The 87,862-nt window shown below is 73.9% G+C and carries 78 protein-coding genes and 1 pseudogene (1 of these 79 running past the window's edge); 40 read left to right on the top strand and 39 right to left on the bottom strand.

Going from position 1 to position 87,862, the window contains the following annotated elements; genetic code table 11:
* Both IH25_RS39100 and IH25_RS0106355 read left to right on the top strand, forming a co-directional pair.
* Positions 1-377: pseudogene (locus IH25_RS39100) on the top strand (transposase); the annotation flags it as partial.
* Between the two features lie 348 nt (positions 378-725).
* Positions 726-2,102 carry an MFS transporter gene (locus IH25_RS0106355; protein ID WP_030604360.1) on the top strand — a complete coding sequence of 459 codons (1,377 nt, stop codon included), beginning with the start codon at positions 726-728 and terminating at the stop codon, positions 2,100-2,102.
* 50 nt (positions 2,103-2,152) lie between these two features.
* On the opposite strand, the gene IH25_RS0106350 is transcribed toward IH25_RS0106355, so the two are convergent.
* The 4 genes from IH25_RS0106350 to lnt form a co-directional block, all read right to left on the bottom strand.
* The gene (locus IH25_RS0106350; RefSeq protein WP_030604356.1) at positions 2,153-4,072 is read right to left on the bottom strand and encodes a helix-turn-helix domain-containing protein; all 1,920 of its coding nucleotides are present in this window, start codon (positions 4,070-4,072) and stop codon (positions 2,153-2,155) included.
* 171 nt (positions 4,073-4,243) lie between these two features.
* Entirely contained in the window at positions 4,244-5,095 is an 852-nt protein-coding gene (locus IH25_RS0106345) for a 3-hydroxybutyrate dehydrogenase (RefSeq protein ID WP_030604348.1), read from the bottom strand.
* Between the two features lie 54 nt (positions 5,096-5,149).
* Complete coding sequence (locus tag IH25_RS0106340; protein WP_030604347.1) at positions 5,150-5,629, bottom strand: NUDIX hydrolase; 480 nt, start codon at positions 5,627-5,629, stop codon at positions 5,150-5,152.
* Positions 5,630-5,779: 150 nt separating this feature from the next.
* The gene (gene lnt, locus IH25_RS0106335; RefSeq protein ID WP_030604346.1) at positions 5,780-7,405 is read right to left on the bottom strand and encodes an apolipoprotein N-acyltransferase; all 1,626 of its coding nucleotides are present in this window, start codon (positions 7,403-7,405) and stop codon (positions 5,780-5,782) included.
* A 413-nt stretch (positions 7,406-7,818) separates the two neighbouring features.
* Between lnt and IH25_RS0106330 the strand changes: the two genes are divergently transcribed.
* Positions 7,819-8,769 carry an O-antigen ligase family protein gene (locus IH25_RS0106330; protein ID WP_030604345.1) on the top strand — a complete coding sequence of 317 codons (951 nt, stop codon included), beginning with the start codon at positions 7,819-7,821 and terminating at the stop codon, positions 8,767-8,769.
* 87 nt (positions 8,770-8,856) lie between these two features.
* Here IH25_RS0106330 and IH25_RS0106325 read toward each other — a convergent pair whose 3' ends face one another.
* Both IH25_RS0106325 and IH25_RS0106320 read right to left on the bottom strand, forming a co-directional pair.
* Positions 8,857-9,399 carry a phage holin family protein gene (locus IH25_RS0106325; RefSeq protein WP_030604337.1) on the bottom strand — a complete coding sequence of 181 codons (543 nt, stop codon included), beginning with the start codon at positions 9,397-9,399 and terminating at the stop codon, positions 8,857-8,859.
* A 70-nt stretch (positions 9,400-9,469) separates the two neighbouring features.
* On the bottom strand, positions 9,470-10,258 hold the full coding sequence (locus tag IH25_RS0106320) for a glutamate racemase (RefSeq protein WP_030604334.1): 789 nt from the start codon (positions 10,256-10,258) through the stop codon (positions 9,470-9,472).
* Positions 10,259-10,274: 16 nt separating this feature from the next.
* On the opposite strand from IH25_RS0106320, the gene IH25_RS0106315 reads away from it, so the two are divergent.
* On the top strand, positions 10,275-11,492 hold the full coding sequence (locus tag IH25_RS0106315) for a glycosyltransferase (protein ID WP_107058331.1): 1,218 nt from the start codon (positions 10,275-10,277) through the stop codon (positions 11,490-11,492).
* Positions 11,493-11,543: 51 nt separating this feature from the next.
* Here the strand turns inward: IH25_RS0106315 and IH25_RS0106310 are convergent, their stop codons facing one another.
* Complete coding sequence (locus IH25_RS0106310) at positions 11,544-12,818, bottom strand: TerD family protein (RefSeq protein WP_030604330.1); 1,275 nt, start codon at positions 12,816-12,818, stop codon at positions 11,544-11,546.
* A gap of 310 nt (positions 12,819-13,128) precedes the next feature.
* On the opposite strand from IH25_RS0106310, the gene IH25_RS0106305 reads away from it, so the two are divergent.
* From IH25_RS0106305 to IH25_RS0106290, 4 genes are all read left to right on the top strand, one after another.
* Complete coding sequence (locus tag IH25_RS0106305; RefSeq protein WP_030604326.1) at positions 13,129-13,572, top strand: DUF6643 family protein; 444 nt, start codon at positions 13,129-13,131, stop codon at positions 13,570-13,572.
* 42 nt (positions 13,573-13,614) lie between these two features.
* Positions 13,615-14,475, top strand: a complete 861-nt coding sequence (locus IH25_RS0106300; RefSeq protein ID WP_051753801.1) for an MOSC domain-containing protein — start codon at positions 13,615-13,617, stop codon at positions 14,473-14,475.
* 161 nt (positions 14,476-14,636) lie between these two features.
* Positions 14,637-15,242 (top strand): Rv1733c family protein, encoded by a 606-nt coding sequence (locus tag IH25_RS0106295; RefSeq protein WP_030604320.1) that lies wholly within the window; start codon positions 14,637-14,639, stop codon positions 15,240-15,242.
* 222 nt (positions 15,243-15,464) lie between these two features.
* Complete coding sequence (locus IH25_RS0106290) at positions 15,465-17,903, top strand: right-handed parallel beta-helix repeat-containing protein (protein ID WP_030604317.1); 2,439 nt, start codon at positions 15,465-15,467, stop codon at positions 17,901-17,903.
* A gap of 27 nt (positions 17,904-17,930) precedes the next feature.
* Here IH25_RS0106290 and IH25_RS0106285 read toward each other — a convergent pair whose 3' ends face one another.
* Together IH25_RS0106285 and IH25_RS0106280 are read right to left on the bottom strand one after the other, a co-directional pair.
* A complete protein-coding gene (locus IH25_RS0106285; protein WP_030604315.1) occupies positions 17,931-18,359 on the bottom strand; it encodes a hypothetical protein in 429 nt (142 codons plus the stop codon).
* Positions 18,360-18,455: 96 nt separating this feature from the next.
* Complete coding sequence (locus tag IH25_RS0106280) at positions 18,456-21,077, bottom strand: hypothetical protein (RefSeq protein WP_394298416.1); 2,622 nt, start codon at positions 21,075-21,077, stop codon at positions 18,456-18,458.
* A 260-nt stretch (positions 21,078-21,337) separates the two neighbouring features.
* Here IH25_RS0106280 and IH25_RS0106275 point away from each other — a divergent pair, with 260 nt between their 5' ends.
* Entirely contained in the window at positions 21,338-22,168 is an 831-nt protein-coding gene (locus IH25_RS0106275; protein ID WP_030604307.1) for a DeoR/GlpR family DNA-binding transcription regulator, read from the top strand.
* Positions 22,169-22,607: 439 nt separating this feature from the next.
* Here the strand turns inward: IH25_RS0106275 and cds1 are convergent, their stop codons facing one another.
* Positions 22,608-23,732, bottom strand: a complete 1,125-nt coding sequence (gene cds1, locus IH25_RS0106270; protein ID WP_030604303.1) for an L-cysteine desulfhydrase Cds1 — start codon at positions 23,730-23,732, stop codon at positions 22,608-22,610.
* Between the two features lie 326 nt (positions 23,733-24,058).
* Between cds1 and IH25_RS0106265 the strand changes: the two genes are divergently transcribed.
* From IH25_RS0106265 to IH25_RS0106240, 6 genes are all read left to right on the top strand, one after another.
* A complete protein-coding gene (locus IH25_RS0106265) occupies positions 24,059-24,382 on the top strand; it encodes a hypothetical protein (protein WP_030604300.1) in 324 nt (107 codons plus the stop codon).
* A 251-nt stretch (positions 24,383-24,633) separates the two neighbouring features.
* The gene (locus tag IH25_RS39095) at positions 24,634-25,293 is read left to right on the top strand and encodes an ATP-binding protein (RefSeq protein ID WP_078844151.1); all 660 of its coding nucleotides are present in this window, start codon (positions 24,634-24,636) and stop codon (positions 25,291-25,293) included.
* A 97-nt stretch (positions 25,294-25,390) separates the two neighbouring features.
* Positions 25,391-25,981: a TetR/AcrR family transcriptional regulator gene (locus IH25_RS0106255; RefSeq protein ID WP_030604294.1), complete on the top strand. Its 591-nt coding sequence runs from the start codon at positions 25,391-25,393 to the stop codon at positions 25,979-25,981.
* A gap of 87 nt (positions 25,982-26,068) precedes the next feature.
* The gene (locus IH25_RS0106250) at positions 26,069-26,458 is read left to right on the top strand and encodes a (R)-mandelonitrile lyase (protein ID WP_030604291.1); all 390 of its coding nucleotides are present in this window, start codon (positions 26,069-26,071) and stop codon (positions 26,456-26,458) included.
* A gap of 15 nt (positions 26,459-26,473) precedes the next feature.
* Positions 26,474-27,058: a DUF4865 family protein gene (locus IH25_RS0106245; RefSeq protein ID WP_030604289.1), complete on the top strand. Its 585-nt coding sequence runs from the start codon at positions 26,474-26,476 to the stop codon at positions 27,056-27,058.
* Positions 27,055-27,966 (top strand): phosphotriesterase family protein, encoded by a 912-nt coding sequence (locus tag IH25_RS0106240; RefSeq protein WP_037654456.1) that lies wholly within the window; start codon positions 27,055-27,057, stop codon positions 27,964-27,966. The genes IH25_RS0106245 and IH25_RS0106240 overlap by 4 nt, the downstream gene beginning before the upstream one ends.
* Positions 27,967-28,285: 319 nt before the next feature.
* On the opposite strand, the gene IH25_RS0106235 is transcribed toward IH25_RS0106240, so the two are convergent.
* Positions 28,286-29,536 carry an ROK family protein gene (locus tag IH25_RS0106235; RefSeq protein ID WP_030604284.1) on the bottom strand — a complete coding sequence of 417 codons (1,251 nt, stop codon included), beginning with the start codon at positions 29,534-29,536 and terminating at the stop codon, positions 28,286-28,288.
* A gap of 48 nt (positions 29,537-29,584) precedes the next feature.
* The gene (locus IH25_RS0106230) at positions 29,585-30,235 is read right to left on the bottom strand and encodes an alpha-ketoglutarate-dependent dioxygenase AlkB family protein (protein WP_030604280.1); all 651 of its coding nucleotides are present in this window, start codon (positions 30,233-30,235) and stop codon (positions 29,585-29,587) included.
* A 67-nt stretch (positions 30,236-30,302) separates the two neighbouring features.
* Here IH25_RS0106230 and IH25_RS0106225 point away from each other — a divergent pair, with 67 nt between their 5' ends.
* Complete coding sequence (locus IH25_RS0106225) at positions 30,303-31,436, top strand: methyltransferase (RefSeq protein ID WP_030604278.1); 1,134 nt, start codon at positions 30,303-30,305, stop codon at positions 31,434-31,436.
* A 63-nt stretch (positions 31,437-31,499) separates the two neighbouring features.
* Here the strand turns inward: IH25_RS0106225 and IH25_RS0106220 are convergent, their stop codons facing one another.
* Positions 31,500-32,363, bottom strand: coding sequence for a class II fructose-bisphosphate aldolase (locus tag IH25_RS0106220; RefSeq protein WP_030604275.1), 864 nt, complete (start codon positions 32,361-32,363; stop codon positions 31,500-31,502).
* 33 nt (positions 32,364-32,396) lie between these two features.
* Positions 32,397-33,278 carry an SIS domain-containing protein gene (locus tag IH25_RS0106215; RefSeq protein ID WP_030604272.1) on the bottom strand — a complete coding sequence of 294 codons (882 nt, stop codon included), beginning with the start codon at positions 33,276-33,278 and terminating at the stop codon, positions 32,397-32,399.
* A gap of 135 nt (positions 33,279-33,413) precedes the next feature.
* On the opposite strand from IH25_RS0106215, the gene IH25_RS0106210 reads away from it, so the two are divergent.
* Positions 33,414-34,193, top strand: coding sequence for a DeoR/GlpR family DNA-binding transcription regulator (locus IH25_RS0106210; RefSeq protein ID WP_030604271.1), 780 nt, complete (start codon positions 33,414-33,416; stop codon positions 34,191-34,193).
* Positions 34,194-34,277: 84 nt separating this feature from the next.
* Here IH25_RS0106210 and IH25_RS37395 read toward each other — a convergent pair whose 3' ends face one another.
* Entirely contained in the window at positions 34,278-34,673 is a 396-nt protein-coding gene (locus tag IH25_RS37395) for a luciferase domain-containing protein (protein WP_030604268.1), read from the bottom strand.
* Positions 34,674-35,106: 433 nt separating this feature from the next.
* On the opposite strand from IH25_RS37395, the gene IH25_RS0106200 reads away from it, so the two are divergent.
* Together IH25_RS0106200 and IH25_RS0106195 are read left to right on the top strand one after the other, a co-directional pair.
* Positions 35,107-36,279, top strand: a complete 1,173-nt coding sequence (locus IH25_RS0106200; protein WP_030604265.1) for an MFS transporter — start codon at positions 35,107-35,109, stop codon at positions 36,277-36,279.
* A gap of 192 nt (positions 36,280-36,471) precedes the next feature.
* Entirely contained in the window at positions 36,472-37,356 is an 885-nt protein-coding gene (locus IH25_RS0106195) for a TIGR03619 family F420-dependent LLM class oxidoreductase (protein WP_107058330.1), read from the top strand.
* Between the two features lie 463 nt (positions 37,357-37,819).
* On the opposite strand, the gene IH25_RS0106190 is transcribed toward IH25_RS0106195, so the two are convergent.
* Positions 37,820-38,218 carry a MarR family winged helix-turn-helix transcriptional regulator gene (locus tag IH25_RS0106190; RefSeq protein ID WP_030604259.1) on the bottom strand — a complete coding sequence of 133 codons (399 nt, stop codon included), beginning with the start codon at positions 38,216-38,218 and terminating at the stop codon, positions 37,820-37,822.
* Positions 38,219-38,303: 85 nt separating this feature from the next.
* Here IH25_RS0106190 and IH25_RS0106185 point away from each other — a divergent pair, with 85 nt between their 5' ends.
* Positions 38,304-39,794 (top strand): MFS transporter, encoded by a 1,491-nt coding sequence (locus IH25_RS0106185; protein ID WP_030604256.1) that lies wholly within the window; start codon positions 38,304-38,306, stop codon positions 39,792-39,794.
* A gap of 71 nt (positions 39,795-39,865) precedes the next feature.
* Positions 39,866-40,147, top strand: coding sequence for a DUF6332 family protein (locus IH25_RS0106180; protein WP_030604253.1), 282 nt, complete (start codon positions 39,866-39,868; stop codon positions 40,145-40,147).
* A 133-nt stretch (positions 40,148-40,280) separates the two neighbouring features.
* On the opposite strand, the gene IH25_RS0106175 is transcribed toward IH25_RS0106180, so the two are convergent.
* The gene (locus IH25_RS0106175) at positions 40,281-41,531 is read right to left on the bottom strand and encodes a geranylgeranyl reductase family protein (RefSeq protein ID WP_030604250.1); all 1,251 of its coding nucleotides are present in this window, start codon (positions 41,529-41,531) and stop codon (positions 40,281-40,283) included.
* 130 nt (positions 41,532-41,661) lie between these two features.
* Here IH25_RS0106175 and IH25_RS0106170 point away from each other — a divergent pair, with 130 nt between their 5' ends.
* Together IH25_RS0106170 and IH25_RS0106165 are read left to right on the top strand one after the other, a co-directional pair.
* Entirely contained in the window at positions 41,662-43,017 is a 1,356-nt protein-coding gene (locus tag IH25_RS0106170) for a dipeptidase (protein WP_030604247.1), read from the top strand.
* Between the two features lie 61 nt (positions 43,018-43,078).
* Positions 43,079-43,774 (top strand): MBL fold metallo-hydrolase, encoded by a 696-nt coding sequence (locus IH25_RS0106165; RefSeq protein ID WP_030604244.1) that lies wholly within the window; start codon positions 43,079-43,081, stop codon positions 43,772-43,774.
* Between the two features lie 12 nt (positions 43,775-43,786).
* Here IH25_RS0106165 and IH25_RS0106160 read toward each other — a convergent pair whose 3' ends face one another.
* Together IH25_RS0106160 and IH25_RS0106155 are read right to left on the bottom strand one after the other, a co-directional pair.
* On the bottom strand, positions 43,787-44,830 hold the full coding sequence (locus tag IH25_RS0106160) for an NUDIX hydrolase (RefSeq protein WP_030604241.1): 1,044 nt from the start codon (positions 44,828-44,830) through the stop codon (positions 43,787-43,789).
* A gap of 153 nt (positions 44,831-44,983) precedes the next feature.
* A complete protein-coding gene (locus tag IH25_RS0106155; RefSeq protein ID WP_030604238.1) occupies positions 44,984-45,166 on the bottom strand; it encodes a hypothetical protein in 183 nt (60 codons plus the stop codon).
* A gap of 212 nt (positions 45,167-45,378) precedes the next feature.
* Here IH25_RS0106155 and IH25_RS0106150 point away from each other — a divergent pair, with 212 nt between their 5' ends.
* From IH25_RS0106150 to IH25_RS0106140, 3 genes are all read left to right on the top strand, one after another.
* A complete protein-coding gene (locus IH25_RS0106150; RefSeq protein ID WP_209445277.1) occupies positions 45,379-47,412 on the top strand; it encodes an NPCBM/NEW2 domain-containing protein in 2,034 nt (677 codons plus the stop codon).
* A gap of 182 nt (positions 47,413-47,594) precedes the next feature.
* Complete coding sequence (locus tag IH25_RS0106145) at positions 47,595-48,566, top strand: ABC transporter ATP-binding protein (RefSeq protein ID WP_030604232.1); 972 nt, start codon at positions 47,595-47,597, stop codon at positions 48,564-48,566.
* The gene (locus IH25_RS0106140; RefSeq protein WP_030604229.1) at positions 48,563-49,414 is read left to right on the top strand and encodes an ABC transporter permease; all 852 of its coding nucleotides are present in this window, start codon (positions 48,563-48,565) and stop codon (positions 49,412-49,414) included. Before IH25_RS0106145 ends, IH25_RS0106140 begins: the two co-directional genes overlap by 4 nt.
* Before the next feature lie 125 nt (positions 49,415-49,539).
* On the opposite strand, the gene IH25_RS0106135 is transcribed toward IH25_RS0106140, so the two are convergent.
* Positions 49,540-50,493 (bottom strand): ROK family protein, encoded by a 954-nt coding sequence (locus IH25_RS0106135; RefSeq protein WP_030604226.1) that lies wholly within the window; start codon positions 50,491-50,493, stop codon positions 49,540-49,542.
* A gap of 218 nt (positions 50,494-50,711) precedes the next feature.
* Here IH25_RS0106135 and IH25_RS0106130 point away from each other — a divergent pair, with 218 nt between their 5' ends.
* Entirely contained in the window at positions 50,712-51,761 is a 1,050-nt protein-coding gene (locus tag IH25_RS0106130) for a LacI family DNA-binding transcriptional regulator (protein WP_030604223.1), read from the top strand.
* Between the two features lie 157 nt (positions 51,762-51,918).
* On the opposite strand, the gene IH25_RS0106125 is transcribed toward IH25_RS0106130, so the two are convergent.
* Positions 51,919-53,217: a DUF6986 family protein gene (locus IH25_RS0106125; protein WP_030604219.1), complete on the bottom strand. Its 1,299-nt coding sequence runs from the start codon at positions 53,215-53,217 to the stop codon at positions 51,919-51,921.
* A gap of 214 nt (positions 53,218-53,431) precedes the next feature.
* Here IH25_RS0106125 and IH25_RS0106120 point away from each other — a divergent pair, with 214 nt between their 5' ends.
* Positions 53,432-54,334: an endonuclease/exonuclease/phosphatase family protein gene (locus tag IH25_RS0106120; RefSeq protein ID WP_030604215.1), complete on the top strand. Its 903-nt coding sequence runs from the start codon at positions 53,432-53,434 to the stop codon at positions 54,332-54,334.
* Between the two features lie 59 nt (positions 54,335-54,393).
* On the opposite strand, the gene IH25_RS0106115 is transcribed toward IH25_RS0106120, so the two are convergent.
* The 4 genes from IH25_RS0106115 to IH25_RS0106100 form a co-directional block, all read right to left on the bottom strand.
* A complete protein-coding gene (locus tag IH25_RS0106115; protein WP_030604212.1) occupies positions 54,394-55,356 on the bottom strand; it encodes an electron transfer flavoprotein subunit alpha/FixB family protein in 963 nt (320 codons plus the stop codon).
* 52 nt (positions 55,357-55,408) lie between these two features.
* Complete coding sequence (locus IH25_RS0106110) at positions 55,409-56,194, bottom strand: electron transfer flavoprotein subunit beta/FixA family protein (RefSeq protein ID WP_030604210.1); 786 nt, start codon at positions 56,192-56,194, stop codon at positions 55,409-55,411.
* Positions 56,195-56,410: 216 nt separating this feature from the next.
* Complete coding sequence (locus IH25_RS0106105; RefSeq protein WP_030604208.1) at positions 56,411-56,920, bottom strand: flavin reductase family protein; 510 nt, start codon at positions 56,918-56,920, stop codon at positions 56,411-56,413.
* Between the two features lie 208 nt (positions 56,921-57,128).
* Positions 57,129-57,503, bottom strand: a complete 375-nt coding sequence (locus IH25_RS0106100) for a thioredoxin family protein (protein ID WP_078844150.1) — start codon at positions 57,501-57,503, stop codon at positions 57,129-57,131.
* A gap of 277 nt (positions 57,504-57,780) precedes the next feature.
* Here IH25_RS0106100 and IH25_RS0106095 point away from each other — a divergent pair, with 277 nt between their 5' ends.
* Positions 57,781-58,506 carry a lysophospholipid acyltransferase family protein gene (locus tag IH25_RS0106095; protein WP_030604202.1) on the top strand — a complete coding sequence of 242 codons (726 nt, stop codon included), beginning with the start codon at positions 57,781-57,783 and terminating at the stop codon, positions 58,504-58,506.
* Between the two features lie 143 nt (positions 58,507-58,649).
* Here IH25_RS0106095 and IH25_RS0106090 read toward each other — a convergent pair whose 3' ends face one another.
* The 4 genes from IH25_RS0106090 to IH25_RS0106075 all read right to left on the bottom strand — a co-directional run bounded on the left by IH25_RS0106090 (position 58,650) and on the right by IH25_RS0106075 (position 62,572).
* Entirely contained in the window at positions 58,650-59,240 is a 591-nt protein-coding gene (locus IH25_RS0106090) for a transglutaminase-like domain-containing protein (protein ID WP_030604199.1), read from the bottom strand.
* A gap of 79 nt (positions 59,241-59,319) precedes the next feature.
* On the bottom strand, positions 59,320-60,390 hold the full coding sequence (locus IH25_RS0106085) for a threonine aldolase family protein (RefSeq protein ID WP_030604196.1): 1,071 nt from the start codon (positions 60,388-60,390) through the stop codon (positions 59,320-59,322).
* The gene (locus IH25_RS0106080) at positions 60,387-61,178 is read right to left on the bottom strand and encodes an SDR family NAD(P)-dependent oxidoreductase (RefSeq protein ID WP_051753799.1); all 792 of its coding nucleotides are present in this window, start codon (positions 61,176-61,178) and stop codon (positions 60,387-60,389) included. Before IH25_RS0106080 ends, IH25_RS0106085 begins: the two co-directional genes overlap by 4 nt.
* A complete protein-coding gene (locus IH25_RS0106075; protein WP_030604190.1) occupies positions 61,175-62,572 on the bottom strand; it encodes a DUF6421 family protein in 1,398 nt (465 codons plus the stop codon). The genes IH25_RS0106080 and IH25_RS0106075 overlap by 4 nt, the downstream gene beginning before the upstream one ends.
* 405 nt (positions 62,573-62,977) lie before the next feature.
* On the opposite strand from IH25_RS0106075, the gene IH25_RS0106070 reads away from it, so the two are divergent.
* Positions 62,978-63,661, top strand: a complete 684-nt coding sequence (locus IH25_RS0106070; RefSeq protein WP_030604187.1) for a glycerophosphodiester phosphodiesterase — start codon at positions 62,978-62,980, stop codon at positions 63,659-63,661.
* A gap of 37 nt (positions 63,662-63,698) precedes the next feature.
* Here the strand turns inward: IH25_RS0106070 and IH25_RS0106065 are convergent, their stop codons facing one another.
* Positions 63,699-64,238 carry a GNAT family N-acetyltransferase gene (locus IH25_RS0106065; RefSeq protein WP_030604185.1) on the bottom strand — a complete coding sequence of 180 codons (540 nt, stop codon included), beginning with the start codon at positions 64,236-64,238 and terminating at the stop codon, positions 63,699-63,701.
* Between the two features lie 57 nt (positions 64,239-64,295).
* Between IH25_RS0106065 and IH25_RS0106060 the strand changes: the two genes are divergently transcribed.
* Both IH25_RS0106060 and IH25_RS0106055 read left to right on the top strand, forming a co-directional pair.
* Positions 64,296-64,688, top strand: a complete 393-nt coding sequence (locus IH25_RS0106060) for a VOC family protein (protein ID WP_030604182.1) — start codon at positions 64,296-64,298, stop codon at positions 64,686-64,688.
* 207 nt (positions 64,689-64,895) lie between these two features.
* Positions 64,896-65,948 (top strand): aldo/keto reductase, encoded by a 1,053-nt coding sequence (locus tag IH25_RS0106055; protein ID WP_030604179.1) that lies wholly within the window; start codon positions 64,896-64,898, stop codon positions 65,946-65,948.
* Between the two features lie 13 nt (positions 65,949-65,961).
* Here IH25_RS0106055 and IH25_RS0106050 read toward each other — a convergent pair whose 3' ends face one another.
* Positions 65,962-66,543 carry a MarR family winged helix-turn-helix transcriptional regulator gene (locus IH25_RS0106050; protein ID WP_030604176.1) on the bottom strand — a complete coding sequence of 194 codons (582 nt, stop codon included), beginning with the start codon at positions 66,541-66,543 and terminating at the stop codon, positions 65,962-65,964.
* Positions 66,540-68,240: an FUSC family protein gene (locus IH25_RS0106045; protein WP_030604173.1), complete on the bottom strand. Its 1,701-nt coding sequence runs from the start codon at positions 68,238-68,240 to the stop codon at positions 66,540-66,542. Before IH25_RS0106045 ends, IH25_RS0106050 begins: the two co-directional genes overlap by 4 nt.
* 187 nt (positions 68,241-68,427) lie before the next feature.
* On the opposite strand from IH25_RS0106045, the gene IH25_RS0106040 reads away from it, so the two are divergent.
* The 5 genes from IH25_RS0106040 to IH25_RS0106020 all read left to right on the top strand — a co-directional run bounded on the left by IH25_RS0106040 (position 68,428) and on the right by IH25_RS0106020 (position 74,121).
* The gene (locus tag IH25_RS0106040) at positions 68,428-68,979 is read left to right on the top strand and encodes a DUF5134 domain-containing protein (protein WP_030604171.1); all 552 of its coding nucleotides are present in this window, start codon (positions 68,428-68,430) and stop codon (positions 68,977-68,979) included.
* 228 nt (positions 68,980-69,207) lie between these two features.
* Positions 69,208-69,948 (top strand): phosphatase PAP2 family protein, encoded by a 741-nt coding sequence (locus IH25_RS0106035; protein WP_078844149.1) that lies wholly within the window; start codon positions 69,208-69,210, stop codon positions 69,946-69,948.
* 307 nt (positions 69,949-70,255) lie between these two features.
* Positions 70,256-70,927 carry a TetR/AcrR family transcriptional regulator gene (locus IH25_RS0106030; protein WP_030604166.1) on the top strand — a complete coding sequence of 224 codons (672 nt, stop codon included), beginning with the start codon at positions 70,256-70,258 and terminating at the stop codon, positions 70,925-70,927.
* Positions 70,928-71,182: 255 nt separating this feature from the next.
* The gene (locus tag IH25_RS0106025) at positions 71,183-72,517 is read left to right on the top strand and encodes an FAD-dependent oxidoreductase (protein ID WP_030604164.1); all 1,335 of its coding nucleotides are present in this window, start codon (positions 71,183-71,185) and stop codon (positions 72,515-72,517) included.
* 194 nt (positions 72,518-72,711) lie between these two features.
* On the top strand, positions 72,712-74,121 hold the full coding sequence (locus tag IH25_RS0106020) for a nucleobase:cation symporter-2 family protein (RefSeq protein WP_037654427.1): 1,410 nt from the start codon (positions 72,712-72,714) through the stop codon (positions 74,119-74,121).
* On the opposite strand, the gene IH25_RS0106015 is transcribed toward IH25_RS0106020, so the two are convergent.
* Positions 74,020-74,433, bottom strand: a complete 414-nt coding sequence (locus IH25_RS0106015; RefSeq protein ID WP_209445276.1) for an ArsR/SmtB family transcription factor — start codon at positions 74,431-74,433, stop codon at positions 74,020-74,022. The genes IH25_RS0106020 and IH25_RS0106015 overlap by 102 nt on opposite strands.
* Before the next feature lie 108 nt (positions 74,434-74,541).
* Here IH25_RS0106015 and IH25_RS0106010 point away from each other — a divergent pair, with 108 nt between their 5' ends.
* Positions 74,542-75,621 (top strand): NADH:flavin oxidoreductase/NADH oxidase, encoded by a 1,080-nt coding sequence (locus tag IH25_RS0106010; RefSeq protein ID WP_030604158.1) that lies wholly within the window; start codon positions 74,542-74,544, stop codon positions 75,619-75,621.
* A 204-nt stretch (positions 75,622-75,825) separates the two neighbouring features.
* On the opposite strand, the gene IH25_RS0106005 is transcribed toward IH25_RS0106010, so the two are convergent.
* The 3 genes from IH25_RS0106005 to IH25_RS0105995 form a co-directional block, all read right to left on the bottom strand.
* Positions 75,826-80,133, bottom strand: a complete 4,308-nt coding sequence (locus IH25_RS0106005) for a cation-translocating P-type ATPase (RefSeq protein ID WP_030604155.1) — start codon at positions 80,131-80,133, stop codon at positions 75,826-75,828.
* Between the two features lie 6 nt (positions 80,134-80,139).
* On the bottom strand, positions 80,140-80,736 hold the full coding sequence (locus IH25_RS0106000; RefSeq protein ID WP_030604152.1) for a hypothetical protein: 597 nt from the start codon (positions 80,734-80,736) through the stop codon (positions 80,140-80,142).
* 328 nt (positions 80,737-81,064) lie between these two features.
* Complete coding sequence (locus tag IH25_RS0105995; RefSeq protein ID WP_245172713.1) at positions 81,065-82,318, bottom strand: extracellular catalytic domain type 1 short-chain-length polyhydroxyalkanoate depolymerase; 1,254 nt, start codon at positions 82,316-82,318, stop codon at positions 81,065-81,067.
* A gap of 456 nt (positions 82,319-82,774) precedes the next feature.
* Here IH25_RS0105995 and IH25_RS0105990 point away from each other — a divergent pair, with 456 nt between their 5' ends.
* Positions 82,775-83,563 (top strand): pectate lyase, encoded by a 789-nt coding sequence (locus tag IH25_RS0105990; RefSeq protein WP_030604144.1) that lies wholly within the window; start codon positions 82,775-82,777, stop codon positions 83,561-83,563.
* A 43-nt stretch (positions 83,564-83,606) separates the two neighbouring features.
* Here IH25_RS0105990 and IH25_RS0105985 read toward each other — a convergent pair whose 3' ends face one another.
* Together IH25_RS0105985 and IH25_RS0105980 are read right to left on the bottom strand one after the other, a co-directional pair.
* Positions 83,607-84,929, bottom strand: a complete 1,323-nt coding sequence (locus IH25_RS0105985) for a benzoate/H(+) symporter BenE family transporter (RefSeq protein ID WP_051753797.1) — start codon at positions 84,927-84,929, stop codon at positions 83,607-83,609.
* Positions 84,930-85,129: 200 nt separating this feature from the next.
* Positions 85,130-85,915: a PaaX family transcriptional regulator C-terminal domain-containing protein gene (locus tag IH25_RS0105980; RefSeq protein ID WP_078844148.1), complete on the bottom strand. Its 786-nt coding sequence runs from the start codon at positions 85,913-85,915 to the stop codon at positions 85,130-85,132.
* A 71-nt stretch (positions 85,916-85,986) separates the two neighbouring features.
* Between IH25_RS0105980 and IH25_RS0105975 the strand changes: the two genes are divergently transcribed.
* Positions 85,987-87,654, top strand: a complete 1,668-nt coding sequence (locus IH25_RS0105975) for a DNA alkylation response protein (RefSeq protein ID WP_030604136.1) — start codon at positions 85,987-85,989, stop codon at positions 87,652-87,654.
* A 135-nt stretch (positions 87,655-87,789) separates the two neighbouring features.
* On the opposite strand, the gene IH25_RS0105970 is transcribed toward IH25_RS0105975, so the two are convergent.
* On the bottom strand, positions 87,790-87,862 hold the final stretch of the coding sequence (locus tag IH25_RS0105970; protein WP_030604132.1) for an Rv1733c family protein. Its footprint extends 521 nt past the window's final position; 73 of the gene's 594 nt are visible here — the last part of the coding sequence; its start codon lies off the right edge, out of view; the stop codon is at positions 87,790-87,792.

The raw sequence follows: 87,862 nt of genomic DNA, 5'->3' as shown, positions 1-87,862 counted from the left end.
CAGCAGCTGACCAAGCGGCTGCTGGAGTCCGCCCTGGAGGGCGAGATCACCGACCACCTCGGCTATGACAAGCACGGTGCGGCGGGCAGGAACGGTGGCAATTCTCGCAACGGCACACGCTCCAGGACGGTGCTGACCGACGTCGGCCCGGTGGAGATCGTTGTGCCCCGTGACCGCGACGGCTCGTTCGAGCCCTTACCGAGATCAAGAACCGCGGCATCAGCGACGTGCTCATGCTGGTCTGCGACGGGCTCAAGGGCCTGCCCGAGGCGGTGGAGACCGTCTGGCCGAAGACGATCGTGCAGACCTGCGTGGTGCACCTGTTGCGGAACTCCTTCCGCTATGCCGCCCGCCAGGACTGGGACAAGATCGCCCGCGCTGAACGCCTTCGACATCACCTTCGACGGCCGCCTGCCGGCAGCTCGCCAGTAGCCCCAACCACCCCAGTTACACCGCTCATTTGACAGACCCGTCAGCACCGAACCAGCACGGGAGTCAGCACCGCACCGTCAAACCACCCCCAACTACGCGCACCGGACAGCACTGGTCTCGACCACTCCCGAGCCCCCGAACCACCCCTCCCCCGCCCGGCATGGTGGCCGCACGCATACCCGCCCCCAGAACTATGGTGCCCCACCACATGTGCCCCTGACCTGCGTCTTCCTACCGTGTGCCGACACGTATCCGTCGTACCCGTCCCCACCGCACACGAGGAAGTGGCGCACATGGCATCCGGAAACACCGCTCCCCCGCCCCCCGCCGGTCTCCCGAGGATCGTCGCCGCCAGCCTCATCGGGACCACCATCGAGTGGTACGACTTCTTCCTGTACGGCTCAGCCGCGGCGCTGGTGTTTAACAAGCTGTTCTTCCCGGACTCCGACCCGCTCGTCGGGACGCTGCTGTCGTTCCTGACGTACGCCGTCGGGTTCGCCGCACGCCCGCTGGGGGCGCTCGTGTTCGGGCACTACGGTGACCGGCTGGGGCGGAAGAAACTGCTGGTGCTGAGCCTGGTGCTGATGGGCGGGGCGACGTTCGCCATCGGGCTGCTGCCCACGCACGCCACCGTCGGCTCCGCCGCGCCCCTGCTGCTCACCGCGCTACGGCTGGTGCAGGGGTTCGCGCTCGGTGGCGAGTGGGGCGGGGCCGTGCTGCTGGTGTCGGAGCACGGCGACGCGCGGCGGCGCGGCTTCTGGGCCTCGTGGCCGCAGACCGGCGCCCCCGCCGGGCAGTTGCTCGCGACCGGTGTGCTGTCGCTGCTCACCGCCGTACTGTCCGACGACGCCTTCGGCGCCTGGGGCTGGCGGATCCCGTTCCTGCTCTCCGGGGTGCTCGTGCTGGTCGGTCTGTGGATCCGGCTGTCCGTCGACGAATCGCCCGTCTTCAAGGAGGCGTTGGAGCGGTCCCGGACGCGGCGGGCCGAGGCGGACGAGCAGCCGCCGCTGGTCTCCGTGCTGCGCCACCACTGGCGGGACGTGCTGGTGGCGATGGGCGCCCGGATGGCGGAGAACATCAGCTACTACGTCATCACCGCGTTCATCCTCGTCTACGCCACCACCTCGGCCGGCGTCTCCAAGCAGACCGCGCTCAACGCCGTACTCATCGGCTCCGCCGTGCACTTCGCCGTCATCCCGGCCTGGGGCGCGCTGTCCGACCGGGTCGGACGGCGGCCGGTGTACCTGCTGGGCGCGGCCGGCGTCGGGCTGTGGATGTTCCCGTTCTTCGCGCTGGTGGACACCGGCTCGTTCGGGTACCTGATCCTGGCCGTGACCGTCGGGCTGGTGCTGCACGGCGCCATGTACGCGCCGCAGGCCGCGTTCTTCGCCGAGATGTTCGCGACCCGGATGCGGTACTCGGGTGCCTCGATCGGTGCCCAGTTCGCCTCCGTGGCGGCCGGTGCGCCCGCCCCGCTCATCGCCACCGCGCTGCTCTCCGACTACGACAGCTCCACCCCGATCGCGCTGTACGTGATCGCCGCCGCCGTGCTGACCCTGGTGGCCGTGGCGCTCGCGCGCGAGACACGGCACCGGGATCTCGGCCGGATCACGGACGAGGACGGCGAGCCCTCGGGCGCCGGTGCGGCCGCCGAGGCGCGGACGCGCTGACCGGCGCCGGGGACCACACCCGCACCGACCGGTCCTCGCGCGGGGGCCGGTCAGTGCCGTATCGGCGTCGCCAACCGGTGGAGTCTGAGGGCCAGTTGAATCTCCAGGGCGCGGGCGGGGGTCTGCCAGTCCGGGCCCAGCAGGCGGCCCACGCGCTCCAGTCGCTGGGCCACCGTGTTCACGTGGACGTGCAGCGCGTCCTTGGTGCGTGCCGGGCTCATCCCGCCCTCGAAGTAGGCGTCGAGGGTGCGCACCAGTTCCGTGCCGCGCCGCTCGTCGTACGACACCACCGGGCCGATGGTCCGCTCGACGAAGCCGGCGATGTCCCGGTCGCCCGCGAGGAGCAGGCCGAGGAAGCCGAAGTCCTCGGCCGCCGCGCCGTCCCCGGCCCGGCCCAGCAGGCGCAGCGCGTCCAGGCAGCGGCGGCCCTCGGCATAGGCGGCGGCCACGGTCTCCGGGTGCCGGGCGAGGCCGGTGACGGGTGCCGAGGCGCCGACCGTGACCGGCTGGTGGACGGCCGTGCCCAGGTGGCGGGCGGTGCGGCGGGCCACTTCGGTGGCGGTGTCGCCGGCGCCGAGCGGCAGCAGCAGGACGGTGCCGCCGTCACGGGCCGCGGCCAGCCCCTGACGGGTGGCGGCGAGGTGGGAGGCGGCGGACCACAGCCGGCGGCGGGCCGCGGCCTCCTCGTCGGCGTCGGCCGCCGGTCCGTCGAGGCGGGCGGCGAGGACGACATGGGTGGCGTCCAGGTCCGCCTGGAGGCGGCCGGCGCGCTCGCGCAGCAGCCGTGGGTCCCGGTCGCGCGCGTCGAGCAGGTCGTCCAGCAGCTCGCCGCGCACCCGCTGTTCGGCCTCGGCGGCGGAGCGGCGGGCGAGCAGAAGCAGGGAGGTGACCATCGCGGCCCGCTCCAGGGTGCGCTGGTCGACCGGGTCCAGGCCGGGGTGGCCGCGCAGGACCAGGGCGCCGAGGAGTTCGCCGCCCGCGGCCACGGCGGCGATCCAGTCCTTGCCGTGCCGTACGGCGTGTCCCTCGGCGCGGGACGCCTCCAGCGCCTCGGCCGGTGCCGTGCCGGCCTCGGTGAACGTCACGGTGCCGTCGAGGACCTGGGAGACGGCGGCGGCCACGTCGTGCACCCCGCCGCCGCGCAGGACGAGTTCGGCGAGCCGGTCGTGGACCTCCGACGCCCGCTCGATGACGGCGCTGCGGTCCCGGATGATCTCGTTGGCGCGCTCCAGGCCGGCCAGGGCGGAACGGGTCTCGGTGAGCAGGTTGGCGGTGTCGATGGCCGCCGCGGCGAGCGCGGCGAAGGAGCCGAGCAGGGCGATCTGCTCGCGTTCGAAGACCCTCGCCCGCCGGTCCGCCGCGAACAGGACGCCGATCACGTGCGGGCCCAGCATCAGGGGCACGCCGAGGATGGCGACCAGGCCCTCGTCGCGGACGCCGGCGTCGATGACGCGGGTGTGCTGGAAGCGGGCGTCCTCGAAGTAGTCGTCGGTGACGTACGGCCGCGCGGTCTGGGCGACGAGTCCGCCGAGCCCCTCCCCCATGCCGAGGCGCAATTGCTGGAAGCGGGCGGAGACGGAGCCCTCGGTGACCCGCATGTAGGTGTCGCCGCGGGCCGGGTCGTTGAGGCTGAGGTAGGCGACGTCCGTGCCGAGCAGGGAGCGGGCGCGCTGCACGATCGCCTGCAGGACGGCGTCCACGTCGCGCAGTCCGGCGAGGTCGTGGGCGGTCTCGAAGAGCGCCGAGAGTTCCGCCTCGCGCCGCCGCCGGCCCTCCAGTTCGGCGCGCACCCGCAGGGCGAGCAGCCGGGCCTCTTCCAGCGCGGCGATCCGGCAGGCCGGCTCGGCGGCGGCCCGGGCACGCAGGACGGGCTGCTCGAATGCCTCCACGGAGGCGTCGCGGGCGAGCAGGTCGAGGTACGGCGCCTCGGCGCTGCCGGTGGGTGCCGGCTGGAGGTGATCACGGGACATGGTCACAGGATTCCGTATCGGCCGCCGGTCCGGCAGGCCTGTGGATAACTCCCGGATCCGGTGGTGCCGGGCTCTCCGGAGCCGGTGGTGTCGGCCTCTCCGGATCCGGTGGTGCCGGGCTCTCCGGAGCCGGTGGTGCCGGCCTCTCCGGATCCGGTGGTGCCGGGCTGGTCAGTGCGCCGTCCACCCGCCGTCCAGGACGAGGGAGGTGCCGGTGACGAAGGACGCCTGCGGGCTGCACAGATAGGCCACGGCCTCGGCGACCTCTTCGGGCTCGATGAGCCGCCGCAGGGCGCTGTCCTTCAGCAGCACCTCGGACACCACCCGGTCCTCGGGGATGCCGTGCGCCCGTGCCTGGTCGGCGATCTGCTTCTCGACCAGTGGGGTGCGCACATAGGCGGGGTTCACACAGTTCGAGGTCACACCATGGGCGGCGCCCTCCAGCGCGGCCGTCTTGGAGAGTCCTTCGAGACCATGTTTGGCGGCCACATAGGCAGCCTTGAAGGCAGAGGCGCGCAGACCATGGACGGAGGACACGTTCACGATCCGGCCCCAGCCTTGGGCGTACATGTGCGGGAGGGCGCCGCGGATGAGGCGGAAGGGTGCCTCCAGCATCACGGTCAGCACCGTGTGGAACACCTCGGGCGGGAACTCCTCGATGGGCCGTACCAGTTGCAGCCCGGCGTTGTTGACCAGCACGTCGGTGCCGGCGGCGGCGCGTTCGGCGGCGTCCAGGTCGGTGAGGTCCACGACGTGCGGTACGACGGTGCCCGTGAGGTCGCCGGCCCGCTCCGCCTCCCGGACCAGCTCGTCCAGGCCCGCCGCGTCCCGGTCGACGGCGCGCACCGCGGCCCCGGCGGCGGCCAGCCGCAGCGCGCAGGCGCGGCCGATGCCACTGGCGGCCCCGGTGACGAGCGCGGTGCGGCCGCCGAGGTCGAGGGCGAGCGGCCCGGGCCGGGGGTTGGGGCCGGGCACGGCGGCGGAACCGGTCGGGGCGGCGGGCAGGGGGGTGGACGAGGTCATGTGCCGACCCTAAGGGGGAGCCCACCGTCACCACATATGGTCCCCACCCATACTTCAGCCTGCAGTCATAGGGTCGAACCATGTGGGTGCATCGGACAGGGCCTGCTTGATCCGGAAGAGGCCGAACTCGTCCAGCGCGGGCAGGGCGTCCACCGTGAACCAGCCGACCTCCAGCGACTCGTCGTCGTTGACCCGGGCCTCGCCGCCCACCGCCCGGCAGCGGATGGTGATGTCCATGTACTGGCAGACGTCACCGTTGGGGTAGGTGACCGGCGGCAGCGCCTGGACCAGGACCACCCGCTCGGCCACACAGCGCACCGCCGTCTCCTCGAAGACCTCCCGCACCGCACAGGCCGCGGGCTGCTCGCCCGGCTCGGGGATGCCGCCGATCACCGACCACTTGCGCGTGTCCGTCCGCCGGCCGAGCAGCACCCTGCCCTCGTCGTCGAAGACGATCGCGGTGATCCCGGGCAGCCAGATCAGCTGCTGCCCGGCGGATGCCCTGAGCTCGCGGATGAATTCGGGAATAGCCATGCCCCGACCCTAACGGCCGGGGCACGGCACTCCCGCCGGTTCCCGGGTCGTACGACCGTCGTACCGCAGAGCACGGGGCTACGCGGCACGACGGTCGCACGGCGGAGCGCGGGGCTTCGCGGTACGGCGGACGTACGGCGGAGCGCGGGGCTACGCGCCGCCGCGCCGGGCGCGCAGGCCGGAGCCGATCGCCCAGCCGACCCCGCCCGCGGCGACCAGCACCAGCGCCAGCTCCGGGAGGACGCCCAGTTCGGTGGCGGGCGTCGTGGACGTGCGCAGCGGCACCTTCTGCACCAGGTAGGCGGGCACGAACATGCCGGTCCTCTGGGTGATCCGGCCGTCGGGCAGGATCACCGCGCTGACCCCGCTGGTCACCGGCACCGTCACGGTGCGGCTGTGCTCGACGGCGCGGACACGGGACATGGCGAGCTGCTGGTAGGTCATCTCGCTGCGGTCGAAGGTGGCGTTGTTGCTGGGCACGGAGATCATCTCCGCGCCGTGCGTCACGGTGTCCCGCACGGCCCAGTCGAACGCGGCCTCGTAGCAGGTGGCCAGGCCCACCTTGGTCCCGGCGATGTCGAACACGCCCGGCTCGGTGCCCCGGCTGAAGTCCTGGCGGGCCATCTCGGTCCAGCTCTTGTTGATGGCGCCGACGAGCGAGCGCAGCGGGAGGAACTCGCCGAAGGGCTGGATCTGCCGCTTGTCGTAGGTCTGCGTCGGTCCCTTGGCCGGGTCCCACAGGATCTGCTCGTTGAGCAGCTTGCCGTCCCGCTCCACCACACCGCCGACGGAGACGGGCACGCCGATGTCCTTGGCCGCCTGCTCGATGACGGCGGCGGCGTCGGGGTACTCGAAGGGGTCGATGTCGGAGGAGTTCTCCGGCCACAGGACGAAGTCGGGCTTGGGCGCCTTGCCGGAACGGACGTCGGCGGCGAGCTTGTGCGTCTCGCGCGCGTGGTAGTCGAGCACGGCGCGCCGCTGGGCGTTGAACTCCAGCCCCGCGCGCGGCACATTGCCCTGGATCACCGCCACGGTGGCGGTGCCGTTCTCCGCCCCGTCGCTCACCAGCGCGCGGGCCGCGACCGCGCCCGCCACCGGTACGGCCACGCTCAGCAGCGCGGCGGTCGCGGCTGCCCGGCGTACGGTCCGGTCCCGTCGGCGCTCGGCGAGCAGCCGCCCGGCCTCGTACAGGCCGAAACCGCACAGGACGACCGCGAAGCCGAGCACGGGGGTGCCGCCCACCGCGGCGAGCGGCAGGAAGATTCCGTCCGCCTGGCCGAAGGCGATCTTGCCCCAGGGGAAGCCGCCGAAGGGCACGCGCGCGCGTGCCGCCTCGCCCGCCGTCCACAGGGCGGCGGCCCACACCGGCCAGGCGGGCAGCCGAAAGACGGCGGCGACGCCGACGCCGGCCAGGGCGACGAAGACCGCCTCCGCGGCGACCAGGGCCAGCCAGGGCAGGGGACCGACCTCCACGCTGGTCCACACCAGCAGCGGCAGCAGGAAGCCCAGCCCGAAGAGGTAGCCGAGGCCGAGCGCGGCCTTCCAGCTCCGGCCGCGCAGCACCCAGGCGAACCCGGCGAACGCGGGCAGGGCGAGCCACCACAGGGTCCGCGGCGGGAAGCTGACGTAGAGCAGCACTCCGCAGAGCACGGAGGCGGCGGCCGGGACCAGGCGCACCAATCGGCCACGGCGCGCGGCGGACGCCGGGCGCGGCTCCAGCTGGTCCGGCTGGTCCGGCTGGTCCGGCTGGTCCACGGAGGTTGCGGTGACGGTCACCCGGGTGAGTGTACGGCGGTCGCGGCCACCGCCGACAGCGCGGTCCGGCGCCGGTCCACCGGAGATCGTCGCTGGTGGCGGGCCGTTCGCGGGGAGACACGGCCGGGCACCCGGTCGGGTTTCCCCGTCTCGGCGCGCCTGGGCGCACGCCCGCCGGGCCGTGCCGGGACGGGCACCGCGACCAGCAAAATCATGCCGTTCCTCCGCGTACCGCCCACAAAGCGGTCCGGAGCCGTTACGGTGTGCCCAGCCTCGGCGGCCCGGCCGGAAACCGGCCCGCGGCCGGGGCCTGCCAAGGTCGGGGGACCGGGTACGAGGGGCGACGGGTGGGGTCGACGGGGACGCAGTCCGCGACCGGTACGTGCGGTGCGGATGGCTATGGCGTGCGAAGAAACGTTTCCGACGGGACGGGCATGCTCCTGCTGGGGGCCTGCGCGGGGTGGTCGCTGATCACCGCGGCGGCCCGGGGCGGACGGCCGGAGGGCATGCTGCTCGCGGTGCTCGCCCTGGCCGCCGGGTATGCCGCGGGCCGGGTCTCCGGCGCGCTGCTGCCGGTGGCCGCGCCGGGCGTCGGCGCGGTAGCGGGGCTGGGGCTGACGGTGGTGCTGCCGGGGCTCTCCCCCGGTCCCTGGTACGCCGGGCCGCTCGGGGCCGCCGGCGGTACGGCCGCGCTGCTGGCGCTGGCCACCGGGGCCGCGTGCTGTGCGGCCTGGGCGACGCGCGTGCCGGCGCTGCGGATCGGGCTGGCGGCGCTGGCCTGCGCCACCGTGCCGTTGGGGCTGGCGCTGGGGTCGGCGGCCGGGTGCGTGGCCGGTGGGGCCGTCCTGCTGTGCTCGCTGGCCGCGGGCTCGGCGCACGGCCGGGGCGGGTGGCTGGCGGGACTGGCCGTGGCGGCGGGCCTGGTCACGGCGGCGCTCTGGGCGGTCGCGGCGGGCGCGCTGCCCGACGGGCTCGCCGGGGCGCTGGGCGGCTGGTTCCCCGCCCACCGGGTGCCGCAGTGGCAGGACGCCCTGCGGCTGGCGGACGACCACCTCGGGCTCGGCGTCGGCCCCGGCCGGTTCGGCGAGCTGGGCGACATCGGCGGGACGCTGCCGGCCGACGGCAGACCGCACTCGGCGCCGTTGCAGCAGGCGGCCGAGCAGGGCGTGGTCGGGGTGTCGCTGCTGGCCGCGGTGTTCTGCTGGGTCCTGTACGCGCTGTGGCGCAGCGCGCGCCCCACGCCGGTCGCCCTCACCGCGGGCGCGGCCCTGACGGCGCTGGCCGCCCTCGCCTCGGTGAGCAACGCCCTGAGCTTCACCCCGGTGACGGCGGGCGCCGGCCTCCTGGCGGGCTGGGCGACGGCCCGGCCGTGGTCGTCGCCCTGAACACACCGGGGTCGAGTCCGAACACACCGGGCGCCCGAAACCGAGCACACCGGGGGCCGAACCCGAACACGCCGGAGCGGACGTGTCCTAGCCGGCCGTTCCCGGCCTGATCGTGCGCAGACGGTCGCGGATGAGCCGGACCGCGGACTCCGCGTTGTCGACGGTGATCGTGAACGTGTGGCCGTCCCACAGGCGCAGCACGATGCCCTCGCCGCGGCGGACGACGACGGCGGTGCCCTTCTCGGGGCGCCAGCGGTAGCCCCAGCCGCCCCAGTGCCGGGGCGTGACATGGGCGGTGAAGTCGGCGCCGGCCACGTGGGAGAGCGGGATGCGGCGGCGCGGCAGCCCCATGTGTCCGCAGCGCACTTCGAGGCACTCGCGGTCGAGCTTGAGGTCGACGTGTACGAAGGCGAGCGTGCCGAAGAGCACCAGCAGACCGGCGGCGATGCAGCCGACGACGGACATCACCAGCGCGGCGATGCCCGACGTCCAGGCCGAGTCCACGGCCAGCGCGATGCCGAGCGCCAGGCAGGCGGCGCCGACGAGCGCGAACAGCCACTGCACCCGGTTGGTGGCGCGTCCCTTCCAGACCGGGGGAAGCTCTCCGTCGGCGTCGGGATGGTCCCTCATGTGTACGAGGTTACCCGGAATTCACCGCCCGCAGAGGGTGTAGCACGCGACCGGCGTCCGGACGTGCCGGTCAGCGGACCGGGCTGACGGCGCGCAGGAAGCGGCCTTCGTCGTAGGACAGCGCCGTGTCGGGGAGGGTGGCCTCGCGGCCGCTCAGCAGCACGGTGAGGGTGGTGTCGGCGGTGGTGGCCTCCGGGTCCGGTTCCACTCCGATCCGGCGCAGCGCCTGGGCGGCCACCGCCCCGGCGGTGCCGTGCAGCACGAGCGGCGGGCGGCCGGGCCGCTGGACGGCCGCGCGGATCCGCTCCGCGACCAGCTCGTAGTTGGTGCAGCCGAGGACGAGCGTGGTCACGTCCTCCGGGGTGCGGGCGGCGGCCGAGGCGATCGCGGCGTCGATCGCCTCGTCGTCGGCGTGGTGCACGGCGTCGGCGAGGCCGGGGCACGCCACCTCGGTGACGGTCACGCCGTCGGCGAACCGCTCGATCAGGCCGCGCTGGTAGGCGCTGCCCGTGGTGGCCGGGGTCGCCCAGATCGCCACGGGCCCGCCGCCCGCGGCGGCCGGCTTGATCGCCGGTACGGTGCCGATGACCGGCAGCCGGGGTTCGAGGCGCGCCCGCATCGCCGGCAGGGAGTGCACGGAGGCGGTGTTGCACGCGACGATCAGGACGTCGGGCTCGTGCGCGGCGGCGGCCTCGGCCACGGCGATGGCCCGCTCGGTGATGTCTTCGGGGGTGCGCGGTCCCCAGGGCATGCCGTCCGGGTCCCAGGACAGCACCAGATCCGCGTCGGGCCGCAGCCGGCGTACCGCGGCGGCGGCGGGGAGCAGGCCGATTCCGGAGTCCATGAGCGCGATCTTCACCCGGCCACGATAGACGATGCCCCCTCACGGGCCCCGCCGGGTGGGGCAGACTGCGGCCGTGAACGCGTACTTGTGGATCACCGTCGTATCACTGGCCGCCTGGGCCTGGCTGCTGCTCGGCCAGGGCTTCTTCTGGCGCACGGACGTCCGGCTGCCGCAGCGCCGGGAACCGGAGGCGTGGCCGTCGGTCTGCGTGGTCGTACCGGCCCGGGACGAGGCCGCCGTGCTGCCGGACAGCCTGCCGTCGCTGCTGGCGCAGGACTATCCGGGGCGGGCCGAGGTCTTCCTGGTGGACGACGGCAGCACGGACGGCACCGGGGAGCTGGCCCGCGAGCTGTCCCGGCGGCACGGCGGGCTGCCGCTGACCGTGGACTCGCCCGGTGAACCGCCGGCGGGCTGGACGGGCAAGCTGTGGGCGGTGCGGTACGGCATCGGGCTGGCACGCGCGCGTGGCCCCGAGTACCTGCTGCTGACGGACGCGGACATCGCGCACGCGCCGGACAGCCTGCGCGAGCTGGTGGCGGCGGCTGAGGCGGGCGGCTTCGACGTCGTGTCGCAGATGGCGCGGCTGCGGGTGGCGAGCCTGTGGGAGCGGCTGGTGGTGCCGGCCTTCGTGTACTTCTTCGCGCAGCTGTATCCCTTCCGGTGGATCGGCCGCAAGGGCGCGCGTACGGCCGCCGCGGCGGGCGGCTGTGTGCTGCTGCGCGCGGGGATGGCCGAGAAGGCGCGCATCCCGGACGCCATCCGGCACGCCGTGATCGACGACGTGGCGCTGGCGCGCGCGGTGAAGGGCGCGGGCGGCCGGGTCTGGCTGGGACTGGCCGACCGGGTGGACAGCGTGCGGCCGTATCCGGGGCTGGGCGACCTGTGGCGGATGGTCTCGCGCAGCGCGTACGCCCAGCTGCGGCACAACCCCCTGCTGCTCCTCGGTACGGTCGCCGGGCTGGCGCTGGTGTACCTGGTGCCGCCGGCCGCCGTGGTCGTGGGCGCGGCCGGCGGTGACGCGGCGACCGTGCTCGCCGGGGCGGTGGCGTGGGCGGTGATGGCGGGCACATATCTGCCGATGCTGCGCTACTACGGGCAGCCGCTGTGGCTCGCGCCGCTGCTGCCGTTCACCGCGTTCCTGTACCTGCTGATGACGGTCGACTCCGCCGTGCAGCACTACCGCGGGCGCGGGGCCGCCTGGAAGGGCCGTACCTACAGCCGCCCGGACGCCGTGCCCGACGAGGGCTGAGCCCGCTCGCGGGTGGCCGGGTCGTGCGCGGCCCGGCCGGCCGTGGCGGCGTCACTTGCGGCCGGGTGTCCAGTCCATGCCCCAGCCGTAGGCGTGGTCCACGGTCCGCTGCGGGCTCGTTCCGCGCTCCGGCACCAGGTACCGCGCCTCGCGCCGGACGAGCAGGTCGCCGCCGGTGTTGGTGATCAGGGCGAGCGCGCACACCGGGGAGGCGACGGTGCACTCGTCCAGCGAGAACTCGATGGGGGCGCCGTGCTGCGGCTGGAGGGTGACGGTGGCGTGCAGGTCGGCGAAGGACCGGGCGCCTTCGTAGATGGTGACGAAGACGAGGATGCGCCGGAAGTCACGGGTGTGGTCGAGGTTGATGGTGAGGTTCTCGCCGCTGGCCACGGCTCCGGTGCGGTCGTCGCCGTCGAGGTGGATGTACGGCGGCCGGTGCAGCGCGCCGAAGGCGTTGCCGAGGGCCTGGACGACTCCCTTGCGGCCGTCGGCGAGTTCGTACAGCGCGCACAGGTCGAGGTCGATGCCGCCCTGGCCGCTCAGCCGGCCGAGCCAGCCCGTGGGCTGCTTGAGCAGGTGCCAGTTGAGGTTCACCCGCATCGCGCCGGAGGTGCCGCCCTGTTTGGCGAGCGAGACGGACGGGGCCGCCTTGGTGAGCGTGACCTTGGACAGCCGGACCGGCTGGGCCGCGGGAGGCGCCGCAGGGGCCGTGGTGGGACGGGGCGGCGGGGCCGGCGCCACCGTGGGAGGCGCGGCAGGGGGCGGCGGGGCGAGGGGAGCCGGTGCCGCGGGAGCCGCCGCGTGCTGGGGTTCGTCCACGGTGATGCCGAAGTCCGTCGCCAGTCCTTCGAGTCCGCTGTCGTAGCCCTGGCCGACGGCCCGGAACTTCCAGCCGCCCTGGCGGCGGTAGAACTCGCCGAGCACGAAGGCCGTCTCCACCGTCGCGCCGGGGCTGTCGAAGCGGGCGACCACCTGCCCGGAGGCGGCGTCGGTCACCTCGATGTACAGGTTGGGGACCTGCCCGAACGTGCCGCCGTCGGCGGAGGCGGCGAGGACGATCCGCTCGATGTCGCCCTCCACGCGCGCGAGGTCGGCCAGCAGGGTGTCGGTGACCCGTCCGCCGGCCGTCCGCTTGCCCTCGTGGCGTAGCGCGCCGGAGGCGTGGGCGGGCTGGTTGTAGAAGACGAAGTCGGCGTCGGAGCGGACCTTTCCGGAGGCGAGCAGCAGGGCCGAGGCGTCGGCGTCGGGCACCCCGGGGCCGGAGCGCCAGCCCAGCTCGACGCGTAGCGCCGTCGTGGGCACCTGCGTGTTCGATCCTTTCGGCATTGACATGTCCGCCCCCATCGGGTGTTCGGTTCGGCGGGTTCCGCCCGTCGGTCCGGATCGTCTCGGCCCGTGCGATCCCTCCCCACAACCTATTCCGCGCCCCGGCGCACGCCCAGGAACGGCACAGGAAGATCGCCGGTCAACCGCCGGTAACACCGGAGGAACTCTGCCTTTACACGATCCAAACGTCGATTGGCGTCCCTTTTTGCCATGTTCGCTCGGATTGGGGATGTCAGACTCCCGACGACACGGAAAACAACCCTCTTATCGGTCTCCCCAACCAGCACATCGTGGGCTTAACTTATGTGCCATGACCTCCCCCCGCTCCACTTATGGTGGCGGCTACTACTCCGCCTCCTTCAAGGAGACCCCGATCTACGACTCGCTCGTCGCCGAGCGTGGCACTCCGCAGATCGCCCCGATCAGGGTCCCCGCCGCCTACGACACGGGCAGCAGCCTGCCCGCCCTGCCGTCGGCCCTGCCCGCCCTCCCGGCGGCCCCGTCCGCCCAGCAGGCCCCGGCCTACGGCTATCCGCAGGCGCCGCAGCCCGCTCCGCTGCAGCAGGCGCCCACGGCGTACATCCCGCAGCAGGCGAGCGCCCCGCGCGGCTATCCCGGCCCGCAGGCCCCGCAGCAGCAGCGGCCGATGGCGGGAGGCAACGGGTACGAAGCGATGCGCCCGGCCGCGCCGCGCCCCGCGCAGGCTCCCTACCAGGACCCGTACAACAACCAGCAGCAGTACCGCGGTTACTGACCGCGGCCCCGGCTGTCAGTGCCGCCTGGCACGATGGACGGCATGGGAAACGCCGTAGTGCAGTCGATCCACGTCCATCCGGTCAAGGCACTCCGGGGTCTATCGCCCCGGACGGCCGTGGTGGAGCCCTGGGGCCTGGCCGGTGACCGGCGCTGGACACTGATCGACGACGGGGGAAAGGTCGTCACCCAGCGCGAGTCACCGCGCCTGGCACTGGCCGCCGCCGAGCCTCTGGCCGGCGGCGGCATTCGTCTGTCCGCACCCGGCCGGCCGCCGCTGACGGTCGAGGTGCCCGAGCCTTCCGGGACCGTCCTGGTGGACGTGTTCCGCACGAAGGTGGAAGCGGTCCCGGCCGCCGCGGCGGCGCACGCCTGGTGCAGCGCCTATCTCGGGACCGAGGTCCGCCTGGTCCACATGGACGATCCGGCCGTCCGCCGCCCGGTCGACCCGGAGTACGCCCTGCCCGGCGAGACGGTGAGCTTCGCCGACGGCTTCCCCCTGCTGGTCACCACCGCGGCCTCGCTGGAGGCGCTGAACTCCGCGATAGCCGACGGGCCCCACGCCCACGAGGGCCCGCTGCCCATGAACCGGTTCCGGCCCAACCTCGTCGTCGCCGGCACCGAACCCTGGGCGGAGGACGACTGGATCCAAATCTCCGTCGGCGACGTGGTCTTCCGGGCCACCAAGCCGAGCGCGCGGTGCGTGGTGACCACCACCGACCAGGACACCGCCGCACGCGGCCGCGAGCCCCTGTTCACGCTGGCGCGCCACCGCAGGAGGGACGGGAAGGTGCTGTTCGGGCTGAACCTCGTGCCCGTCACGCCCGGCACCGTCGGCGTCGGGGACCCCGTGCGGGTGCTGGAGCGCGCCTCGGACGGGGCCCGGGCGGCGCGGGGGCGGTGATCCGCCGGTTTGGGAACCGGGGGCCGTGCGCCGGCCGTTGAGGGGGCGTGAGAAATTCGTGAGAGACCGCGTACATCGGAGGTCACGGCGCTGGTGATGCCGCCCGGTCCGGGTCCGGGCGGACACCGCCGCCGGGGTGGTGACGGACCGGAAGGGGGGACATGCGGGCACTCGGTGGGCTGTGGCGCTGGCGGCACAATCCGCTGCGCCGCGCGACCGATCTGGCCGAGGCGTGGCTGGCCCTCGTCGCGCTGCTGCTGATGGCCGTGGCCGCGCCCGTGACGGGCTGGCTGGTCGGACGGGCCGCCCAGGACTCGCTCCAGCGGTCCGCGCGGCAGCAGCAGCACGCGCGCCATCTCGTGACGGCCACCGTGGTGAGGGAGTTGGGCGGCACCCTGCCGGAGGCCGACCCCGAGTCGTCCTCCGCGCGCGAGAGCCACAGCCGGGTCCTGGCGTACTGGCGGGCGCCGGACGGCACCCGGCGGCACGGCCCGGTCCTCGCGGACCTGAAGTCCCCGCACCCGGGGGACCACTTCAGGCTGTGGACCGACCCGCGGGGCCGGATGACGACCCGTCCGCTGGACTCCGCCACGGCGACGGCGCACGCCGCGCTCGCGGGGCTCGGCGCGGCCCTGCTGACCGCGGCCCTGGTCGAGACCGGCCGGCGGGTGACCGTATGGCGCCTGGTCCGGCGGCGGTACGCGCGCTGGGACCAGGCGTGGGAGCGGGCCGGCCCGGACTGGGGCAAGGCGGACACCAGCAACTGACGGCCTTCGGGCTCCGGTCCACCGGGCTCACACGCACGCGCTACGGTGGACCGGCCGAAGCGCTGCCGGCGACGCCCCTGGGTGCGTGACCCCGGGGCGGGGGGCCCGGGAGCGCGCACGCGCTCACGCCCGCGGGCGGGCACGATCGCGGTGCGGCAGCGGCGGCAGCGCCCCGACGGGCAGCGGGCCGGCAGGACGACTAGGTGGGGGCACGGCAACGCCATGGCACAGGGCACGGTCCAGGTGACGCACACCGGTACATCGCGGTGGCGGCGCCGCACGGGTGAGTACGCGTCGCTGGCCGCCGCCCTGGAGGCCGCCGCCGACGGTGACGTCCTCACCATCGCCCCCGGCACCTACCGGGAGAACCTCGTCGTCCACCGGGCGGTGACGCTGCGCGGGTCCGAGGGTTCGGCCGGTTCGGTGCGGATCGCGCCCGTGGACGGGGTACCGCTCACCGTGCGGGCCTCGGCGGTGGTGCGCGACGTGCATGTGGAGGGCCAGGACGCCGCGGTGCCCGCGCTGCTGGTCGAGGAGGGCACCCCCGAACTGGCGGACGTGCGGATCGTCACCCGGTCCGCCGTCGGCATCGAGGTGCGCGGCGGCGCCCGGCCGACCGTGCGGCGGTGCACCGTCGACAACCCGGCCGGTGTCGGCATCGCCGTACTCGACGCCGGCGGCGGGGTGTTCGAGGACTGCGAGGTCGTCGCGGCCGGACAGGCGGGCGTCGCCGTCCACGGCGGCGCCCGGCCGCGGCTGGAGCGCTGCCGGGTGCACCACGCCTCCGGCACCGGACTCACCGTGACCGGGGAGAACACCGCGCTGGAGGCGGTCGGCTGCGAGGTGTACGAGGTGCGCGGCGCGGGCGTGCAGGTCACCCGGCGGGCCACCGCGCAGCTGACCGACTGCGATGTGCACCGCACCACCGCCGACGGCATCACCCTGGACACCGACGCGGTGCTCACACTCGCCGACTGCCGGCTGCACGACATCCCGGAGAACGCGGTCGACCTGCGCTCCCGCTCGGTCCTGACGCTGACCCGGACGACGGTGCGCCGGTTCGGGCGCAACGGCCTGTCGGTGTGGGACCCGGGCACCCGCGTGGACGCCAACCAGTGCGAGATCTTCGACAGCACCGGCGACTATCCGGCGGTGTGGGTGAGCGACGGCGCCACCGCGGTGCTCGACTCCTGCCGGGTGCACGACGTGCCGGACGCGCTGTTCGTCCTGGACCGCGGCTCCCGTGCGGACGTCGTCGACAGCGACCTGTCCCAGGTGCGCAACACGGCCGTGTCGGTGAGCGACGGGGCGACCGCGCAGCTGGACGACTGCCGGATCCGGGAGGCGGCCACCGGCGCCTGGTTCCGCGACCACGGCAGCGGCGGCACGCTGAACAACTGCACCCTGGAGGACACCCAGACCGGGGTGATCGTCACCAAGGGCGCCGACCCGGTCATCGAGCGCTGCACGGTCGGCTCCCCCGCCGAGGCGGGTTTCTACGTCTCCGCGGGTGGCCGGGGCAGCTTCCTGAACTGCCGGGTCACCGGCAGCGGAGGCTACGGCTTCCATGTGATCGACGGCAGCCGTACGACCCTGCGCAAGTGCCGTACGGAGCGCTGCGCGCGCGGCGGGTACGAGTTCGCCGACGGCGGCCCGGACGCGGCCTCGGGGACGGGGCCGGTCGTGGAGGACTGCACCAGCGACGAGAGCGCCGCCGCCCGGCCGCCCGCGGTGCGCGAGCCGGCCGTGCAGACGGTGACCCAGACCCCGGGCCTGCTCGGTGCCCTGCCCGGGCAGCGGACAACCGAGCAGGAGCCGCCCGGCCCCGTCGTGGAGCCGGCCGGGTCGCGGCGGACGTCGCAGGACGTGCTCGGCGAACTCGACGCGCTGGTGGGCCTGGAGAGCGTCAAGCGCGAGGTGCGGGCGCTGACCGACATGATCGAGGTGGGCCGGCGCCGGCAGCGGGCGGGGCTGAAGGCGGCCTCGGTCAAGCGGCACCTGGTCTTCACCGGCTCCCCCGGCACCGGCAAGACGACGGTCGCCCGGCTGTACGGGGAGATCCTCGCCTCGCTGGGCGTGCTGGAGAAGGGTCACCTGGTGGAGGTGTCCCGGGTCGACCTGGTCGGCGAGCACATCGGCTCCACGGCGATCCGCACCCAGGAGGCCTTCGAACGGGCGCGTGGCGGTGTGCTGTTCATCGACGAGGCGTACGCGCTGTCCCCTGAGGACGCCGGGCGGGACTTCGGCAAGGAGGCCATCGACACCCTGGTGAAGCTGATGGAGGACCACCGGGAGGAGGTGGTGGTGATCGTCGCCGGGTACACCGCGGAGATGGAGCGCTTCCTGTCCGTCAACCCGGGGGTGGCCTCCCGCTTCTCCCGGACCATCACCTTCGGCGACTACGGCCCCGAGGAACTGCTGCGGATCGTGCGGCAGCAGGCGGACGAGCACGAGTACCGGCTGGCGCCGGGCGCGTCCGAGGCGCTGCTGACGTACTTCGCGGCGATCCCGAAGGGCCCGGCGTTCGGCAACGGCCGGACCGCCCGGCAGACGTTCGAGGCGATGGTGGAGCGGCACGCGAGCCGGGTGGCCCAGCTTCCCGACCCGACCACCGACGACCTGACCCTGCTGTACGCGGAGGATCTGCCCCAACTGCCGTGAGCGGCCGCACCGGCCGCCCCCGGCGGGCTACAGGTTGTCCCCCCAGCCGGTCTGGATCATCGTCTGGAAGGCCCACTTCCCGTCCCGCCTGAGCAGGATGTCGGCGTACCTGAGGCGCTGGGAGTGGCCGTCGGCCGTCATGGTCGAGTCCGTGAAGACGACGGCCATCGAGGAGGACAGGAACACCGGGGTCCGGGTGGACTCGAAGGTGATGTCCTGGTCGCCGTCGCCCATCACCTGGGTCATGGTGGCGACGAACCGGTCCCGGTCCCACTGTGCCGACCGGCCGTCGCCCGCGGAGTCGTCGCTGACGAGGTTGAGCGGGAACACCGCCATGTCCGCCATGCGCCGCACGTCGCGCCGGCCGCTCGCCGCGTCGTACTCCGCGAACCAGGCGTCCAGGCTCGCGCGGTCCTCGGCGGTCGGGGTGTATCCGGTGTCGGGCAGGAAGGTCATGCGGGCTCCTTCGACGGTGACGGAAGTCAGCTAATCAAGTTTGACTAGTCGACTCGCAGGGAGCGTACACCTCTCCGCTTCAGTGATCAAACTTGATTAGTGAGAGTGGTCGGGAAGGTCTGCGTGGGCCGGGTCCGGGCGTTGGGCCGGCAGGCCGGGGAGGAGACGGGTCAGCAGGCGCGCTCGTTCGCGGGCGAAGACGGGGTCCGATGGGTAGTCGGAGTGGCCGAGGATCGGGGCCGGGAGCGGGTGGTCGAGGGTACGGCCGTAGGCACGGGGGTCCGGCAGCGGATCGTGGTCGACTTCCGGGGCGGTGCCGGCGGGGATGCGGACCGGGCCGCCGATGGGGTCGGTACGACGGTAGAGGTTGCGCCAGCAGGCGATGTCGCGGTGCAGCGCGGCGAGGGCCGGCGGGCCGAAGTGGGCCGGGAACCAGCGGCCGTACAGGCGCTCCAGCGGGGAGCCGTAGGTGAGCAGGGCGACCCGGGTGCGGACCGACGGCGGGAGCTGCCAGGCCGCCGCGGCGGCGAGGACGCTGCCCTGGGAGTGCCCGGACAGCACCAGCCGGCCGCCGGTGCGCCGGGTCCAGGTGACCATGCGCCAGGTCAGGTCCGGCACGGCGCGCTCGGCGTAGCAGGGCGGGGCGAAGGGGTGGGCGGCGCGCGGCCAGAAGGTGCCGACGTCCCAGAGGATGCCGATGGTGCGCCGGGCCGAGGCGTCCTTGTACGCGCGCCTGCCCCAGGTCACGAAGAGCACGAAGCCGAGGCCCACCAGCCAGGAGCCCAGCGCCTGGGAGGTCTCGGCCACGGCCTGGACGAGGTGCGGGGTGCGGTGGGCCGCCCCGTCGGGCGTCTTCCCGGTGGCCGCCGCGCCGGCCAGCGCCACCGCGCCCAGCACCAGGGTGGTGGCGGTGAGGACGGCGACGACGAGAGGGACGCTGTCGGTCAGGGTGGCCATGGCACGGGCGTGCGCGATGGCGCGGGTGCGGGACGGGTCCCCGGGTTCGCCGGGGTACTCGCGGCGCACGCGGGCGCGTTCGGCGCGGGCGAGCCGGGCGGTACGCACCGCGAGGGCGGCGCACAGGACCAGCAGCACCGCGAGGAGCGCCGGGATGACGGAGGCCTGCCAGGTCAGCAGGGCGGGCGGACCGGCGAGCAGGGCACGGGTGCCGTCCAGCCAGTCGGCGACGCGCTGGGCGACCCCGCCGGAGATCACTCCGCCCAGCGCGCAGGCGAGCAGGGCGACGGCGGGCCCGCCCAGGCCCCGCATCCCGGTGCGCGGGTCGGGCCGGCGCCGGTACAGGATCCGGGCCACGACCGCGAGGGCGACGATGACGACGCCCTGGGCCAGCATGAGGATGCCAAAGGCCGAGGCGCCCGGCAGCCCCCCGGTGGACTGCCAGCCGGGCCGGGACCACCCGGCGTACAGCAGGGCGAGCAGGAGCAGGGCGAGTGCGCCGAGCTTCAGGCGGCGGACCAGGTGCCGGTCCAGACGCCGGTCCAGACGGCGCTCGCTGCGGCCCCGGCGGCAGACCACCCAGACCACGGCGACCGCCCCGGTGGCCAGGGCCGCGAGCAGGGCCCAGCCGAGGACGTCCAGGACCGCCGCGCCGCCGGGCCGGCGGTCGAAGCGGGCGGCCGGGACGGTGACGGCCGCGGCCACCGTGAGCAGACCGGCCGCGGTGTGCGCCGCGCGCAGCCGGGCGACCAGCCGGCGCCCGTACCAGAAGCCGGGCCGGGCCAGCGCGCTGCCCCGTGGGTCCGGCCGGGCTTCGGCGTCCGGCCCGGTGGCGTCGGGGTCGTCCCGCTCGGCAGCGGCGTCGGCGTTGCGCCCGGTAGCGGCGTCGGGCTCCCGTTCGGTGGCGTTCGGGTCCTGCTCGGTGTCCGGGTCCGGCTCGGCGTCCGGAGACAGCGGCCGGTGGGACTCGTACGCGCGCCAGGTGCGGTGCGAGAGGTACCAGAGCAGGCCGGTCAGCGCGGCCGGCACCGCGGCGGCCAGGGCCAGCCTGCGGCCGGGCGCGCTCCACCATCCGCCGGCCCCGGCGGGCGCCCCGGGGGCCGCGGGCGCCAGGAAGCCCAGCCAGGAATGACGCCGTACGCACGCGGGGGCGCTCGCGCACTGCCAGGCCACCAGGTCCAGGGCGACCTCGCAGACGGCGGCGACCAGCAGCACCGTCAGGGTGAGGGCGGTCAGCCGCACCAGCAGGCCGTAGAGCCGCACGGTGCGCGGCCGGCCGGGTGCGGCGGGGCGCATCCAGTGGGCGAGGTTGACGACCATGAACGGCAGCAGCAACAGCCACAGGGCGCGGCTGCCGTCGCCGGAGGTGAGGTTGCACCAGACGTACGCCTCCCGGACCGGCCCGCGGCGCGGGTCCCGCCCGGCCGGGGCAGGACCCAAGGCCCCGGCCTCCCCGGTGTCCTCGGTGTCCTCGACGTCCTCGGCGCGCCGGAAGACGGCGGCCGTGTCGTCGCCGGAGACCCGGACCGTGCGCGGATCGCCGAGCATCTTCTCGGGCGTGGTGCCGCCGACCCCGTGCACCAGCAGCTCCAGGTCGGTCGCCGGCTCCGCCGGCCCTCGCGCCGCGCTCTCTTCGTAGTCCCCCAAGGGCGGATTCCCTAAGGACGGTCCCCCTGGGGTCCGGTCGTCGTACCGGTCCGGTTCCGGGCCCTCGTACCGTTTGGCCGTCTGCTCCGCGGACCGGTCCTGCGCGCGTTCCATCGTTTCGCACATCCCCCGTGACGCCCTGACGTCTGTGTCGTGCGCGCTCCAGGATGACCGGTCCGGCCGCCGTGCACACCGCTCGTCACGGAATCTCCCCGAACCGGGTCACGCCGGACGCCTCCGGAGGTGGTGGCGCGAGCGGGGCCGCCCCGTGAAAAGATGGGACGCCCGCGCACTGCCCGAACGGACGGAAGTCCAGGTCGCAGCCGGTGCGCCGGGCGTGTCGGACGGTTGGCGGCGAAAGGACCGGAGCGTACGTGAGCGAGAATCAGAACCTCCTCGCGGAGCAGCGCCGCGCCCTGATCCTCGACGAGGTCCGGCGGCGCGGCGGGGTGCGGGTCAACGAGCTGACCCGCAAGCTCGGCGTCTCGGACATGACCGTGCGCCGCGATCTGGACGCGCTCGCCCGCCAGGGCATGCTGGAGAAGGTGCACGGCGGCGCCGTGCCGGTGGTCGAGGCCAGCACGCACGAGCCGGGGTTCGAGGCGAAGTCGGGGCTGGAGCCGACCGCCAAGGAGGACATCGCGCGGGCCGCGGCCCGGCTGGTCGGCCCGGGGGCGGCGATCGCCCTGTCCGGCGGTACGACGACCTACGCGCTCGCCCGGCAGCTGCTGGAGGTGCCCGATCTGACCGTGGTGACCAACTCGGTGCGGGTCGCGGACGTCTTCCACGTCGCGCAGCGCACCTCGGGGCAGCGTCAGGGGGCGGCGACGGTGGTGCTGACCGGCGGGGTGCGCACCCCGTCGGACTCGCTGGTGGGGCCGGTGGCCGATCAGGCGATCGCCGCGCTCCACTTCGATCTGCTGTTCCTCGGCGTGCACGGCATATCGCTGGAGGCGGGTCTGTCCACGCCGAATCTCGCGGAGGCCGAGACCAACCGGCGTCTGGTGCACTCCGCGCGCCGGGTCGTGGTGGTCGCCGACCACACCAAGTGGGGCACGGTGGGCCTGAGTTCGTTCGCCGCGCTGGACCAGGTGGACACGCTGGTGACCGACGCGGGCCTGCCCGCCGAGGCGCGCGCGGAAATCTCCGAGCACCTGCGGGTGATCGTGGCGGGCGAGCCGGAGGAAGAGGCCGCGGAGGCCTGACGGGCCCGGCCCACGGGTTCCGCCTTACGGGTCTTCCCTACGGGGCCTGCCCAGGGGTTCCGCCTTACGGGTCTCGCCTACGAGCACTGCCTACGGGTTCTGCCTTACGGGTCTCGCCTTACGGGTTCTGCCGTACCGTCCCCATCTGAAGGGGCTTTCGGCCAGGGTGTGTCCGCGCCGACCGGTCGAGCGCCCCACGGGGCGGCACAAGGGGGGCACGTCTCAGGGGCGGGAGACGGTGCTCGTGGCGCGGGAACCGGAGGTGTACGCCTACCGCGTCGACGTCCGCCGGGGCGACGACGCGACGGCCGGCACGATGCGAACGGCCCGCGACGCGCTGACGGGCGCGAGCGGACAGCCGGCGACGCGCCGGTCCGCACCGGGCGGGCAGCCGAGCGGCGCGGGGCATCGGTCGGCCCCGTGTGGCGCCCGGGCACCGTCAGGCCGGCCATGCCCCCGTCGCCAGGAACGAGTCGAGCGCCGTCGCGTACGGCGCGATGTCCAGGCCCTGGGCCGCGAGCCACGCGTCCGAGTAGTACTTGTCGAGGTACCGGTCCCCCGGATCGCACAGCAGGGTGACGACACTGCCGGTACGGCCCTCGGCCACCATCTCGGCGACGATCTTCAGCGCGCTCCACAGCCCGGTGCCCGTGGAGCCGCCCGCCTTGCGGCCGATGGCGCCCTCCAGCGCCCGTACGGCGGCGACGCTCGCCGCGTCCGGCACCTTCATCATCCGGTCGATCGCGCCGGGCACGAAGCTGGGCTCCACGCGGGGCCGGCCGATGCCCTCGATCCGGGAGCCGCAGTCGCAGGTGACGTCCGGGTCGCCGGTGGTCCAGCCCTCGAAGAAACAGGAGTTGTCGGGGTCGGCGACACAGATCCGGGTGTCGTACTGCATGTAGTGGACGTAGCGGGCGAGGGTCGCGGAGGTGCCGCCGGTGCCCGCCGTGGCCACGATCCAGGCCGGCTCCGGGAACCGCTCCAGGCGCAGCTGGCGGAAGATGGATTCGGCGATGTTGTTGTTGCCGCGCCAGTCCGTGGCCCGCTCGGCGTAGGTGAACTGGTCCATGTAGTGGCCGCCGGTCTCCGCCGCCAGGCGGGCGGACTCCTCGTACATTTTCCGGGAGTCGTCCACGAAGTGGCACCGCCCGCCGTGGAACTCGATGAGCCGGCACTTCTCGGCGCTGGTCGTGCGCGGCATGACGGCGATGAAGGGCACGCCGATCAGCTTCGCGAAGTAGGCCTCCGAGACCGCCGTGGAGCCGCTGGACGCCTCGATCACCGGGCGGCCCGGGCGGATCCAGCCGTTGCACAGGCCGTAGAGGAACAGCGAGCGGGCCAGCCGGTGCTTGAGGCTGCCGGTGGGGTGGGTGGACTCGTCCTTCAGATAGAGGTCGATGCCCCACCGTTCGGGCAGCGGGAAGCGCAGCAGGTGGGTGTCCGCCGAGCGGTTGGCGTCGGCCTGGACCTTGCGGACGGCTTCTTTGAGCCAGTCACGGTAGGCGGGGTCGCTGCGGTCGACGTCGAGGGTGGCGCCGGTGGTGGTCTGGGGCGGGATGCTCACGGCGGGGCTCCTTGCACTCGTCGCCGACGGCGCCTCGCGCGGGTCGGCAGATCGAGCATAGGTGGCTTTCAGATACCTTCCCACCTGCATAAACGCATCTTTGGGCCCCTCCAAGACGGGCTGGGGCACAGGCGTGCGACCCGGACGGGGCGCATGGACGCGCGTGCTCCGGGTGCCTCTCTCGCGCGCCCCCGCGCGCACTGGTGCTCCTCGCCCGGCCGGGGCAGACTGCACGCGACGGGACGGTCCGTCCCGCACGGAGGCACACAGGAAACCGACGCATCAGGGATCCACGCACCCAGGGAAAGAGCGCGAGGGGGGCCGACATGGCCGAGCCGGAATTCAGGGCCACAGGCGTGCGGATCGGCAAGGGCCTGCGTTCGCTCACCCGGGCCGGACAGGTCCGGATCAGCGACGGCAGGCTCCAGTTGCTCACCAGCTACGGCAGCGAGATAGACAGCGCGCCGGTGCGGGCGGTGCGCGCCTCCAAGCCGTGGTTCGCCCCGGACGACCGGGCGCTGGCCGACCTGAACGGCACCCGGTACCTGCTGACGCTGGGCGAGCGCGACCCGGCGCCGGGCCGGCCGGGACCGCCCGCCGCCCGGCGGTTCATCGAGGCGGTCCGCCGGGCGGCGGGGCGCGGCGGCTGAGCGGATCGGAACGCGGCGGCCCGGCGAGCCGGGCCGCGTGCCGTGCCCGGCGCGCGGGCGCGGCGAGTTGCGGGAGTGCGTGCGCTGCGTCACGCTGGTCTCACGTCACTCTGGGTTTACCGGCGATAACGCTGCGAACCAGCCCGCCGGCCACGACAGCAGGCGGACGTTTGGACGCAAGCACCCTGCTGGATCCGTTGTTCTCCGTGTTCTTCCGGTTCCTCCGGACCTCACATCGGGGAGTCGCAGCCGTGACCAGTCATCCAAGCAGGCACTGCACGGTGGAGCTCCAAGCCCTGCCGTCGCGGATCGGCCAGGTCCGCAGAATCGTATCTGCGCAGTTGCGCTACTGGCATCTGGACCCGTTGATCGACCGAGCCGCGCTCGGTGTGACGGAGCTGCTGAGCAACGTCCACCGGCACGCCAGGCCCGACAAGTCGTGCACCGTGGAACTGGAGTTGCTGCCGGACCGCCTCACGGTCTCGGTACGCGACCATGATCCGCGCCTTCCGGTACCCGCCGACGCCACGGACCCGGCGGACGCCACCCCGCTGGCCACCTGCGGGCGGGGGCTGGCGATGGTGGCCGCGGTGAGCGAGAGCTGGGGTGCGCGCCCGGACGGGGAGAACGGCAAGGTCGTGTGGTTCACCCTGTCGGCCACGGCGGCGGCCCACGGCCATCCGGCACGGCCGCCCCAGGACACGCCCCGGCCGGCACCCGCACCGGCATCCGCGCCGGCACCCGTCACAGCGACGGTCGTCGCCGGGGTCTCGGCCGGGGTCTCGGCTGCGCCGGGGGGCGGGGTGACGGTGGGAGGTACCGCCGTCCCGCTGAAGGTGGCGGCGGCCACGGCCCCCGCGGGGGCCGTGATGGCGAGCGCGGCGGCCGACGGCGGCGCGGCACCGGGCTGAGCGGCCGGCTGCGGCGGACGACGAGCGCGGCGGGAGTGCCCCCTCGATGCCGGTGATCGACTGGCGGACTGTAACTACTAGTATGTAAAGTGATCGCATGAGCACCTCGGAACGACTGATCGAGTCCACCCGCGAGCTGCTGTGGGAGCGCGGGTATGTGGGCACCAGCCCCAAGGCGATCCTGGAGCGCTCCGGAGCGGGCCAGGGCAGCATGTACCACCACTTCAAGGGCAAGCCGGATCTCGCCCTGGCCGCGATCCGGCGTACCGCCGCCGAACTGCGGGCCACCGCCGAGGCCGTGCTCGGCGGGCCGGGCACGCCGTACGAGCGGATCGAGGCGTATCTGCTGCGCGAGCGCGATGTGCTGCGGGGCTGCCCGGTCGGCCGGCTGACCATGGACCCGGATGTGATCGCGAGCGACGAACTGCGCGCGCCGGTGGACGAGACGATCGCCGCGATCCGGGACCGGATCGCCGAGATCGTCGAAGAGGGCAAGCGGCAGGGGCAGTTCGCGCCGGAGCTGGACGGCGCGGAGATCGGCGCGGCCGTGCTCGCGACCGTGCAGGGCGGCTATGTGCTCGCCCGCGCCTCCGGCTCCCCCGCCGCCTTCGACGCCGGTGTCCGCGGTCTGCTCGCCCTGCTCGCACCCCGGACCCAAGAGACCCACAGGACCCAAGAGACCCACTGAAGACCCCGGCCCCACCGAACTTCCGAACCCACCGAACTCCCGAACCTTCCGAACTCCCCGAACTCCCCGACAGGAGACCCGAGTCACGTGCACATCATCAGACGCCGGCCCGACACCCGGCAGGGCCCGGCGGACAACTTCACCGGCGCGGTCTGGCTGGACGAGATAGCCGCCCCCGCCGCCCCGTCCCGGCTGCGCATGGTCAACGTCCACTTCGCACCGGGCGCGCACACGGCCTGGCACACGCATCCGCACGGGCAGGTGCTGCACGTCCTGGAGGGCGAGGGCCTGGTGGGGCGCGCGGGCGGCGAGGTGGAGGAGATCCGCGCGGGCGACACGGTGTGGATCGAGCCGGGCGAACGGCACTGGCACGGCGCCGGGCCCCGCACCTTCATGACCCACCTCGCGGTCGTGGAGGCCGCCGAGGACGGCACGACAGTCGAGTGGCAGACGCACGTGTCGGACTACCCCGCCTGAGAAGGGAAGCGCGAAGTGCACGCGATGCAGTACGAGTTCACCTTGCCCGCCGACTACGACATGGGGGTCGTCCGCTCCCGGGTCGCCCGCGTCGGGCATGTGCTGGACGACTGGGACGGCCTGGGCATCAAGACGTATGTGATGCGCGAGCGCGGGGTGAACGGCTCGCCGGTGAACCAGTACGGGCCCTTCTACCTGTGGAACACCATGGAGGGCATGAACAGGTTCCTGTGGGGCGGGGCCTTCCAGGGGCCGGTCGACGACTTCGGCCGGCCGGCGATCCGGCAGTGGACCGGGCTGGCCTTCGAGGAGGGCACCGCGGCCGCCTCCGTGCCGGCGTACGCCGTGCGTCGGCGCCGACCGGTGCCGGAGGGCGTGGAGTTGGCACCGTTCATGGCGGAGGCGGTGGCCGAGACGGAGAGGCTGGCGGCGGCGGACGGCGCGGTGCTCGCGGCGGCGGCCGTGGACACGCGCGCCTGGGAGGTCGTGCACTTCTCCCTGTGGGAGCACGACGGCCCCAAAGCGGACGGGGACCTCTTCGAGGTGCTGCACCTGTCCGCGCCCGGCCGGGACCGGCTCCCGCGCGGGCGGCAGTGGTGAGGCACGTCCGTACGGTCCTCGGCGACATCCGCCCCGACGAGCTGGGCGTGTGCGACGCGCACGACCATCTCTTCCTGCGCAGCCCGCGGTTGCCGGGGCAGGAGCTGGACGACGTGCCGGCCGCGCGGGCCGAGCTGGCGGCCTTCCGCGCGGCGGGCGGCGCGGCCGTCGCGCAGTGGACCCCGTACGGCATGGGGCGGCGGGCGGCGGACCTGCCGGCGCTGTCCCGGGCGACCGGGGTGCGGATCGTGTGCGCCACCGGACTGCACCAAGCGGCGCACTACGACCCGGAGGTGCTCGACGGGCTGAGCGGTGGCCGGCTCGCCGAGCTGTTCGTGACGGAGCTGACCGAGGGCATCGGGACGACCGGGGTGCGGGCCGGCCTGATCAAGGTGGCGGGCGGTTTCCACGGGCTCGACGCGCACGCCCGCCGGACCATGACGGCGGCGGCCGAGGCGCACCACGCCACCGGCGCGCCCATCGCCGTGCACCTGGAGCTGGGCACCGGCGCGCTGGACGTACTGGACCTGCTGTGCGGCGAGTCGGGGGTGCCCGGGGAGCGGGTGATCCTGGGTCATCTGAACCGCTCCCCCGACCCGGTGGTGCACCGGGACGCCGCCGCGGCGGGCTGCTGGCTGGCCTTCGACGGGCCGTCCCGCGCCCACCACGCCACCGACTGGCGGATGCCGGAGGCGGTACGGGCCCTGGCCGAGGCGGGGGCCGGGGACCGGCTGCTGCTCGGCGGGGACACGGTGACCGCCGGGGCGCGCTCGGTCGACGGCGGGCCCGGGATGCCGTATCTGCTGCGCCGGGTGCGGCGGCGGCTGGCGGAGGCGGTGGGCACGGAGCTGGTGGAACGGATCCTCGGGGAGCATCCGGGGCGGGCGTTCGGGGCCGACTGGAAGTGAGCGCGTTCCGGCCGGGGCATGCGGGTGATCAAGTCCGACCGGGCTCCTGGCCTGGCCGACAGGACCACACCCGTGTGTCCGCCCGAGCCCGTGCCAGGTGACCGGATGACGGTCCTCTCGCCCGGCCCTGGTCTGCCGGGCATCCCGCTCCCGTACCGACTGGGCTTCGGCCCGGAACCGGTGGGGTACCCCGCCACCCGCACCAGGGGCGCCACCCCGCGCAAGCGGGCACCGCAGGCTGCCACGGCGCATGCGCCATGACCGAGCCGGGCCGCCCGTGCGGATACCGATGGTTGCCGACGGTCCGGCACGGCCGGCGTCAGCCCGTGGTTCCGGCCAGGGCCGTCAGCGGGTCGTCCAGGACCGGCTGCCAGGCCAGTTCCGCGGCGCCGACCAGGCTGCTGTGGTCCAGGGTGCACGGCAGGATGGGGACGCCGCCGCTCTGGCCCCACAGGCTGCGGTCCGCGACCACCGCGCGCAGCCGGCCCGGGTCGGCCGCCAGCAGGGTGCGGTGCAGGCCGCCGAGGACGATGCGGTCCGGGTTCAGGATGTTGACGAGGCCGGCCAGGCCGAGGCCCAGGCGGTCGATGAGGGCTTCGGCCGCCCTGCGGACGGCCGGGTCGTCGTAGCGGGTGCGCAGCAGGTCGTCGGCCTGCCGCAGCAGCGACAGCTCGGGGCCGGGCTCGCGGCCGGCCTCCACGAGCAGGGCCAGCGGGTCGGCCTCCACGTCCAGGCAGCCGCGGCCGCCGCAGTGGCAGGGGCGGCCCTCCGGGTTGACGGTGAGATGGCCGACCTCCAGCGCGAGGCCAGAACTGCCGGTGTGCAGCCGGCCGTCCAGCACGAGGGCGCCGCCGACTCCGCGGTGTCCGGTGGCCACGCACAGCAGGTCGCGCGCTCCCCGCCCGGCGCCGTGCCGGTGCTCGGCGAGCGCGACCAGGTTGACGTCGTTGCCCGTGAAGGCGGGCCCGTCGATGCCGGCGGCGCGCACGCACTCCGCGAAGATCCGCCGGACGGGCGCGCCGACGGGCCAGGCCAGGTGCAGCGGGTTGAGGGCCAGGCCGTCGGGTTCGGCGACGGCGGACGGCACGGCGAGTCCGGCGCCGACACAGCGCCGGCCGGTCGTGCGCAGCAGTTCCGCGCCCGCCTCCACGACGCTGGCGAGCACCTTGGCCGGGTCGGCGTCGACGGTCTCGCAGCCGGGCGCGGTCGCGACGATCCGCCCGCCGAGTCCGACCAGCGCGGCCCGGAAGCCGTCGGCGTGGATCTGCGCCGCGAGGGCCACCGGCCCGTCCTCGGCGACCTCCAGCCGGTGCGAGGGGCGGCCCTGGGAGCCGGCCGCGGAGCCGGGCCGGGCGTCCACCCGGATCAGGCCGAGCGCCTCCAGTTCGGCGGCCACCGCGCCGGCCGTCGCCCGGGTGACGCCGAGTTCGGCGGTGAGCACGGCCCGGGTCGGTGCCCGTCCGGTGTGCACCAGCTCCAGCGCGGGTCCGAGGGCGCCGCGTCCCCGGTCCAGCCGTGCCCGTGAGGTGGTCCTCTCCCCCGCTGTCCGGGGATCCGCCTTGCCGTTCATGAGGGCGAGTCTCCCATGATCCGCGCCCGGGGTGACCGGCGCCGCCGGCTACCGGCCGCTCACCCGCAGGGTGATGTTCAGCCGGCCGGAAAGGCCCAGCCAGTCCGGGGCCGTGCCCGGGTGGACGCGCGGCACGCCGTGGTGGGCGAGCCGGGACGGGCCGCCGAAGACGAACAGGTCGCCGCCGCGCAGCTCCACGTCGGTGTACGGCTTGCCGCGCGTGGCGGTGTTGCCGAAGCGGAACACGCAGGTGTCGCCGAGGCTGAGGGAGACCACCGGCGCGTCCGCCCGCTCGTCGGCGTCGCGGTGCATGCCCATGCGGGCGTCGGCGTCGTAGAAGTTGATCAGCGCGATGTCGTACGGCGCTTCCGGTACGGCGTCCGGGCCGAGCGCGTCGGTCACCGCGCGGCGGGCCAGCTCTCCGAGCCAGTCCGGGAACGGCTTGACGGGGGCGCCGTCACCGTCCACGGCGGTGCGGGCGTAGGCGTAGGGGTACCAGTGCCAGCCGAGGCAGACCTGGCGGGCGGTCATCGTGCCGCCGCCCGGGGTGCGGACCGTGCGCAGCCCGGCGGGGGGCCGGGCCCAGTCCCGGCAGGCGGCGAGCAGGGCGCGCTGCCGCGCGCGGTCCAGCCAGTCCGGGACGTGCACGGCGCCCGGCGCGACGCTTGTGCGCTCCCTCGGGAAGAGCTCGTCCTCCATGCCCCCATCCTGCCCCACGGGCCCTGAGCTGCGGCTCGGCTAGCCTGGACGCACGATGAGCGACCGTATGACGACACCGTGGGGCGAGGTCGAGCTGACCCGCTTCCCCGAGGATCCACGCGACCGGCTGCGTGCCTGGGACGCCTCCGACGCGTACCTGCTGCGCCATCTCGCCGAGGAGGAGGTGCCGCTCACCGGCACGGTCGTGGTGGTCGGGGACCGCTGGGGCGCGCTGGTCACCGCGCTGGCCGGGCACCGGCCGACGCAGATCACCGACTCCTTCCTCGGTCAGGAGGCGACCCGGGCGAATCTGGCGCGGGCCGGTGTGGAGCCGGGCGCCGTGGGACTGCTCACCACGCAGGACCCGCCTCCGGAGCGGGTGGACGTGCTGCTGGTGCGGGTGCCCAAGAGCCTGGCGCTGCTGGAGGACCAGTTGCTGCGGCTGGCGCCGGCCGTGCACGCGGGCACGGTGGTGATCGGCACCGGCATGGTGAAGGAGATCCACACCTCGACGCTCCGGCTGTTCGAGCGGGTCCTCGGGCCGACCCGGACCTCGCTGGCCCGGCAGAAGGCCCGGCTGATCTTCTGCGCCCCCGATCCGGCCCTGGAGCGGCCCGCGAACCCGTGGCCGTACGGCTACACCCTGCCGGACGGCCTCGGCGCGGTGTCGGGGCGCCCGGTGGTCAACCACGCGGGCGTCTTCTGCGCCGACCGGCTGGACATCGGCACCCGCTTCTTCCTGCGGCACCTGCCCGGTCCCGGCGCGGGACGCGTGGTGGACCTCGGCTGCGGCAACGGCGTGGTGGGGACGGCGGTGGCGCTGGCCGACCCGACGGCCGAGGTGCTGTTCGTGGACGAGTCCTTCCAGGCGGTGGCCTCGGCGGAGGCGACGTACAAGGCGAACGGGGTGCCGGGGCACGCCGAGTTCCGGGTCGGGGACGGCCTGGCCGGGGTCGCCTCGGGCAGTGTGGACCTGGTGCTGAACAACCCGCCGTTCCACTCCCATCAGGCGACCACGGACACCACGGCCTGGCGGATGTTCACCGGGGCGAAGCGCGCGCTGCGACCGGGCGGTGAGCTGTGGGTGGTCGGCAACCGGCACCTCGGCTACCACCTGAAGCTGAAGCGGTTGTTCGGCAACAGCGAGACGGTGGCGTCGGATCCGAAGTTCGTGGTGTTGCGGGCGGTCAAGCGGGGCTAGGCACCGCGGTCGGGCACCGCGCCGCCCGTCCTGGCCGGTGGCGCGGTTCCCGGCCGGTGCCGGTCAGCCGCCGTCGGCCCGGGAGAGTACCCCGATGATCCGGCTCACTTCGCGGGCCATCGCCTCGCGGCCCACGCCGAGGTAGGCGCGGGAGTCGACGGCCTCGGGGCGGGCGGCGAGGAAGTCCCTGATCGCGCCGGTCATGGCCGCGTTCAGGGCGGTGCCGACGTTGACCTTGGCGATGCCGTTGCCGACCGCCGCGAGAAGTCCCTGGTCCGGCACGCCGCTGGAGCCGTGCAGGACGAGCGGCACGCTCAGCGCGGCGGACAGCCGGGTGAGCAGGGCGTGGTCGAGGACGGCGGTGCGGCTGGTCATGGCGTGCGCGCTGCCGATGGCGACGGCCAGGGCGTCGACGCCGGTGCCGGCGACGAAGTCCCGCGCCCGGTCCGGGTCGGTGCGCGCGCCGGGTGCGTGGGCGTCCAGCGGGGGCCGGCCGTCCTTCCCGCCGATCTCCCCCAACTCGGCCTCGATCCAGAGCCCTTGCGCGTGCGCCCAGTCGGCGGCGGCCCGGGTCGCGGTGAGGTTGTCGGCATAGGGAAGGCGGGCCGCGTCGTACATGACCGAGCCGAACCCGGCGTCGGGCGCCTGGCGCAGCAGGTCGTCGCTCTGCACGTGGTCCAGGTGCAACCCGACGGGTACGGTGGCCCGTTCGGCGGCGGTGACGGCCGCGCGGGCCAGCGGAAGGAGCCGTCCGTAGCGGAACTTCACGGCGTTCTCGCTGACTTGGAGGACGACGGGGGAACCGGCCGACTCGGCGCCGGCGATGACGGCCTCGATGTGTTCCAGGGTGATGACGTTGAACGCGGCGACGGCGGCGCGGGCCGCTGCGGCCCGGGTGACCAGCTCGCCGGTGGGCACGAGGGGCACGGGGATGTGTCCTTCCTGGGCGGGGCCGGCGGGTCAGGGGGTGAGGATGACCGAGCGGGTGAGGTGGCGCGGCCGGTCCGGGTCGAGTCCCCGGGCGGCGGCGACCGCGACCGCGAGCCGCTGGACGCGGACGAGTTCGGCGAGCGGGTCCAGCTCGCCCTCGATCCACCGTGCGCCGGTGGCGCGGACCTGCGCGGCGAGCCCGTCGGGTGCCGTGCCGAGCGTCCAGGTGGCGGTGCCCTCGCCGGTCACGCTGATCGGGCCGTGCCGGTACTCCATCGCCGGGTAGGCCTCGGTCCAGGACAGCGACGCCTCGCGCATCTTCAGCCCGGCCTCGTGGGCGAGTCCGACCGTCCAGCCGCGCCCGAGGAAGGTGAACTGGCGGCACTCCACGAGCCCTTCGGGCAGGGGGGTGGCGAGGGCGGTGCGCGCGTCGGCGACGACGGCGTCGGTGTGCAGGCCGAGGTGAGCGCGCAGCAGGGTGAGCGCGGTGGTGGCGAACCGGGTCTGGACGACGGAGCGTTCGTCGGCGAAGTCCAGGACCACGAGGTCGTCCGCGGCGTCCATGACCGGGGTGTCCGGGTCGGCGGTGACCGCGGTGGTACGGGTCCGCCCGGACAGCTCGCCGAGCAGTTCCAGTACTTCGGTGGTGGTGCCGGACCGGGTGAGGGCGACGACCCGGTCGTAGGACCGCCCGTGCGGGAACTCGGAGGCGGCGAACGCGTCGGTCTCGCCCTGTCCCGCGCCCTCGCGCAGCGCGGCCACCGCCTGGGCCATGAAGTAGGAGGTCCCGCACCCGACGACGGCGACCCGCTCCCCCGCCCCCGGCAGCGCCTCCCGGTGCCCCGCCGCCTGTTCGGCGGCCCGCATCCAGCACTCCGGCTGGCTGTTCAGCTCGTTCTCGACATGGGTCATGGCCCACACCCTCCCCTTGCTGATTGTTCTTGCAAGGTATAGCGATCTTTCGAGCACTATCAAGCATTCGGCGGGGAAGCCGGGTGCGCTAGGGTCGCCGGGAGATCGTCCGGAGGAAGAAGACGGAGGCCGCGGATGTCCCGGGACGCCCGCTGGAAGGCGCTGCTGGAACTGCTCGTCGAGCGCGGCCGGCTGGAGGTCGAGGAGGCGGCGGCCGAGCTGGCGGTGTCGGCGGCGACGATCCGCCGGGACTTCGACCAGCTCGCCGAGCAGCAGATGCTGGTGCGCACCCGGGGCGGCGCGGTGGTGCACGGGGTGTCGTACGAGCTGCCGTTGCGCTACAAGACGGCCCGGCGCGCCTCGGAGAAGCAGCGCATCGCCAAGGCGGTGGCAGAACTCGTCGCGCCGGGCGAGGCGGTGGGGCTGACCGGCGGTACGACCACCACGGAGGTGGCCCGCGCGCTGGCCGTGCGCGGCGATCTCGCCACCGGCTCGCCGGCGCTGACCGTCGTCACGAACGCGCTGAACATCGCCAACGAGCTCGCCGTGCGCCCCCAGTTCAAGATCGTGGTGACGGGCGGGGTGGCGCGCGCGCAGTCGTACGAGCTCATCGGTCCGCTCGCGGACGGGGTGCTGGGGCAGATCACCCTGGACGTGGCCGTGCTGGGTGTCGTCGGTTTCGACGTCGCGCACGGGGCGGCGGCGCACGACGAGGCGGAGGCCGCCATCAACCGCCTGCTGTGCGAACGCGCCGAGCGGGTGGTGGTCGCCGCCGACTCCAGCAAACTGGGCCGCCGCGCGTTCGCCCGGATCTGCGGGGCCGAGCTGGTGGACACGCTGGTGACGGACACGGCGGTGGGGCAGGAGACGGTACGGCGGTTCGAGGAGGCGGGCGTGCGGGTGCTCGCGGTGTGAGGCGCGGGGCACCAAGTTCCGCCCGGGCCGTTACCGTTCGCCCCCGGATGTCGCGCTGGCCGGCGCATCGCGCGCCCGCCCGCCTCAGATGCCGCGGAGGTCGGCCTTCACGAATCCCGCGCCCCGCTGGTCGTTGCAGCCCGCCGGCGGCCGGTCGGCCGGGTCCGGCCACGTCTGCGGGGCCTGGAGCGCCACGCTCACCAGCGTCAGCAGCAGGTCGACGTCGCTCGCCGCGTCCAGGCGCAGCGTCACCCACGGCGAGCCGCGCACGATCCTGATCGCGCCCGAGTGCTTGAGGTCCTTGGTGAACCGCCGGACGGCCCGGTCGGTGAGCAGCAGGTCGACATCCCGCTCGGAGTGGAAGTGGACGATCTCGCCCTGGGCGGAACTCACCGCCTGCCCCAGGCCGCAGCTCGGCACGGTCTGTCTCAGATCCGGCCAGGTCGCCAATTGCGCGAGCGCGCGCGAGGCCAACGTCATGGGCCCATCATGGCGCGCTCACCCGCCCGCAACCAGCTCGTGAGCGAGCATTAACCGACCTGTATCCGCGGCGCGTTCAACGATTCGTACACTCGTCCAGTCGTCGAACAGGCCCGCGTACGCCGGGCGTTGCCTCGCGCCGCGCCGCCCGGTGAGGGGAATCCGCAGGTGGGCCCGCCCGGCAGGGCCCCCGGCCCGGTCCCGCGACCCGGGCACGCGCGCGATCCGTGTCCGCGGAGCGGGTGAGACCGCCCGGGAGCGGGGTCCCCGAACGGGCGAAGCATCGGATGCCGGTTCGTCACCACCTCGACACCGGGCGCCCGGTCGACGGACGGCCGCGCGGCATCGGCCCGCACCTGCCTTGCCCCCTCCCCGTGCCACCCGTACGCTGGACTTTGTGCCGATACTAAACAAAATCCGGGTGCACAGTGCCGTGCCGGGCCGGAGCCTGACGGCACTGCGCGTCGCCATCACCGCCTTCTTCGCCCTGGACGGTTTCATCTTCGCGGGGTGGGTCGTCCGCATCCCCGACATTAAGCACCAGACGCACGCCTCCGCCGGCGCCCTCGGGCTCGCCCTGCTCGGCGTGTCCGCCGGGGCGGTGCTCACCATGACGCTGACCGGGCGGCTGTGCCGTCGCTACGGCAGCCATCCGGTGACCGTGGTCTGCATGGTGGTGCTCTCACTCAGCGTGGCGCTGCCCCCGCTCACCCACTCGGCGCCGGCGCTGGGGGCCGTACTGCTGTTGTTCGGCGCGGGCTACGGCGGGGTCAACGTGGCCTTCAACAGCGCCGCCGTCGATCTGGTCGCCGCGTCCCGCCGGCCGATCATGCCGAGTTTCCACGCGGCCTTCAGCCTCGGCGGGATGGTCGGCGCGGGCCTCGGCGGACTGGTCGCCGACGACCTCTCCCCGACCCGGCATCTGCTGGGCCTCACCGTGGTCGGGCTGCTCGTCACGGCCGTCGCCGGACGCACCCTGCTGCGGTGCGAGCCGCCGCAGCGGCCCGAGCGCACACCGGCGCAGGCGGCGGAGGCGGGCGGCGGGAAACGGCGCGGAGTCGTGGTCGTCTTCGGGCTCGTCGCGATGTGCACGGCGTACGGGGAGGGGGCGATGGCCGACTGGGGCGCGCTCCACCTCCAGCAGGACCTCGCCGCCTCCGCCGGCACCGCGGCGGCCGGGTACGCGTGTTTCGCGCTCGCCATGACCATCGGCCGGCTGACCGGCACGACGCTGCTGGCCCGGCTCGGGCGGGCGCGGACCGTGGTGGCCGGAGGCACCGTCGCGGTGGCCGGCATGCTGCTCGGCGCCCTCGCGCCCTCGGTGTGGGCCGCGCTGGCCGGTTTCGCGGTGACCGGTCTCGGGCTCGCGAACCTCTTCCCGGTCGCCGTGGACCAGGCGGGTGCGCTGGCCGGCGCGTCCGGCGTCGCCCTGGCCTCCACCCTGGGCTACGGCGGCATGCTCCTCGGGCCGCCGGCGATCGGGTTCATGGCCGACTGGTTCTCCCTGCCCACCGCGCTCACCAGCGTGGCCGCGCTGGCCGCGGTCGCCACCGCCCTCGGCCTGGCGACGCGGCACGCCTTCACCGACACCGCTTCGTCCGGCTGACGAACCCGGTGACCAGGTCGTGGGTGCGCACCGGCGACTCGTCCGACTCGGCCCTGCTGTTCGCCTTGGCAGCTTCGTGATCTCCGTCGGCACATTGCGGAATGAACAAGCGTGACACGGGAGTTGGGGGTGGGGACAGAGCGACCACTGATCGTCTCGTCCCCGACCACACCGCTACCGGAAGGCGTTCCCATGACCACGCTGCGCCTCGGCGTCTCCCTGCAACCGCGCTGGCCGCTCGACGACGGGACCGCCGCGCTCCGCGCCGCGCGCCACGCCGAGGAACTGGGCTTCGACCATGTCGCCGTCGGCAACCGGCTCCTGGACAGCGGTTTCGGCCTCGACACGGACCCGTTCGTGCTGCTGTCGGCCGTGGCGGGGGCGACGACCCGCCTGCGGCTGCTGACGTCCGTGCTCGTCGCGCCGTACTACCCCGCGCCGGTGCTCGCCAACCAGGCCGCCACGCTGGACGTCATCTCCGGCGGCCGCCTGATCCTCGGCGTCGGCACCGGCTGGAACCCCGACGAGTTCGCGGCCGTAGGCGTGCCCACCGGGGAACGCGGTGCGCGCACCGACGACCACCTCGGCGCCGCCAAGGCCCTGTGGACCCGGCGCCCCGCGGACTTCGACGGGCCGTTCACCCGGCTGCGCGCGGCGCACCTGGGCGTGCCTCCGGTCACCGCCGGGGGTCCGCCCGTGTGGGTGGGCGGCAACAGCGACGCCGCGCTGCGCCGGGTGGTGCGGTTCGGCGCCGGCTGGTACGGCTCGGGCGTGGACGCCGCGGAGGTCACCGACGTCCGGCGCCGCCTGCGGGACCTCGCCGGCGCGGAGCACGCCGACCGCCTGACGCTCGCCTCGGCCGGGTTCCTCACCCCGCCCGGTTTCCCCGCGGTGATGGCCCCGCCGGGGCGCCCGCTCGGCGGTGCCGCGCCCACCGCCGCGAGCGTCGCCGACGACCTCGCCCGGCTCGCCGAGGCGGGGCTCACCGTGTGCACCCTGTGGCTGCCGGTCGCGGCCGAGCACCTCGGCCGCGCCATGGAGTGGATAGCGACCGAGGTGACGCCGCGCCTCACCTGACCGCCCCGCAGACGGGCCTGTCGGTGCGGAGAGCGCCGCGGCTGGACGATGGCCGGCACCGGCGGTGACCGCACTGCCGGCGGTCCACCGCCGGTCGGCGCACGCGACGGCCGTGCACCGCTATGACGCCGGAAGCGCGCGGCGGGGAACCGCCCCCGGTCTCACGGGACTTCGCGGTGGACGGCATCGACGAACTGCTGCTCGCTGCGCAGGCGGCTGAGGTCGCGGGCGTGGAAGCCGGGTGCGCGCGGTGGACGCGGGACCGGACGCCGTGTGGACCGTACGGCGCACGGCCGGACCGGCCCTGGCCGTGCGCGCGGCCGAGGGCGCGGCGGAGGCCGAACTGTCGGGGCCGGCGGACCAGTTGTGCCTGGCCCTGTGGCACCGGACGGCCATTCCGCGGGTGACCGGCGGCCCGGCGCTCGCGGCCCTGTGGCGGGAGCGGTCCGGGATCCGGGGTCGGTCAGTCGGCTCCGGCCAGCATCCGGGACAGCACCTCGCGCTGCACGGGCCGTACCTCACCGTGCAGCGCGGAACCCTTCTCGGTGAGGGAGACCCTCACCGCGCGCCGGTCCTCCGCGCACATGCCCCGCTCCACGAGGCCGTCCTTCTCCAGCCGGGCGATCAGCCGGGACAGCGCGCTCTGACTGAGATGGACGCGATCGGCGATCTCCTGCACCCGGTAGGCACAGTTGCCGCCCGAGGCCACGCCTTCGGCCAGCACGTCCAGCACCTCGAAGTCGCTCGCGCACAGTCCGTGCCCGTGCAGCACCCGGTCCAGTTCGCACTGGGTGCGGGCATGCAGCGACAGGATCTCCCGCCACTGCTCGACCAGCCCTCGTTCGGCATTCTTCGCCGCCATGCCCGCACGGTAGCAGAAAAACGCGTTTGTTGCGCGGTAATTAAATGAGCTTGCATCAGATGCGCGTGCATGTAATCTCTTCGCCATGACTTCTCCGCTCACCACCTCCACGGCCCCGTCCCCGGCCGTGCGCTGGACTCCCCGGCTGTGGGGCACCCTCCTGGTGCTGTGCGCCGCGATGTTCCTGGACGCGCTGGACGTGTCGATGGTCGGCGTCGCCCTGCCGTCCATCGGCTCGGATCTGCATCTGTCCACGTCGACCCTCCAGTGGGTCGTCAGCGGCTACATCCTGGGCTACGGCGGCCTGCTCCTCCTCGGCGGCCGGACCGCCGATCTGCTCGGCCGGCGCCAGGTGTTCCTGGTGGCGCTCGCCGTGTTCGCCCTGGCCTCGCTGCTCGGCGGGCTCGTGGACTCCGGCCCGCTGCTGATCGCGAGCCGCTTCATCAAGGGCCTCAGCGCGGCCTTCACGGCACCGGCCGGCCTGTCGATCATCACCACCACGTTCCCGGAAGGCCCGCTGCGCAACCGGGCCCTGTCGATCTACACCACCTGCGCCGCCACCGGATACTCCCTGGGTCTCGTCTTCTCCGGCCTGCTCACGGAGGCCAGCTGGCGGTTCACCATGCTGCTGCCGGCGCCGGTCGCGCTGATCGCCCTGCTCGTGGGCATGAAGCTGCTGCCGCGCAGCGAGCGCGAACGCGGCCACGGCGGCTACGACGTCCCGGGCGCCGTCCTCGGCACCGCCTCGATGCTGCTGCTGGTCTTCACCGTCGTCCAGGCGCCCGAGGCCGGGTGGGCGTCGGCCCGTACGATCCTGTCCTTCGCCGCCGTGGCCGTCATGCTGACCGTGTTCGTCCTCGTCGAGCGGCGCAGCCCCAGCCCGCTGATCCGGCTCGGGGTGCTGCGCTCCGGCTCCCAGGTCCGGGCCCAGCTCGGCGCGCTGACCTTCGTCGGCAGCTACACGGGGTTCCAGTTCCTGGTCACGTTGTACATGCAGCAGGTGCTGGGCTGGTCCGCGATGCACACGGCGCTGGCGTTCCTGCCGGCGGGTGCGCTGGTGGCGCTCTCGGCGACCAAGGTCGGCACCGTCATCGACCGGTTCGGCACGGGACGGCTGATCGTGCTGGGCTTCGTCATGATGGCGGCCGGGTACGTGCTGTTCCTGCGCATCGACCTCGACCCGGTCTACGCGTCCGTGATCCTGCCGACCATGCTGCTGGTCGGCGCGGGCTTCGCCCTGTCCTACCCGTCCCTGAACGTCCAGGCCACCAACGGGGTGGACGAGCACGAGCAGGGCATGGTCTCGGGTCTGCTCAACACCTCGGTGCAGGTGGGCGGCGCCATCTTCCTGGCCGTGGTGACGGCGGTGGTCACCGCGCACGCCCCCGAGAAGGCCACCCCGCAGGCCGTCCTGGACAGCTACCGGCCCGGATTCGTCGTGGTCGCGATCGTCGCCGTCGTGGGCCTGCTGCTGTCACTCGGCGGACTGCGCCGGTCCCGGCCGGCCCGCTCCGTCGTGGTCGCCAGGTCCACCGTGAAGGAGGCGGACGCCGACCGGGTACCGGTCCGCGACTAGGGGGACCGTCTCCAAGGTGCGCCCGGTGGGGGTTCGTTGCCCGCCGGGCGCACCTCTGCGAAGCTGACGGCATGGACGCACACGGGGGCCGTCGCAGCCAGGCGGAGCGGGACGCGATGACGGTCGAGATCGGTTACGCACTGGTCAGCGCCACGTTCGCGGCGGCGGTGCTGTTCGGGGCCGTGGCCGGGCCCGCGCTGCTCTTCGACCTGCCCCGCCCGCTGTCCACGGTACTGCTCCGGCTGGGGCTGGTGGTCGCGCCGCTGGTGTTCACGGCCCGGGTGGTCAGCGTTCTGCTGCGCTTCCGGTGGCCGGGCCGGCCCGGCGAGCCCGGCCGCCCCGGCCGCCCGTGACGCGCGCCCGGCCGGACCCCGTACGCAACCGGGCCTCGTACTCGACCGGACCCCGCGCTCAGCCGGACCGCGCGCGGCGCACCGGGCGTGAAGGGCCGGCACCCCGGCCGGCCCGCCACGCCTCTGCCCCTCGTCAGGAACCGACCGGCTCCTCCGCGGCGGGCTCGGCCGGAGGTGTCGGCCGGCGGTCGAGCGCGGTCAGGGCGCGCTGGGCGACCGGGCGGGAGCGGACGATCTCGGCCAGGGAGGTGGCGCCCGTGGTGATGTCCCGGAACGCCCGCCACGCCGGACGGAATCCGGTGAGCGCCGCGTGGAACAGGCCCGGACGCCGCTCGAACACGGACAGCAGCCGCTTGCCGACGCTCATCTCGACGCCGAGCCCCGCCTTGATGGCGAACGCGTAGTTCAGGGCCTGGCGCCGGGTGTCCACCGCGTCGTGCGCCTCGGCGATGCGCACCGCCCACTCCCCCGCCAGCCGGCCCGAGCGCAGCGCGAAGGAGATGCCCTCGCGGGTCCAGGGCTCGACCAGGCCCGCCGCGTCGCCGCAGACCAGCACCCGGCCCCGGGACAGCGGCGAGTCGTCGGCGCGGCAGCGGGTCAGGTGCCCGGACGAGAGGGACGGCTCGAACCCGGCGAGGCCCAGCCGGGCGATGAAGTCCTCCAGGTACCGCTTGGTGGCGGCTCCCTCACCGCGCGCGGAGATCACGCCGACGGTCAGCGTGTCGCCCTTGGGGAACACCCAGCCGTAACTGCCCGGCAGCGGCCCCCAGTCGATGAGGACCCGGCCCTTCCAGTCCTCGGCGACGGTCTCCGGCACCGGGATCTCCGCCTCCAGGCCGAGGTCGACCTGGTCGAGCTTCACGCCGACGTGGGCTCCTATCCGGCTGGCGCTGCCGTCGGCGCCGACGACCGCGCGGGCCAGCACCGTCTCCCCGCCCTGGAGGACGACGGCCACCGTGCGCCGGTCCGGCACCGCCGAGCCGTGCTGCTCGACCCGCTGGACCGTGACGCCGGTACGCAGCTCGGCGCCCGCCTTCTGGGCGTGCTCGACCAGCTGCTGGTCGAACTCGGGCCGGTTGATCAGGCCGAACAGCATCTGCTTGGAGCGGCGGGTGCGGGTGAAGCGGCCGTTGTGGGAGAACGTGACGGCGTGCACCCGGTCCCGGAAGGGCAGTTCGAAGCCGGGCGGCAGCGCGTCGCGCGAGGGGCCGATGATGCCGCCGCCGCACGTCTTGTACCGCGGCAGCTCGGCCTTCTCCAGCAACAGCACACGCCGTCCCGCGACCGCCGCCGCGTAGGCGGCCGAGGCGCCCGCCGGGCCCGCGCCCACCACGACGACGTCCCACACCCGCACGTCGTCCGCTGAAGAGTTCTCGCCGCTCACGATGGTCTACCGCTCCGCTCAAGCCGCTGCCAAGTGTCTGTCGCATCCTACGGCGACAGTCCGCCCGATCCGCTGTGGGAGGATCGTTGCACCCATCCCGTACCACGTCGCACCCACGAGGAGCGTGCCCATGCCGTCGAATCCGCTCGCCGAGACCGTCGCCTCGCTGCTGCCCCGGGCGAAGGCGGAGCTGGCCGAACTGGTCGGCTTCAGGTCGGTGGCGGACTTCTCGCAGTTCCCGAAGAGCGAGAGCGAGGCAGCCGCGGGCTGGATCGCCGACGCGCTGCGGGCCGAGGGATTCACGGACGTGGCCCTGCTGGACACCCCGGACGGCACCCAGTCGGTGTACGGCTTCCTGCCGGGCCCCGAGGGTGCAAAAACGGTCCTGCTCTACGCGCACTACGACGTGCAGCCCCCGCTGGACGAGGCCGCCTGGTCCACCCCGCCGTTCGAGCTGACCGAGCGTGACGGCCGCTGGTACGGCCGCGGGACGGCCGACTGCAAGGGCGGCTTCATCATGCACCTGCTCGCGCTGCGCGCCCTGAAGGCGAACGGCGGCGTCCCGGTGCATGTGAAGGTGATCGTGGAGGGCTCGGAGGAGCAGGGCACGGGCGGCCTGGAGCGGTACGCCGAGCAGCACCCCGAGCTGCTGGCGGCGGACACGATCGTCATCGGGGACGCGGGCAACTTCCGGGCCGGTCTGCCGACCGTGACCAACACCCTGCGCGGCACGATCCTGGTCCGGGTGCGCGTCGACACCCTGGCCGGCAATCTGCACTCGGGCCAGTTCGGGGGCGCCGCCCCGGACGCGCTGGCCGCGCTGATCCGGGCGCTGGACTCGCTGCGCGGCGAGGACGGCTCCACCACCATCGACGGCCTGGACGCAACGGCGCGGTGGGACGGCCTGGAGTACACCGAGGAGCAGTTCCGCGCGGACGCCAAGGTGCTGGACGGCGTCGGACTGATCGGTGACGGCTCGGTCGCCGACCGCCTCTGGGCCCGCCCGGCGGTCACCGTGCTCGGCATCGACTGCCCGCCGGTGGTCGGCGCCACCCCGTCGGTGCAGGCCGGCGCCGGTGCCCTGGTCAACCTGCGGGTGCCGCCGGGCACGGACACGACGGAGGCCACCAAGCTGCTCCAGGCGCACATCGAGGCGCACACCCCGTGGGGCGCCCGGATCACCACCGAGCCGATCGGCCAGGGGCAGCCGTTCCGCGCCGACACCTCCAGCCCCGCCTACCGGGCGATGGCCGAGGCGATGGCGGTGGCCTACCCCGGCGAGACCATGCAGTACGCGGGCCAGGGCGGCACCATCCCGCTGTGCAACACCCTCGCCGCGCTGTACCCGCGGGCGGAGATCCTGCTCATCGGGCTGAGCGAGCCGGAGGCGCAGATCCACGCGGCCAACGAGAGCGTGTCCCCCGAGGAGCTGGAACGGCTGTCCGTGGCCGAGGCGCTGTTCCTGCGCAATTACGCGGCGGGCTGATCTCTTCTGCCCACCGCAGAGGGCCCTCGCCCGCGGGCGGGGGCCTCTTTACGGTCGGCGCATGGACGTCATCGAACTGCTGCCCCGGCTGCACCTGTTGCGCTTTCCCGTCGGCCAGGCCTATCTCTGGCGCGACGACGAGGAGTTGACCCTGATCGACGCGGGCCCGATCGGCGCCGGCCGGCCGATCGCCGACGCGGTCACCGCGCTGGGGCACGAGCCCCGGGCCGTACGACGCGTCGTGCTCACCCACTTCCACGAGGATCACGTCGGCGGGGCGGGCGAGTTCGCCGCACTGAGCGGGGCCGAGGTGCTGGCACACCACCTGGACGCCCCGTTCATCCGCGGGGAGCGGCCGGGCCCGCCGCCGCGGACGGAGGAGTGGGAGCGGCCCCTGCACGCGGCGGCCCTCGCGCAGTTGCCCCCGGGTCCCCCGCTGCCGCCGGCCTCGCTCACCGAGCTGTCCGACGGCGATGTGCTCGGCTTCGGCGGTGGCGCCCGGGTGGTGCACATCCCCGGGCACACGGACGGCAGCATCGCGGTGTTCCTGCCCGCGCACCGTGTGCTGTTCACCGGCGACACGGTGGCGGCGGCACCGGACGACGGGACGCCGGTCCCCGGGGTGTTCAACCTGGACCGGGTGCGACTCCTCGCGTCGATACGCCGGATGGCGGACCTGGACGCGGAGGTCGCGTGCTTCGGGCACGGCGACCCGGTGCTGTCCGGCGCCGCCGCCGTGCTCCGCTCGCTCGGTTAGCCGCACGCGGGGTCAGCCGACCGGCACCCCCGCCTCCAGGTAGAGCGCGCTGCCCCGTTCCCGGGCGCGCAGCGCCCAGCGCAGCCGCTCGTAGCGGACCGGGGGAAGCATCGCGGCGGCCTCCTGCTCGGTGGCGAACCGCCAGGCGCGCAGCTCGGGTCCGGGCAGCAGCACCCGGGACACCTCGACGGGTCCCAGCCGGCCGCCGTCGAAGAGCAGCCGCAGCCCGCCGTAGCCGGGCGGGGCGGGGCGTTCCCAGTCCACGACCAGCAGCCGGGGCACCTCCCGCAGCTGTATCCCGGTCTCCTCGGCGACCTCGCGCATCCCGGCCCGGGCCGGCGCCTCGCCGCGTTCCACCACGCCGCCGGGGAACTCCCAGCCGGGCTTGTAGGTGGGGTCGACGAGCAGCACCCGGTCGTGCTCGTCGAAGAGCAGCACCCCGGCGGCGAGCGTCTCGGCGGTCGGCTCGGGGGTCTGCACGATGTCGCAGGCGGGTACGGCGCCGTTGCCGACGGCCTCGGCGATGCGGACGGCGGCCTCGTACGGGGTGAGGGCGCTGGTGTCGAGCGGATGGGCGTCGGCGGTGAGCCAGGAGGCGAGGGCGGCGCGGTACGGCTCGATGTGGTCGGAGGACCACTGTCTGACGCGTATCTCGCCGTCGGGTGCCTCGGGCGGGATCTCCCGGCCGGCTATCCGCTCCCGCAGGATCGTTTCGGTGGGGGCGAGCAGCAGATGGTGCACCGGTATCCGGCGGGCGGCGAGCCCGCCGAAGATCTCGTCGCGGTACTCCTGGCGCAGCAGGGTCATCGGCACCACGAGGGTGCCGCCCAGCTCGGCGAGCATCGCGGCGGCCGTGTCGACCACGAGCCGGCGCCAGATCGGCAGGTCCTGGAAGTCGCCTGCCTCGGCGAGGCGCTTGGGCGGCAGCAGATGCGTCAGTGCCCCGCCGATGATCTCGGGGTCGAAGAGCGCGCTGTTCGGGATCAGTTCGATCAGTTCGCGTGCGGTCGTGGTCTTCCCCGCACCGAACGCGCCGTTGATCCAGACGACGGTCACGGACTCCCCCTCTTCTGTTGGCCCCCTGAGGATTGCCCGCTCCACCCTGCCATGGAAACCCCCCGCCGTTGAGGGCGCCTGTCCGCGCCCGGACAGGGAAGTGCCGGTGTCCCTTGCGACGGAGACACCGGCACGGACGCCCGGGGCCGCGGGTCAGTCGCGGTCCGGGACGGGGTCGCCGAGGTCCAGGCTGTCGTGGGCGACGAGGTCACCGACCTCGTCCACCGTGTCCGACACGTCGAGCGGGCGGTCGACCGCCGCGTGGGAGGGGGTGACGGCGGCCACGACGAATCCGGCGGCGAGGGTGGCGATGGCGAGCATGCTGCGCTTCTTCATGCGCTGATCAACTGTGGGGAGCGGCCGGGGGTCACGCGGATCGCGGGAGCTTTCCTCCGCGCACCCGCCGCTCCCCGGTCGAACACACCCGAACAATGTCGCGCCCGGCCTGAACGCCCCTTCCTCCACAGTCCGACACGTCCTACCGTGAGCGCGCGTTCATGACCCGACATCCCGTCATCCGCCGTACGCGAGTGGGAGGAACGTCGACGATGCGTCACCCTCACAGCCGCACGACCCGTTTCAGAGTGGCCGGAGCGCTCGGCGCCGGACTGCTGTGCGCGACGGGCCTGGCGGCCCCCGCCCTGGCGTCCTCCGCACCGGCCCCGGCGGCGCGGACCGCGTCCCCGTCCCTGGGCGACGGCCTCGCCCTCACCCCGCCGATGGGCTTCAACAACTGGAACTCCACCTACTGCCGGGCGGAGTTCAACGAAGGCATGGTCAAGGGCATCGCCGACCTCTTCGTGGAGAAGGGCCTGAAGAAGGCCGGCTACCAGTACGTCAACCTGGACGACTGCTGGGCCCTTCCCCAGCGTGACGCGAACGGCCGGCTGGCGCCCGACCCGGTGCGCTTCCCGAACGGCATCAAGGCGGTCGCGGACTACGTCCACGCCAAGGGGCTCAAACTCGGCATCTACACCAGCGCCGGCACCAGGACCTGCGACAGCGTGGGCATTCCGGGCGCCCTCGGCCACGAGTACGAGGACGCACGGCAGTTCGCCGACTGGGGCGTGGACTACCTGAAGTACGACAACTGCAACAACCAGGGGCTGGACGCCAGGCAGCGCTACCTGACCATGCGCGACGCGCTCAAGGCGACCGGCCGGCCCATCGTCTACAGCATCTGCGAGTGGGGGGAGAACAAGCCCTGGGAGTGGGCCGCGGACATCGGTCACCTGTGGCGGACCACCGGCGACATCAAGGACAACTGGCCCTCGATGCTGTCGATCCTGAAGCAGAACCTGCCCCTCGCCCGGTACGCCGGTCCCGGTCACTGGAACGACCCCGACATGCTGGAGGTCGGCAACGGCGGCATGACGGACACCGAGTACCGCTCGCACTTCTCCCTCTGGTCGGTCATGGCCGCGCCGCTGCTCATCGGCACCGACCTGCGCAAGGCCTCCCAGGCGACCTGGGACATCCTGGGCAACACGGAGGTCATCGCCGTCGACCAGGACCCGCTCGGCAAGCAGGGCACGGTCGTCTCCTCGGCCGGCGGGCGCTGGGTCGTCGCCAAGCGGATGGCCGACGGCAGCCGCGCGGTGGCCCTCTTCAACGAGTCCGGCACCGCCCAGCGGATCGCCACCAGCGCCGGCGCGGTCGGCCTGCCCCGCGCCGACGGCTACGCCGTACGCGACCTGTGGCAGCACCGCACGTACAACACCGCCGGCACCCTCGCCGCCACCGTCCCGGCGCACGGCACGGTGCTGCTGCGCGTCTCGGCCGACCGGCGCTGGGCCGCGTATCCGCCCGCCGTCGAACTGGGCCTGGACAGCCGCCTGTTGCTGACGGCGGGCACCCCGGTCGCCCTCACCAGTACGGTCACCGACCTCGGGCGCACCCCCGCGCGCCGCGTGTCCGTGGCGCTGACCGGCCCGGCCGGCTGGGGCATACGGGCCACCTCGGCGACCTCGGCCGCCGCCCTGCGCACCGGCCGGACGCTGCGCACCGGCTGGCGGCTGACCGTCCCGGCCGGCACCCCGACGGGCTCCTACGGCCTCACCCTGCGGGCGAGTTACCGGTCGCCGTCCGGCACACCGGTCACCAGCACGGTCCCGCTGACCGCGTCCGTGGTCGTACCGCCGCCGGCCGGGACGTCGTACCTCAGTGATCTGCCGTGGATGTCCGCCGCCAACGGCTTCGGGCCGGTGGAGCGCGACACCAGCAACGGCGAGAAGGCCGCGGGCGACGGCCGTCCGCTCACCATCGGCGGCACGGTGTACGCCAAGGGGCTCGGCACGCACGCGCGCGGTGACATCGCCTTCTACACCGGCGGGGCCTGCGAGAAGGTCACCGCGTCCGTCGGCGTGGACGACGAGAAGGGTGCCAAGGGCAGCGTCGCCTTCGAGATCCTGGCGGACGACACCCGGGCCGCCGCCACCGGCGTCCTGACCAACGCGATGCCCGCCCAGCCGCTCACCGCCGACATCACCGGCGCCCAGGTGATCCGCCTCGTCGTCACCGACGGCGGCGACGGCACCGACTCCGACCACGCGGACTGGGCGGACACCCGACTGACCTGCTGAACACCCCGTGGACGAGGGGCCGGAGGCGAGCCGTTCGGTAGTGTGTTCGTCCGGCGGGGGCCCGACCGCCGTCATCGGACGACGACGGCCACGGCCGTGCATCACGTCCCATGACCACGGGCGTCGGCACGGCCTCGGCCCCCGATCGCGGGAACGGACGGGCGACGGACGGGGGAACACCGATGACTACCGCTGATGTCCTGCCCGGGGCGGGCAGCGGCCCGCCTCCGGACGGTGACACGGTCATCGACGTACGGGATCTGCGGATGCGCTACCGCGGCCAGGACGTGCTGAAAGGGGTCGACTTCACCGCCCGGCGGGGCGAGGTCGTCGTGCTGCTCGGCCCGAACGGCGCCGGCAAGACGACCACCATCGAGATCCTGGAAGGCTTCCGCGTGCGCTCGGCCGGTGACGTGACCGTCCTCGATACCGATCCGGCCCGAGGAAACGAGCGATGGCGTGCGCGCCTGGGTATCGTCCTGCAGTCATGGCGTGACCACGGCAAGTGGCGGGTACGGGAACTGCTGGCCCATCTCGGCTCGTACTACGCGCCGTACTCCACCCCCCTGGTACGCCGGCCGTGGGACGTCGACGAGTTGCTCGCCGCCGTCGGGCTGACCGGGCACGCGGACAAACGGGTCGGGACCCTGTCCGGCGGCCAGCGCCGGCGGCTGGACGTGGCCGTCGGCATCGTGGGCCGGCCCGAACTGCTGTTCCTGGACGAGCCGACGGCCGGTCTGGACCCGGAGGCCAGAAGCGAGTTCCACAGTCTGGTGCGCGGGCTCGCGGACGAGAACACCACCGTCCTGCTGACCACGCACGACCTCGCCGAGGCGGAGCGGCTCGCCGACCGGATCCTCATCCTGGCCGGCGGCCGGATCGTGGCCGACGGCTCGGCCAGGGAACTGTCCCGGCGGGCATCGGCCGAGGCCACCGTGCGCTGGACGCGGGACGGGCGGCCCTTCGAGGAGACGACGGCCGAGCCCACCCGGTTCGTGCGCCGGCTCTTCGAGGAGCACGGCGAGGCGATCGGCGGGCTCGAGGTACGCCGGGCGAGCCTGGAGGACACCTACTTGACGATGGTGCGGGAACTGGAGGCGGGAGGCGCCGTCGGCGAGCGGGCGGCGCACTCGTTCAGGGGGGAAGCGCGATGAGTCCGGTGTGGTACGCGGCGCGGACCGGGGTACGGCGCGGTCTGACGGAACTCCGGCAGACCTTCACCACGGGCCAGGACGTGTTCGGGTACGTGCTCTGGACGGTTCTGCTCATGGTGCCGCTGTTCCTGGTCCGGGACGATCCGCTGAAGGGCGCCGGCATCTCGGCCGGCGCGTTCATGCTGCCCAGCATGGTGGGGATGACGCTCGCGTTCACCGGGATGATGACCACCGCGCAGTTGCTCGCGACCGAGCGCGAGGACGGCACCCTGTTGCGGGCCAAGGCCGTGCCCCACGGCATGGTCGGCCACCTGGTCGGCAAGATCGTCATGGTGTCGGGGACGGCTCTCGTCTCCATGGCGCTCCCCTTCGCCGTGGGCGTGTTCCTGGTGGACGGGGTGGCCCGGCAGGGTGGCGGGGCATTGCTGACGCTGGTGTGGGTGGTGCCGCTGGGTCTCCTGGCGACCCTGCCGATCGGCGCCGTCATCGGCTCGCTCGTCGACAGTCCACGCACCATCGGCCTGCTGATGCTTCCGGTGATGGGACTCGTCGTGATCTCCGGGATCTACTTCCCCCTGTCGAAGCTGCCCGAGTGGCTGCAGACCATCGGGCAGGTCTTCCCCGTCTACTGGCTCGGCCTCGGTCTCCGGGCCGCGTTGCTGCCGGGCGAAGCGGTCGCCGCCGAAGTCGGCGCGTCCTGGCGGCATCTGGAGACAGCGGGCGTGCTGGGCGCCTGGGCAGTCGCCGGGCTGCTCCTCGCGCCGTCCGTCCTGCGCAGGATGGCCCGCCGCGAGTCCGGGGCCACGATGGCCGAACGGCGCCGGAAGGCGATGCAGCGGGTCGGTTAGCGCCGGGCGGCCGGCGCCCGTTCTCGAAACCCGCCGGGCCCGGCCGCACCTCCGGCGATCGCGGCGGACGTCACCGCCTGTCCCCTCGCTGCGGCCACCCCCGGCGCACCCGCGCCGTCACGGCGCTAGTGGCTCGCCGCGGTCGCGTCCGGGGTGCGGGTCAGGGCCGCCGCTGCCGCGCCGACCAGGCCGGCGTCGGTGCCCATCCGGGCGGGGACGACGGTCAGCCGCTGTACGAAGGACAGGGTCGCGTAGTCGGTGAGGGCCTTGCGCAGCGGGGTGAACAGGATGTCGCCCGCCTTGCCGACCCCGCCGCCGATCACCGCGATGTCGATCTCGACCAGGGTCGCGGTGGCCGCGATCCCGGCGGCCAGCGCCTGTGCCGCCCGCTCGAAGGAGGCGACGGCGACCGGGTCGCCCGCGCGGGCCGCGGCGGCCACCGCGGCGGCCGAGGTGTCGCCGTCGGGGCCGGGGCGCCAGCCCTGCTCCAGCGCCCGGCGGGCGATGTTGGGGCCGCTGGCGATGCGCTCCACACAGCCGCGCGCACCGCACGGGCAGGGGTCGCCGTCGAGGTCGACGCTGATGTGACCGATGTGCCCGGCGTTGCCGGTCGGGCCCGGGTGCAGCCGCCCGCCGAGGACCAGGCCGCCGCCGACGCCGGTGGACACCACCATGCACAGCGCGTTGTCGTGGCCCCGCGCGGCGCCCTGCCAGTGCTCGGCGGCCGTGATCGCGACCCCGTCCCCGATCAGCTCGACCGGCAGGCCCCCGGCGGCCGTACGGACCCGGTCGACCAGCGGGTAGTCCCGCCAGCCCGGCACGTTCACCGGACTCACGGTGCCCGCCGAGGCGTCCACCGGGCCGGCGCTGCCGATGCCGACCGCGCCGGCGCGCTCCCACAGGGGCGACCCGGACAGTTCGCCGAGCACCTCCGCCACGGCGCGCATGACCGTTTCGCCGTCCTGCCGGGCGGGCGTGGGGCGCTGGGCGCGGACCAGCAGGCGTCCGTCGCCGTCCACCAGCGCGCCGGCGATCTTGGTGCCGCCGATGTCCAGGGCCGCCACGAGGTCGGTGTGCATGAGAGTCAGATCTCCCCGTTGAAAGCTTGAGAACCAAAAGAGAGCAGGCCGGTCAAGCGGTGGGGACGCAGGCCGGAGACAGCGGTGGACAGTCTCTCTCGCACCTGACAACGTTGTCCAGGCTCTATGCTCGACGCCACATCCTCATACAAGCCCACGGATGCCGCAGCCCCGTGGGCCGGAGGAACGGCAGCCGGACGACAGACAGGACAGCGCACGTGCCCGAGACCACCCGCCGCGCAGACCGCCTCACCGGGAACCGGTACGGCAACCGCCCGACGATGAAGGACGTGGCGGCCCGCGCCGGGGTCGGTCTGAAGACGGTCTCCCGCGTGGTCAACGGCGAGCCCGGGGTCACCCCGGACACCGAGCGCCGGGTGCAGGAGGCGATCGACGCGCTGGGCTTCCGCCGCAACGACAGCGCACGGGTGTTGCGCAAGGGGCGGACCGCGAGCATCGGGCTGATCCTGGAGGATCTCGCGGACCCCTTCTACGGCCCGCTCAGCCGCGCCGTCGAGGAGGTGGCCCGCGCCCACGGCGCGCTGCTGATCAACGGCTCCAGCGCCGAGGACCCCGAGCGCGAGCAGGAGCTGGCGCTGGCGCTGTGCGCGCGCCGGGTGGACGGGCTGGTGGTGATCCCGGCCGGGGACGACCACCGGTATCTGGAGCCGGAGATCCGGGCCGGTGTGGCGACCGTGTTCGTGGACCGCCCGGCCGGCCGGATCGACGCCGACGTGGTCCTGTCCGACAACTACGGCGGTGCCCGCGACGGCGTCGCCCACCTCATCGCGCACGGTCACCGGCGGATCGGCTTCATCGGCGACATGCCCCGGATCCACACGGCGGCGGAGCGGCTGCGCGGTTACCGGGCGGCCATGGAGGACGCCGGGATCACCGTGGCGGAGCGCTGGATGTCTCTCGGCGCGACCGACCCGGAGCGGGTGCGCCGGGCGGCGGAGGAGATGCTGGCCGGTCCCGACCCCGTGACCGCGGTCTTCGCCGGCAACAACCGGGTGACGGTCACCGTCGTCCGGGTGCTGGCGGAGCGGTCCCGCCGGGTCGCGCTCGTCGGCTTCGACGACTTCGAACTGGCCGATCTGCTCCAGCCGGGCGTCACGGTCGTCGCGCAGGACTCGGCGGCCCTCGGCCGCACGGCCGCCGAACGCCTCTTCCGTCAGCTGGACGGCACCCTGATCGCCCCGGAGCGCATAGAACTGCCGACCCGCCTCGTCACCCGCGGCTCGGGCGAACTGCCGCCGACGGACTGAGCGGGGCGGGCGGGGCCGGAGCGACCGGGGACCCGCCGGCCGTGTCCGCCGCCGGCACGGTCGTGCCGGCGGCGTGGCGGTGCCTGGGGTCGTACCGCTCGTGCCGGCAGCCCCCTCGGCCCCGGCCGCGCGGACGCCGGGGGCCGAGGGGCCTCGGCTACTTCGCCGACGCCGTCAGGTCGCCGCGGCGGGGGGACGCGAAGGACTCCAGGTCGGCGCGGGTGAGGCCGGTGAGGCGGGCCACCTCGGCGATGTCCAGGGCGCCGCAGTCCAGGCCGCGCAGCAGGTAGCCGCTGAGCGCCTTGGCGGTGGCGGGCTCGTCCATGACGTCGCCGCCGGTCCGGTTGGCGTAGCGGGCGAGGCGGGCCGCGGCCTGCTCGAAGCCCTCGCGGTAGAAGGCGAAGACGGCGGCGTAGCGGGTGGGGATGTGCCCGGGGTGCATGTCCCAGCCCTGGTAGTAGGCGCGGGCCAGCGCCCGCCGGGTCAGGCCGTAGTGCAGGCGCCAGGCGTCGTGGACCTTCGCCGTCGGACCGACGGGCAGCACGTTGGTGGAGCCGTCCGAGACGCGGACCCCGGTGCCGGCCGCCGCGACCTGCATGACCGCCTTGGCGTGGTCGGCGGCCGGGTGGTCGCTGGCCTGGTAGGCGGCGGAGACGCCGAGGCAGGCGCTGTAGTCGAAGGTGCCGTAGTGCAGCCCGGTGGCGCGGCCCTCGGCGGCCTGGATCATACGGGCGACCGTGGCGGTGCCGTCGGTGGCCAGGATGGACTGGCTGGTCTCGATCTGGATCTCGAAGCCGAGGCGCCCGGCGTCCAGGCCGTGCGCCTTCTCGAAGGCCTCCAGCAGCCGGGCGAAGGCGCCGACCTGCTCCGGGTAGGTCACCTTGGGCAGGGTGAGGACCAGGCCCTCGGGCAGGCCGCCCGCCTCCATCAGGCCGGTGAGGAAGACGTCGAGGGTGCGGATGCCCCGGTCCCGTACGGCGGCCTCCATGCACTTCATGCGGATGCCCATGCAGGGCGCGGCGGTGCCGTCGCGGTACGCCTCGGCGATCAGGCGGGCGGCGCGGGCGGCCGTCGCGTCCTCCTCGGCGTCGGGGCGGGGGCCGTAGCCGTCCTCGAAGTCGACGCGCAGGTCCTCGATGGGCTCGCGCTCCAGCTTGGCCCGCACGCGGGAGTAGACCGGCTCGGCGAGTTCGTCCGACAGGCCGAGGACGGCCGCGAAGGAAGCGGCGTCCGGAGCGTGTTCGTCGAGCGCGGCGAGCGCCCGGTCGCCCCAGGAGCGGATGGTGTCGGCGGCGAAGGCGTCGCCGGGGACGTACACGGTGTGGACGGGCTGACGGGTGCCCGGGTCCCCGGGGTAGCGGCGCTCCAGCTCCGCGTCGACCGGTGCGAGGGAAGCGCTGATCTCCTCGCTGACGGCGCCCGCGAGGCTCGTCGCCACCTTCTCCTGCTGACCCATCCCACACCCTCCAGTTTTCCGCTTTATGGAATCAACAATCCGTATAGCGAAGTTATCTGGCAACCTTCCCGCCGGTCAACACCACATCGTGTGGACTCCACTCCGCGCTCTCGACACGGCCACCTCCCTCTGGCACCGTGCCGGAGCCGCACCCCTTCGACCGCACACCCCGACGGCGACGAGTCGCCCGGAAGCCGCAGCAGGAGGAGCACCCGTGCCGAGCCACAGCCGAGTCACGCGCCGCAGGGGCCTGAAGGCCGCGCTGGCCGCCGCGATCCCCGTGTCCCTGTCCAGTACAGCACTCTCCGCCGGCCCCGCCAGGGCGGGCACGGATCACCGCGTCCCCTTGCGCGTGATGTCGTTCAACCTGCGCTACGCGAGCACCGCCGAGCCGCACAGCTGGGCCGCCCGCCGCCCCGTGACGCGCGCCCTGCTGCACCGCGAGCGCCCGCATGTCATCGGCACCCAGGAGGGTCTCTACCAGCAGGTGCGGGACATCGAGGCCGATCTCGGGACCGCGTACGACTGGATCGGCACCGGGCGCGCGGGCGGCAGCCGCGACGAGTTCATGGCCGTCTTCTACGACACGCGCCGGCTCGCCCCCGAGGAGTACGACCACTTCTGGCTCTCCGACACACCGGACGTGATCGGGTCGAACACCTGGGGCGGCGGTTCCATCCGCATGGTGACGCGGGTCCGGTTCCGGGACCTGCCGTCCGGCCGGGAGTTCCATCTGCTGAACACCCACCTGGACAACCACAGCCAGTACGCACGCGCGCGTGCCGCCGCCCTGATCGCCCAGCGCGTCGCCGGACTGGGCACCTCGCTCCCGCTCGTCGTCACCGGCGACTTCAACGTGGCCGCCCACAAGAACCCGGTCTACGACACGATGCTGGGCGCGGGTCTGGCCGACACCTGGGACACCGCGGCGAAGCGGAGCGAGCTGTACGGCACCTTCCACGGCTACCGGCCGCTGACGCCGGGCGGCGACCGCATCGACTGGATCCTCGCCACCCCCGGTGTCACGGCGCACGAGGCCCGGATCAACACCTTCTCGGCGCACGGGCAGTACCCGAGCGACCACCTGCCGGTGCAGGCCACGCTGACGCTGGGATGAGGCGAGGCCCCCGTGACCGTCGGTGCGGTCACGGGGGCCTCGTCCAGCGGATGCGGGGATCAGCCCTTGCGGGCCTTGATCTCCTCGGTCAGCTGCGGCACGACGTCGAACAGGTCGCCGACCACGCCGTAGTCGACCAGCTCGAAGATCGGGGCCTCCTCGTCCTTGTTGACGGCCACGATCGTCTTCGAGGTCTGCATGCCGGCGCGGTGCTGGATCGCGCCGGAGATGCCGTTGGCGATGTACAGCTGCGGCGACACGCTCTTGCCGGTCTGGCCGACCTGGTTGGTGTGCGGGTACCAGCCGGCGTCGACGGCGGCACGCGAGGCACCCACGGCCGCGCCCAGCTGGTCGGCGAGGGCCTCGATGATCGCGAAGTTCTCGGCGCCGTTCACACCGCGGCCGCCGGAGACCACGATCGCGGCCTCGGTCAGCTCCGGACGGCCCGTGGACTCACGCGGCGTACGGCCGGTGATCTTCGTGCCGGTCGCCTGGTCGGAGAAGGTCACCGACAGGGCCTCGACCGTGCCGGCGGCCGGGGCGGCCTCCACGGCGGCCGAGTTCGGCTTGACCGTGATGACCGGGGTGCCCTTGACGACCCGGGACTTGGTGGTGAAGGACGCGGCGAACACCGACTGGGTGGCCACCGGGCCCTCGTCGCCGGCCTCCAGGTCGACGGCGTCGGTGATGATGCCCGAGCCGATGCGCAGCGCCAGGCGGGCGGCGATCTCCTTGCCGTCGGCGGAGGACGGGACCAGCACGGCGGCCGGGGACACGGCCTCGTAGGCGGCCTGCAGGGCGTCCACCTTCGGCACGACCAGGTACTCGGCGTACTCGGCGGCGTCGTGGGTGAGCACCTTCACCGCGCCGTGCTCGGCGAGCGTGGCCGCGGTGTCGGCGGCGCCGTTGCCCAGCGCGACGGCGACGGGCTCGCCGAGGCGGCGGGCCAGGGTCAGCAGCTCCAGGGTGGGCTTGCGGACGGCACCGTCCACGTGGTCGACGTAGACGAGGACTTCAGCCATGGGATTGCTCTCCTGCGTAACGAAGTTGAGGGGCGGTCGGCGGGGCGGGCCCTTAGATGAACTTCTGGGCCGCGAGGAACTCAGCGAGCTGCTTGCCGCCCTCGCCCTCGTCCTTGACGATGGTGCCGGCCGTGCGGGCCGGACGCTCGGTCACGGATTCGACCTTGGTGAAGGCACCGTCCAGGCCGACCTCCTCGGCCTCGATGTCGAGGTCGGACAGGTCCCAGGACTCCACCGGCTTCTTCTTGGCCGCCATGATGCCCTTGAAGGAGGGGTAGCGGGCCTCGCCGGACTGGTCGGTCACGGAGACGACGGCCGGGAGCTGCGCCTGGAGCTGCTCGGAGGCGGCGTCGCCGTCGCGGCGGCCGGTGACCGTGCCGTCCTCGACGGAGACCTCGGAGAGCAGGGTGACCTGCGGCACGCCCAGGCGCTCGGCGACCAGCGCCGGGACGACGCCCATGGTGCCGTCGGTGGAGGCCATGCCGGAGATCACCAGGTCGTAACCGGCCTTCTCGATGGCCTTGGCCAGCACCAGGGAGGTGCCGATGGCGTCGGTGCCGTGCAGGTCGTCGTCCTCGACGTGGACGGCCTTGTCCGCACCCATGGACAGGGCCTTGCGGAGCGCGTCCTTGGCGTCCTCGGGGCCCACCGTCAGCACGGTGACCTCGGCGTCGTCCGCGTTCTCCTTGATCTGGAGAGCCTGCTCGACCGCGTACTCGTCCAGCTCGGAGAGCAGACCGTCCACGTCGTCGCGGTCGACGGTCAGGTCATCGGCGAAGTGCCGGTCGCCAGTGGCGTCGGGCACGTACTTCACAGTGACAACGATCCTCAAGCTCACGCCGGCTCTCCTACTGCATCGTCATTTCGGGCTGCCTCTTGCAGGCAGCATAGGCGCCTCAAGCGGCCGATCCCGGTCGGGGCGTCCGCGCGCTCCGAACGAGATATTACTCGTCAGTACACCCAGTTCCTGCCCGCTAAGCAAGCGCTTTGAACTGTGACCTTCGCAACGCAGCGTAACCGGAACTCGACGGGCGTGCGGCGGAGCCCGGCGTGATCAATCCCGCAGGCCGTTGAAGCGGCCCTGGTGATAGAGGAGCGGGCGGCCGGCGCCCGACGGGTCGCCGAGGACGACCTCGGCGAGCACGATCCGGTGGTCGCCGGCCGGGACCCGTCCGACGATGCGGCACACCAGCCAGGCCAGCACGTCGTCCAGCACCGGCACCCCTTCCGGCCCCTCCCGCCAGGCGGTGGGCGCGCCGAAGCGGTCGGCGCCGCTGCGCGCGAAGGTGGCGGCCAGGTCGCTCTGGTGCTCGCCGAGTATGTGCACGCCGACATGGTCCGCCCCGGCGATCGCGGGCCAGCTGGAGGCGCCCGTGCCGATGCCGAAGGAGATCATCGGGGGTTCGGCGGAGACGGAGGTGAGGGAGGTGGCGGTGAAGCCGACCGGGCCGGAGGCGCCGCGCGCGGTGATCACCGCCACACCGGCGGCGTGCCGGCGGAAGGCGGAGCGCAGCAGGTCCGGGGAGGCGGTGCGGGGGGTGCCGAGTTCGGGTGTGGCCGTCATGGAGTTGTCCTTCTGCCGGGGGTCACGAGCGGGTCCGCGGGTGCTCAACGGCCCGGACACCTCGCGCTCGCGGTGCGGGCCAGGTCGATGTGGGCCCGCCCGTAGAGAAGGAGTTCTGTCGGCATGCGGTCAGGTTGGCGACACGCGAGGCGTACCGTCAAGCGGCTTCCGCGGTCCGGAAGACGGCGCACCGCACACCGGACCCCGCTCATACCGCTTCTCCCAGGGCCGCTATGACGTCGGCCTTGCGGGGCTGTCCGGTGGCGCGGCGCACCACCCGTCCGCCGGCGTCCAGGACCAGGACGGTGGGCGTCTTGGCGATCTCCAGCGCGCGCACGAGGTCCAGGTGGGCCTCCGCGTCGATCTCGACGTGGGCCACGCCCGGGACCAGCCCGGCGACCTCGCCGAGGACCCGGCGGGTGGCCCGGCAGGGCGCGCAGAAGGCGCTGGAGAACTGCACCAGCGTCGCCCGCTCCCCCAGTGCCGCGCCGAGTTCGGCCGCCCCGATGCGCCTGCCGTCGTCGCGCCCGCCCACCCGCACTCTCCCGTTCCGCCGCCGGCCGCGGCTCGTCGCGGCGGGCACGTCAGGGGCGCACCGCCGGTCCGGTCGTCATCAGCACAACCGGTCCCGGGACCGCGAAGATTCCCGACGGCACCCCCGGAAAAAGTAAAGGGGGTTTAAAGATCCGAGGTGGGATGTAGGCCGACGTGACGAGGATCTCGCGTTAGAGGGGCACCAGAACTGGCCACCCGTACGTTCTTCGGGCACGATCTGCGAGACGCCGTAAACCTACGGCTGCGTAACCTTCCCCGCCGGGAGCCCCCTTTCCCGAGCAGAGTAGAAAGGGCACACCCCGCCCATGGCAGAGCTGGTCTACCGTCCCGTCATCGGTATCGCCAAGACGGCGTTCAAGGTCTGGGATCTGAAGATCGACTGCCGGGGGTCGGAGAACATCCCGCGCTCGGGCGGCGCCGTGCTGGTGAGCAATCACATCAGCTATCTGGACTTCGTCTTCAACGGCCTGGCCGCCCTGCCGCAGAAGCGGCTGGTGCGCTTCATGGCGAAGGATTCCGTCTTCCGGCACCGGATCTCCGGGCCCCTCATGCGCGGCATGAAGCACATTCCGGTGGACCGCGGGCAGGGCGAGAAGGCGTACGCGCACGCGCTGGACGCGCTGCGCTCCGGCGAGGTCATCGGGCTGTTCCCGGAGGCGACGATCTCGCAGTCCTTCACGTTGAAGAGCTTCAAGTCGGGCGCGGCCCGGCTGGCCCAGGAGGCGGGCGTGCCACTGGTCCCGATGGCCCTGTGGGGCACGCAGCGGCTGTGGACGAAGGGGCAGCCGCGCAACTTCAAGCGCAGCCACCTGCCCGTCACGGTCCGGGTCGGCGAGGCGGTGGAGGCCCCCCGCGACCAGTACGCCGGCGCCATCACCCGCCGGCTGCGCGAACGCGTCCAGGAACTGCTGGAGGCCGCGCAGCGCGCCTACCCGGGCCGCCCCAGGGATCCGGAGGACTCCTGGTGGCTGCCCGCCCACCTCGGCGGTACGGCGCCCACGGCGGAGGAGCTGCGGGCGGTCCAGGCGTAACGCCCGCACAGACCGGCCGCTTTCGGGGCACTCGGGTGCGCTGTCGGGCGGAGCTCGGTCCGTACGGCTCGGCCGTCTGCCGGGTGCGGGTCGTCCGTGGCCGGTCGCGCGGTTCCCCGCGCCCCTTCAGGGCGCACGGAGTTTCAGAGGCTCGACGGGAGTGTCTTCCACAGGTGCGGGCGGTCGGGGGCCGTCCGCAGGGCGGTGAGGACCGCCGGGTGCGGGGCGGCGTACAGGCCCGGGTAGTCCGTCTCGCCGGCCGCGGGGTCCGGGACCCAGGCCAGCCGTTCGCCGGTCAGGGAGAACCGCGCGTCCACGCCCGGCTTGTTGCCGCGGGGGTCCTGCCGGTGCCAGGCGCCGTGGAAGCGCACGGCGATCAGGCCGTGGAGCAGATGGCCGCCCGCGTCGTCGGTCAGACGCTGGTAGCACAGGGCCGTCGGGATGTCCTCGGCCCGCAGCAGGGCGGCCAGGGCGTGGGACTTGGCATGGCAGATGCCGGTGCCCAGGGCCAGTACGTCGGAGGCGCGCCAGGTGACGCGCGGATCGCCACAGTCGGCGGAGTGCGGGATGGTGTCGCGTACGAACTCATACGCGGCGCGCGCATATTCATACGAGTCGGCGGCGTCGGCCGCGAGGCGGGCGGCGGTCTCGCGGACCAGTGGGTGATGGTGGTCGATGACCTCGTCCGCGGCCAGGTACGCGGACAGATCGGCTGTGTTCTGGATCAGCTCCATGTCCGCAGAGCATAGGAACGCGATCACCCAGGCGTCAATGACTTTCCAGGTGATCGCATAATTATGCAGAGCTGGGGGGTTAGCGGGCCATCTCCTCCTTCAGCGCCGCCACGAACGTGTCGACGTCGTCCTCCGTCGTGTCGAAGGCGCACATCCAGCGCACCACTCCGGCGGCCTCGTCCCAGAAGTAGAACCGGAACCGCTTCTGCAGCCGCTCGCTCACGTCGTGCGGGAGCCTGGCGAAGACGCCGTTGGCCTGCACCGGGTAGAGGATCTCCACCCCGTGCACCGCGCGCACGCCCTCGGCGAGCCGCTGGGCCATCTCGTTGGCGTGCCGGGCGTTGCGCAGCCACAGGTCCTTGGCGAGCAGCGCCTCCAACTGCACGGACACGAAACGCATCTTGGAGGCCAGTTGCATGGACATCTTCCGCAGGTGCTTCATCTGCCGCACCGCGTCCTGGTTGAGGACCACGACGGCCTCGCCGAACAGCGCGCCGTTCTTCGTCCCGCCCAGCGAGAGGATGTCCACGCCGACCGCGTTGGTGAACGTCCGCATGGGCACGTCCAGGGAGGCCGCGGCGTTGGCTATCCGGGAGCCGTCCAGGTGCACCTTCATGCCGTGCGCGTGGGCGTGCTCGCAGATGGCGCGGATCTCCTCGGGCGTGTAGAGGGTGCCCAGTTCGGTGGACTGGGTGATCGACACGACCTGCGGCATGGCCCGGTGCTCGTCCTCGAAGCCCCAGGCCTGCCGGTCGATCAGCTCCGGCGTGAGCTTGCCGTCGGGCGTGGGCACGGTGAGCAGCTTCAGCCCGCCCATGCGCTCGGGGGCGCCGCCCTCGTCGACGTTGATGTGCGCGCTCTCGGCGCAGATCACCGCGCCCCAGCGGTCGGTGACCGCTTGGAGCGCGACCACGTTGGCGCCGGTGCCGTTGAAGACCGGGAAGGCCTCCGCGGTGGCCCCGAAGTGGCTGCGCACGATCCGCTGGAGGTTCTCGGTGTAGTCGTCCTCGCCGTACGCCACCTGGTGGCCGCCGTTGGCCAGGGCCAGGGCGGCCAGCACCTCGGGGTGGGCTCCGGCGTAGTTGTCACTGGCGAAACCGCGGACCTGCGGGTCGTGATGGCGACGCGCGTCGGTCTTGGGAGGGTTCACGGCTTCTCGGTCAGCCACAGACGGTTTCCGTTCACTTCTGCGGCGGGCTTGCTCCAGACGCCCTCGATGGCCTCGGCGAGGTCCTTGACGTCCGTGAAGCCCGCGAACTTCGCGTTGGGGCGTTCGGCGCGCATCGCGTCGTGCACCAGCGCCTTCACCACCAGGATGGCAGCCGCCGAACGCGGCCCCTCCTCGCCCCCGGCCTTGCGGAAGCCGTCGGCCATGGCGAGCGTCCAGGCTTCCGCGGCGGCCTTGGCCGCGGAGTACGCCGCGTTGCCCGCCGTCGGCTTGGCGGCGCCGGCCGCGCTGGTGAGCACGTACCGGCCGCGGTCGCTGCGCTGGAGGGCGTCGAAGAAGGCGAGGGAGGTGTGCTGGACGGTGCGGACGAGCAGCTTCTCCAGCAGCTCCCAGTCGGCGAGGTCGGTGTCGGCGAAGGTGGCGCTGCCGCGCCAGCCGCCGACGAGGTGGACCAGGCCGTCGATCCGGCCGTGGTCCTTCTCGATGCGCGCGGCCCAGGCCCGGGTGTCCGCCAGGTCGAGCAGGTCGACGGTCTCGCCGGTGACGGTGGCGCCGCCACGGGCGTAGCGCGCCGCGTCGACGGCCTCGGCGAGGCGTTCGGGGTTGTTGTCGGCACCCACGACGACCGCGCCCGCCTCGGCGAGCCGGACCAGCGTCGCGTGCCCGGCGGGGCCGCCCGCGCCGGCCACCGCGATCACCGCACCACTGAGAGACCCGTTGTTCGCCACGTTCTTCCCCTCTTGACCAGTGTTGTGGACGCGGTCGCTCACGCGGCGATCCGCTCGGCGCCGTCCGCCGTGATGCCCTTGGTGGAGGCGATCACATTCTTCAGCTTCTTCGCCAGCGCCTCATAGAACATGCTCAGCGGAAACTCGTCCGGCAGCACGTCGTCCACCAGCTTGCGCGGCGGCTGGGTCAGGTCCAGGGCGTCGGGGCCCTTGGCCCACTTGGAGCCGGGGTGCGGGGCGAGGTAGGTGGAGACCAGTTCGTAGCCGGCGAACCAGTGCACCAGCTTCGGGCGGTCGATGCCGTCCCGGTAGAGCTTCTCGATCTCGGCGCACAGCTGGTTGGTGACCTGCGGGGCGCGCTCCCAGTCGATGGAGAGCTTGTTGTCGGTCCACCGGATCACATCGTGCTTGTGCAGGTAGGCGAAGAGCAGCTGGCCGCCGAGGCCGTCGTAGTTGCGGTTGCGGTCGCCGGTGACGGGGAAGCGGAACATGCGGTCGAAGAGCACCGCGTACTGCACGTCCCGGGCCTGCGGGACGCCGTCCGCCTCCAGCTTCACGGCCTCCTTGAAGGCGGTGAGGTCGCAGCGCAGCTCCTCCAGGCCGTACATCCAGAACGGCTGGCGCTGCTTGATCATGAACGGGTCGAACGGCAGGTCGCCGTGGCTGTGAGTGCGGTCGTGGACCATGTCCCAGAGCACGAAGGCCTCTTCGCAGCGCTTCTGGTCGTGCACCATCGCGGCGATGTCCTCGGGCAGCTCCAGGCCCAGGATGTCCACGGCGGCGTCGGTGACCCGGCGGAACCGGGCGGCCTCGCGGTCGCAGAAGATGCCACCCCAGGAGAAACGTTCCGGCGCCTCCCGGACGGCGATCGTCTCCGGGAAGAGGACGGCGGAGTTGGTGTCGTAGCCCGAGGTGAAGTCCTCGAAGGTGATGCCGCAGAAGAGCGGGTTGTCGTACCGGGTGCGCTCCAGCTCGGCCAGCCAGTCCGGCCAGACCATGCGCAGCACGACCGCCTCCAGGTTGCGGTCCGGGTTGCCGTTCTGGGTGTACATCGGGAAGACGACCAGGTGCTGGAGGCCGTCCACGCGGTGCGCGGCGGGCTGGAAGGCCAGCAGCGAGTCCAGGAAGTCCGGGACCTCGAAGCCGCCCTCGGCCCAGCGGCGCAGGTCCTTCACGAGGGCCTGGTGGTAGGCGGCGTCGTGCGGGACCAGCGGGGAGAGCCGCTCGACCGCGTCGGCGACGCGCTCGACGGCCGCCACGGCGTCGGCCCGGCGCGGGGCGCCCTCGGCGTCGAAGTCGATCGATCCGTCCTTGGACTGCCATGGCCGGATCTGCTCCACGGCATCCTTGAGCACGGCCCAGGCCGGGTGCTCAACCACCCTGGTCAGCGAAGGAACCCGCTCCTCCGCGCCTGCCTGCACAAGAATTTCCGTCATGTCCCATCCTCCACGGGAGAACCTCGCGTATGGATACCGTATGCGTTCCCTGTTTCACTCAGCAAGAGCAGCGGCGGGAAATTATTCTGTCCGACCCCTTGGTCACCGATGTTTTTCCTGCCGTAAACCGTGACGGCGCTCACTTCCACAGACCGCGCGCGCTCCCCGGCGCGACGGCGCACCCGGTGGTCAAGGGTGCGCGAGGCGCGCCCACCGGAGGGTGACGGCCAAGACGGATACCGGCCAACCGGCGCCTGCCCCGGCTCCCGAATGCCCGGCGCCGCCGCGGGTCCATCGCACGGCCCGGCCATTAGGCTGCGGCCTTGCCGCGTGGACGACGACGTCCGGCACGGGTCCGTCGGTCCGCGCGTCGCCGAGCCGCCGTCGACGGAAGCGAGTTGAACCTTGAACTTCCTTACCATCGGTCATCGCGGGGTCATGGGCGTCGAGCCCGAGAACACCCTCCGTTCCTTCGTCGCCGCGCAGCGGGCCGGCTTGGACCTGATCGAACTCGATCTGCACCTGAGCAAGGACGGCGCCCTGGTCGTCATGCACGACGCGGAGGTGGACCGCACCACCGACGGCTCCGGGCCGATCGCCGAGAAGACCCTCGCGGAACTGCGCGCCCTGGACGCGGGGCGCGGGGAGCGGGTGCCGGTGTTCGAGGAGGTGCTGGAGGCGGTGCGCGCGCCGTTGCAGGCCGAGATCAAGGATGTGGCGGCGGCCCGGGCGCTGGCGGAGGTGATGCGCGCGCGGGACCTGACCGCACGGGTGGAGGTGTCCTCGTTCCACGACGAGGCGATCACCGAGATCGCGCGGCTGGTGCCGGGGGTGCGTACGGCGCTGGTCGCGAGCCGCTACGGCACCGAGGTGGTGGACCGCGCCGTCGCCGCGGGCGCCGCGACCGTGTGTCTGAACATCCGCCGGCTCACCCTGGAGATCGTCGAGCACGCGCGCGCGTCCGGGCTGCGGATCCTCGGCTGGGTGGTCAACACCCAGGAGCACCTGCGCCTGGTGCGCGCCCTGGAGCTGGACGGGGCGACGACCGACTACCCGGAGATCAAGCGCACGGGCCGGTTCACGGCGTAGCCGCCGGGGGCCGGCCCGTGAACCGGCTGTCGCGTCCTCACCCGAGCTTCTTGACCAGCAGCTCGAACTCCAGGTCGGCGCGGAGCGGGATGCCGAAGCGCTCGTCGCCGTACGGGAACGGGGACGTCCGTCCCGTACGGCGGTAGCCGCGGCGCTCGTACCAGGCGATCAGGTCCGCGCGCACGGAGATCACCGTCATGTGCATCTCGCCGACGCCCCAGGTCTGCCGGCACCGGCGCTCGGCCTCCGCCAGGACGGCCTTGCCCACGCCCCCGCCCTGCAGGGCGGGGCTCACCGCGAACATGCCGAAGTAGGCGTGGTCGCCGCGGTGTTCCAGCTGGCAGCAGGCGACGAGCCGGCCGTCCAGCTCCGCGGTGAGCAGCCGGCTGTCCGGCGACTTGATCACCTCCAGCACACCCTCGGGGTCGGTCCGCTGCCCGTCGAGGATGTCCGCCTCGGTGGTCCACCCGGCCCGGCTGCTGTCCCCCCGGTACGCCGACTCCACGAGCGCGACGAGGGCGTCCACGTCGGCGTCGGTGGCGTCGCGGAAGGTGAGTCCGGTGGCGGGGGTGTCCATGACGGTTGTCTCCGATCTCGGGCGTGGCCGGGGCACCGAAGAGGGTAACCCTGCTGCATGGTGCATGTACTCAGCAGCCGGACCCTGCTCCGGCCCTCCGATCCCGAACGCTCCCGCGCCTTCTACGGCGAGCAGCTGGGCCTGTCCGTCTACCGCGAGTTCGGGACCGGCCCCGAGCGCGGCACGGTCTACTTCCTCGGCGGCGGTTTCCTGGAGCTGTCCGGCCGGTCCGACGACCCGCCCTCGCCCGCTCTGCGGCTGTGGTTGCAGGTCGAGGACGCGAAGGCCGCGTGCGAGGAGCTGCGGGCACGGGGCGTGGAGATCGTACGGCCCCCGGTGAAGGAGCCCTGGGGCCTGGTCGAGATGTGGATCAGCGATCCGGACGGCACGCCGATCGTCCTGGTGGAGATCCCGGCGGACCACCCCCTGCGGTACCGGCCCGGGATCTGAGGCCCGCCCCGCGCACGTGCCCGGCGGGCGGCGGCGGCCTTCGCCGGGCATGTTTCGCGGGGCTTGACCGGGCGGGTTCGCGGGGCTCCGCCGAGCATGGTCGCGGGCCCGCGGCCGTGCGTCCGGCGGGCCGGGCGGGTGTTTGCCTTCGAGAGCGCTCCAGCTCCTAGCGTCGCCCGCATCACCTGCGACGAGAGAGAGTCACCCATGCGGTACACACTGTTCGGCCGGACCGGGCTGCGCGTCAGCGAGCTGGCGCTGGGCACCATGACCTTCGGGGAGGACTGGGGCTGGGGCGCCGACAAGGACACCAGCGGCCGGATCCTCGACGTCTACGCCGACGCGGGCGGCAACTTCGTGGACACCGCGAACAACTACACCTCCGGCAGCGCCGAGCGGATCCTCGGCGAGCTGCTCGCCGGGCGCCGCGACCGGTTCGTGCTGGCGAGCAAGTACACCTGCGCCACCCGCGACGGCGACCCCAACGCGGCGGGCAACCACCGCGCGAGCCTCGTCCGGTCGGTCGAGGACAGCCTGCGCCGGCTGCGCACCGACCGGCTCGACGTGCTGTGGGTGCACGCCCGGGACAACTTCACCCCGGTGGAGGAGGTGATGCGCGCCCTGGACGACGTCGTCCGCGCGGGCAAGGTGCTCTACGTGGGCGTGTCGGACTGGCCCGCCTGGGAGATCGCGCAGGCCAACACCCTTGCCGAGCTGCGTGGCTGGACGTGTTTCGCGGGCTCGCAGCTGCGCTACAGCCTGCTGGAGCGCACCCCCGAGCGGGAACTGCTGCCGCAGGCCCGGGCGTTCGACCTCGCCGTGTTCGCCTGGGCGCCGCTGGCGGCGGGCCGGCTCACCGGGAAGTACCGGCGCGGCGGGACCGGGCGGCTGGCCACGCTGGACGTGCGGCCCGAGGCGTGGGAGGAGGACGTCGTCGACGCGGTCGTGGAGATCGCCGAGGCGGGCGGCTGGAGCCCGGCGCAGGTGGCCCTGGCCTGGCTGCTGGGCCGGCCCGGGAACGTCGTGCCGATCGTGTCGGCCACCCGGCCCGAGCAGCTCGCGGACAATCTGGCGGGCACCGGGGTCCGGCTCGACGCGGACGCGCGCGCCCGCCTGGACGAGGTGAGCGCGGTCCCGCTGGGCTTCCCGCACGACTTCCTGCGGGAAGCGCCCATCACCCGCAATGTGTACGGCGACCGCTGGCCGGACATCGTCGACCGCCGCTCCACGTACCGCCGTTCCGTGCACGACGTGCTGTGACCGTGACGGCCGGTCAGGCCCGCAGCGCGCCCATCCGGCCCTCCAGACGGCCGAGCAGCTCGGCGAGCAGCCCGGCCAGTTCGCCCTGGTCCCCGGGGGGAAGGACGGACAGTACGGCCGTCTCGTAGGCGAGTTGGTCGGGCAGGATGCCGTCGACCAGGCCGCGGCCCGCGTCGGTGAGCCGTACGTGGGCCACGCGCCGGTCGCGGGTGTCGCCGCGCCGTTCGACCAGCCCGCGCTCGGTCAGCTGCTTGAGCCGCTTGGTCACGGCGGCCCCGGAGGAGAAGGTCTCCCGGGCCAGCTCGCCCGGGGTCAGTTCGTGGCCGGTGCGGCGCAGCGCGCCGAGCAGGTCGAACTCGGCGCGGCTCAGACCGGCCCGGCGCAGCGGGGCGTCCTCGGCCTGCTGGAGCAGGGCGGCGCAGCGGTTGATCCGGCCGATGATCTCCATGGGTCCGGTGTCCAGCTCGGGGTGGACGGACTGCCACTGGCGGACGACGGCCGAGACGGTGTCGCCGCGCGCGGGGTCGGGGCCGGCCCCGGGCCGGGCTCCGGTCGCGTCGCTTCCGGGCGTCGGGCCGCCGTTCGTCGCCGTCATGGCCGTATGTCCTCCGTCGTCCTGTCCGGGGCCGGGTCGCCGCCCGGCGCCCGGCCCGGGTCCTCGTCCCGGTCCCGCGGTACGAGCCCCTGGCGCCGTACCGTCGCCGCGAGCGTACGGTGTCCGGCCTGCTCGGTGAGCACGACCCGGTCCTCGGGCAGGGCGCGCTGCCACCACTCGCCGGCGGCGGCATCGGCCGTGGCGCGCAGGTCGACCAGGGCGGCGGCCAGGGTGCGGCGGGCGGACTCCAGGGCGCGGGGCTCCGGGTGCGGCTCGGCGAGCAGGCGGGCGGCGTGCTCGCGGGCGCGCTCGGCGGCGGTCAGCGCGTGGTCCAGGCGGGCGCCGGCGCGCCGGTTGGTGACGGCGACGGCGGCGGCGAAGCCGACCAGCGCGCCGATGAGGGTGTCCACGATCCGGTCGGTGATCAGGTCGGCCGCGTCCTGGCTGCGGGCGAACTCGGTGATGAGCAGCGCCATCGGCGTGACGCAGACGCTGCCCAGCCAGTAGTTGCGGCCGATCAGCGCCTCGGCGCCGAAGTTGAGGGCGAGCGAGACCAGCACCAGGGCGGCGGGGTGCAGATGGGTGAGCGGGGCGAGGGCGGCGAAGACGAGGACGCCGACGAGGTTGCCGACGACCCGCTGGACGGCCCGGCTCCAGGTGAGGGTGACGTTGGCCTGGTAGAGGGACGCGGCGGTGACCAGCGCCCAGTAGGGGCGGCCGACGCCGAGGGCGAGGGCGGCGTATCCGGCGAGGGCACAGCCGAGCGCGGTGCGTACGGCCAGCGGGGCGAGGGGGGCGAGCCGGTGCCGCAGGGAGCGGGGCGGCAGGGGCTGTTCGGCGGCGACGCCGAGGAGTTCGTCGGCGGCAGCACCGGTCGGCGCGACGCGCGGGACACGGCCGGTGCCGCGCAGGGCGCGGGCCCAGGCGCGCAGCCGCTCGGGGTCGGTGTCGGCGGGCGCGGCGAGCGCGACCTCGGCGCGGACCAGGAGGTGTTCGAGGGCGCGCCGGGTGCCGTCGGGGCGGGCGCCGGCGGCGAGCAGCGACTGCCAGGCGCCGTGGATCGCGGCGGCACAGGCGGCGCGGGCCCGGGCGTGACCGTCGCCGGTACCGCGGGTGGCGGCGTACGCGGCGGCGGCGTTGAGGGCCTGGGCGGTGGCCCGGCGCTCGGGGCCGTGCGGGCGCAGCAGCCCGGGTGCCATGCAGACCAGCCAGGCCCAGGCGCCGGCGGCCAGGGCCAGCCCGATGTGTCCCGGCAGCCCGCCGAGGGTCTGCGGGGCGAAGAGCGAGGCGGAGCTGATGAAGGTGAGGACCACGTTGCCCGGCGGTCCGACCCGGGTGGCGTCGCAGACCGTCTTCTGGACCGCCGCGAGGACGGCGCCGACGGTGACGAGGACCACGGCGTTCGTGGTCAGCGCGGAGGCGAGCAGGGCCACCGCGAGGCCGCCGACCATGCCGAGCACCACCCAGGCCAGGGTGCGGGCGCGGGCGGCGTAGGGCCGGTTGTGGCCGTAGAGCGCGCACAGCGAACCGGCCATCGTGTACATGGCGAGATCGAGCCGGCCGAGCGCCAGCAGCGTCAGGTTGGGCGGGGCGACCGAACCGACCGCGCTCAGCGCGGGCTTGAACCATATGTCGGAGGGACGGCCGAGGCGGAGCGCTCCGGCGAGGGGAAGACGGTGGGGGGTCGCACTGCTCATACCATCAAGTTAACACGTGTTTTACTCGTAAAATAGTGAGGACGGCCAGGCGTGACGGCCCGTGCTCCCCCGCATGCTCCCCGCGTACCCCCTTGCGCTCGCGTGCGCTCCGCCGCCCCGGGGCATGGCGTCCCTGGGGAGCGGGGTCCGGAGTCCTTCCGGAGCGACCGTCGAGCGGGAGGTGCGCATGCACGGACCGGTGTCGACAGCCTGGCTGCTGGTGGCGCTGTGCGCGGCGACCGGGGCCTACTGCCTGCTGCGGATGCGCAGCGGCGTGGCCGAGCAGCGCAGGGCCGCGGGTGGCGAGGCGCTGATGGGCTTCGGCATGGCCGCGATGGCCGTGCCGGCGGCGGTGTTCACGCCGCCGGGCTGGGCGTGGCCGGTGTACGCGGCCGTGTTCGGCGCGGCGACGCTGCGCGCGCTGTGGGCCGTGCGCGGCGGCCTCGCTCATCTGCACCATCTGGTGGGCAGCGCCGCGATGGTCTACATGGCGGTGGCGATGGCCGGGGCCCCGCCCGCCGCCCACCACGGGCACGGTGGCACCGGCATCCCCCTGCTGACCGGCGCCCTGCTCCTCTACTTCACCGGCTACGTGCTGCTCTCCGGCGCCCGGCTGGTGCCCGCCGCCGCTCCCCTGGCCGGGGCCGCGCCGGACCGCTGGGGCGACCGCCCGGAACTGGCCCGGGCGTGCCGGCTGTCGATGGGGATCGGCATGGTGGCGATGCTGCTGGCGATGTGAGGACGGCCGGGGGGCCGACGTGCCGAAGCGTCCCGGCCCGGGGGGCCGACGTGCCGAAGCCTCCCGGCCCGGCACCCCCGCGCCTGACGGCGACCGCCGCGCTGGTACCGGAGGGCCTGGGCTCGTACGCCCCGCCCCGCCATGCCCCGGCCCCGCCATGCCCCGCCCCGCCCGCTTCCGGTCATGCCGGACTTGGCCGCGGCTGCCCGTATCCACAAAGATCGCGGCATGCGCGATCGTCCCACCGCTCCCACGCCACCGCCCTCCCCCGGCTTCCCGCCACCGCCGTCCTCCGGTCCCCCGCCCGCGCACCGCACGGCCGCCCGGGCCGCCGTGGTGCTCGGGGTCGGTGCGGTGCTGCTGCTCGTCCTCGTCGCGGTCCGCTGGCACCCGCTGCTCGCGCTGGACGACGGCATCGCCCGCGCCACCCACCGCTGGGCGGTCCGCGACCGGGCGGTGACGCGGGCGTTCCGGGTGCTGACGGACTGGGTGTGGGACCCGCTGACCATGCGCCTGGTGTGCGCGGCGGCGGCCGGGTGGCTGGTCTGGCGCCGCGCCGCGTGGTGGACCGCGCTGTGGCTGGCGGGCACGGTCGCGCTGGCGACGATCGTGCAGCAGTCGGTGAAGGCCGTCGTCGGCCGCCCCCGCCCGGTCTGGCCGGACCCCGTCGACTCCGCCCACTACGCGGCCTTCCCGTCCGGTCACGCGCTGACCGCGACCGTGGTCTGCGGCCTGCTGCTGTGGCTGCTGCGCCGCAGCGGCGCGGGCCGCGCCCTGTGGCGCACGGCGGTGGCGGCGGCGGTCGTCTCGGTGGCCGGAGTGGGCGTCACCCGGGTCTGGCTGGGCGTCCACTGGGCCTCGGACGTGCTCGGCGGATGGCTGTTGGGCGCGCTGCTGGTGGCGTTGGCGGTGCTGGTGTACGAGCGGCCGCGGAACCGGCCGGAGGATCCGGAGGGCCGGCACGGGTGAAGTCGCGGGCACGGCAGTCGTGTTGTGCGTGTTGTGCGGTTCCGCCGGGAGGCCGTTCCGCGTCGAGTCCGCCGGGTCCCGGCCGCGCGCGGTCCGGGCTGGCACCGGCCACGGCGGTCCTCAACTGGACCACGTACCCCGTGCTTTGAAGTGCCCGCCGGACACCTGGCGCGCTGTGCCGTCCGTCTGAGACGATCCCCCGCGTCGCCCCAGACGGACGGCTGCTCCGGGCGCTCCGATACACACGGGTGCGCCCCGATGCGTTGAGTATAGTTGGCTGGCAGCCAGTCAACGCAGGAGTTACAGGATGTCCCCGCGCAGCGCTTCGGTCAATGAAGAATTGCGGCGGCGTTCCAGGGAACGGCTGTTGCAGGCCGCCGTCGAACTGGTGGGCGAGCGTGGGTTCGAGGCCACGACGCTGGGCGATATCGCCGACCGGGCCGGTTCGGCACGTGGACTGGTGTCGTACTACTTCCCCGGCAAGCGCCAGTTGGTGCAGTCGGCCGTGCACCGGCTGATGCACCGCACGCTGGAGGAGGCGCTGGAGCGGGAGCCGCGCACCGAGGACGGCCGGGAGCGGCTGGCCCGGGCCATCGACGCGATCCTGGGTCTGGCCCGGGACCGGCCGGTGCTGATGCGCCAGCACATGGCGGGCCTGCTCCACGCCGAGGGCTTCGTGCAGTGCCCGGAGCAGCGCCGGCTGGCGGAGCTGCTCGGCGAGACCGTGGCCCGCTACGGTTCGCAGACGGTCTCCGTCGACTACCCGATGCTGCGGGCCCTGTTGATGGGCGCGGTGTACGCGGCGCTGGTGCCGGGGGTGCCGATGCCCGTACCGGTGCTGCGGGCCGAGCTGTTCGAGCGGTACGGGCTGGACTGGGAGATGGGCGTACCGCCCGAGAGCGCGCCGGACGCGAAGGCGGAGGACGAGGACCTGTCCCGGTTCTTCGCCACGGAGGAGCAACGGCCGGAGCGGCGGTAGCGGGCCTGATCGGGGGTCGGCGGGCTCGGAGAGGATCAACGGCCTCGGAAGGACCGACGGCCGCTGAGCGGGACGGCGGTCGACGCGCAGGGCGGCGCCCGCTGCCGGGCGCGCGGACGCTCGGCGTAGTCGTACGGTCACGTCCCTGACAAGCGCGTACGCGTTCGGATCACTCCACCGGCCCTGCCCGCCCGGGTCTCGCGGTGCCATGCTGGAAGCGTCCGCACGCCCCTCCTTCGGGCAAGGAGTACCGCTGTGCTGCGTGTCGCCGTCGTCGGATCCGGGCCGAGCGGGTGTTACACCGCCCAGGGCCTGGTTCAGCGTGATCCGGGGGTCCTGGTGGACGTCCTGGACCGGCTGCCGTGTCCCTACGGCCTGGTCCGCTACGGCGTCGCGCCCGACCACGAGAAGATCAAGTCCCTCCAGGGCAGCCTGCGCACGGTGCTGGAACACGAGCGGGTGCGGTTCCTCGGCGGGGTGCGGGTGGGCTGCCCGGACGGCCTGCCGGTGGAGCGGCTGAGGCGGCTGTACCACGCGGTGGTGTACTGCGTGGGCGCCGCCGGCGACCGGCGGCTGGGGATCCCCGGCGAAGACCTGCCGGGCAGCTTCCCGGCGACCGAGTTCGTCTCCTGGTACAGCGCGCACCCGGACGCGGCCGACGCCGGTTTCCTGCGCGGGGTGCGGTCGGCCGTGGTCATCGGGGTGGGGAATGTCGCGGTGGACGCCACCCGGATGCTGGTCCGGGGCGCCGCGGAGCTGCGCGGTACGGACATCCCGCAGGCCGCGCTGGACGCGCTGGCGGCGAGCGGGCTCACCGAGGTGTACATGGTGGGCCGGCGCGGCCCGGCGCAGGCCCGTTTCACCACCAAGGAGCTGCGCGAGCTGGGCGCCCTGCCCGGCACCGACGTGACCGTGGAGAAGGACGACCTGGCGCTCGATCCGGCCGACCCGGGCACGCTGCCGGCCGGGCAGCGCCGCAATGTGGAGGTGCTGCGGGACTGGGCGGCGCGGTCCGCCGTGGCCGCCGCCCGGCGGATCCGGCTGCGGTTCTTCCTGCGCCCGGTGGAGCTGCTCGAAGCCGGTGGCCGGGTGGGCGCCGTCCGCTTCGAGCGCACGGCGCCGGACGACCGCGGCGGCGTGACCGGGACCGGCCGGTACGAGGACCTGCCCGCGCAGTTGGTGCTGCGCTCGGTGGGCTATCGCGGAGTCCCCCTGGAAGGGCTGCCGTTCGACGCCGTGAGCGGCACGGTCCCGCATCGCGAGGGACGTGTCCTGCGCGACGGCGTGCCCGTGCCGGGCGAGTACGTCGCCGGGTGGATCAAGCGCGGTCCGACCGGGGTCATCGGCACCAACCGGCCCTGCGCCAAGGAGACGGTGACCTCGCTGCTGGCGGACGCCCCCGCCCTCGCCCGCGCGGACGTGCCGGCGGATCCGGTCGCCGCGCTCCGGGCGGCCGGTGTCGAACCCGTGCCCTGGCGGGGCTGGTTGGCGATCGAGCGGGCCGAGGCCGAGCTGGGGGCGCGGCTGGGCCGGGGCGTGGTCAAGCTGTCCGACTGGGACGCGCTGCTGGCGGCGGCACGGGTGCCGTAGGCGGCGGAGAGGAGCGGAGCGGGAACGCCCGGGGGCGGGACACACAGCGGCAACAGACCTGAAATCAACAAACTGTTCAAGGCCCTTACGGTCTCCTCCTGTCCGGGTTTCCGGATGTCCCGATGTCCCGATGTCCCGTTGCCGGATGTCCGGATGTCCGGATCCCGCCGCCGTCCGCCGCAGATGGAGACCTCATGGCCACGACCGCAGCCGCGCATCCCGTCGACGAGATTCCCCCCGTCCGGCAACTGGCCGCCTTCGGGCTCCAGCATGTGCTCGCGATGTACGCGGGCGCCGTCGCGGTGCCGTTGATCGTGGGCGGCGCGATGCGGCTGTCACCCGCCGACCTGGCGTATCTGGTCACCGCGGACCTGCTGGTGTGCGGGATCGCCACGCTGATCCAGTGTGTCGGCTTCCGGTGGTTCGGTGTGCGGCTGCCGGTCATGCAGGGGTGCACGTTCGCGGCCGTGTCGCCGATGGTGCTCATCGGCACGACGGACGGCGGGCTGCCCGCGATCTACGGCTCCGTGATCGTCGCCGGGCTGGCGATCATGCTGCTGGCGCCGGTCTTCGGCAGACTGCTGCGCTTCTTCCCGCCGCTGGTGACCGGCACGGTGATCCTGATCATCGGGGTGTCGCTGCTGCCGGTCGCGGGCAATTGGGCGGCGGGCGGGGTCGGCTCGAAGGACTTCGGCGCACCGCGGAATCTGGCGCTGGCGGGCTTCGTCCTGGCCGTGGTGCTCGGCGTGCAGCGGTTCGCGCCGGTCTTCCTCTCCCGGATCGCGGTGCTCGTCGGCATCGCGGCCGGGCTCGCGGTCGCCGTGCCGCTGGGGTTCACCGACTTCGGCGGGGTCGCCGACGCCGGCTGGGTGGGCATCAGCACGCCGTTCCACTTCGGGGCGCCCGAGTTCCGGGCCTCCGCCATCGCGTCCATGCTGGTGGTGGCCCTGGTGTCGATGACCGAGACGACGGGGGACCTGATCGCCGTCGGCGAGCTGACCGGGCGGAGGGCCGAGCCGCGCACGCTGGCCGACGGGCTGCGCGCGGACGGGCTGTCGACCGTGCTGGGCGGGGTGTTCAACACCTTCCCGTACACGGCGTACGCGCAGAACGTGGGCCTGGTCGGCATGACCCGGGTGCGCAGCCGCTGGGTGGTCGCGGCGGCCGGCGGCATCCTGGTGCTGCTCGGTCTGCTGCCCAAGCTGGGCGCGGTGGTCGCGGCGATCCCGGCGCCGGTGCTCGGCGGGGCCGGGCTGGTGATGTTCGGGACGGTCGCGGCGAGCGGGCTGCGGACGCTGAGCCGGGTCGACTTCCGGGGCAACGGCAACCTGACCGTGGTGGCCGTCTCGGTGGCGATCGGCATGCTGCCGGTGGGCGTGCCCACGTTGTACGCGAAGTTCCCGGACTGGTTCCAGACGGTGATGAACAGCGGCATCAGCGCGGGCTGCCTGTCCGCGATCGTGCTGAACCTGCTCTTCAACCACCTTCCGGGCAGGGCGAGTTCAGCCGTCGGCCGGGACACGGCCGGTGTCGCCGAGCCGGGCGGCCTGCCGGTCGGCCGCGGCGAGGACGCTGTCGAGCAGCCCCGGGAAAAGGCTCTCTAGATCGTCCCGGCGCAGGCCGTTCATCTTGGCCGTGCCCCGATAGACCTGCCGGACGACACCGCTCTCCCGCAGCACCCGGAAGTGGTGCGTGGTGGTGGACTTGGTCACCGGCAGGTCGAACTGCGAACAGGTCAACTCCGCTTCCTTGGCGGCCAGTTCCCGCACGATCTGCAACCGCATCGGGTCGGACAGCGCGTGCAGCACGGACTCCAGCCGGATGTGCTCACGGTCCGGGTGCGGCAGCGCGCGGCCGGTCGCGGCTGTCTCGGTCACGGCGTCCGCCCTTCGTCGCGGGACTTCTTCGATGACCATCGTACGAGATCCCGCATAGTTCGACACGTGCCGTAGTTTCACGTCCATCGTAGTACGATGACTGACGTACGAAGGGTTCAAGCCGTCCGCGACGAAACGGAGTCCGCCATGCCCGCCCTCTTCGAGCCCCTCATCCTGCGCGAAGTGACCGTCCCGAACCGGGTGTGGATGGCGCCGATGTGCCAGTACTCGGCCGAGCCGGAGGGTCCGCTCGCCGGTGTGCCGCACGACTGGCACTTCGCGCACTACGCGGCGCGGGCCGCCGGCGGCACCGGGCTGATCCTGACGGAGGCCACCGCGATCGCCCCCGAGGGCCGGATCTCCCCGTACGACCTCGGGCTGTGGAACGACACCCAGGTGGAGGCCTTCCGGCGGATCACCCGCTTCCTCACCGAGCAGGGCACCGTGCCCGGGGTCCAACTCGGTCACGCAGGCCGGAAAGCGTCGACCGACCGGACGTGGAAGGGCGGCGGGCCCGTCGGACCGGAGGCGCACGGCTGGCAGCCGCTCGCCCCGAGCGCGCTGCCGTTCAGCGAACACCACCCGGTGCCGACCGAACTGACGGTTGATCAGATCCAGGAGATCATCGGACAGTTCGCCGCCGCCGCGCGCCGGGCGCTGGCCGCGGGCTTCGAGACCGTGGAGATCCACGGCGCCCACGGCTACCTGGTCAACGAGTTCCTCTCCCCGCACACCAACCATCGCACGGACGCCTACGGCGGCTCGTACGAGAACCGCACCCGGTTCGCCCTGGAGATCGTGGACGCCGTGCGCGAGGTGTGGCCCGCGGAGAAGCCGGTGCTCTTCCGCATCTCCGCCACCGACTGGCTGGACGAGGGCGGCTGGACCGCGGACGACACGGTCCGCTTCGCCCGTGACCTGCACGCCCACGGCGTGGACCTGCTCGACGTCTCCACCGGCGGCAACGCGAACGGCGTCGGCATCCCGACCGGGCCGGGCTACCAGGTGCCGTTCGCCGCCCGGGTGAAGGCCGAGACCCCGCTGCGGGCCGGCGCCGTCGGGCTGATCACCGAGGCCGGACAGGCGGAGAAGATCCTGGCGAACGGCGAGGCCGACGTGGTCCTGCTCGGCCGCGAGCTGCTGCGCAACCCGTCCTGGGCCCGGCACGCCGCCCGCGAACTGGGCGCGGAGGTCCGGGTGCCGATCCAGTACCACCGGTCGGTCTGAACCCGGCCCCGACGGCCGTATCACCCCGGCGATCCGGGCCCGGTCCCGGCGGTCCGGGCCCGGTCCCGGCAGTCGTGCCACCGACGGCCCGCTCCTGGTCAAGGCGGCGGTCGTACCACCGGACGGTCCGGTCCCGGTGCCGAGGGTGCCGATGTTCGCGGGGCGGCCCGGTGACCCGTCGGTCGTGGCCGGTCGCCCCGGTCGTCACGTCGTCGGCAGCAGTCGTCCCACGGTCCGCTCCAAGCGGGGCAGTGACCGCTGGCCCGCCAGGGCGAGGGCGATCGCGGCCACGACGCCCGCCCACGCGAACGGGCCGAGCGGGGTGCAGCCGAACGCGCGGCTGAGGACCGGCGTCTGGACCACGGCGACGAGCGCCAGCGCGGAACCCAGCGAGGTCACCTGCACCAGCCGGCTGTCCCGCCGGTCGAGCAGGGTCTGCACCAGCTGGGTGCCGACCACCCCGCACAGGGCCATGGTGCTGGAGCGGCGGGCGGTGCCCGGGGTGAAGCGGCCGATCAGCCAGGCCGTGACCGCGCCCAGACACGTGGTCAGCGCCCGGTGCCGGATCTGCCGCAGCAGCGGGGCGCCCAGTACCGCGGAGGCGTCCTCCGGCGACCCGTTGCGCGCCCGGACCGTGCCCTGCCCGTCCTCCTTCTCCGTCACCGCCACCGCCATCGACGGGAAGAGGTCGGTGAACAGGTTCACCATCAGCATCTGCCGGGTGGACAGCGGCGCCCGCCCGGACAGCAGGGTGCCGATGATGCCGAAGCCGACCTCGCCCGCGTTGCCGCCGATCAGGATGGCGATGGCGTCGGCCACGCTGTGCCACAGGGCGCGGCCCTCGCCGACCGCGTCGACCAGGACCGTCAGATCGTCGTCGGTCAGCACGATGTCCGCCGCGTTGCGGGCGGCGGCCGAGCCCCGGGCGCTGATGCCGACGCCGATGTCCGCCGCGCGGATCGCCGCGGCGTCGTTGGCGCCGTCGCCGACCATGCCGACCACCCGGCCCGCGTCCCGGAGCGCCTCCACCACCTGGAGCTTCTGCTCGGGTGCCACCCGGGCCACCACGCCCGCGTCGCGCAGCATCCGGGCCCGGGCCGCGCGGTCGGCGGCGGCCAGCTCGTCGCCGGTGACCACCACCGTGTCCGCGGGCCAGCCCAGGTCGGCGGCGATGGCGCGCGCGGTCTGCGGATGGTCGCCGGTGAGCATCACCGGACGTACGCCCGCCCCGTTGAGCGCTTCCACCAGCGCCGTGGAGGTGTCGCGCGGTACGTCGGACAGCGCCAGCAGGCCGATGAACTCCAGGTTTTCCAGGGGCCGTTCGAGGGCCTCGTCCTCGCCCTCGGCCGTGTCGAGGCGCCGTTCGGCCACCGCGAGCACCCGCAGCCCGTCCCCGGCCAGCGCGTGGGCGGTGTCGGCGGCGTGCTCCGGCAGTCCGGCGCAGGCGGGCAGTACGGTCTCGGGGGCGCCCTTGACGACCAGCACGGGCGGGCCGTCCCCGGCGCGGCCGACGGCGGCGGCGTAGCCGCGCGCGGCCTCGAACGGCAGGTCGGCGGTACGGGACCAGTCCGGGTCGGGCGGGGCCGCGGCGAGCACGGCCTCGTCGGTGGCGTGCACCGGCCGCTCGGAGCCGCCCTCCACCTGCGGGCAGGCCCGCGCGGCGGCCCGTACGGTGCACTCGGCGCCGGCGTCGTCCACGGCGTGGACCTCGCCCTCGGCATCGGCGGTGCGCACCAGACGCAGCCGGTTCTCGGTGAGCGTGCCCGTCTTGTCGAAGCAGATGGTGTCCATGCGGCCCAGCGCCTCCAGCGTGCGCGGGGTGCGCACCAGGACACCGCCCCGGCTCAGCCGGCGGGCCGCGGCCAGCTGGGCGACCGTCGCCACCAGCGGCAGCCCTTCCGGTACGGCCGCCACGGCCACCGCGACCCCGCCGCTGACCGCCTCGCGGATCGGGGTGCCGCGCAGCAGCGCCAGGCCCGTCACGGCGGCGCCGCCCCCCAGGGTCAGCGGCAGCGCCTTGCGGCTCAGCTCCTGGAGCCTGGCCTGCACTCCGCCGGCCGGGGGCGTGCGCGCGGCGAGGTGGACGGCGCGGGCGGCCTCGGTGCGGTCGCCGGTGTCGACCACGACGGCCCGGGCCTCCCCCGCCACCACCGTCGTGCCCTCGAAGACCATGCAGCGCCGGTCGGCGACGGCGGCGTGCGGGGTGGGGTCGGTCTGCTTCTCCACCGGCAGCGACTCGCCGGTGAGCGCGGACTCGTCCACCTCCAGACCCTCCTGCCACAGCAGCCGGGCGTCGGCCGGCACCACGTCGTCCGCCTTGAGCTGGATCACATGGCCGGGCCGCAGCCGGCCCGCCTCGACGGTGCGGGTGCCGCCGGCCGGGGCCTCGGCCTGCGGCGGCACCAGCCGGGCCTTCTGCTTCTGCTCCGCGACGAGTCCGGACAGCGCCCGTTCGGCCCGTAGCCGCTGGAGGCCGCCGACCAGGGCGTTCAGGTCCAGGGCGCCGACGACGAGCAGCGCGTCCACGACCGAGCCGAGGATCGCCGACGCCGCCGAGCCGACGGCCAGAACGGGGGTGAGCGGGTCCTGGAGTTCGCTCCGGACGGCCCGGCCGAGCCGGTAGGACCAGCGGACGGGCGCGGCGGCCGGGTGCCCGGCGACGCCCTTGGCCGCCTTGCGCACCCGGGTGGCCAGCGCGTCGGCCCCGGTGTCGTCGGCCGGCTCCCGGGCCAGCCGGTCCCGGGCCTCGTCCGCGCCCAGTTCGTGCCAGTGCACCCGGGGGCGCGGGTGCGGGGCACGGGCCGCCGCCACGCCGAGCGCGGCGCGCACCCCGGACAGCAGCGCGGAGGCCGCGCCCGCGTCGACCGGCGCGTGCCGCAGCCCGGGCAGCACGCTCCGGCGGCCCCTGCCGCCGCCGGACTCGCCGACGGCGACGAGCAGCCCGGACAGCGCGGCGCCGGAGCGGGCCAGCGTCTGGGCTCGGCGGCCGACCCGGCGGGCGGCCGGGACCGCGGTCAGGACCCGCCAGACGTCGGGCAGGCCGTGCAGGGCGAGCAGGTCCGCGCCCCAGACGACCGCGCCGTCCCGGTCGGTCAGGGCGAGGGCGATGTCGGCGGCGCGCAGGGCCGCCAGGACGTCGTGCTCGCCGGCCGCGCGGACCCGCGCGACCACCAGGACGGCGCCCTCCTCGCCGCGCGCCTCGTACACCACGTCGTCCAGTGGCCGGCGCGGGTCGACGACCTGGTCGGCGAGGCCGGTGAAGTCCTCCAGGGCCGGATCGTCCACGAGGACGACTCGCAGTCCGGCCCGGCGGGCGGCGTCCAGCACCGGTTCGGCCCATGGGTCGGGCTCGCCGTCCTCGGTGCGCAGCGCGCCGGGGTGCAGTACGACGGTGCCGGCCATCTCCAGCTGGCGCAGCCGCTCCGGGGCGCGGACCAGGACGCCGGTGCGGGCCAGCGCGGCGGAGAGTACGGCGTGGAAGGCGGCCGGGCCGTAGCGGGCGGCCTTCGGGGAGCCGGCCAGCACCGCCTCCGCCGCCTCGCCGGCGTCGTGCTTGACCAGTAGGGTGGCCGCCGCGCCCAGGACGCTGCCGGCGGAGGCGTGGGCTGCGTACTCCTGGGCCGGGGAGACGTGCAACGGAGGGCGGGGCGGGCCGTCCGGGGCGAGGCTGACCCGGTCAGGGGCGCACAGCCGGTCGTGCACCGCGTCGAAGGCGGTGGAGCGGGCCACCGTCTCGGCCATCTGGCAGGCGCGCAGGACGCCGTCGAGCACCAGCGAGGTGGGGCTCTGCCCGGCGCCGTGCACGGCCGCGTTGGCGCAGGCCAGTGCGAGGTCCATGCCCTGGTCGCCGAGCCGGGCGCGCAGCCGGTCACGGAAGCGCGGGTTCTCCCGCAGCAGGGTCACGAGGGCGGTCACCATCCGGGGGGAGGGCGGCAGCCGCAGGGTGTAGGCGGTCAGGGCCACGGCGATGCCGACGGCGTCGGCGGCGAGCGTGGCCGCGGCGGCGCGCACCCCGGCCGGGTCGGCCGGGTGCGTGGTCTCCGCGACATCCCCGCCGGCCAGCGCCAGGCCGTGCCGTTCGGCCAGGTCCGCGGCGTGCGCCAGGACCCGGTCGGCGGCCTGTTCGCCGGTCGCGGTCACCACGAGGCGGGCGAGCCCCTGGTCCCAGTAGGCGACGAGCACCTCGGGATGCTCCTGAAGCGCCTCGGCCACCCGGCGCGCCAGGTGCGCGGTGCCGCCGGCGCGCCGCGCCTGGTCCCGCTCCAGGGGGCGTACGGCCAGATGGGCGCGGGCGCCCGAGCGCCAGTGGGTACCGGCGCCGGGCAGCGCGTTGCGGGCCACCCGGGCGACGCGTGCGGCGGTGTCCGCGCCGCGCACACCGGCGCGCGCGGTACTCGCGGCGGCACCGGCGGCCATGCCGACCGCCGGTGCCGCCGCCCGCGCGAGCAGGCGTGGAGCCGCGGGCAGCAGTCGTACGGCGGCCGTCGGCGCCGTCAGCAGTCCGGCCACCATGACCTCCTAGAGCGTGGTGCGGTCGGGCCGGGCGGTCGGCCCGAGGGGGCCGGCGGACGTCCTGGTCCCGGTGTCGGTACTGGTACCGGAGGACCCGGCGCCGTGATCGGCCACGGGCGGCCCGGACGGTTCGGTGTGGCCCTTGTTGTGGCCCTTGGTGTGCCCCTTGGTGTGTTCCGATTCCTTGGCGGGCCCCGGGGCAGGGCCTGCCGTATGGCTTCCGCTGCCACCCGGCGCGCTCTCGACCACCCGGCCGGGGCCGGCGCCGGACCTGAGAGCCGCGGTACCGAGGTCGTGCGCGGGCTCCGGGCGCTGCCCGACGGCGTCTCCACGCTGCCCGGGCTGATCCGGCCGGGGCTGGGTGAGCCAGGCCACCGCCGCGCCGGTGAGCGCCACCGGCCACTCCACCACGCCTGCCACGCCGAGCGCCCCGGCGCCCGCGTACACCGCCATGCGCCGGCCGCGGGGCGAGACCGCGCCGATCTTGTCGAGTGTCCCCTCGGCGGCCCTGCCCACCGTTCCGGCGCCGGGCACCCTGCGCAGGACCGAGGCGGCGCCGCGCAGGGGCGCCGTGAGGACCGACGACGACTTCTGCTCAGCCATGACTCTCCTCGGGGGGTGAGATCGCCTGACGTGCCCCCCGAGTGCCCGCGACCGCGCCGGTCATCCCCTTTTCCCGGGGGACGCCCCCGACTACCAGGGAACCTCTCCGCCCCGCGCGACGCCAGTCCCGCGCGACGCCGGTCCCCCGCGATGCCAGTCCCCGCCCGCCGGCAGGAGCGGCATCCGGGCGGCGGGCGGGGCTCGCGGGGGGGCAGGGGCTCGCGCCCTGCGCCTGGGGCGCCATGCGCCACGCGTGTCCGGCGGTCTCCACGGCGCGGCGCGCACCGACCGGCCGTCTCCCGCCGGACCGGTGCGCACCCGTAGGTGATCAACCCACCGTGCAGGCGCTCCCGTTGAGGCTGAACGCGGTCGGCGCCGTGCCGTTGCCGGTGTGGGTGGCCTGGTAGCCGAGGGTGACGCTCGCTCCGGGGGCGATGGTGGCGTTGTACGCGGCGTTGGTCGCCGTGACCGCACCGGTGCGGGCGCTGTAGTCGGCGTTCCAGCCGTTGGTGAGGGTCTGGCCGGCCGGGAGGGTGAAGTCGAGTTTCCAGCCGTTCACCGGGGCCGTGCCGGTGTTGGTGACGGTGACGGAGGCGGTCAGGCCGGTGCTCCAGGTGCTGACGGCGGCCGTGACCTCGCAGGGGCCGGCGGGCGGCTGCGGGCCGGTGCCGCCGTCGTCGCCGTCGAGGCCGAAGAAGGTGAGGGCGCGGGAGGCCATGCCCCAGCTGTAGAGGTTGTGGCCGACGCCCTGGAGGCTGATCGCCTCGACGGGGGCCCGGTCACCGGTGCCGCCGTAGCGGGTGCGGGTCCAGCCGGCGGCCGGGGTGTCGGTGGCGGCGGGGATCTGGCTCACGCCGAGCACGTTCGTCCACTGCTTGACCTCCTCCCCGAAATTGGGATAGCGCAGGGTGTCGTCCTCCGTGCCGTGCCACACCTGCATGCGGGGGCGCGGACCGGTGTAGCCGGGGTAGGCGGTGCGCACCAGGTCGCCCCACTGCTGCGCGGTGCGGGTGACGGTGCCGCCGGCACAGGCGCTGTTCCACTCGGAGCCGTCGGTGGTGGCGAAGCAGCCGAAGGGGACGCCGGAGAAGGCGGCGCCCGCCGCGAACACGTCGGGGTAGTCGCCGAGCAGGACGTTGGTCATCATCGCGCCGGAGGAGATGCCGGTGACGAAGATCCGGCCGGTGTCGGCCCCGTAGGTGCGGGTCGCCCAGTCGACCATGGACCGGATGCCGACCGGGTCGCTGCCACCGTCGTGGCGCAGCGCCTGCGGGGAGGAGACGTCGAAGCACTTGCTGGCGCGGGTGACGGACGGGTACACGAGCACGAATCCGTGCCGGTCGGCCAGCGAGGGCCACTCGGTGCCGGAGTACATCGCGGAGGCGGAGCCGCCGCACCAGTGCACGGCCACCACGACCGCCGGGTGCGGGCTGACGTTCTGCGGCACGTAGACGTACATCTGGAGGTTGCTGGGGTTGGCGCCGAACCCGGTGACCTCGGTGAGGGTGGCCGCGGGAACGGCCCCGGTCCGCGCCTGGGCCGGGGGCGCGGCGAGGCCGAGGACCGCGAGGAGCGGCAACAGAGCACCCAGCAGGGCGACGAGTGCGGTGCGCGGACCGGTTCTCGACGGGCGCGGTACAAGGGCTCTCGACTGGCGCGGTACGGGGGTTCTCGACTGGCGCGGTGTGGGGGGCACGTCACCTGTCCCTTCGGGTGCCGGGTCGTACGGGGGTCCTGACCTCGGGTCGTACGAGGGTGCTGCGTGAGCGTTCCGCGAGAGGAACACCCGGCATCGTGGCATGGACACGCAGGCCATGGAAGCGCTCCCACCCCACTTCTCCACGGGCCGGAAAAGCGCTGCGCGACCCGTTGACTAGAAAGCGCTTGCATCCTACGGTCCGTTCATCAGCGTGACCGTACGGCTCGCAAGGCGACCGTTTCGACCACGCGACCCCCCACAGGGGTCCTTCATGGCGTACGTGGTTCGCGTACATAACCCCCACAGAGCAGCACCCCACGGAAGAAGGCACTTCGGGACATGACCTCATCAGCGACCTCGCGCGGTCTGCTCGGCGGACTCGCCACACTCGGACTCACGCTTGGCATGATCATGACTTCCGGGACTCCGGCGGACGCGGCCACCTGGCCGACCCCGAACGGCAGCCAGGCGGTCTCCTCCACCATCTCGGTGTCCGGCACCAAGGACTACGGGATGAAGCGGCTGTACGGCAGCGGCGACCTCGGCAGCGACGGCCAGGACGAGGACCAGGGGCCCCTGCTGGAACTGGCTCCCGGCGCGGTCCTCAAGAACGTCGTGATCGGCTCCCCCGCCGCCGACGGCATCCACTGCCTGGGCAGCTGCACGCTGCAGAACGTGTGGTGGGAGGACGTCGGCGAGGACGCGGCCACCTTCCTCGGCTCCTCGTCGTCCAACGTCTACACCGTCAGCGGCGGCGGGGCGAAGGAGGCGAGCGACAAGGTGTTCCAGTTCAACGGGGCCGGCACGCTGAACGTCTCGAACTTCGCGGTGAAGAACTTCGGCACGTTCGTCCGCTCCTGCGGCAACTGCAAGACGCAGTACAAGCGGACGATCGCCCTCAGCGGCATCGAGGCGACCTACAAGGGCAACAAGCTCGTCGGCATCAACACCAACTACGGCGACAGCGCGACCCTGCGCAACATCACCATCGTCGGCGACACCAGCAAGAAGATCGTTCCCTGCCAGAAGTACATCGGCAACAACACCGGCGCCGAACCGACCACCAACGGCTCGGGCCCGGACGGCACCTACTGCAAGTACTCCAGCTCGGACATCACCTACAAGTGAGCCCCGCGGGCCGGGCCGCCGCCGGTGGCGGCCCGGCCGTGGGTCAGGCGCCCGCCGTCCGCCCGCGCCGGCGTCCGGACAGGACGAGGTGGGCGGCGACGCCGAAGACAAGGCCCCAGAAGGCGGAACCGATGCCGAACAGGGTGACGCCGGAGGCGGTGGCCAGGAATGTGATCAGCGCGGCCTCGCGGTCCTTCTCCTCCTTGACCGCGCCGGTGAGACCCCCGGCGAGCGCGCCGAACAGGGCCACACCGGCGATGGCGGCGACCAGTTCGCCCGGCAGCCCGGCGAAGAAGGTCACCAGCGTCGACCCGAAGGCACCGATCAGCAGATAGCAGACGCCGCAGGAGACACCCGCCACATACCGCCGCCGCGGATCGGGGTGCGCTTCCGGCCCGGTGCAGATCGCGGCCGTGATCGCGGCCAGGTTGACCGCGTGCGATCCGAAGGGGGCGAGCACGGTGGACGCCACTCCGGTGGTGCCGATGAGCAGCCGGTCCCCGGGCCGGTAGCCGGAGGCGGAGAGCACCGCCATGCCCGGGGCGTTCTGCGAGGCCAGGGTGGCCACGATCAGCGGCACGGCGATACCGACGAGCGAGGCGAGGGAGAACTCCGGGGCGGTGAGCACCGGCCGGGCCGGCTCGATCGCCTGGAGGCTGACGTGCAGCCGTGACGTCGCCGCGCTGCCGGCCACCCCGGCGGCGAGCGCGACGAGCACCGCGTACCGGGGCAGCAGCCGCTTGGCCAGGAGGTAGGCGAGCAGCACGGAGCCGGCGATGAACGGGGCCGTCTTCAGCGAGGTGAAGACATGCGTGCCGAAGCCGAACAGGATGCCCGCCAGCATCGCCGAGACCACCGCCTGCGGCACCTGGCGCATCAGCCACCCGAACACCCCGGTCAGCCCGACCAGCGTGATGACGGCACCGGTGATCAGGAACGCGCCGACGGCTTCGGCGTAGGAGTACGCGCCGAGGCTCGTCACCAGCAGCGCCGCGCCCGGCGTCGACCAGGCGGTGATGACCGGCATCCGGGTGCGCAGGCTCAGCCCGACGCAGGTCAGGCCGCTGCCTATGGAGATCGCCCACACCCAGGAGGCGGTCTGCGCGGGGTCGAGGTGTCCGGCCGAGGCCGCCGCGAGCACGATGACCAGTGTCCCGGAGTAGGAGACGACGACGGCGACGAAGCCCGCCAGCACGGCGGACAGCGACGCGTCCCGCAGCAGCCGGGGCCGGCGGCCGTGCGGTTCCGGTCCTCCGGCCGGCCGCCCGGCCGGTTGCCCGGCGGGTTGCCCGGCAGGCCGGCCGACGGCGGACGGGGTGCCCGGCGGGGTGTCGGTCTCGGGGGACTCGGGGGACTCGGGGCTCAACTGTCTTCCTCCGCGGCCCCTTTCGGGCCAGTTCCGGGCCGGCTTCCGGACCTGTTCAGGCCGGCGACGACGTCGACCGTACAGCGGTGTCCGAGGACGGTCGCCAGGAGGGATCCCGCGCCCGCCTCACGACGTGGAGACCCGTCACCGTGGGCGGCCGGGTCCCCCGATGGCGTCGGCGCGGTGAACGCGCTCTTCCCCTACGCCCCGCGCGCCCCGAGGTCCCGTCGGTAACCGGCGTACGCCGTGCGCAGTTCCTCCCCCGGCCAGTCGGCGGGCAGCAGGACGGGCGGCAGGACGGGGTCGGCGAGCAGATGGCGGACGGCCGCCGCGTAGGCGGTGAACCGGTCGGCCGGGCGGTCGGCCCGGGCCGCGTGGGCGAGCAGGGAGCGCGCGGTGGCCGCCCACTCGGCCAGCGGCCACAACCGGGCGGCCAGCTCGCCCGGGGGCTCGTCGGGACGGGCGGTGTACGTCAGCGCCACCCGGTGCACCTCGGCGGGCAGCGGCCGGTCGAGGTTGGCCGGGCGCAGCCACACGCCCTCACGCAGTTCGGCCAGGCGCAGGGCGGTCAGCCGGGCGCGCAGTTCGGCGCGTTCGGCGGGGCCGCGTCCGGTCGCCGTGATCACCACCATCTCCCAGTCGCCGTGCCACGCGCGCGTGCGCGGCCGTACGGCGTCGTCCTGGCGCCGCTGCCGCTCCAGCAGCCGGTCGCTGAGCCGGTACACGGCGTCCGTGCGCCGCAGGTCCCCGGCGGCCACCATCCGGCTCAGCGCGGCCCGCAGCGTGGAGCCGCCGATCCCGAACGGTTCCACGAGCCGGACCAGGTCCCGCACCGGCAGTTCCGGCGGGTGGACGCCGAGGAGCAGGCTCAGCACCACCGACCGGGCGGACAGCGGTCGCAGGGCCGCCGGGTCCGGCACCACCGGGTCCGGCACCGGTCGGTCCGGCACCGGTCGGTCCGGCTCCACCGGGACGTTCGCGCACATGGACCCGTACTGTACGTGCGCCGGCTTGTTGCAGTATTGCTACGGCCGCACGCAGAGTGCAACATGCTCGTATGGTCTCGATTCCCGCGCAGTCGCCGCCCCAGCCGCAGTCCGGCACGCACGACGTCACCAACCAGCCCCCGCCGCTCGCCCCGTACGACGCCTCCGACGACCCGGCCCTGCTGGAGGGGCTGCGGCGGGAGGGCGCCGGATGGGCCGAGGAGAACCTCCGCCGACTGGGGGCGCGCGCCGGGAGCGCGCAGGCGCAGGAGTGGGGCGAACTGGCGAACCGGTACGAGCCGGTGCTGCGCACCCACGACCGCTACGGCCACCGCGTCGACGAGGTCGACTTCCATCCCGCCTGGCACCACCTGATGCGGACCGCGGTCGCCGAGGGCCTGGCCGGCGCCCCGTGGGCCGACGACCGGCCGGGCGCGCACGTGGCCCGGACCGCGGGCGGCCTGGTGTGGGGACACACCGAGGCGGGACACGGCTGCCCCACCTCGATGACGTACGCGGCCGTACCCGCCCTGCGCGCCCAGCCGGACCTGGCCAAGGTGTACGAACCGCTGCTCACCAGCCGGGAGTACGACCCCGAGTTGCGCGTGCCCGCCGACAAGCCCGGGCTGCTCGCCGGAATGGGCATGACGGAGAAGCAGGGCGGCTCCGACGTCCGCACGAACACCACCACCGCCACGCCCACCGGCGAGCCGGGCGTGTACACGCTGCGCGGGCACAAGTGGTTCACGTCGGCGCCGATGTGCGACGTCTTCCTGGTGCTCGCGCAGGCCCCGGGCGGGCTGTCGTGCTTCCTGGTGCCGCGCGTCCTGCCGGACGGCAGCCGCAACACCTTCCGCATCCAACGGCTGAAGGACAAGCTGGGCAACCGCTCCAACGCCTCCTCCGAGCCGGAGTTCGACCGGACCGTGGCCTGGCTGGTGGGGCCGGAGGGCCGAGGGGTGAAGACCATCATCGAGATGGTCAACTGCACCCGGCTGGACTGCGTGATGGCCTCGGCGACGCTGATGCGCAAGACGCTGGTCGAGGCGGGCCACCACGCCCGGCACCGCGGCGCGTTCGGCGCCCGGCTGATCGACCAGCCGCTGATGCGCAACGTCCTCGCCGATCTCGCGCTGGAGTCGGAGGCCGCGACGACGCTCACGCTGCGCCTCGCGGGCGCGGCCGACCGCGCGGTGCGCGGGGACGCCGGGGAGCGGGCCTTCCGGCGCATCGCCACCGCCGTCGGCAAGTACTGGGTCACCAAGCGGGGCCCGGCCTTCACCGCCGAGGCCCTGGAGTGCCTGGGCGGCAACGGGTACGTCGAGGATTCCGGCATGCCCCGGCACTACCGGGAGGCCCCGCTGCTGTCGATCTGGGAGGGCTCCGGGAACGTCAACGCGCTCGACGTGCTGCGCGCCCTCGGCCGGGAACCGGACACCGCCGAGGCCCTGTTCGCCGAACTCGCCCTGGCGCGCGGGGCCGACGCCCGTCTCGACGCGACCGCGGCCGCGCTCAGGGACGAGTTGGCCGGAACCGATCAGGTGGGCGCCCGCCGGCTGGTCGAGCGGATGGCGCTCGCGCTCCAGGCCTCCCTGCTGGTACGGCACGCCCCGCACCCGGTCGCGGACGCCTTCTGCGCGTCCCGGCTGGGCGGCGACTGGGGGCACGCGTTCGGCACCCTGCCCGCCGGGACCGGCCTCGACGCCATCCTGGAGCGCGCCCTGCCCGGCGGGAGTTGACCGCGTCAACCGGCTCCGGAGGCCGGTCGGCGCCGTGGCGCGTACGCGGGTGTGGCGAGCAGCGGGCCGGTGGGAGGACCCCGGACCGTCGGGCGAAGCAAGTACGCGGCTTACGAGGACCGGGGACCGGCGGGGTCAGACCATGCGCCCCCACTGCGGGCCGAGGCGGGCCCATTCCGTGTCCCACGCCCGCATGCGGCGGCGCTCC

The organism is Streptomyces achromogenes subsp. achromogenes (genome assembly GCF_000720835.1).
Classification (GTDB): domain Bacteria; phylum Actinomycetota; class Actinomycetes; order Streptomycetales; family Streptomycetaceae; genus Streptomyces; species Streptomyces achromogenes.
The sequence above is the reverse complement of the archived record's forward strand: the minus strand, read 5'-3'. Positions and strand labels throughout refer to the sequence as shown.

Bases quoted from the DNA above. Each gene is read 5' to 3' on its own strand.
- IH25_RS0106355 (WP_030604360.1), top strand. From the start codon at position 726: ATGGCATCCGGAAACACCGCTCCCCCGCCCCCCGCCGGTCTCCCGAGG.
- IH25_RS0106350 (WP_030604356.1), bottom strand. From the start codon at position 4,072: ATGTCCCGTGATCACCTCCAGCCGGCACCCACCGGCAGCGCCGAGGCG.
- IH25_RS0106345 (WP_030604348.1), bottom strand. From the start codon at position 5,095: ATGACCTCGTCCACCCCCCTGCCCGCCGCCCCGACCGGTTCCGCCGCC.
- IH25_RS0106340 (WP_030604347.1), bottom strand. From the start codon at position 5,629: ATGGCTATTCCCGAATTCATCCGCGAGCTCAGGGCATCCGCCGGGCAG.
- IH25_RS0106330 (WP_030604345.1), top strand. From the start codon at position 7,819: ATGCTCCTGCTGGGGGCCTGCGCGGGGTGGTCGCTGATCACCGCGGCG.
- IH25_RS0106325 (WP_030604337.1), bottom strand. From the start codon at position 9,399: ATGAGGGACCATCCCGACGCCGACGGAGAGCTTCCCCCGGTCTGGAAG.
- IH25_RS0106315 (WP_107058331.1), top strand. From the start codon at position 10,275: ATGCCCCCTCACGGGCCCCGCCGGGTGGGGCAGACTGCGGCCGTGAAC.
- IH25_RS0106310 (WP_030604330.1), bottom strand. From the start codon at position 12,818: ATGCCGAAAGGATCGAACACGCAGGTGCCCACGACGGCGCTACGCGTC.
- IH25_RS0106305 (WP_030604326.1), top strand. From the start codon at position 13,129: ATGACCTCCCCCCGCTCCACTTATGGTGGCGGCTACTACTCCGCCTCC.
- IH25_RS0106300 (WP_051753801.1), top strand. From the start codon at position 13,615: ATGGGAAACGCCGTAGTGCAGTCGATCCACGTCCATCCGGTCAAGGCA.
- IH25_RS0106295 (WP_030604320.1), top strand. From the start codon at position 14,637: ATGCGGGCACTCGGTGGGCTGTGGCGCTGGCGGCACAATCCGCTGCGC.
- IH25_RS0106290 (WP_030604317.1), top strand. From the start codon at position 15,465: ATGGCACAGGGCACGGTCCAGGTGACGCACACCGGTACATCGCGGTGG.
- IH25_RS0106285 (WP_030604315.1), bottom strand. From the start codon at position 18,359: ATGACCTTCCTGCCCGACACCGGATACACCCCGACCGCCGAGGACCGC.
- IH25_RS0106280 (WP_394298416.1), bottom strand. From the start codon at position 21,077: ATGGAACGCGCGCAGGACCGGTCCGCGGAGCAGACGGCCAAACGGTAC.
- IH25_RS0106265 (WP_030604300.1), top strand. From the start codon at position 24,059: ATGGCCGAGCCGGAATTCAGGGCCACAGGCGTGCGGATCGGCAAGGGC.
- IH25_RS0106255 (WP_030604294.1), top strand. From the start codon at position 25,391: ATGAGCACCTCGGAACGACTGATCGAGTCCACCCGCGAGCTGCTGTGG.
- IH25_RS0106235 (WP_030604284.1), bottom strand. From the start codon at position 29,536: ATGAACGGCAAGGCGGATCCCCGGACAGCGGGGGAGAGGACCACCTCA.
- IH25_RS0106230 (WP_030604280.1), bottom strand. From the start codon at position 30,235: ATGGAGGACGAGCTCTTCCCGAGGGAGCGCACAAGCGTCGCGCCGGGC.
- IH25_RS0106225 (WP_030604278.1), top strand. From the start codon at position 30,303: ATGACGACACCGTGGGGCGAGGTCGAGCTGACCCGCTTCCCCGAGGAT.
- IH25_RS0106215 (WP_030604272.1), bottom strand. From the start codon at position 33,278: ATGACCCATGTCGAGAACGAGCTGAACAGCCAGCCGGAGTGCTGGATG.
- IH25_RS0106210 (WP_030604271.1), top strand. From the start codon at position 33,414: ATGTCCCGGGACGCCCGCTGGAAGGCGCTGCTGGAACTGCTCGTCGAG.
- IH25_RS37395 (WP_030604268.1), bottom strand. From the start codon at position 34,673: ATGACGTTGGCCTCGCGCGCGCTCGCGCAATTGGCGACCTGGCCGGAT.
- IH25_RS0106195 (WP_107058330.1), top strand. From the start codon at position 36,472: ATGACCACGCTGCGCCTCGGCGTCTCCCTGCAACCGCGCTGGCCGCTC.
- IH25_RS0106190 (WP_030604259.1), bottom strand. From the start codon at position 38,218: ATGGCGGCGAAGAATGCCGAACGAGGGCTGGTCGAGCAGTGGCGGGAG.
- IH25_RS0106185 (WP_030604256.1), top strand. From the start codon at position 38,304: ATGACTTCTCCGCTCACCACCTCCACGGCCCCGTCCCCGGCCGTGCGC.
- IH25_RS0106180 (WP_030604253.1), top strand. From the start codon at position 39,866: ATGGACGCACACGGGGGCCGTCGCAGCCAGGCGGAGCGGGACGCGATG.
- IH25_RS0106170 (WP_030604247.1), top strand. From the start codon at position 41,662: ATGCCGTCGAATCCGCTCGCCGAGACCGTCGCCTCGCTGCTGCCCCGG.
- IH25_RS0106165 (WP_030604244.1), top strand. From the start codon at position 43,079: ATGGACGTCATCGAACTGCTGCCCCGGCTGCACCTGTTGCGCTTTCCC.
- IH25_RS0106155 (WP_030604238.1), bottom strand. From the start codon at position 45,166: ATGAAGAAGCGCAGCATGCTCGCCATCGCCACCCTCGCCGCCGGATTC.
- IH25_RS0106150 (WP_209445277.1), top strand. From the start codon at position 45,379: ATGCGTCACCCTCACAGCCGCACGACCCGTTTCAGAGTGGCCGGAGCG.
- IH25_RS0106145 (WP_030604232.1), top strand. From the start codon at position 47,595: ATGACTACCGCTGATGTCCTGCCCGGGGCGGGCAGCGGCCCGCCTCCG.
- IH25_RS0106140 (WP_030604229.1), top strand. From the start codon at position 48,563: ATGAGTCCGGTGTGGTACGCGGCGCGGACCGGGGTACGGCGCGGTCTG.
- IH25_RS0106135 (WP_030604226.1), bottom strand. From the start codon at position 50,493: ATGCACACCGACCTCGTGGCGGCCCTGGACATCGGCGGCACCAAGATC.
- IH25_RS0106125 (WP_030604219.1), bottom strand. From the start codon at position 53,217: ATGGGTCAGCAGGAGAAGGTGGCGACGAGCCTCGCGGGCGCCGTCAGC.
- IH25_RS0106115 (WP_030604212.1), bottom strand. From the start codon at position 55,356: ATGGCTGAAGTCCTCGTCTACGTCGACCACGTGGACGGTGCCGTCCGC.
- IH25_RS0106105 (WP_030604208.1), bottom strand. From the start codon at position 56,920: ATGACGGCCACACCCGAACTCGGCACCCCCCGCACCGCCTCCCCGGAC.
- IH25_RS0106095 (WP_030604202.1), top strand. From the start codon at position 57,781: ATGGCAGAGCTGGTCTACCGTCCCGTCATCGGTATCGCCAAGACGGCG.
- IH25_RS0106090 (WP_030604199.1), bottom strand. From the start codon at position 59,240: ATGGAGCTGATCCAGAACACAGCCGATCTGTCCGCGTACCTGGCCGCG.
- IH25_RS0106075 (WP_030604190.1), bottom strand. From the start codon at position 62,572: ATGACGGAAATTCTTGTGCAGGCAGGCGCGGAGGAGCGGGTTCCTTCG.
- IH25_RS0106065 (WP_030604185.1), bottom strand. From the start codon at position 64,238: ATGGACACCCCCGCCACCGGACTCACCTTCCGCGACGCCACCGACGCC.
- IH25_RS0106060 (WP_030604182.1), top strand. From the start codon at position 64,296: ATGGTGCATGTACTCAGCAGCCGGACCCTGCTCCGGCCCTCCGATCCC.
- IH25_RS0106055 (WP_030604179.1), top strand. From the start codon at position 64,896: ATGCGGTACACACTGTTCGGCCGGACCGGGCTGCGCGTCAGCGAGCTG.
- IH25_RS0106050 (WP_030604176.1), bottom strand. From the start codon at position 66,543: ATGACGGCGACGAACGGCGGCCCGACGCCCGGAAGCGACGCGACCGGA.
- IH25_RS0106045 (WP_030604173.1), bottom strand. From the start codon at position 68,240: ATGAGCAGTGCGACCCCCCACCGTCTTCCCCTCGCCGGAGCGCTCCGC.
- IH25_RS0106040 (WP_030604171.1), top strand. From the start codon at position 68,428: ATGCACGGACCGGTGTCGACAGCCTGGCTGCTGGTGGCGCTGTGCGCG.
- IH25_RS0106035 (WP_078844149.1), top strand. From the start codon at position 69,208: ATGCGCGATCGTCCCACCGCTCCCACGCCACCGCCCTCCCCCGGCTTC.
- IH25_RS0106030 (WP_030604166.1), top strand. From the start codon at position 70,256: ATGTCCCCGCGCAGCGCTTCGGTCAATGAAGAATTGCGGCGGCGTTCC.
- IH25_RS0106020 (WP_037654427.1), top strand. From the start codon at position 72,712: ATGGCCACGACCGCAGCCGCGCATCCCGTCGACGAGATTCCCCCCGTC.
- IH25_RS0106015 (WP_209445276.1), bottom strand. From the start codon at position 74,433: ATGGTCATCGAAGAAGTCCCGCGACGAAGGGCGGACGCCGTGACCGAG.
- IH25_RS0106010 (WP_030604158.1), top strand. From the start codon at position 74,542: ATGCCCGCCCTCTTCGAGCCCCTCATCCTGCGCGAAGTGACCGTCCCG.
- IH25_RS0106005 (WP_030604155.1), bottom strand. From the start codon at position 80,133: ATGGTGGCCGGACTGCTGACGGCGCCGACGGCCGCCGTACGACTGCTG.
- IH25_RS0106000 (WP_030604152.1), bottom strand. From the start codon at position 80,736: ATGGCTGAGCAGAAGTCGTCGTCGGTCCTCACGGCGCCCCTGCGCGGC.
- IH25_RS0105990 (WP_030604144.1), top strand. From the start codon at position 82,775: ATGACCTCATCAGCGACCTCGCGCGGTCTGCTCGGCGGACTCGCCACA.
- IH25_RS0105980 (WP_078844148.1), bottom strand. From the start codon at position 85,915: ATGTGCGCGAACGTCCCGGTGGAGCCGGACCGACCGGTGCCGGACCGA.
- IH25_RS0105975 (WP_030604136.1), top strand. From the start codon at position 85,987: ATGGTCTCGATTCCCGCGCAGTCGCCGCCCCAGCCGCAGTCCGGCACG.